This window comes from Streptomyces sp. NPDC048417, assembly GCF_040651615.1.
Lineage (GTDB): Bacteria > Actinomycetota > Actinomycetes > Streptomycetales > Streptomycetaceae > Streptomyces.
The window spans coordinates 1-113,998 of record NZ_JBEZKI010000003.1; the positions used below are offsets into that span (position 1 = coordinate 1).

General features: G+C 70.8%; 98 protein-coding genes and 7 pseudogenes (1 of these 105 cut by a window edge). 51 read left to right on the top strand and 54 right to left on the bottom strand.

Annotated elements, in window-relative coordinates; all coding sequences use genetic code 11:
* Positions 1-98: 98 nt before the first annotated feature.
* The gene (locus AB0D59_RS04950; RefSeq protein ID WP_362560892.1) at positions 99-338 is read left to right on the top strand and encodes a hypothetical protein; all 240 of its coding nucleotides are present in this window, start codon (positions 99-101) and stop codon (positions 336-338) included.
* A 460-nt stretch (positions 339-798) separates the two neighbouring features.
* On the opposite strand, the gene AB0D59_RS04955 is transcribed toward AB0D59_RS04950, so the two are convergent.
* The 4 genes and pseudogenes from AB0D59_RS04955 to AB0D59_RS04970 all read right to left on the bottom strand — a co-directional run bounded on the left by AB0D59_RS04955 (position 799) and on the right by AB0D59_RS04970 (position 3,725).
* The gene (locus AB0D59_RS04955; protein WP_362560894.1) at positions 799-1,890 is read right to left on the bottom strand and encodes a tyrosine-type recombinase/integrase; all 1,092 of its coding nucleotides are present in this window, start codon (positions 1,888-1,890) and stop codon (positions 799-801) included.
* Positions 1,890-2,099 carry an excisionase family DNA-binding protein gene (locus tag AB0D59_RS04960; protein ID WP_362560897.1) on the bottom strand — a complete coding sequence of 70 codons (210 nt, stop codon included), beginning with the start codon at positions 2,097-2,099 and terminating at the stop codon, positions 1,890-1,892. The genes AB0D59_RS04955 and AB0D59_RS04960 overlap by 1 nt, the downstream gene beginning before the upstream one ends.
* A 2-nt stretch (positions 2,100-2,101) precedes the next feature.
* Positions 2,102-3,495, bottom strand: a pseudogene (gene repSA, locus AB0D59_RS04965) (replication initiator protein RepSA).
* Positions 3,496-3,521: 26 nt separating this feature from the next.
* The gene (locus AB0D59_RS04970; RefSeq protein ID WP_362560898.1) at positions 3,522-3,725 is read right to left on the bottom strand and encodes a hypothetical protein; all 204 of its coding nucleotides are present in this window, start codon (positions 3,723-3,725) and stop codon (positions 3,522-3,524) included.
* 251 nt (positions 3,726-3,976) lie between these two features.
* On the opposite strand from AB0D59_RS04970, the gene AB0D59_RS04975 reads away from it, so the two are divergent.
* On the top strand, positions 3,977-4,378 hold the full coding sequence (locus AB0D59_RS04975; RefSeq protein WP_362560899.1) for a hypothetical protein: 402 nt from the start codon (positions 3,977-3,979) through the stop codon (positions 4,376-4,378).
* A gap of 425 nt (positions 4,379-4,803) precedes the next feature.
* Complete coding sequence (lepB, locus tag AB0D59_RS04980; RefSeq protein WP_362560901.1) at positions 4,804-5,514, top strand: signal peptidase I; 711 nt, start codon at positions 4,804-4,806, stop codon at positions 5,512-5,514.
* A 955-nt stretch (positions 5,515-6,469) separates the two neighbouring features.
* Here the strand turns inward: lepB and AB0D59_RS04985 are convergent.
* Entirely contained in the window at positions 6,470-6,808 is a 339-nt protein-coding gene (locus AB0D59_RS04985) for a hypothetical protein (RefSeq protein ID WP_362560904.1), read from the bottom strand.
* A 325-nt stretch (positions 6,809-7,133) separates the two neighbouring features.
* On the opposite strand from AB0D59_RS04985, the gene AB0D59_RS04990 reads away from it, so the two are divergent.
* Positions 7,134-7,700: a Uma2 family endonuclease gene (locus tag AB0D59_RS04990; RefSeq protein ID WP_362560907.1), complete on the top strand. Its 567-nt coding sequence runs from the start codon at positions 7,134-7,136 to the stop codon at positions 7,698-7,700.
* 336 nt (positions 7,701-8,036) lie between these two features.
* On the opposite strand, the gene AB0D59_RS04995 is transcribed toward AB0D59_RS04990, so the two are convergent.
* Both AB0D59_RS04995 and AB0D59_RS05000 read right to left on the bottom strand, forming a co-directional pair.
* Entirely contained in the window at positions 8,037-8,804 is a 768-nt protein-coding gene (locus AB0D59_RS04995) for a class I SAM-dependent methyltransferase (protein WP_362560910.1), read from the bottom strand.
* Positions 8,805-8,890: 86 nt separating this feature from the next.
* Positions 8,891-9,180, bottom strand: a pseudogene (locus tag AB0D59_RS05000) (tyrosine-type recombinase/integrase); the annotation flags it as partial.
* Between the two features lie 81 nt (positions 9,181-9,261).
* Between AB0D59_RS05000 and AB0D59_RS05005 the strand changes: the two are divergent.
* Complete coding sequence (locus AB0D59_RS05005; RefSeq protein WP_362560913.1) at positions 9,262-9,513, top strand: hypothetical protein; 252 nt, start codon at positions 9,262-9,264, stop codon at positions 9,511-9,513.
* Positions 9,514-9,882: 369 nt separating this feature from the next.
* Entirely contained in the window at positions 9,883-10,098 is a 216-nt protein-coding gene (locus AB0D59_RS05010) for a hypothetical protein (protein ID WP_362560915.1), read from the top strand.
* 635 nt (positions 10,099-10,733) lie between these two features.
* On the opposite strand, the gene AB0D59_RS05015 is transcribed toward AB0D59_RS05010, so the two are convergent.
* Together AB0D59_RS05015 and AB0D59_RS05020 are read right to left on the bottom strand one after the other, a co-directional pair.
* On the bottom strand, positions 10,734-11,576 hold the full coding sequence (locus AB0D59_RS05015; RefSeq protein ID WP_362560917.1) for an IS5 family transposase: 843 nt from the start codon (positions 11,574-11,576) through the stop codon (positions 10,734-10,736).
* Between the two features lie 289 nt (positions 11,577-11,865).
* Complete coding sequence (locus AB0D59_RS05020) at positions 11,866-12,726, bottom strand: enoyl-CoA hydratase/isomerase family protein (protein WP_362560920.1); 861 nt, start codon at positions 12,724-12,726, stop codon at positions 11,866-11,868.
* A gap of 155 nt (positions 12,727-12,881) precedes the next feature.
* Here AB0D59_RS05020 and AB0D59_RS05025 point away from each other — a divergent pair, with 155 nt between their 5' ends.
* The 3 genes from AB0D59_RS05025 (at position 12,882) to AB0D59_RS05035 (ending at position 16,149) form a co-directional block, all read left to right on the top strand.
* Entirely contained in the window at positions 12,882-13,499 is a 618-nt protein-coding gene (locus AB0D59_RS05025) for a TetR/AcrR family transcriptional regulator (protein WP_362560922.1), read from the top strand.
* A 520-nt stretch (positions 13,500-14,019) separates the two neighbouring features.
* A complete protein-coding gene (locus tag AB0D59_RS05030; protein WP_362560925.1) occupies positions 14,020-14,349 on the top strand; it encodes a hypothetical protein in 330 nt (109 codons plus the stop codon).
* 723 nt (positions 14,350-15,072) lie between these two features.
* Positions 15,073-16,149 carry a pentapeptide repeat-containing protein gene (locus AB0D59_RS05035; protein WP_362560928.1) on the top strand — a complete coding sequence of 359 codons (1,077 nt, stop codon included), beginning with the start codon at positions 15,073-15,075 and terminating at the stop codon, positions 16,147-16,149.
* An 87-nt stretch (positions 16,150-16,236) separates the two neighbouring features.
* Here AB0D59_RS05035 and AB0D59_RS05040 read toward each other — a convergent pair whose 3' ends face one another.
* The 4 genes and pseudogenes from AB0D59_RS05040 to AB0D59_RS05055 form a co-directional block, all read right to left on the bottom strand.
* Positions 16,237-17,175: a hypothetical protein gene (locus tag AB0D59_RS05040; RefSeq protein WP_362560929.1), complete on the bottom strand. Its 939-nt coding sequence runs from the start codon at positions 17,173-17,175 to the stop codon at positions 16,237-16,239.
* Between the two features lie 368 nt (positions 17,176-17,543).
* Positions 17,544-17,710: pseudogene (locus tag AB0D59_RS05045) on the bottom strand (transposase); the annotation flags it as partial.
* Positions 17,710-17,868 (bottom strand): annotated as a pseudogene (locus tag AB0D59_RS05050) (transposase); the annotation flags it as partial. The pseudogenes AB0D59_RS05045 and AB0D59_RS05050, both read right to left, overlap by 1 nt.
* 59 nt (positions 17,869-17,927) lie before the next feature.
* A pseudogene (locus tag AB0D59_RS05055) lies at positions 17,928-18,170 on the bottom strand (aldo/keto reductase); the annotation flags it as partial.
* Positions 18,171-18,451: 281 nt separating this feature from the next.
* Here AB0D59_RS05055 and AB0D59_RS05060 point away from each other — a divergent pair.
* From AB0D59_RS05060 to AB0D59_RS05080, 5 genes are all read left to right on the top strand, one after another.
* Positions 18,452-18,955 (top strand): hypothetical protein, encoded by a 504-nt coding sequence (locus tag AB0D59_RS05060; protein ID WP_362560932.1) that lies wholly within the window; start codon positions 18,452-18,454, stop codon positions 18,953-18,955.
* Between the two features lie 34 nt (positions 18,956-18,989).
* Positions 18,990-21,170 (top strand): trypsin-like serine protease, encoded by a 2,181-nt coding sequence (locus tag AB0D59_RS05065; protein WP_362560934.1) that lies wholly within the window; start codon positions 18,990-18,992, stop codon positions 21,168-21,170.
* A 63-nt stretch (positions 21,171-21,233) separates the two neighbouring features.
* Positions 21,234-21,962, top strand: coding sequence for a DUF6193 family natural product biosynthesis protein (locus AB0D59_RS05070; protein WP_362560937.1), 729 nt, complete (start codon positions 21,234-21,236; stop codon positions 21,960-21,962).
* Positions 21,963-22,083: 121 nt separating this feature from the next.
* Positions 22,084-26,133, top strand: coding sequence for a polymorphic toxin-type HINT domain-containing protein (locus tag AB0D59_RS05075; RefSeq protein WP_362560938.1), 4,050 nt, complete (start codon positions 22,084-22,086; stop codon positions 26,131-26,133).
* A gap of 222 nt (positions 26,134-26,355) precedes the next feature.
* Complete coding sequence (locus tag AB0D59_RS05080; RefSeq protein WP_362560940.1) at positions 26,356-26,799, top strand: GtrA family protein; 444 nt, start codon at positions 26,356-26,358, stop codon at positions 26,797-26,799.
* 141 nt (positions 26,800-26,940) lie between these two features.
* Here the strand turns inward: AB0D59_RS05080 and AB0D59_RS05085 are convergent, their stop codons facing one another.
* From AB0D59_RS05085 to AB0D59_RS05105, 5 genes are all read right to left on the bottom strand, one after another.
* On the bottom strand, positions 26,941-27,639 hold the full coding sequence (locus AB0D59_RS05085) for a sigma-70 family RNA polymerase sigma factor (protein ID WP_362560942.1): 699 nt from the start codon (positions 27,637-27,639) through the stop codon (positions 26,941-26,943).
* Positions 27,640-27,789: 150 nt separating this feature from the next.
* Positions 27,790-28,851 (bottom strand): DMT family transporter, encoded by a 1,062-nt coding sequence (locus AB0D59_RS05090; protein ID WP_362560945.1) that lies wholly within the window; start codon positions 28,849-28,851, stop codon positions 27,790-27,792.
* Positions 28,852-28,938: 87 nt separating this feature from the next.
* On the bottom strand, positions 28,939-29,094 hold the full coding sequence (locus AB0D59_RS05095) for a hypothetical protein (RefSeq protein ID WP_362560948.1): 156 nt from the start codon (positions 29,092-29,094) through the stop codon (positions 28,939-28,941).
* A gap of 36 nt (positions 29,095-29,130) precedes the next feature.
* Positions 29,131-30,852 carry an MFS transporter gene (locus AB0D59_RS05100; RefSeq protein ID WP_362560949.1) on the bottom strand — a complete coding sequence of 574 codons (1,722 nt, stop codon included), beginning with the start codon at positions 30,850-30,852 and terminating at the stop codon, positions 29,131-29,133.
* Positions 30,853-30,896: 44 nt separating this feature from the next.
* A complete protein-coding gene (locus tag AB0D59_RS05105; RefSeq protein WP_362560951.1) occupies positions 30,897-31,343 on the bottom strand; it encodes a MarR family transcriptional regulator in 447 nt (148 codons plus the stop codon).
* Between the two features lie 159 nt (positions 31,344-31,502).
* Here AB0D59_RS05105 and AB0D59_RS05110 point away from each other — a divergent pair, with 159 nt between their 5' ends.
* Complete coding sequence (locus AB0D59_RS05110) at positions 31,503-31,967, top strand: hypothetical protein (RefSeq protein WP_362560953.1); 465 nt, start codon at positions 31,503-31,505, stop codon at positions 31,965-31,967.
* Between the two features lie 52 nt (positions 31,968-32,019).
* Here the strand turns inward: AB0D59_RS05110 and AB0D59_RS05115 are convergent, their stop codons facing one another.
* Positions 32,020-33,261, bottom strand: coding sequence for a SpoIIE family protein phosphatase (locus tag AB0D59_RS05115; protein WP_362560956.1), 1,242 nt, complete (start codon positions 33,259-33,261; stop codon positions 32,020-32,022).
* A gap of 38 nt (positions 33,262-33,299) precedes the next feature.
* Entirely contained in the window at positions 33,300-33,680 is a 381-nt protein-coding gene (locus tag AB0D59_RS05120; RefSeq protein ID WP_362560958.1) for a hypothetical protein, read from the bottom strand.
* A gap of 105 nt (positions 33,681-33,785) precedes the next feature.
* On the opposite strand from AB0D59_RS05120, the gene AB0D59_RS05125 reads away from it, so the two are divergent.
* Positions 33,786-36,443, top strand: a complete 2,658-nt coding sequence (locus AB0D59_RS05125; protein WP_362560961.1) for a glycosyl hydrolase — start codon at positions 33,786-33,788, stop codon at positions 36,441-36,443.
* An 81-nt stretch (positions 36,444-36,524) separates the two neighbouring features.
* Here the strand turns inward: AB0D59_RS05125 and AB0D59_RS05130 are convergent, their stop codons facing one another.
* From AB0D59_RS05130 to AB0D59_RS05155, 6 genes are all read right to left on the bottom strand, one after another.
* Positions 36,525-37,082 (bottom strand): hypothetical protein, encoded by a 558-nt coding sequence (locus tag AB0D59_RS05130; protein ID WP_362560962.1) that lies wholly within the window; start codon positions 37,080-37,082, stop codon positions 36,525-36,527.
* 173 nt (positions 37,083-37,255) lie between these two features.
* Positions 37,256-38,023 (bottom strand): ABC transporter ATP-binding protein, encoded by a 768-nt coding sequence (locus AB0D59_RS05135; protein ID WP_362560965.1) that lies wholly within the window; start codon positions 38,021-38,023, stop codon positions 37,256-37,258.
* 3 nt (positions 38,024-38,026) lie between these two features.
* Positions 38,027-39,634 (bottom strand): benzoylformate decarboxylase, encoded by a 1,608-nt coding sequence (gene mdlC / locus AB0D59_RS05140; protein ID WP_362560967.1) that lies wholly within the window; start codon positions 39,632-39,634, stop codon positions 38,027-38,029.
* Positions 39,631-40,530 (bottom strand): ABC transporter permease subunit, encoded by a 900-nt coding sequence (locus AB0D59_RS05145; protein WP_362560969.1) that lies wholly within the window; start codon positions 40,528-40,530, stop codon positions 39,631-39,633. Before AB0D59_RS05145 ends, mdlC begins: the two co-directional genes overlap by 4 nt.
* Positions 40,527-41,327: an ABC transporter permease gene (locus tag AB0D59_RS05150; protein ID WP_362560970.1), complete on the bottom strand. Its 801-nt coding sequence runs from the start codon at positions 41,325-41,327 to the stop codon at positions 40,527-40,529. Before AB0D59_RS05150 ends, AB0D59_RS05145 begins: the two co-directional genes overlap by 4 nt.
* The gene (locus tag AB0D59_RS05155) at positions 41,324-42,301 is read right to left on the bottom strand and encodes an ABC transporter substrate-binding protein (RefSeq protein ID WP_362560972.1); all 978 of its coding nucleotides are present in this window, start codon (positions 42,299-42,301) and stop codon (positions 41,324-41,326) included. Before AB0D59_RS05155 ends, AB0D59_RS05150 begins: the two co-directional genes overlap by 4 nt.
* A gap of 440 nt (positions 42,302-42,741) precedes the next feature.
* On the opposite strand from AB0D59_RS05155, the gene AB0D59_RS05160 reads away from it, so the two are divergent.
* Positions 42,742-43,320, top strand: a complete 579-nt coding sequence (locus tag AB0D59_RS05160) for a fasciclin domain-containing protein (RefSeq protein ID WP_362560973.1) — start codon at positions 42,742-42,744, stop codon at positions 43,318-43,320.
* 159 nt (positions 43,321-43,479) lie between these two features.
* On the opposite strand, the gene AB0D59_RS05165 is transcribed toward AB0D59_RS05160, so the two are convergent.
* Positions 43,480-44,076, bottom strand: coding sequence for a TetR/AcrR family transcriptional regulator (locus AB0D59_RS05165; RefSeq protein ID WP_362560976.1), 597 nt, complete (start codon positions 44,074-44,076; stop codon positions 43,480-43,482).
* A gap of 223 nt (positions 44,077-44,299) precedes the next feature.
* Here AB0D59_RS05165 and AB0D59_RS05170 point away from each other — a divergent pair, with 223 nt between their 5' ends.
* The 14 genes and pseudogenes from AB0D59_RS05170 to AB0D59_RS05235 all read left to right on the top strand — a co-directional run bounded on the left by AB0D59_RS05170 (position 44,300) and on the right by AB0D59_RS05235 (position 60,329).
* Positions 44,300-44,932 (top strand): ATP-binding protein, encoded by a 633-nt coding sequence (locus tag AB0D59_RS05170; protein ID WP_362560978.1) that lies wholly within the window; start codon positions 44,300-44,302, stop codon positions 44,930-44,932.
* A 309-nt stretch (positions 44,933-45,241) separates the two neighbouring features.
* Complete coding sequence (locus tag AB0D59_RS05175; protein ID WP_362560980.1) at positions 45,242-46,267, top strand: LacI family DNA-binding transcriptional regulator; 1,026 nt, start codon at positions 45,242-45,244, stop codon at positions 46,265-46,267.
* 243 nt (positions 46,268-46,510) lie between these two features.
* Positions 46,511-47,755 carry an extracellular solute-binding protein gene (locus tag AB0D59_RS05180; protein WP_362560982.1) on the top strand — a complete coding sequence of 415 codons (1,245 nt, stop codon included), beginning with the start codon at positions 46,511-46,513 and terminating at the stop codon, positions 47,753-47,755.
* A gap of 157 nt (positions 47,756-47,912) precedes the next feature.
* A complete protein-coding gene (locus tag AB0D59_RS05185) occupies positions 47,913-48,881 on the top strand; it encodes a sugar ABC transporter permease (RefSeq protein ID WP_362560985.1) in 969 nt (322 codons plus the stop codon).
* Between the two features lie 133 nt (positions 48,882-49,014).
* Complete coding sequence (locus AB0D59_RS05190; RefSeq protein WP_362561690.1) at positions 49,015-49,785, top strand: carbohydrate ABC transporter permease; 771 nt, start codon at positions 49,015-49,017, stop codon at positions 49,783-49,785.
* A gap of 94 nt (positions 49,786-49,879) precedes the next feature.
* Complete coding sequence (locus tag AB0D59_RS05195) at positions 49,880-51,943, top strand: TIM-barrel domain-containing protein (protein WP_362560988.1); 2,064 nt, start codon at positions 49,880-49,882, stop codon at positions 51,941-51,943.
* Positions 51,944-52,032: 89 nt separating this feature from the next.
* Complete coding sequence (locus AB0D59_RS05200; RefSeq protein ID WP_362560991.1) at positions 52,033-53,883, top strand: beta-xylosidase; 1,851 nt, start codon at positions 52,033-52,035, stop codon at positions 53,881-53,883.
* A gap of 370 nt (positions 53,884-54,253) precedes the next feature.
* Positions 54,254-55,366: a zinc-dependent alcohol dehydrogenase family protein gene (locus AB0D59_RS05205; protein WP_362560993.1), complete on the top strand. Its 1,113-nt coding sequence runs from the start codon at positions 54,254-54,256 to the stop codon at positions 55,364-55,366.
* Positions 55,367-55,525: 159 nt separating this feature from the next.
* Positions 55,526-55,774, top strand: a complete 249-nt coding sequence (locus tag AB0D59_RS05210) for a hypothetical protein (protein WP_362560996.1) — start codon at positions 55,526-55,528, stop codon at positions 55,772-55,774.
* An 11-nt stretch (positions 55,775-55,785) separates the two neighbouring features.
* Positions 55,786-56,976, top strand: coding sequence for an SPFH domain-containing protein (locus AB0D59_RS05215; RefSeq protein ID WP_362560998.1), 1,191 nt, complete (start codon positions 55,786-55,788; stop codon positions 56,974-56,976).
* 411 nt (positions 56,977-57,387) lie between these two features.
* Positions 57,388-58,323, top strand: coding sequence for a slipin family protein (locus AB0D59_RS05220; RefSeq protein WP_362561000.1), 936 nt, complete (start codon positions 57,388-57,390; stop codon positions 58,321-58,323).
* A 118-nt stretch (positions 58,324-58,441) separates the two neighbouring features.
* Positions 58,442-58,721 (top strand): annotated as a pseudogene (locus tag AB0D59_RS05225) (helix-turn-helix domain-containing protein); the annotation flags it as partial.
* Positions 58,718-59,224, top strand: coding sequence for a glutathione peroxidase (locus AB0D59_RS05230; RefSeq protein ID WP_351737389.1), 507 nt, complete (start codon positions 58,718-58,720; stop codon positions 59,222-59,224). The pseudogene AB0D59_RS05225 and the gene AB0D59_RS05230, both read left to right, overlap by 4 nt.
* Positions 59,225-59,354: 130 nt before the next feature.
* Positions 59,355-60,329 carry a MerR family transcriptional regulator gene (locus AB0D59_RS05235; protein ID WP_362561003.1) on the top strand — a complete coding sequence of 325 codons (975 nt, stop codon included), beginning with the start codon at positions 59,355-59,357 and terminating at the stop codon, positions 60,327-60,329.
* Between the two features lie 154 nt (positions 60,330-60,483).
* Here AB0D59_RS05235 and AB0D59_RS05240 read toward each other — a convergent pair whose 3' ends face one another.
* From AB0D59_RS05240 to AB0D59_RS05250, 3 genes are all read right to left on the bottom strand, one after another.
* The gene (locus AB0D59_RS05240; protein WP_351737387.1) at positions 60,484-60,675 is read right to left on the bottom strand and encodes a DUF397 domain-containing protein; all 192 of its coding nucleotides are present in this window, start codon (positions 60,673-60,675) and stop codon (positions 60,484-60,486) included.
* Positions 60,676-60,954: 279 nt separating this feature from the next.
* The gene (locus AB0D59_RS05245) at positions 60,955-61,812 is read right to left on the bottom strand and encodes a helix-turn-helix transcriptional regulator (protein WP_362561005.1); all 858 of its coding nucleotides are present in this window, start codon (positions 61,810-61,812) and stop codon (positions 60,955-60,957) included.
* Between the two features lie 309 nt (positions 61,813-62,121).
* Positions 62,122-62,889, bottom strand: a complete 768-nt coding sequence (locus AB0D59_RS05250) for a GPP34 family phosphoprotein (RefSeq protein WP_362561006.1) — start codon at positions 62,887-62,889, stop codon at positions 62,122-62,124.
* A 144-nt stretch (positions 62,890-63,033) separates the two neighbouring features.
* Between AB0D59_RS05250 and AB0D59_RS05255 the strand changes: the two genes are divergently transcribed.
* Both AB0D59_RS05255 and AB0D59_RS05260 read left to right on the top strand, forming a co-directional pair.
* Complete coding sequence (locus AB0D59_RS05255; protein WP_362561008.1) at positions 63,034-65,988, top strand: serine hydrolase; 2,955 nt, start codon at positions 63,034-63,036, stop codon at positions 65,986-65,988.
* A 197-nt stretch (positions 65,989-66,185) separates the two neighbouring features.
* Complete coding sequence (locus AB0D59_RS05260) at positions 66,186-68,114, top strand: MFS transporter (RefSeq protein WP_362561011.1); 1,929 nt, start codon at positions 66,186-66,188, stop codon at positions 68,112-68,114.
* Between the two features lie 71 nt (positions 68,115-68,185).
* Here AB0D59_RS05260 and AB0D59_RS05265 read toward each other — a convergent pair whose 3' ends face one another.
* Entirely contained in the window at positions 68,186-69,046 is an 861-nt protein-coding gene (locus tag AB0D59_RS05265) for a hypothetical protein (protein WP_362561013.1), read from the bottom strand.
* Positions 69,047-69,126: 80 nt separating this feature from the next.
* Between AB0D59_RS05265 and AB0D59_RS05270 the strand changes: the two genes are divergently transcribed.
* Together AB0D59_RS05270 and AB0D59_RS05275 are read left to right on the top strand one after the other, a co-directional pair.
* A complete protein-coding gene (locus AB0D59_RS05270) occupies positions 69,127-69,915 on the top strand; it encodes an SDR family oxidoreductase (RefSeq protein ID WP_362561014.1) in 789 nt (262 codons plus the stop codon).
* A 228-nt stretch (positions 69,916-70,143) separates the two neighbouring features.
* A complete protein-coding gene (locus tag AB0D59_RS05275) occupies positions 70,144-71,718 on the top strand; it encodes a sodium:solute symporter family protein (protein ID WP_362561016.1) in 1,575 nt (524 codons plus the stop codon).
* A 112-nt stretch (positions 71,719-71,830) separates the two neighbouring features.
* Here the strand turns inward: AB0D59_RS05275 and AB0D59_RS05280 are convergent, their stop codons facing one another.
* The 4 genes from AB0D59_RS05280 to AB0D59_RS05295 all read right to left on the bottom strand — a co-directional run bounded on the left by AB0D59_RS05280 (position 71,831) and on the right by AB0D59_RS05295 (position 74,770).
* Positions 71,831-72,949, bottom strand: a complete 1,119-nt coding sequence (locus AB0D59_RS05280; RefSeq protein WP_362561017.1) for an ADP-ribosylglycohydrolase family protein — start codon at positions 72,947-72,949, stop codon at positions 71,831-71,833.
* Between the two features lie 148 nt (positions 72,950-73,097).
* Positions 73,098-73,304, bottom strand: coding sequence for a hypothetical protein (locus AB0D59_RS05285; protein ID WP_362561020.1), 207 nt, complete (start codon positions 73,302-73,304; stop codon positions 73,098-73,100).
* A complete protein-coding gene (locus tag AB0D59_RS05290) occupies positions 73,301-74,104 on the bottom strand; it encodes a helix-turn-helix domain-containing protein (protein ID WP_362561023.1) in 804 nt (267 codons plus the stop codon). Before AB0D59_RS05290 ends, AB0D59_RS05285 begins: the two co-directional genes overlap by 4 nt.
* A 225-nt stretch (positions 74,105-74,329) precedes the next feature.
* Entirely contained in the window at positions 74,330-74,770 is a 441-nt protein-coding gene (locus AB0D59_RS05295; protein WP_362561026.1) for an ATP-binding protein, read from the bottom strand.
* A gap of 113 nt (positions 74,771-74,883) precedes the next feature.
* On the opposite strand from AB0D59_RS05295, the gene AB0D59_RS05300 reads away from it, so the two are divergent.
* Together AB0D59_RS05300 and AB0D59_RS05305 are read left to right on the top strand one after the other, a co-directional pair.
* Positions 74,884-75,696, top strand: a complete 813-nt coding sequence (locus AB0D59_RS05300) for a helix-turn-helix transcriptional regulator (protein WP_362561027.1) — start codon at positions 74,884-74,886, stop codon at positions 75,694-75,696.
* On the top strand, positions 75,693-75,881 hold the full coding sequence (locus AB0D59_RS05305; RefSeq protein ID WP_362561030.1) for a DUF397 domain-containing protein: 189 nt from the start codon (positions 75,693-75,695) through the stop codon (positions 75,879-75,881). Before AB0D59_RS05300 ends, AB0D59_RS05305 begins: the two co-directional genes overlap by 4 nt.
* Here AB0D59_RS05305 and AB0D59_RS05310 read toward each other — a convergent pair.
* The gene (locus AB0D59_RS05310; protein ID WP_362561032.1) at positions 75,846-78,380 is read right to left on the bottom strand and encodes a tetratricopeptide repeat protein; all 2,535 of its coding nucleotides are present in this window, start codon (positions 78,378-78,380) and stop codon (positions 75,846-75,848) included. The two genes, AB0D59_RS05305 and AB0D59_RS05310, sit on opposite strands and share 36 nt — an antisense overlap.
* An 89-nt stretch (positions 78,381-78,469) precedes the next feature.
* Between AB0D59_RS05310 and AB0D59_RS05315 the strand changes: the two genes are divergently transcribed.
* Positions 78,470-78,970, top strand: coding sequence for a DUF2165 domain-containing protein (locus tag AB0D59_RS05315; RefSeq protein ID WP_362561034.1), 501 nt, complete (start codon positions 78,470-78,472; stop codon positions 78,968-78,970).
* Here AB0D59_RS05315 and AB0D59_RS05320 read toward each other — a convergent pair.
* The 3 genes from AB0D59_RS05320 to AB0D59_RS05330 form a co-directional block, all read right to left on the bottom strand.
* Positions 78,963-79,532, bottom strand: a complete 570-nt coding sequence (locus AB0D59_RS05320) for a hypothetical protein (protein ID WP_362561037.1) — start codon at positions 79,530-79,532, stop codon at positions 78,963-78,965. The two genes, AB0D59_RS05315 and AB0D59_RS05320, sit on opposite strands and share 8 nt — an antisense overlap.
* Positions 79,533-79,678: 146 nt before the next feature.
* Positions 79,679-82,291 (bottom strand): bifunctional FO biosynthesis protein CofGH, encoded by a 2,613-nt coding sequence (locus AB0D59_RS05325; protein ID WP_362561038.1) that lies wholly within the window; start codon positions 82,289-82,291, stop codon positions 79,679-79,681.
* 264 nt (positions 82,292-82,555) lie between these two features.
* Positions 82,556-83,401, bottom strand: coding sequence for an LLM class F420-dependent oxidoreductase (locus tag AB0D59_RS05330; RefSeq protein WP_362561040.1), 846 nt, complete (start codon positions 83,399-83,401; stop codon positions 82,556-82,558).
* Positions 83,402-83,555: 154 nt separating this feature from the next.
* Between AB0D59_RS05330 and AB0D59_RS05335 the strand changes: the two genes are divergently transcribed.
* Positions 83,556-85,076 (top strand): CehA/McbA family metallohydrolase, encoded by a 1,521-nt coding sequence (locus tag AB0D59_RS05335; protein WP_362561043.1) that lies wholly within the window; start codon positions 83,556-83,558, stop codon positions 85,074-85,076.
* A gap of 527 nt (positions 85,077-85,603) precedes the next feature.
* Positions 85,604-86,554, top strand: a complete 951-nt coding sequence (locus AB0D59_RS05340; protein ID WP_362561045.1) for an oxidoreductase — start codon at positions 85,604-85,606, stop codon at positions 86,552-86,554.
* Positions 86,555-86,583: 29 nt separating this feature from the next.
* Here AB0D59_RS05340 and AB0D59_RS05345 read toward each other — a convergent pair.
* A pseudogene (locus tag AB0D59_RS05345) lies at positions 86,584-87,094 on the bottom strand (endonuclease/exonuclease/phosphatase family protein).
* Between the two features lie 89 nt (positions 87,095-87,183).
* On the opposite strand from AB0D59_RS05345, the gene AB0D59_RS05350 reads away from it, so the two are divergent.
* On the top strand, positions 87,184-87,570 hold the full coding sequence (locus tag AB0D59_RS05350) for a nitroreductase/quinone reductase family protein (RefSeq protein WP_362561048.1): 387 nt from the start codon (positions 87,184-87,186) through the stop codon (positions 87,568-87,570).
* 3 nt (positions 87,571-87,573) lie between these two features.
* On the opposite strand, the gene AB0D59_RS05355 is transcribed toward AB0D59_RS05350, so the two are convergent.
* The 7 genes from AB0D59_RS05355 to AB0D59_RS05385 form a co-directional block, all read right to left on the bottom strand.
* Positions 87,574-88,128 carry a DUF3455 domain-containing protein gene (locus AB0D59_RS05355; protein ID WP_362561050.1) on the bottom strand — a complete coding sequence of 185 codons (555 nt, stop codon included), beginning with the start codon at positions 88,126-88,128 and terminating at the stop codon, positions 87,574-87,576.
* Positions 88,129-88,485: 357 nt separating this feature from the next.
* Complete coding sequence (locus tag AB0D59_RS05360) at positions 88,486-89,412, bottom strand: NAD(P)H-binding protein (protein WP_362561052.1); 927 nt, start codon at positions 89,410-89,412, stop codon at positions 88,486-88,488.
* Positions 89,413-89,531: 119 nt separating this feature from the next.
* On the bottom strand, positions 89,532-91,010 hold the full coding sequence (locus AB0D59_RS05365) for an aldehyde dehydrogenase family protein (protein WP_362561055.1): 1,479 nt from the start codon (positions 91,008-91,010) through the stop codon (positions 89,532-89,534).
* Positions 91,007-92,728, bottom strand: a complete 1,722-nt coding sequence (locus tag AB0D59_RS05370; RefSeq protein ID WP_362561058.1) for a D-aminoacylase — start codon at positions 92,726-92,728, stop codon at positions 91,007-91,009. The genes AB0D59_RS05365 and AB0D59_RS05370 overlap by 4 nt, the downstream gene beginning before the upstream one ends.
* A gap of 96 nt (positions 92,729-92,824) precedes the next feature.
* Positions 92,825-93,943, bottom strand: a complete 1,119-nt coding sequence (locus tag AB0D59_RS05375) for an LLM class flavin-dependent oxidoreductase (RefSeq protein WP_362561061.1) — start codon at positions 93,941-93,943, stop codon at positions 92,825-92,827.
* 98 nt (positions 93,944-94,041) lie between these two features.
* The gene (locus AB0D59_RS05380; protein ID WP_362561064.1) at positions 94,042-94,812 is read right to left on the bottom strand and encodes an SDR family oxidoreductase; all 771 of its coding nucleotides are present in this window, start codon (positions 94,810-94,812) and stop codon (positions 94,042-94,044) included.
* Positions 94,813-94,824: 12 nt separating this feature from the next.
* Positions 94,825-95,730 (bottom strand): LLM class F420-dependent oxidoreductase, encoded by a 906-nt coding sequence (locus AB0D59_RS05385; RefSeq protein ID WP_362561692.1) that lies wholly within the window; start codon positions 95,728-95,730, stop codon positions 94,825-94,827.
* A gap of 342 nt (positions 95,731-96,072) precedes the next feature.
* On the opposite strand from AB0D59_RS05385, the gene AB0D59_RS05390 reads away from it, so the two are divergent.
* Positions 96,073-96,951: a hypothetical protein gene (locus AB0D59_RS05390; protein WP_362561066.1), complete on the top strand. Its 879-nt coding sequence runs from the start codon at positions 96,073-96,075 to the stop codon at positions 96,949-96,951.
* Between the two features lie 51 nt (positions 96,952-97,002).
* Here the strand turns inward: AB0D59_RS05390 and AB0D59_RS05395 are convergent, their stop codons facing one another.
* Positions 97,003-98,247, bottom strand: a complete 1,245-nt coding sequence (locus AB0D59_RS05395) for an amidohydrolase family protein (RefSeq protein ID WP_362561069.1) — start codon at positions 98,245-98,247, stop codon at positions 97,003-97,005.
* Positions 98,248-98,545: 298 nt separating this feature from the next.
* Between AB0D59_RS05395 and AB0D59_RS05400 the strand changes: the two genes are divergently transcribed.
* The 4 genes from AB0D59_RS05400 (at position 98,546) to AB0D59_RS05415 (ending at position 103,429) form a co-directional block, all read left to right on the top strand.
* On the top strand, positions 98,546-101,494 hold the full coding sequence (locus tag AB0D59_RS05400; RefSeq protein WP_362561071.1) for a BTAD domain-containing putative transcriptional regulator: 2,949 nt from the start codon (positions 98,546-98,548) through the stop codon (positions 101,492-101,494).
* A 217-nt stretch (positions 101,495-101,711) separates the two neighbouring features.
* Positions 101,712-101,930, top strand: coding sequence for a hypothetical protein (locus AB0D59_RS05405; RefSeq protein WP_362561074.1), 219 nt, complete (start codon positions 101,712-101,714; stop codon positions 101,928-101,930).
* 221 nt (positions 101,931-102,151) lie between these two features.
* Positions 102,152-102,319, top strand: a complete 168-nt coding sequence (locus AB0D59_RS05410; RefSeq protein ID WP_362561076.1) for a hypothetical protein — start codon at positions 102,152-102,154, stop codon at positions 102,317-102,319.
* Between the two features lie 183 nt (positions 102,320-102,502).
* A complete protein-coding gene (locus AB0D59_RS05415) occupies positions 102,503-103,429 on the top strand; it encodes a hypothetical protein (RefSeq protein ID WP_362561079.1) in 927 nt (308 codons plus the stop codon).
* A 177-nt stretch (positions 103,430-103,606) separates the two neighbouring features.
* Here the strand turns inward: AB0D59_RS05415 and AB0D59_RS05420 are convergent, their stop codons facing one another.
* Positions 103,607-105,172 (bottom strand): FadD3 family acyl-CoA ligase, encoded by a 1,566-nt coding sequence (locus AB0D59_RS05420; protein WP_362561695.1) that lies wholly within the window; start codon positions 105,170-105,172, stop codon positions 103,607-103,609.
* A 120-nt stretch (positions 105,173-105,292) separates the two neighbouring features.
* Here AB0D59_RS05420 and AB0D59_RS05425 point away from each other — a divergent pair, with 120 nt between their 5' ends.
* The 3 genes from AB0D59_RS05425 to AB0D59_RS05435 are packed head-to-tail and all read left to right on the top strand — an operon-like array spanning position 105,293 to position 107,632.
* Complete coding sequence (locus tag AB0D59_RS05425; RefSeq protein WP_362561081.1) at positions 105,293-106,447, top strand: lipid-transfer protein; 1,155 nt, start codon at positions 105,293-105,295, stop codon at positions 106,445-106,447.
* A gap of 1 nt (position 106,448) precedes the next feature.
* Positions 106,449-106,862, top strand: a complete 414-nt coding sequence (locus AB0D59_RS05430) for an OB-fold domain-containing protein (protein ID WP_362561084.1) — start codon at positions 106,449-106,451, stop codon at positions 106,860-106,862.
* Positions 106,859-107,632 carry an enoyl-CoA hydratase/isomerase family protein gene (locus AB0D59_RS05435; RefSeq protein ID WP_362561087.1) on the top strand — a complete coding sequence of 258 codons (774 nt, stop codon included), beginning with the start codon at positions 106,859-106,861 and terminating at the stop codon, positions 107,630-107,632. Before AB0D59_RS05430 ends, AB0D59_RS05435 begins: the two co-directional genes overlap by 4 nt.
* 391 nt (positions 107,633-108,023) lie before the next feature.
* Here AB0D59_RS05435 and AB0D59_RS05440 read toward each other — a convergent pair whose 3' ends face one another.
* The gene (locus AB0D59_RS05440; protein WP_362561089.1) at positions 108,024-110,366 is read right to left on the bottom strand and encodes a serine/threonine-protein kinase; all 2,343 of its coding nucleotides are present in this window, start codon (positions 110,364-110,366) and stop codon (positions 108,024-108,026) included.
* Positions 110,367-110,565: 199 nt separating this feature from the next.
* Entirely contained in the window at positions 110,566-111,288 is a 723-nt protein-coding gene (locus AB0D59_RS05445; protein WP_362561092.1) for a VOC family protein, read from the bottom strand.
* A 156-nt stretch (positions 111,289-111,444) separates the two neighbouring features.
* Between AB0D59_RS05445 and AB0D59_RS05450 the strand changes: the two genes are divergently transcribed.
* Complete coding sequence (locus tag AB0D59_RS05450; RefSeq protein ID WP_362561093.1) at positions 111,445-112,092, top strand: TetR family transcriptional regulator; 648 nt, start codon at positions 111,445-111,447, stop codon at positions 112,090-112,092.
* Between the two features lie 75 nt (positions 112,093-112,167).
* Here the strand turns inward: AB0D59_RS05450 and AB0D59_RS05455 are convergent, their stop codons facing one another.
* Positions 112,168-112,620 (bottom strand): Lrp/AsnC family transcriptional regulator, encoded by a 453-nt coding sequence (locus AB0D59_RS05455; protein WP_362561095.1) that lies wholly within the window; start codon positions 112,618-112,620, stop codon positions 112,168-112,170.
* A gap of 83 nt (positions 112,621-112,703) precedes the next feature.
* Between AB0D59_RS05455 and AB0D59_RS05460 the strand changes: the two genes are divergently transcribed.
* Positions 112,704-113,312 carry a LysE family translocator gene (locus AB0D59_RS05460; protein WP_362561098.1) on the top strand — a complete coding sequence of 203 codons (609 nt, stop codon included), beginning with the start codon at positions 112,704-112,706 and terminating at the stop codon, positions 113,310-113,312.
* On the opposite strand, the gene AB0D59_RS05465 is transcribed toward AB0D59_RS05460, so the two are convergent.
* Both AB0D59_RS05465 and AB0D59_RS05470 read right to left on the bottom strand, forming a co-directional pair.
* The gene (locus AB0D59_RS05465; protein WP_362561101.1) at positions 113,307-113,801 is read right to left on the bottom strand and encodes a nitroreductase family deazaflavin-dependent oxidoreductase; all 495 of its coding nucleotides are present in this window, start codon (positions 113,799-113,801) and stop codon (positions 113,307-113,309) included. The two genes, AB0D59_RS05460 and AB0D59_RS05465, sit on opposite strands and share 6 nt — an antisense overlap.
* A protein-coding gene (locus AB0D59_RS05470; protein ID WP_362561104.1) for an acyl-CoA dehydrogenase family protein crosses the window boundary here: on the bottom strand, positions 113,798-113,998 show its final stretch. The gene runs 984 nt beyond the window's last position; 201 of the gene's 1,185 nt are visible here — the last part of the coding sequence; its start codon lies off the right edge, out of view; it ends in the stop codon at positions 113,798-113,800. The genes AB0D59_RS05465 and AB0D59_RS05470 overlap by 4 nt, the downstream gene beginning before the upstream one ends.

Here is a 113,998-nt window from a genome sequence, read left to right on the forward strand (position 1 = left end):
AGGCCCCAAGAATGAACGACTCCGTCAAGTACCGCACCCGGCCACGATACGGCGCTCACCCCACCCACAGGGCTTGACGATCAATAGGAGCATCAGCCATGTGCGAACTGGCGGGGTCCGAAGGCGCGTACGACACGGCCATCACACTCGGCGAGGAAGCCCTGGCCGTCCACCGCCAGACCGGCCATCGCCTCGGTGAAGCCCGCACCCTCGTGGCCCTCGGCCGCGCCCTCCACAAGACTAAGGACGCTGCCGCCGGACCTGCGAGGCACCAGGCGTTGGCCGTCTTCTCGGACGTCGGCGTGCCGGTGCAGGAGTACGGGGATCTCGACTGGTGACCCTTGCATGGCATGCCCGGAATCCTTCATGAAGATGCGGCTCTTCTGCGGGGAAGGCTGAGCCGGAAGAACGTCGGCCGGGGCCGAAGGCGGGGCCGCCAACACATGGCCCCGCACTTCGCGCGCAGCGGCGCAAGCAGCCGATTCGCCAGCAGACACATGCCTCCGCGGAACGGATTCAGCACACATAAGGCTGGGAATCCCGTGAACACGCGAGAACTACGGAGGGGTGTTTTCCCAGGCCAAGACCCCCCGCAGTCGACGTTTTCGCAGGTCACAGTCCTACCCGAAGAAAACTCCTAAAGCGGGTGTCGCAGGTTCGAATCCTGCCGGGGGCACACGACTAAGGGCCAGTTCAGAGGCATGATCCCCTCGAACTGGCCCTTTGCCGTGATCACGGCCGTGCCACACACGTGCCAGAAATGCCACCACGATGCCACGTCCCCACGCTCCTTGCGGATCACGAGCCGAGCCGATCGGCGATCTCGCGGTCACGGCCGTTGACCATGTGCTGATAGATCAGCGCCGCGCGGGGCGTGCTGTGCCCCATCCTGGTCATCAGCTCCCGCAGGCTCGCGCCGGACGCGGCGAGGGTGTTCCCCGTGTGCCGAAGATCGTGGAAGTGGGCATCCACCGTGACCCCGGCGTCCTTCCTGGCCTTGGTCCAGTCGTCGCGGAAGTTGCCGCGCCGCAGCCGACCGCCCTGGGGCCCGAGGAAGACATGCCCGTCACGACCACGCCCCGCGTAGGCGTCCAGGTGCCGCTTCACGTCCGGCAGGAGTTCGGTCGGGAAGGCCACCGGCCGGACCCCGGCATCGGACTTCGGCACCTTGTCGAAAAGAGCTCCCGTCTGCATTTCCGCCTGTGAGCGCCGGACCATGAGGGTCGCATTGTCCGTGTCGACGTCACGCCGGCGGAGCGATGCCTCCTCCCCGAACCGCAGGCCCGTGAAAGCCGCCAGGAGGACGAGCAGCCGGTAGCGCGGGGCGATCGCGTCGGCCAGGGCGAAGACTTCGGCCACCGTGAGGACGGGCCGCTCTGGCACGTCGTAGCGGTCGGCGCCCTTGATGCGGCACGGGTTGCGCCGGATCAGCTCATCATCAACGGCTGTGTTCAGGATCGCCCGCAGGATCTGATGCGCCTTCACCACCGTCGGCTCACCGGTCCGCGTCAGGCACTCCGTGCGCCAGGCCCGGACACGCGCCGTCGTGATCCAGGACAAGGGCCGCTCACCGAAGGTGGGCAGCAGGTGAAGCCTGATCACCGACTCGAGACGCTCGCACGAACGCGCCGCCAGCTTGCGGTCTTTGAGCCACGCCGTGGCGTACTCGCCGAAGTGGGCTTTGCCCGCGTCTGGGTCGTGCCACTGACCACGGGTGATTTCCGCTTCGATGTGGGTCAGCGCGATCTCAGCGTCGGTCTTGGTCGCGTACGTCTCTTCGGCACCCCGGAGCTGACCGGTGTTCGGGTTGGGGTAACGGGCCTGTCGGCGGCGGGACTTGACCTGTCGGACCGAGCCTAAGCGGCGACGCTTGCCCTGGTTGTTCGCCATCAGGCAACCCTCCTGAGCACGCCACGCTGAACGGTCACCGGCTGCACGGTGTGCTCAGCGACGTAGGCGGACAGCGCACTCTCGGGGATGCGGACGTGCCGCCCTACCTTGACGAAGGCGATACGGCGTTCCTCGATCAGGCGCCGAGGGAAGCGGACTCCCGTCCCGAGCACCTCGGCGACCTGATTCACGGTCAGGAGTCGGTCCATGGTCACGACTCCCCCTCGGTCTCAAGATCGGGCATATCGGCGAGCGCTTCGCGTGCGGTCTCTCGGTTCAGGCGGATCTCCTTGGCGATCGTTGCGGCCAGCCGGGACTCTCCCGGCGTGTGGCCTTGTCCGGCGTAGGTCCAGTGGGCGAGCACGAGAGTGGAGCCCTCCGAGTCGTCGAGGTCTTCGGGCAGGCCCCGTTCGCGGCGTTCCTGGCGTGCGCGGTAGTCGGCGCGGACCTGGCGGCGCTCGCTGAGGGTGGTGGAGTAGGCCCGCGACTTGGTCATGAAGTGCCCTCGGAAGCCGAGCATGTGAGCCCAGTCCCGCAGCTTGCGGTCCGGGTAGAGCGCGTGCAGGTCGAGGCAGGCTTCGATCAGTCGGCGAGGGTGGTCCGGGACGTCGAGCAGGGCGAGGGCTTCCTTGTTGCCGATCCGACGGTCAACGGTCTCGGTGGCTTCGGCCGCCTTGGGCGCGTACTTGGCGACGTAGGAGGCGACCGCCTGATCGGTCAGGTCAACCCCTTCCAGGCCGGCGATGTCCTGTACGTCGACCTGGGAGCCCCACCGCAGCACACGGGCCGGAACGTCCCCGGAGGCCGGGACCGGCACGGAGACACGTCCGGCAGCGGCGCGGATCGCGTCGTCCAGGAGAGCGACCGTGGCCCACGCCGGCGGAGGGGTGTCGGGCCCGTCGGGACCGTCCAGGCGCACCACCGCGTGGAAGTGCACGGCGCCCCGCTTCTGGAACTCTGCGACCTTGCCGAAGGAGACCCGCTCACCTCCTTCATGGCCGACTGGGTCAGGCCCGCACGGGCGGCGACCTCCCGGCGCAGGTAGATCGTGAACCGGCGCCACAGGTCGCCCGCGTGGTTGTTCCACAGCACCGCGCCCGCGTAGTCGTACCGCGCGGGGTCCAGGGACGTCCCCAGGGCGGGATTGTCCTTCGCGTAGGAGCTCCCGCAGCGGCACCGGCCGGACGCCGGGCGGTTGTGGACCGGCCCGAACGACGGAGCGGTGAGCGTGGCGAAGACACCGGGGTGCCGGCGGATCTCGCCAGGGATGCCCATCCGTGAGTAACCCGTGATCCCGGCCCGGATCAGGTGGTACACGTCCCCGGCGTACGTCCACGCGCAGGAAGGGCAGCGGGAGGCCCGCCGGTTGCCGCACGCAACCCGGAGCACGCCGCCCGGCTCGGAATCGGTCCGGTACGAGTAGAGGACGTCACCGCTCGCGCGGTCGCGGGTGACGGTCTGGCCCTGGAGCCGGATCGGGTGGGAGCAGCCGCCCGTACGGCGGACCTGCTCCTGCCAGTGGGCGAAGCCGGGCGAGTTCGCCACCCGCAGCAGGTCGGCCAGGGTCGAAGGCTCGGTGCCCAGAGAGGCCGCAGCACCGGCCACGGCCTCGGGGGCGACGGGGAACACCGTCACGCGGCGACCCCCAGCCGGACCAGGGAGACGACCGGGGCGGGCTGCGTCGAAGCGCCGAAGTGGCGAATTTTCGGGCAGAACACGTCAGCGTCGTGGGCCAGCACGCGCAGCCCGTCGACCGTGACGCGGGTCCAGGCCGGGGCGTTCGCACCGCAGCCGGGGCAGGCAGCCGACCGGGCTGGGACGTCGAGGAGGTCCAAGACCGGGGGGGAAGACGCTCATGCCGCCACCGCCAGCGGAGCCGAGGACGCGGCGACCAGCTCGGTCAGACGGGCGATCTGCGCGGCGTGCCGCCCCTTGGGCTTTGGCCCCTCTGCGCCTTCGGCGCCGGGGCCAAGCCTTGGGCCGCAGCGAGTGCGGGCCCGAGTCGAGAACGGTAAACACGCTGATGGGCCGGTTGGCTCCCGCGAATCGCTTGCGGTTCCTCCCGGACCTGCGGTGATACTCGGTCATGAGCAGAATCGCCGAAGTCGTCGTGTTGGCCAGTAGTGCAGAAGAGATCATGGAACCGCTGACCCGGCGAGACCCCAACCGTAAGTGGTCTGGACAATTCGCTGCTGCCGGGCATGGCTGGGTCGCCGAGTTCGTGCGACGGAGTAGCTGGGTCGGACTGCTGGAAGACCTGGAGTCGCAGCCGTGGCCCTCCCCGCACTCCGTACAGGTACTGATCCACGACGAGGAAGACGACTGCTTCGGCTTGTGGATGATGCACGACGGCCGACTGGTGGAAGTGCCGCTGCCGCGCACCAGTCGCTACTTCTGGCGAAACCACTACACGGGCGAAGTTGATGCAGACTGCCCCGGAATTCTCATGCGCACGGACAAGTCCGAGGGCTCGCCCGAAGGGGACTGAGTGCCGGCCGTCGAACTGTCCTGTCCAAGCAGGCCGCCCCGGGCTGCGGTACAGCAGTGAAGTACAGCAACCTCCGCACCCACGACCGACCGCCACCAGACCCAAGCACTCGACTGGCGTGCCTGACAGACCTCAGCGACCGCCCCACCCATGGTTCGCATCGAGGGGGCCCGAGCCGGTGTAGTTGCCAAAGCCCTCCCGGCCAAAGTCGCTCCGTCGACCGCGTAGCCTGCTGAGAGGCCCCGGATGGCGCGGCGGACGGGTTGGGGCGTGGAGGGTCATACCCAGCCCCGAGCCAGGCTGAGAGCTCCGGCATTCGGGAACTCCCGCTCGTTGTGACTGTGGTGGGCCCGGTGCTGTGCGCACAAGGGACCACTACGGACGCGGTGCGCCCGGAGCAGGGCGCAGGGGTGGGAGGCGTGGTTATGGAAGATCTTGTCGCTGGCGAACGGTCGAGATCCGGGGACGATCATGCCGACGACGAAGTGGCGGTCGAAGGCCGGCGGAAAGTGCGCTCCTTCTGGAAGGAGCTGCCGATCCTCCTCGGCATCGCGTTGGTGCTCGCGCTGGTCATCAAGACGTTCTTCGTGCAGGCATTCTCGATCCCGTCCGACTCGATGCAGAACACGCTACAGACGGGCGACCGCGTGCTGGTCGACAAGCTGACGCCGTGGTTCGGATCCAAGCCACAGCGCGGAGAGGTCGTCGTCTTCCACGACCCGGGAGGCTGGCTCCCTGGGAAGGCCGAGGAGCCGAACGCGGTGCAGAAGGTTCTCAGCTTCGTCGGCCTGATGCCGTCGGCGGACGAGAAGGATCTGATCAAGCGGGTTGTCGCGGTTGGCGGCGACACCGTGGAATGTTCGGGGAGTGGTCCTGTGAAGGTCAACGGGAAGGCGGTGGACGAACCGTTCATCTATCCCGGTAACACCCCCTGCGGCGACAATCCATTCGGGCCGATCAAGGTGCCGAAGGGGAAGCTCTGGGTCATGGGTGACCACCGCCAGGACTCTCAAGACTCCCGGTACCACCAGGACCTGCCCGGCGGTGGCACCATCGACGAGGATCAAGTCATCGGCCGGGCCTTCGTCATCGCATGGCCAGTCAGCCGGTGGGCGTCGCTGCCGGCATCGCGGTAGCAAGCATCGACCGTTCGCAGCGAGGGGGCCTCGGGGCGTGCCACTTCCGTGCCAGAACGGACGGGTACTCAAGGGGAATCGAGGTTCGCCAGGGTGCGTATCGCCCCGAGGCTGCCCAAGGCAGGACTTCCCAGGTCACGCCTGTGATCCCCCAACCTCGCTCCTAAAGCGGGTGTCGCAGGTTCGAAGCCTGCCGGGGGGCACCAGGCAAAACGGCCTGGACCGATCATGGTCCGGGCCGTTTTGACGGCACCATTTGACGGCAGTCGCCTCTACCTCGCCCAGTGCGGGCCCCTTCCCCCAACGGTGCTGGTGCACAACCAGCCGCCGAGGGAGCGAGCCGAAGCCCCTGGTTTCCATCGTCGGCGTGTTCTCTCTCAGCGGCCACTTCAATGCCCCGTACGCGGCACAGCCAGCGCGCCAGAGCGAACAGCGACGCGCCAGCGATGCCGCAGAGCTCCCACACCTGGGTCAAGAGTGCAGCGAGTCCATCGTCGCCGATGATGAAGATGGCCTGGCTTCCGACCGCCGTGGCAATGAACCGCGTTGGTTCGCGACGGCACGCGGAGGAGCCAGTCCACGGGCCGCCAGAAAGGGCGGGCATTGTCACGTGCTCTCAAGCGGATTGCAGCGAAGAGGAAGCCAACGGCGAGCGCCCGTTGCTGACCGGGCTCTAGCCCCGCGTTCATCTCGGGGTCGCCGGGCCAGCACAGCCGCCCACTCATCATGGAGGCCCGCCCAGAGCCCGCTAGCCTGAACGCAAAGGTCGTTGCCCGGGTGGCGAATCGAGTAGGTCTCCTGCTCCCTACGGTCGCCTCAAGTTCACGCTCGTCCGCACTTTCGTCGCGGCTGTCCAAAACCAACGAGTCGATCCATTGGGTAGCGCATTCCGTGAGCCGCTCGTAGTTGCCGCGATGATCGGCACAGCTGATCAGGTAGTGGTCGGGTGACAGCGCTACGAGCAGCGCGCGATATTGGGCGTTGAGGCGCCCAGGGGCGCAAACGTCGGGCCCCTTTCCGATTCAGGCCAGACCGAACTTCTCGGCGTGCGCCTGCCGCGCAGGACCCGCAGGTCTCGTAGGCCGGAGAGCACGGCCCTAGTCATGGCGGGCGGGCCGCAGACGTACACGTAGCGTTCGGTGATGTCGGGGACCAGCCGGTGCCGGTTGCCCGGGCCGAACGGCGCAGTGCCGCCCTGGCCGGTTCCGCCGGTGAGCAGGTGCAGCCGTCCGCCCCGTAGCGCGACCAGGTGGCGCACCTCGTTCAGTTGCACGGCGTCGGCGCCGCTGCCCACCCGGCACAGCACGACGACTCGCCGGGCGCCTCCTCCAGCATGGCCCGCACGGGCGTGATCCCCACACTCCCGGCGATCAGCAGGGTGCCGGTCCGGGTCCGGAGCAGCGAGGTGAACGCCCTGTACGGTCCCTCGACGAAGGGGCTGCTACCGACCGGGACGTTCCGCAGGCCGGCGCCGGTTCCTTCACTTGTCGTGGGCTCGCCGGTCGGATGCCGGCCGACGGGGAGGGGACGTGAGCGAGATCAGCATGCCGGACGGATGGCGGACAGTACGCTGAGTCCAGCGGGATCGGGCCCGCAGCACAGTGTCCGGGAGGTGCTTCATGACGGCCGAGATGGTGGCCCCGGCGTGGATGCATGAGCAGATCACGGCGGAGGAGTACGAGTCCTGGTCCGAGGAACAGTGCGCCGGCATCGAGATCGTGGACGGGATGGTCGTCGTGAGGCCGAGCGCGTCCAAGCGGCACAACCGGCTGGCCCGGATTCTGGCGAACGCCCTGGATGCCGCCGCGGGCCCGGAGTGGAACGCCGACACGGACTTCGACGTCAGGCTTCAGGACGTCCCGCTCACCAATCGCCGCCCGGACGTCGTCGTGTACCGCGCAGACACGATCGACATCACCCCGACCCGCCCTGAGCACGTGCTGCTGGTCGCGGAGGTGGTGTCGCCAGGCTCGGAGACCACCGACCGGATCGTGAAGGTCGACCAGTACGCCAAAGCAGGCATCGGCTTCTACTGGCGGATCGAGCAAGCCGCGACAGGCGTTCCTCTCGTGTACACCTACGTTCTCGACCCCGCGACGAAGACCTACCGGGAGGGAGACGTGTTCACCGGCGTCCTCAAGGTAGCGGCCCCCTTCCCGGTAGAGATCGACCTCGGCCAGCTCTGACCACGCCCTGCTCAGCAGTCGGCAGCGCGTGAGCGATGCGTGAGCGGACGGCCCGATACAGGGCGGCAGAGCCGGATCAAGTGGCTCGCCGTACGCTTCTGACCAGGGGAAACAGCACCGCGCGGTAGCGCCAGGCAGCCCCGGCAAGGATTCGATCCCACTCCTGAAGCGGGTGTCGCAGGTTCGAATCCTGCCGGGGGCACCAGGCAAAAGGCCCCGGACCGATCACGGGCCGGGGCCTTTGACATCTACTTCTGACATCAACGGGGGCGGTCACTGGCCTTCGGACCGCCTTCTTGCCGGTGCGGCAGGCGGTCCGAAGGGCGATGGGACCACCTACTTGGCTGCGCGCGCCACGAGCAGCGGCTGGAAGAACCCTGTCTCGTGCGGCATCCGCCACTCGGGGTCCACAAACCCGGCATCGGTCACGAGGCCGGTCAGCCGGTCCCGGCCGAGCGCCCAGTAGGCGGTCCGACGGACCTTGACGCGCCATTCTCCTCTGGTCGGCAGCAGTTGGAAGTGCTCCACGTCGTAGTGCTCGCCGTCCTCGTGCCAGTGCCAGAGCTGGAAGGTGACGGTCCGTTCTCCTCCGTCAGCGGGCTGGTGGACCTGTGGAGGCGCCGAAGCGGGTCGGCTGCGCAGCAGGTCATCGTAGGAGCGCGTGCTGAGCAGCAGCAGTCCGGCAGGACCCAGCACGCGGCGCATATCCGCCAGGGCGGCGTGGACGTCCTGCTCCGTCAGCAGATGGGGCAGGGCGTTGTCGGCGCAGACGACGGCGTCGAACCGGCCGTCGGAAAACGGCAGGCGTCGCATGTCGGCGGCGGCCGTGCGCAGGGGCACATTGCGGTGAGCGGCTTCCCGGGCGGCGCGGGCGACGGCGCGAACGCTGAGGTCCGTGCCCGTTACGCGATGCCCGCGCAGCGCGAGACCGATGGCCTGCGTGCCGATGCCACAGGAGCAGTCGAGCACTGACGCGTTGTCCTGGCCTATCAGGCCGTCCAGGGCGTCTCCCTGCCGGCGGATGCCTGCGTCCCAGTCTGCATAGATCAGGTGGTAGTCGTCGGCCAGGTCGTCATAGAAATGTGCCACCGAGGTCTCGGACATGGACCGAGGCTACTGTGCGTGAGGCCCAGCGCAAGGGCCCCGTACCGATCACCGTCCGGGGCCCTGGACGCGGCTAACGCCGGTGGTCAATGACGACCGGGGCGCCTCCTGAGCAGGCGGTCCATGTGGCTCATGGCTTCGCGCTGGGTGTCCTGGACGACGTGCGTGTATACGTCCATGGTGATGCTGATCCGGGAGTGGCCGAGGATCTCCATCACGACGATGGGCGCGACTCCGGCCGCCGTGAGGAGGGTTGCGGTGCCCCGCCGAGCATCGTGCAGCCCGATGACTCGGAGCCGGCGGACTCAGCGACGCGGGTGAAGGATCGATAGAGGTTGCGCGGCTCGACGGGGTGGCCGGTGCGAGTGGCGAAAACGCAGTCGGAGTGGTGCCACTTCAGTTGATGCTTGAGGGTCCGGCGTCTCTCTTGGGCTGGACCTCAGGCATGCTCATCTGCATGAGTGCCTACAGCAGCGACCAGGGCTTGAACGTCAGCGACGCCACCGGGACCGGCGTCGAGGTGGACGTGGCAACCAACCTGCTGAACGGCACCGTCCGGCTGTCAGTGCTCTGGACCGATGAGATCTACCTACGTCCGGATGACGCTGAACATGTGGCCCATGCCTTGCTACGAGCTGCCGATCACGGCCGTCGCATCGCCCAGCAACGAAGCTCAGGACCGGACAGCAGTACCGCTGCCAGCCAGTGAGTTACAACTTTCTCTACTGGTTCAAGCCCCGGCTGCGCTCCGCTCCGCAGGGCGGGTAGGGCCGTGGCCATGGGGTGATCACCGCAGAGCGGCAGCCGGTCACAGCAGTGCCTCCGGCGGGGGCGCTCGGACTCCGAGATGGCCGGGGGACCGTACGCGAGTGCCGGCCGTAAGTGGCGTGCGCGGGGTGCTCCCATCCCGTCCGCCGTCGACCCAGGCAGAGCCGAGCAGACGCGGCCCCTGGCGTCCAGGTCGTTCGTACAGCGGCGCGCTCCACCTGGACGCCATGAACCACGCCCGCTCCGTCGTCAGTTCGATCACTGTCCTGAGTGTTCGCCATCACCAGCGCACAGAACCGGGGGAATCATCATGATCGAGCTTGGCATTCTGTTTGGTCTCATGGTGGCGGCAGTGCTGGCCTTGATCTTTGTACTCCTGCGACGAGGAAGCGGCAGCACGGAGAACGTTGACGGACTCCTCATCGAGCAAGCACGGCGGGGACAGGCGCACAACGACCGAGTGACCTACAGCGCGGGCGCAGTAGACCGCACCTTGCCAACCGGGCGCGACGACTATCGCCCCTAGGCGCGGACACCGCAGTACAGCCCGAGGTACAGCAACCATGGCGACCGCAGGTGACCACCCCGAGCCGTTACCGTCCCCTTGACCAGGCCGGGAGACCTCAGCGACCGTCCCGCCCGTAGTTCGCATCGAGGAGTCGTGGCGCGGTCCGCGGGCCGTGCCACACCCGTGCCAGAACGGACGGGGACTCACGGTGACTCGCGGTACACCGGGGCCAGTTGCCCTGGATGTTGACCAAGCCAGGGGACCCGCAGGTCACGCCCGTGATCGCCCAACCTCGCTCCTGAAGCGGGTGTCGCAGGTTCGAATCCTGCCAGGGGCACAGAGAGAAGGGCGCCTACGGATGACCGTAGGTGCCCTTTTGCGTCCAGGTCTGCCGACCGGCTCACCCGGTGGACACGACACGGGCGCCAGGGGCCTGGCGGATGTCGACCCGGGTCTGACTGCCTCGTCAACGCCGTGGAGGTACCTGCGCCCCTCGCCCCGACCCTGGCCTCCAGGCCGCGAAGGCTGCTTCCGCCAAGGCGTCCCAGTGTCACGACGACACCCTGCTGCCGATCGACCAGATCGCCGCGGACCGCAACGGGTCCCCCGAACAGAGGCTCCCGTCGTTAGAGGTGGCGCGGAAAGGGGTGCGGTCACGGTCGGCGGTTCGGGCGTTCGTCCCAGCGGCGAGTCATCCATGCTCGCCGGATCAGGCTGTGCACGGTGATGATCGTGTCGGTGAGGTCGAAGAATGCGTTGACGACGGGGGCGCGCCGCTCGTAGCAGCGGGCGAGCCGGTGGAAGGCGTTCTGCCATGCATGGGTGCGTTCGACGTGCCAGCGCTGACTGGCCTGGATGGGCGCCTTCTCGCCTTTGTGCGCGATGTGGCCGTGCAGGCCGCGTTCGTCGAGCATCGTGCGGGTCTTGTTCGAGTCGTAGCCCGCGTCCAGGTGGACGGTGACCTCGTCGGGCAACGGACCCAGGTCGTCCAGGCGGTCCAGGGTCGGGGCGAGCAGTGGGGAGTCATGGCAGTTGGCGCCGGCCAGAACACGACCCAGTGGAATGCCGTATCCGTCCGTCATGCCCGAGCGTTTCAGGCCCTGTTTGCCGCGGTCGACCGGGGAACGCCCGGCCACCTCACCGCCTCCTGGAGCTTTGGTGATGGAGCCGTCTACGGCGATCTGGTCGAGGACGAGACCGACGATCCGGTCGTAGGCGTCGAGCGCGATCTGCTTGAGTCTGGCGAAGACGCCCAGTCGTATCCATTCGTCGCGGCGGCTGCGGATCGTGGTGGCGGAGCACGTTGTGTCGGCGATCGCCTCGTAAGAACAGCCGAAGCGCAGCAGTTGGAGCATCTCGTCGAAGATGATCCGGTCGCTGATGCGTCGGCGGTGGCAGCCAAGTGGATGGTCCGGGTGGTATTCCGGCCGCTCGGGCAGCAGGACCGCGAATTGGTCCCAGAGCGGCTCGGTCAGCCATGATGGAAGCGCAGGCACAGGACTCCTCGGTGATCACAGAGCGTCAGCAACTCCATGATCAACGGGACCTGTGCCCACTCGGCTACCTACCTCCCCAACCGCGCCTAGCCGCGCGGCCGAACAGCGTTGTCAAGCTTACGGCTACTTGCTCCATCCACTCCCCTGCCCGCCGTTTCCGGCGCTTCAGCCGGTCGTGTTCCCGACAAGCCCCGCGAACCACGACCTGACCACTCGACAACGAGCGTGCCGGCAATGGCTGAGGAACTCCCACGAAGCCTCTGCGCACGGATGGCGAGAGCTTGGGCACTCAGATGCTGTTGGCGATGCGCTCGTGGTCCCGTTCGCCCTCGCGGGTCTGGATACCAGCCGCGAGCAGCTTGTGGGCGAGCTCGGTGACCTCATCGCCGAACGCCGCAAACAGGCCCTCGTTCTCAACGGCATACGCCGCGTGAGGAATGGGCTGCGCGACCGCGTCGACCGCAGCCTTGGTGACGGAGAGCACCTCCGGCCGCAGGCCGGCGATCCGTCGGGCAAGAGTGTCGACGAAGGAATCGAGTTCTGCGGCGGGCAGCGCACGGTTGATCAGACCGTACCGTTCCGCGAGCTCCGCGCCCACGAGTTCGGCGCCGAGGATGAGCTCCAGCGCGCGGGCCCTGCCCGCCAGGCGCGTCATGTTCACCGTGCCGCCGCCCCCTGGGAGGATCCCCATCAAAGACTCCGGCTGCCCCTGCCCCGACTTGCCGATCGCCGCGAATCGCATGTCCAGGTACATGAAGAACTCGTTGCCCGCGCCGCGCGCGAAGCCCGCCAGCTTGCCGATGGTGACCTGCGGCAGCGAGCGGACCTCCTCGCTCATCGCCTGGAGGATGTTCAGGCCCTCGGGGATGGCCGAGTCCGGTGCGGCCGCGATCGCAGCGCGAGTGGCTGCAGGCAGCGCGTCAGGGTCGGTGAGGTAGGCCATGTCACCGTGCGCAACGAAGAACTCCGGGTCAGCACTCTCGAAGACAATGACGCGGACGTCGGCGTCGTCGCGCACACGCGCGACGAATGCCCGGAGTGACGGCAGGAGGACCGCGTCCATCAGATTGAGCGGCGGGTGATCGATTGTCACCGTCGCGACCCCGTCCGAGACGTCGATCGTCAGGGCGGGAAGGTCTTCGTAGCTCATGAGGTGGCTCCATTTCGCGGTAAGGGGACGGCCCGTGAACGGGCCGCTTGCTGGGGCCGGCGTCGCGAATCTCAGCATCGCGACTGACACCGAGTGTCAGGTTAGAAACCTGTACCCGAAGAAGCAAACGAGTGTGTCGGAGTACACTCGTCCCCATGAGCGAAGCGCGAGTCGGTACCCGTGAGATCAGCCGCCACGCGGTGCGAGCAGAGCTGGCCCGCGTCGCGTTCAACCGGTTCTGCCTCACCGGCTTCAACCAGGTCACCTTCGCCGACCTCTCCGAAGCCGCCGGGGTGTCGCGGAGCACCTTCCTGCGCTACTTCGGCACCAAGGAAGACGTGGTCCTGTTCGTCTTCGACCCTGTCGGTGACGTCATCGCCGACGCCCTCGATGCCGGCCGGGCCAACCAGGACGACTGGGAGAGGCTGCGCAACGCCCTGGAGTCAGCCGTGACGTTCCTCGTGCGCGACGTCCAGGAACTCGTGACGATCCTCGGCCTCATCGATGAGACCCCAGCCCTTTGCGCACGGCTCCGGGAGAAGCAGGCCGAATGGCGACCAGGGATCGTTGCCCGACTCCAGGAGACAGCTTCCTCGGCCGACGGGCCAGCGGTTATCGCCAACGTTCGCGTTGCGGCGGCGCTCGAATGCTTGTGGATCGTCCTCGGACAGTGGAGTGCGAGCGGCGGCCAAGAAGACCTCGGCACACTGCTGGACGGTGCGTTCGCCGCCTTCTCGATCCCGGCATGCCGGCAGTCGGACGCTCCGTTGTAAAGGGCCGAGACGGCGGCTTCCTCGGAGGTGCCGAAGCGGCCGAAAGGAGTGGTCGATCCGGCGGCGGTGATCGCGTCGGCGGAGTCCAGTCCCGGCCGCGAGTGCAGGAGTGGGGTGTCGATCCGGCCGAAGCGGACGGTGTCCACGCGCAGCCGTGCGGGGCCGCCGAGGCCCCCACAGCGCCTATCTGCGCGACCTCTTACTGAAGCCATTGGGCCGTTCGAAGGAGTCGAGGCAGCGAGAGACAGCCAAGAGTGTCACGGACCGTCAGCTGCTTTTCCCCGCTCTCAGCGTGATTCCAAGCTAGGACAGGGCCGGCGCCCAGGCCCCTCCCTCGTATCGATGGCCCATACAAGGGAGAGTTATGGATATATCTGCATTTAGTAATGTGAATCGTGTCCTTGGTCTGGTGTCGCCGTGGAGGGCCACAGTGTGGGGCCTCGGCACCGAGCCGGGAATTACGGATTGCATGCCCGGCCCCAACCAGGGTCGGTATGCACGAACGTGAGGTGACAGATTCATGTCTGTTTCTCGTACGACGGTCCGCCTGATCGCCACCTGTGTGGCTTCGGGCGCACTCGTCGGCGCGGCCGCCATGCCGGCCCTGGCCGCCGGAGCCGGCCACGACCGCGACAACGGGAGGGGTTACTCGCACAGTCACAGGAGCGACCACGACCACGACGGCCACTTCGGCGACCATGACCGGGGCCGGGGCCGAGGCTGGGACCGCGACCGCGACCGGGGTTGGGACCGGGGCCGCGACCGCGACCGCGACCGGGACCGGGGCGTGCACCACGGCTGGTACAGCGACCGGCACCGGGATCAGGACCGCTACCTCGGCCACCGCTAGCCCGCTTTGGAGGCTGTGCTGTGACGCGGAGATACACGCCCTCTGTCACCCGTCGTCATAGCCGGCACGTCCGCTGCACCCAGCCGGAAGGCCGAAGACCGGTCCTTGCGGCCATCGGCCCTCCGGCCACATGTCGCACCCTGCGGTCGTTGCCCAGATACCGCACCACCCACGTCCAGTAGCGGCCGGCCTTCCAGGGAAGCAGCGCGACGAAATCGCCGTCAGTGACCGATCCGTGGAGGGCTACGGATCAGAAGGCTTCTGGCATCCACGGCTGACATCAACGAGGCCGGACGGCGGCAACCACCAGCGCTCCCGCACGACCGTCGGACCAGCCGCCGACGACCCCAGGAGTGGGCGTGGATCGAACCCCTAAAGCACCCCTAAAGCCCCCTAAAGCGGGTGTCGCAGGTTCGAATCCTGCCGGGGCACCAGGCGAAAGGCCCCGGACCGATCATGGTCCGGGGCCTTTTGACGGCCAGGGTCAGACGGCAGTCACCTCGGCGCACGCCATGCCCGACGTCAGCACGGACTCATGGCGGTGAGGCCGTCACTCCATTGAGCCCGCTCACCGGGCGGCATCATCGCGTACGAGCGGCGTCCAGCCGGTGCCGTGACCACATAGCTTCGCCGGGTTCGGCCTTGCTCTAGGATCCGATGGCTATGGGGGGATCTGTTCATCGCCGCTGGCGTGTAACTCGCGCGGTCGCCATAGCGTCGGTCGTGGCGGCCGCACTGGCCGTGCTGTTCGTCGTGCTCCTGGTCCTTCCAGGCATGGTGGTGGACCACGACGTCGCCGGCGCCCACCTCGCCGCCGCGGACCGGATGAACGCAGTGAACAACGTGCGTACCACGCTCCTGCAGGCGATCGGTGGCGCAGTCGTCCTGTTCGGTGCCTACGCCACCTGGCGGCAGTTGCGTGTCAGCCAGGACGCGCTGAACGCCACTCGGGAGGGCCAGGTCACCGATCGCTTCAGCCGGGCCGTGGAACAGCTCGGCAGCGACAAGCTGGACGTGCGGATTGGCGGCCTCTACGCACTGGGGCGGATCGCGGACCATTCCGCCCGTGACCACGAGGCGGTCATCTCGATCATGGCGGCGTACCTTCGGACGCACCTGCCGTGGCCGGCGCAGGAGCCGGGAGCTCCGGCGGCGGACGTGTCGATCAACTCAGTGCGCCCGCTGGAGACCCGTGCCGCCGATGCTCAGGTGGCGCTCACCTGCCTGGGAGTGCTTGGCCAGGAACGCAGCCCGGGGTGGGTCAACGTCAGCTTCACCGACCTTCGTCGAGCCGACTGCGACGGGCTGTGGCTGAACGGCGTCAACCTCGACGCCACGTGCTTGGAAGCGGCGAGCGTGTATCAGGTCAACCTGAGCGGGGCGTCACTGATCGAGGCCAACCTGCGGCATGCCGAACTCGGGACGTCGATACTCCATCAGGTCCGGTGTCTCGATGCCGATCTGCGCGGCGCGCGCCTGGTCAAGGCCGACCTGCGGGAGGCGGACTTCTCCGGTGCGGACCTCAGGGAGGCGAACCTGCGCAAGGCTCGGGCCCATGGGGCGGTGTTCGTCCGTGGGGATCTGCGATTGGCCGATCTGCGGGGCTGCGACCTCGGCGGCGCCGACCTGCGGCACGCGAGACTCGAAGGCGCACTGGCGAGCGACCTGACCATCTGGCCGAACGGCTTCGACATCGACGCGGCTGGCCTCGTCATCACCGAGGATCCAGGCGCCGAACCCGACGTTCTGCTGCCGGCTGCCGCGATCACGAGGCCAGTCCCGCCCCTGATGTCGGCCTGATGCTTGGTTCGCCTTCATCGCATGGGATTGATCAGGCCGCCGAGTCGGCGGTGCGTCCGCCCCAGCGGATGCGCAAGCGCCCGCCGTCTACGATCCGCCGTCGAAGAAGCCGGACTTCAGGTCCCCGATGGTGGCGTCGAGTGGATGCCCACTGACAATGAACGGTCCGCTCCAGGGCGCGCTGAGTGCGAAGAGCAACGCCAGGCTCAGTCCGACCACGCTCGCAACACCTACGATCAGCAGTGACGTTCGCAGGCTGCTGCGGAAGACCAGCGCGCCGGAGTTCACGATCAAGGCCAGTCCACTGACCACAAGCGTGACGACGTAGAGCGCGGGAACGTCGCGCGAGGCGGCCGCAACGCGGGCGCGACGACTACTGGTGACGCCGTCCAGGGAAACCACCAGCTCCGTGCCTGTCGTGGTTCCCACCTCGGGCCGGGCCGCCTCGGTGCGCACACTCCGCTCCAGCCGTGCGATCGCGCGAGCGGTGGCCGGGTCGTCACCGGACGCCGCTGCTGTACCCGCCCACTCCCTGGCACGCGTGGTCTGCAAGTAGTCCAGCAGTGCCGCATGGATCGGCTCCGACGGGACTTGGGGACTTGTCGCCGCCCATGCAAGGCGGGAGGCCGCGGCTGCCTCGTCGCTCACCAACCCCTCGGCTGCGCGTAGGTAGCCGGCCTCGCTGGCCAGTGAGAGTGCCGCGAAGATCGCGAAGGCAGCGCCGAGTGTCGGCATCAGGGGCGTGGCGATCTGCGGCACCCGATCCCGTTCCTCGACCGGCACGAGCATCCGGACGCCGACCCGCGCGACGGCCGCGACCAGTAAGGCAAGCAAGAGCCCGCCCACAACCAGCACCACCGCCGGCAGCGAGGTCAACCAGTTCACCACATCACCTACACCGCGTCCCGCGAGCGCCCCACGGCGGCGGTACAACGGCCCCGCGACCTGGAGCTCCTCGTCGATCACTTTTAATGAACGCTCCATGATCACAGGCCGAAGACCTGTGACGCTCGCGACGCCCGGCACGGCATCTCCTTTCGTTGGCCAAACAGCCGAATACGGCCCGGTACGAGGCTGTACTGACAATGGCCGTCGCGCCCGTCTCGCTTTCCCTCTCATTCAGCCTCGTTCAACGCCGTTCAGCCGAGACCGGAAGCCGAGCCCAGTCCGGTGGCGCGCCACCCATGAACGCAGGTGAACGCCCCCGTACACACACCCACGCCCAACCAACACAGTTGGAAAGCGTGCGTCGGCTCACTCATGGCCGGCCGACTCGGTGTGGGCGCGTTGTCAGAGGCTGGTGGCATCGTGCCCGCATGGACGTGATCTTTGATCTTCCCGAACCGGAGACACCAGAAGAAGCCGGTTTCTGACTCGATCAGGTGGAGGCGGGCCTTGGCCAGCAGGTCGAGTCCCATGTAGCGGCGGGCCTCGGTCCACTCGTCGTTCTGCTCGGCAGGACCGCGCCGACGAGCCGGATCACGGCGGTGCGGTCGGGGAAGATGCCGACCACGTCGGTGCGGCGGCGGATCTCCTTGTTCAGCCGCTCCTGCGGTTCGGAGCGGGAACGTCCCGCCAGGCAATGCCTTTGGGCAGCACGTAGACGATCCCGGCCGGCGCGACCCGATCCGGCACGCGAAGCCGGCCGGGGTGCCGATTCCTGTGCTTTGGCTGTGGCGGAATTAGCGGAGCTGTGTATTCCCCCAGAGCCTCAGAAACAGATCATCAGGCACCTGGCAGACTCTGCCTACGAGGATCGCCCACCGCCATTCGAAGACCCGGATATCGAGCGCCGACAGTTTGTCGTGGTTCGGCCAGGCGGTGGCGCCGTCGACGCCCATGTTACGGCCGTTGACCCACTCGTACACATTCGCCGTGCCGAAGAAATTCAGGCCAGCGTCCAGCGCCGCGTCCATGACGGCGTGACTGTCGGTTTCGTCCGCCTGCGGTCCAAAGTCCCTGGTCCCGAGGACCAGCCTGGCGGCCCCGAGCCCCGTGCGTCCGAGCTGCGCGTACTCCATCCACCCCGGCCAACGCCCTCGCGTCCGCTCGGAGGCGAGGGCCCCACTCGCCCACTCGCCCACTCGCCCACTCGACAAATATCCCATGCATCCATCCAGTGGTCATCTGACCACATACTTGGATACTGCACCCTCACCTGCGTAACAAGCGAAACAGCCGTCAGCAATCGCATTGACGGTTGACTAATTTATGGTTACCTTTTGGCTGGTCGTTGGTGATCCAGTTTTCACGGGGGGAGCGGCTTTCGGCATGAAATTGCCGCGCCCGAAAGGAGGGTGCGGTGTTTTTCCGTGCTCGAAATCTGCTTTTTGCAGGGCTGGCCGTATTGCTGGGAGCGGCGATAGCCGTTCCCATCGCCGTCGCCGATGATTCCTCGGCCTCGGCGGCGGACACTCCGCCCGTCGCGGTGGAGCAGTTCTCCTATCCCGGCGCGGCGGGCATTCTCACGTCGGAGGGCATCGAGCTGAAAAAGGGTGACGGGCACATCCTGCTCGCCACCTGCGACGGCTCCGCCGACCAGATCCGGGTCTACACCGTGGCGGACAGCACCGTGGGCCGCAAGGGCGACTACTGCTTCAAGGCCACGGCCACGTCCGGCTATCTCACGCTCTCGCTGCCCCGCGTCTTCGCCCTGGAGACCGGTGACCACCCGATCAGCGCCGACCTCACCGCGAACGGCGCCACGACCACCGTCGATGTCGCCGAGGGCGGCTTCGAGAGCGTCGGCGAGGGCACCTCGGGCGGCGCCCGTTCCGTGCTCGTCGAGATCCGTGTCACAGGCTGACCCGGCCGTGCCCAGCGTCAAGGAATCGAGAAACGTGACCTTCCTGCGTTCTTCCGCGGGCGCGGCCCTGGTGGCGGCCGTCGCCACCGCCGGCGCCCTGTTCGCCGTCCCGGCCCATGCCGTCGCGGGCGACATCGTGTCGGCCGGCTCCTACGCCTTCACCGCCAAGGTGTCCCTCGGCTCCGACGACACGGCCCGCGCGTGCAGCGGCGCCCTCGTCGCCTCGGACTGGATCCTCACCTCGGCGAGCTGCTTCGCCACCGACCCCGAGGTGCCGACCGTCGCCGCGGGCAAACCCGTCCTGGCGGCCACCGCCACCGTCGCGGGCAGGACCAGCACCGTGGTGCAGCTGGTTCCGAAGTCCGGCCGCGACCTGGTGCTGGCCCGCCTCGCGCGGCCCGCCGCCGGCGTGACCCCGGTGACCGTCGCGTCCACCGCGCCCGCCGCGGGGGACCAGCTGCGCGCGGTCGGCTACGGCCGTACCGCCACCGAGTGGGTGCCGGACAGCCCGCACACCACCACCTTCAGCGTGGACGCCGTAGGCACCGACGACCTCGATGTCACCGGCGTGGACGGCGCGCTGTGCCAGGGCGACACCGGCGGCCCCCTGCTGCGCGAGACCAGCGGCACCGTCCAGCTGGTCGGCGTCGGCAGCCGGTCCTGGCAGGGCGGCTGCATGGGCGAGACGGAGACCCGCACAGGCGCCGTCGCCGCCCGCGCCGACGACCTGTCCTCCTGGGTGACCGCCACCACCGGCCCGGCGCCCGTCACCGACTTCGACTGCGACGGCGTCGAGGACGTCGCGATCTCCGACCCCGAGGCCACCGTGGGCGGCAACGCCAAGGCGGGCCTGGTCCGGATCGTCTACGGCGGCGGCAAGGGCACCGCCGAGATCAGCCAGGCCCTCGACTGGGTCAACGGCAGCGCGGAGGCCGGCGACGGGTTCGGCCAGGCCATCGACACGGTCGACTACGACGGGGACGGCTGCACCGACCTGGTCGTCGGCACCCCGGCCGAGGACCTCGGCACCGCCACCGACGCCGGCATGGCCGACATCCTGTACGGCGCGACCGGCGGCCTGGGCACCGGCACCGTCAGGGACACCAACCTCCAGCAGGGCTCGGGCACCGGCTCACTGGCCGCCTCCAGCTACGAGGCGGGCGACCAGCTGGGCGCCTCGCTCGCGGCCGGAGTCACCAACGCCGGCGAGCCGTTCGTGGTGATCGGCAGCCCCGGCGAGGACCTGGACACCTCCGCCGACGCCGGCGAGGCCTTCTACGTCCACGGCAGCGCCAACGTCTCCATCCACCAGGACAGCCTCGACGTCCCCGGTTCCATAGAGCCGAACGACGGGTTCGGCGGCGCCGTCGCGGCCGACTCCGACCACATCGTCATCAGCGCCCCTGGCGAGACCATCGGCACCGCCGGCACCGGCGCCGGCAACCTCGCCGTCTTCGACCCGAACGCGCTGAACGCCGAGAGCCGCCCGACCCCGCTGTTCGGCCTCGACCAGGACCTGGACACGGTGAGCGGGGGCGCGGAGGCCGGTGACGAGTTCGGCCGCTCGGTGGCGCTCGTGCCCTACCGCCCGTCCGGGGCCGCCACGGCCGACGAGTCGATCCTCGCGGTCGGTTCGCCGGGCGAGGGCCTGACCATCGACTCCGTCGCCAAGGCCGAGGTGGGCAACGTCCTGACCTTCGAGGTCACCTCGACCGGCACCTACACCCAGCTCAACTCGTACCAGTCGGGCACCGACAGCGACGACGTGTCCGGCACCTCCGAGGTCGGGGACCACTTCGGCCAGACCCTGAGCGCGGTGAACACCGCGCCCCGCGCGGTGAGCACCACCGACACCCTCAAACTGGCCGTCGGTATCCCGGACGAGGTCATCGGCACCACGGCGGGCGCGGGCGCGTTCAGCACCTTCTCGCTGCTGGGCTCGCCCGGGGCCAACGACCACTGGACCGAGATCGGCGACGGCGACGGCATCCCCGGCACCGCGGCCGCGGGCCAGCACCTGGGCAGCAGCATCCACTACACCGGTACGAAGCTGTACGCCGGTCTGCCCTACGGTCCGTCGGTCTACGGCACTCTGTACGCCCTGCCGCTGTCCAACGTGACGGCCGGCGGCCCGGTCGCCGCGGTCACGACGTACCAGCCGGGCGCGGGCGGTCTGCCGGCGGCGGATGTCAGTTTCGGTTACGCGGCACGGTAGGAGTGAACCGGCCGTACCGCCGATCAAGCGGTACGGCCGGTTCGGTGATGCCACAATGTCCGGGTGAATTCTGAATTCTATGCGGACGTGATCGAGGCCGGCGGTCTGGCCGCCGCGCTGGAGCAATCGGCAGCCGGTCTCGGTATCCCTCTCATTCTTGTTGCCGGCCGAAAGGAAATAGCGGATTCGGTCGGTATCGCCACTACAGCCGCCGGGCGGCTTCCGCTGCTGGTGTTCCCGCGCACCGACGCCCGTGGTTTCCGGCTCGTCGGCCGGTCCAGGGAGGTCGACATCCTCACCGGGGAGGCACGGGATCTCGCAGACGTCGTCGAGGCGGGTGCGGCCTGGGCGGCGGGCACCGCGGTGCCGGAGATGCGCGACGGCCTGCCCTTCCTCCAGTTCGACGCCCTCGCCGAGGCCCACGAGCGCGGACCCGAGGCGGCGGTCGCGGCGCAGTGGGGCCGGCTGAAGGAGAAGGCGGCCGGCACCGCTTCCTTCCCCGAGTTCGGACGGCTGGTGGAGGCGGCGTACGCGGAACCACGGCTGCGGCAGCTCTTCCCGTTCACCAGCCACTGGACGGTCGCCTTCAGCTCCTGCACCGCCCGCCCTTACCACGACGAGATCGCGATCGCCCCGCAGTACGGCGGCGGCCCGTACCTCGTCCTTCGGCATCCGAACACCGGAATGCTCGGCGAGGCCGCCACCGTGGAAGAGGCGGTGGCGCTCGCCCTGGCGCACCTTCCGGAATCCGCCGGTCCGGCTGTGGCGGGATTCACCGGCAGGGCTGTCTGAATTCTTCACAACCGTTTTCCACGCCCAACTGGTTATGCTCTTACCTGGCAATATCCAGTGTTCGAAAAATGGGAATAGCGGTCCTGTACGACCGCTTTCCCGGGGGTGGAAGAAGGTATTTGTGAGAGGAAGACAATACGGGCGTCCCGGAATACGCAGGGGCGCCCTCAGACGCACGGCGGGATCCCTGGCCCTGGCCGTGCTGGCCGGACTCCTCGGCGCGTACCCGGCGGCCGCCGACGACACGGTGGACGACACCGTCGTACCGATATCCCGCGGCTTCCGTCAGCAGGCGGTGGACCTCTGGGTGTCCGGCGGCACCGAGGTGCGGTCGGCCGCCGAGACCGCGCTGGTCGGCAGCGCTGACGACATCGCCGCCTTCCTCACGACCTATGGGGACCAGGAGCTCCAGGACTACCGGGTCGAGGCCGCCCAACTGGCCGCCATGGGCGGGGAGAACACCCTCGAAGCCGTTCGCACCGCGCTGACCGGCAGCGAGGCCGACCTCGCCCTGTTCATGAAGTCGGGCTGGGAGGAGCCCCTGGAGCAGGACCAGCGGGTCCTGGTCGCCCGGGCGATCGACGCGGGCGGCCCCGAGGTGCAGGAGCGCGGCCGCACAGCGCTCGCCGGCACCGCCGAGGACATCCAGACCTTCCTGGACACGGGGCTGACGGAGGCTCAGGAACAGGACGACCGGGTTCTGCTGGCCCAGATCATCGCCGCCGGCGGCACCAATGTGCGGGCCGCCGGGCGGCTCGCGCTGAGCGGCACCATCGACGACGTACGGGAGTTCCTGGACGTCGGGCAGTTCACCGCCCGCAACCGCGACGAGGAGTACGCGAGCATCGCGGAGCTCGCGGACCAGGCGGAGCGGGCGGGCAAGCTCGCCGCGACGGAGACCGCGAAGGCCGAGGACGCTTCCAAGGAGGCCGTCGAGGCCGCCGCGCAGGCGAAGAAGGCCGCGCAGGAGGCGGCCGCGGAGGCCGAGGCCACGCAGGACGACACCGAAAACGCGGCCCGTGCCGCGAACCGGGCGGCGAGCGCCGCGTCCGGCGCGGCGAAGGCCGCGCAGCGGGCCATCTCCGCGGCCAACTCCGCCGAGCAGTCCGCGCGGACGGCGGCGGCGGCCGCGGCCCAGGCGGCGGCAGCCGCGGTCGGCGCCGCCAACGCGGCCGCCGACGCACGCAACGCGGCGGCCGCCGCCTCGACGGACGCCGCCAACGCGGACGCCGCCAGGAAGGCCGCGACCAAGGCCAGTGACGCGGCCAAGGGCGCGGACAGGGCGGCGGACGCCGCCGACCAGGCCGTGACGGCCGCCAACGCCGCCGGTGACGCCGCCTTGTCCGCCGCGAGCGCGGGCAACAACGCCGCCGCGGCGGCCGACGCCGCGGTGGCGGCCGGCCAGTACGCCGGTGCGGGTAGTGCCGCCGCGGCGAACGCCCGAGCCGCCGCCGCCTCGGCACACCGGCAGGCCGCCGAGGCCAACCGGGCCGCGGGCCAAGCCGAGTCGCTCGCCCGCAAGGCGGCCACGGCGGCCGGCGCCGCCCGGGACGCGGCGCGGTCGGCCGCCGAGCACGCCAGGAACGCGGCGAAGGCCGCACAGGAGGCCGCCGACAGCGCGATCGACGCGTCCACCGCGGCCGCCAAGTCCACCGCCCACGCCAACGCGGCCACCGAGGCGGCGAAGGTCGCCACCGAGGCCGCCGCACAGGCCCAGACCGTCTACACGCTGGCCCGCGAGGTCGAGGCGGAGGAGTTGCTCGGCCGGACCAACGCCGGCATCGAGAACGCCCGCGACCTCAAGGCGCAGGAGACGGCGGAGCAGGAACAGCGCGACCAGGAAGCCGCCGACCTCGCCGAACAGCAGGCCACCGCCGAGGAGTTGGAGCAGCAGGCCCAGGCCGGCACCGACGACGAGGAGATCGCGAAGCAGGGCCGGCGGCTCGCCCTGCTCGACATGAAGAACGGCGAGCCCTGGCTGCGCGAGGCCGCCCAGGAGGCGCTGGGCAGCGACACCGCCGGAGTCGTCGCGTACGTCCGCACCGGCCGGGCCGAGGCCCAGGCGCAGGACGACCGCAGCGAGGTGGAGCGCCTCGCCGAGGAGAGCTCCGTCAGGGAGGTCCGCGACGCGGCGGAGACAGCGCTCGACGGTGACGCGGCCACGATCAGCGCGTTCCTGAAGTCGGGCCAGTACGAGGCCGGCCGGGAGGCGTTCCGGGTGGCGATCGCCCAAGCGGCCGCCACCGGAGGTCCCAACGTCCAGGACAAGGCGCGGGCCGCTCTGAGCACCGGCACCATCGACGCCTACCGCACCTTCCTCACCACGACCCTGGCCGAGGCCCAGGTCCAGGACGACCGGGTGACCGCCGCGCAGCTCGTCGACAGCGGCGACCCGGAGGTGCAGTCCGCCGCGCGGATCGCCCTGGAGGGCCCCTCCGACCTGCTGCACCGGTTCGTGGAGTCCGGGCAGTACACCGCCCAGCGCAAGGACTACCTGTCGCTCACCCACCAGCTGCAGGTCCAGCAGCTCGTCGCCGAGGCCTCCCAGGTGGCCGCGAAGGCGCAGTACGACGCCGCCACCGCCCAGGCCACCGCGGCAACGGCCCGCAAGGCGTCGGACGAGGCGACGTACTGGGCGGCGCAGGCGAAGGCGTCCTCCGACAAGGCGGCCGACTACTCCACCCAGGCCGACCAGTACGCCAAGGACGCCGAGGCCTCCGCGGCCGAGGCGGCGGAGTCGGCGAAGACGGCACGTGCCGCGGCGAACAGGGCGGACACGGCGGCGCAGAACGCCGCCAGGTCCGCCAGTGACGCGACCGTGTCCGCGGAACTCGCCCAGACCTCCGCCGGGTCGGCGTGGGCCTCGGCCTCCCAGGCCCAGACCTCGGCGGAGCGGGCCGGCAAGAGCGCCGCCGAGGCGGCGACCGCCGCGACCGAGGCGTTCGTGGCCACCGTCCAGAAGTACCGTGAGGAGGAGGAGACCCGCCGCCGTGCGGCCGTCGCCGCGAAGGAGGCCCAGGAGAAGGACGGCGTCACGGCCGCCGAGCTCTACCGGTGCGGAATCCTCGGCTGCGAGGCGATCGACAACCCCGGCCGATGGTGCCAGCACCACGAGGCCTACTGCGACGTGCTCTCCCGGGGGCCCGCCTTCGAGGCGAGCATGAAGCAGCTCAACGACATCATCAACGCCATCACCGGTCTCACCCAGCTGGAGAACTGCGCCCAGAAGGGCGATCTCGACGCCTGCTGGGAACTGGGCCGCGACATGGCGATGAACTCGAAGTTCCGCATGCTGAGCGCCGCCTACCGGACGCTGCGGGTCCTGCAGCGCGGCTGCACCCAGTGCTTCCTGCCCGGCACCCGCGTCCTGATGCCGGACGGCAGCACCCAGCCGATCGAGAAGGTCCAGGCCGGCGACCTGGTGAGGGCAACCGACCCGGAGACCGGCGAGACCGCGGCCCGACGGGTCACCCAGCAGATCGTCACCGAGTACGACGACAAGTACCTCGCGGCCCTCACCATCCGGGGCCCGACCGGCGACGTCGGCGACCTCTCGGCCACCTCCGAGCACCCCTTCTGGAGCACCAACCTCCACTCCTGGGTGCCGGCGCAGGACCTGCGCCCCGGCGACAGCCTGCGCACGGACGGCGGCGAGACCGCCACGGTGCTCGCCAACCGCGCCTACACCCGTACGACCGTCACGTACAGCCTCACCGTCGCGGGGCTGCACTCCTTCTACGTCCTCGCCGGACAGACCCCGGTACTGGTCCACAACTCCGAGTGCAAGGTCCTGGTGCTCGGCGTGAACGAGCACGTCGGGGACGAGACCACACGCCTCAACGGGTACAACTTCATGGACGAGAAGTACAAGGAAGTGCAGGCCACCCTGCCCGGCGGCATCCCGTACACCAGGTGGATGTCCGAGGTCGAGGGCGTGATGCGGGAGAACGGCAAGATCGCCGTGACCCTGAAGGGCTTCGACCCGCCCACCGGCACCTACCAGCAGAAGTTCGACCAGGCCGTGTTGAACGGACAGGGCGACAACTGGAAGTCCACCGAATGGGAGATGGCCCAGATCGCGAAGTACACCAAACGAGGCGTTCTGGACTGGGACAATGTGACGTTCTATGACGACCTGGGCAAAGAGGTGAAGATCGACCCGCCCAAGTAAGCATGTCAGGGCAGCGCCCCCGCCAGGGGTGCTGCCCTCACCCACCAAGCGCGGCAGCCGACGCGACGACGAACACCGACACGCAGGACAGTCGCAAGCCGGCACAGGCCGGGCCGGCTGTCCGGGCCTCAGGTGCATGCGGGTGTCTGTCACCGCCCGAACGGTCGAACAACCCCTCGAAGGGGTCCCCCAGGTCCTCGTGCCCCGGCTCATGATGGACAGGTGCGACGCCTCAGCGCAGGGCACAGCGCCTCCGACCGGCCCGGCCGCGCCACCCTGAGCAGGCAGGTCGGCTGGTTCGCCGTGATCGGTGTCGCCTCCACCGCGGGTCAGGCCCTGCTGTACTGGGTGCTGCGGCACTGGTCGCCTCCGCTCCTGGCCAACCTGGCCTCCCTCGGCGTCGTCACCGTCCTCAACACCGAGGCGAACCGGCGGCTGACCTTCCGCGGCTCTCCGGTCCGTGCCGTCCAGGCGCACTGCGCGGCAGGCGTCCTGTTCGTCCTGGCGTACCTGGTCACGTCCGGAGCAGTCCTGCTCTTGCGCCACTACCGGCCCACTGCCTCACCCGCAGACGAGTCCCTGGTACTGGTACCGAGCTTCGCCCTGGTGACGGTGGCGCGCTTCACCCTGCTGCGTCTGGTCGTCTTCGGAGGCCACCGCCGCTGAGTCGACCGAACGCGTGAATCGGGCGAAGTCGTTCTCCGTGCCCTTCCGCGTCAGTTCCGCCGCGTCGGATGAGAGTCCTCGGCTCGTGTTCCCCGGAGCGGCGTACAGGCATCGGACTCGGGGGGCGGCCCCCACCGGTGTTCAGGCGGCCCGGCCGTGCCGGCGCGTGGTGTGCTTCTGAACGAGTCCGTGCTCGCCTGCGTAGTCCTGGAGCAGTTGCCGCAGGTGGTGCCGGGCCCGGTGGACGCGGGAACCGACGGTGTTCTTGGGCACGCCCGTGAAGTCGGCGGTCTCCTGGTAGGTGAAGCCCTCGACGTCACAGAGGTAGATGGTCACCCGTTGATCGGTGGGAAGGGCGCGTAGGGCCGCCCGGACGTGTGGGTCGCCCAGGCGGTCCAGCACCTCGGTCTCGGCCGAGCGCAGTCCCCGCGGCATGTGGGACTCGGCGTGGGCCTGCTGCCAGTCCTCGATCTCGTCGACGCGGCTGCGGGCCGGCTCGGACCGTGCCTTGCGTTTGTTGTTGAGGAAGGTGTTGACCAGGATGCGGTCGAGCCAGGCTCTGAGGTTGGTGCCCTGCTGGAACTGGTCGAAGTGCGCGTACGCCTTGGCGTAGGTCTCCTGCACCAGGTCTTCGGCGTCGTCCGGATTGCGGGTCAAGCGCAACGCGGCCAAGTACATGCGATGGCGGAATTCCAGGGCACATTCGAAGCCGGCCAGGCGTTCGGCGTCGGACAGCTGGTCTTCGTCGGTGCGCTGTTCTCGGTGCCGGCCGGTGCCACCGGCTACCGTCGGCCTCCCGCTCGGAGCGCTGACAAGGGGACCGGTGATGGATGTGGGCATCGATGGTTTCCTCCTTCGACTCACTGCAAGTGCGTTGCGGTTGCGCGGGGTGCGGGTTGCTGACCAACCGGTCCGCGCATGACACGCGCTCGGCCGGCCCGACCGAGCATCGGTTGCCGCACTGAGCGGGGGGAGCAGGGGCGCCCTCATTCACCCAGGTGGCGTGATCGGACTTCGCTCGCGGACCGAGGACGCGGGCGAGGACACGACGGTGGTGACCGTGCCCATGTCGCCGAGCGCATGACGGCCGTCGCGGGCATGATGGCCGTCGCGGGCATGAGCCGCCGCATGGTCCGGGGCGCTCGTCGTCGCGGCCTCGTGGTCCGTCGGCGTGGCCGTGTTCGACGTGCGGGCCGGCTCGCCGGACAGGGCGTGGTCACGGGACAGCCGGGTCACGCCCGCCGCCGCGAGTGCGAGGCAGGGGAGTTGGAGGGTCAGCCACCAGCCGCCGCGCAGGGTTTCGCCGTAGAGGGTGATGCCCAGAGTGAGGCTGACGAGGGCGTCTGAGAGGGTCAGTGCCGGTTGTGAGGCGATCAGCGGTCCGGACTGCAGGGCGTTCTCCAACAGGAACAACGAGCACACGCCCGTCGCGGCGAAGGCGTAGGTCTGCCAGGAGGTGAAGAAGGCGGCGACACCCTCACGGCTGAGGGTGTCGGTGGAGGACTTCATCAACGCGGCGGTCAGGGCGTAGCCGATGCCGGCGGCCAGACCCGTGCAGGCGGCACGGCTCGGGCCCACACGGCGCCTGACTGCGAGGGCGCACAGCACCGCCATGGCGCCCAGGCAACAGGTCATCACCGCTGTCCACCGCGAGGCGGGGGCTTGGAGGGTGCCTCCTTCGGGTGCGGCCGCGAACAGCCCCAGACAGAGACTGACGACGATCGTGCCGACAGAGAGCCAGGTCGCCCGGGGCATCGGGTGACGGAAGGCGATACCTGCGACGAGCAGGGTGAACGGCAACTCCAGCAGGAAGACCGGCTGTACGACGGCCAGGGGGCCGGTGGCCAGTGCGGCGCCCTGAAAGAGCGCCGCGAGGATGACGCCTCCGATGCCGAGCAGCCAGACGGGCGTACGGAGCAGGTCCCACATCAGGCCGATCCGGAACCTGTCGGACTGCGGGACGATCAGGGCGGCCCGACGCTGCATCACGTTTCCCAGAGCGTTGCTCGCGGCCGCGAGGACGGCGCAGACCAGTGACACGGCGATCAGCACGACAACCTCCTCTCGGCGGACGGCGGACGGCGGACGGCGGACGCGAAACGCCCGAGGGCGTACCGCGGTTACGCGGTACGCCCTGTCTCAGCTCTGCGGCGGGCCGAACCGATACTGGCCACCCTTCTTCTCGAAGACGTGGGGACGCGGCGACCTGTCCCATGCGCCGATCAAGTCGGCGTCGAGGGCGGTGATCAGCGCCAAGGTCTCCAGCGGGTACGCGACCGCGTTCGTCGCACTCACTTCGTCTCCTTCCGGCCGACGCCGTGCCCGTCTTCGTTACGCGCTCTTGGTACGCAGTTCCTCCAGTGCCGCTGCCGTCAACCGGTGTGGTGTCCGACCGGGTTCGACCAGGACGACGGTGCAGTCCGCGGCGTGGGTCAGTGCGGCGGTGAAGCTGCCGTCGGTGAACTGCGCCACCGGTCCGCGCGGGGATCGGCCGATCGCGATCGTGTGTGCTTCGACGTCGGCGGCGTGCTGGGCGAGGACCCTGCCGGCTGTGGCGTGGTCACCGATGGCGGTGAGTACCTGTCCGGTGGCGGTGATGTCGTGTGCGGCGAGGTGGTTGAGGTACCCGAGGACCGCGGCGCGTGCCTGGTCGGCGTCCTCGGTGTCGATGGCTTGTTCCTCGATCACGGCGGTCTCACGGACGTGGACGACCTCCAGCGCGCTGCCCGTGTCGCGGGCGATGGCGGCGGCCTCGTCGACGATCAGGGCGGCGTCCTCGGTCGCGCCGACCGCCACGATGACCGGCCGGTACCCGGGCTCCGGGGTCGCCCCGACGCGCTCGAGGGTCGGGCGCACCGTCTCACCGTGGGCCTCCTTCTTCTCCGCAGCGCTGACCAGCTTGTGGCCCGAGGCGAGGACGAAGACCGCGAGGATGAAGGTGGCGCCGCCGAGGTAGAACGGGACGCTGAGGTCGGTGGCGTCGGCGAGCTTGCCGGCGACGAACGGGGCCAGGCCGCCTCCGATGAACCGGACGAAGCCGTAGGACGAGGAGGCGACCGATCGCTCGACCGGGGAGACGAGCATGACGGCCTGGGTGGTGAGGGTGTTGTTGATGCCGATGAACGCGCCGCTGACGATGACCGCGACGATCACGGTGACGGGGTTGTCGACGCCGGCGGCGATGACCGCCATGACGACAGCGAGCCCGATCAGGTTGCAGTAGAGCACCGGGGCAGTGCCGAATCGTGCCTGCAGGCGGGGCGCGAAGTACACGCTGAAGGCGGCGACCAGCAGACCCCAGCCGGTGAAGACCAGGCCGAGTTGCTCGGCGCCGAGTTCCATGGGGTACGGCGCGTAGCCGAGCATGGTGAAGAATCCCCAGTTGTACAGCAGCGCCATGATGCCCATGGTGAGCAGGCCGCGGTGCCGCAACGCCTTGAGCGGGGCGGCCAGCGATTGCCGCTGTGCGGGCTTGGGCAGTGCGGGGACGAACGCGATCGTGGCGATCAGGGAGACGGCCATGAGCCCGGCGACGCCGTAGAACGGCCCGCGCCAGCTGATGGTGCCCAGTTCACCGCCGAGCAGCGGACCCACCGCGATGCCGAGACCGAGTGCCGCTTCGTACAGGATGATCGCTCCGCCGAAGCCGCCGCTGGCCGAGGCGACGATGACCGCCAGGCTGGTGGCGATGAACAGGGCGTTGCCCACGCCCCAGCCGGCGCGGAAGCCGACGATGCCGCCTATCGAGCCGGAGGCGCCGGCGAGCGCGGAGAACGCGACGATCAGCACCAGGCCTATGACCAGCGTGCGCTTGGCGCCGATCCGGCTGGAGACCCACCCCACCACGAGCATCGCGACGGCGGTCACGACCAGGTAGCTGGTGAACAGCAGCGACACCTGACTCGGTGTGGCATGCAGGTTCTTCGCGAGGGAGGGCAGGATCGGGTCGACCAGGCCGATGCCCATGAACGAGATGACACAGGCGAACGCCACGGCCCAAACAGCACGTGGCTGCTTGAACAGACTCGCCGTTGTCCCATGCGTTGCGCTCATTGCCTATTTTCTCCTGGAAGGTTGTCCCTCATCGATGCCGGCGGTCACTTGGACGCCTCGGCCTGGATCAGTCGGGCGAGTGCGGGGAGGGCGATGACCACCGCGGACCGCTCCTGCGGATCAAGCCGGTCCATCAGCTCGCGCAGAGCCTCCGCCCGTTCGGCACGCCGCTCTCTGACCACGTCGGCTCCGGCGTCGGTCGCTTCGACCAGCACGCCTCGCCGGTCGTCGGTGCTCGCGATGCGGCGTACCAGCCCGTCGCGTTCCATACGCGTGACCAGCTGTGTCATTCCGGGCTGGGAGACGCCCTCGGCGCGTGCCAGCTCGGTGAGCCGCTGGGGCCCCTCGCGACCGAGGCGGCCCAACACGGACGAGGCCGCCGAGCTCAGCCCTCCGGCTGTGCTGACCTGACGCACGTACCGCACCAACTGCTCAAGGGCGACGACGAGCTCTTCACCGGAGCCGCTGGACTCCATAACCCCGTTATGCATAACTGCATTATGAAATTGACGTGAGCCGATCGTCAACGTGACCTGGATCTCAGCCCGGACGGTTCGGCGTCCTCCGCAACCACGCCTCGGCCCGCACCGCACCAAAAGCCGGTCTCGCTACTTTCTGTATCCAGAAGTTACTCTGTGTATACTTTTTTCATGGCCGCCCCCAGTGCCGTCCGCCGCCTCCTGCTCGCCACCGGCTTTCTGGTGCTTGTACAGGCGGGGATCGGCCTGGTCATCAACCTCTACGGCCTCTATCCGGCGCACCATCGGGGCTCTCGGGCGGAGGCCCATCGCATCAGGGCCTACGAGAGCTTCACCTGGGCGGTCGGGCACGGCACCCTCGCCCTCGCCGTGCACACCGCGCTCGGCCTCACGCTCGTCCTGCTGTCGATCGTCGCGGCAGCGCGCGCCGTACTGCTCCGTCAGCGCGCGGTCGCGTTCTGGACCGTGCTCGGGACGCTCCTCGTCATCGGTGCGGCGGTATTCGGTGGGAGCTTTCTCGCCAACGGCAAGATCCTCAACTCACTGCTGATGGCCCTGTTCGCGCTCAGCGCCGAGGTGTGCTTCCACGTCGCCATCGATCTTCTGCCTTCCGGACGGCACCCCGCCTTGGTGTGAGGGGTCGCGCGCCTGAAGTCCTGGCGGGGATGTCCTCAGCACGGGGAATCCGTCAGAGTCGCACGACGACCAGGGCGATGTCGTCGGGGGCTCCGCCGGACAGGCCGAGGCGAGCCAGCAGCGCATCGGCCACGGCCTCCGGGGCGAGGGTGGCGCAGCGAACGAGGTTGTCGGTGAGGCGTTTCAGGCCCGCGTCGATGTCCTCGCCGCGGCGTTCAATCAGTCCGTCGGTGTACAGCACGAGGGTGTCGCCGGGGGTGTAGGACAAGTCCGCCTGGGGGCGGGGAACGGGCTGGAGGCGGGCACCCAGGGGCGGATCGGTGGCCTGGTCCAGCAGTTCGCAGGCCCCGCCCGGGCGCACCAGGATCGCCGGGGGATGACCTGCGTTGCTGTAGGTGATCAGGCGGCTGCGGGGATCCACCACCGCCTTGATCACGGTCGTGTTCAGCGCGCCCTCGACCGACCGGGCGTACAGCCCCAGCGCCTCCACCACCAGGGCCGGCCGCTCCAGCGCCCGGGTGGCGGCGCTCAGTGCGCTGCGCAGCATGCCCATGACGGCTGCGGCCTCCAGGCCGTGCCCGACGACGTCACCGACCGCCACCGCGAAGCGACTGTCGGGAAGGTCGACCACGTCGTACCAGTCGCCACAGACGTTCAGCGATCCCGTCGCGGGCAGATAGCGCACCGCGATGTCCTTGTGGTGGGCCAGGTCAGGCGATTGGAGCATCGCCTCCTGGAGGGTGACGGCCACCTGACGCTCGCGGTCGTGGGACTGGCGCAGCTCCTCGTTGAGGCGCTGCAGCTCGCGGGCGCGCGCGTACAGCTCGGCCACCAGCGCCTCCCGCTCGGTCAGCTGCTCCGCCGGCGGCCGCTTCCCGGCGGCGCGGGCCTTGATGAACGCGGTCACGTCCTCCACCCGGTGAATGATCCACTCCACCGTGCCGTCCGGAGCAAGGATCGGTGTGTTGATCGGCGACCACCACCGCTCCTCGAACGCCTCTGGTCGCCCCCCGGCAGGGATGTCGTACTTCTGCAGGGCCATCGTGTCCGGCCTCCGCGAGACCAGGACCCGGTGCAGGGAAGCCTTCAGGTTGCGGACCCCGTCGGCCTCGGGATCGTTCGGATTGTCCGGGAAGGCGTCGAAGATGTGCCGCCCGAGCAGGTCCTCCCTGGTGCGGCCGGTCGCCTCCAGATAGGCCCGGTTGACCTCGACGATCACCAGGTCCGGGCCCAGCACCAGATACGGACTCGGCGTGGCCGCGAACAGCGCCGCGTAATCCATCCCCGCCATCACCCTCCGCCTTTACGACCTGCCCATCCTCCCCTCTCACGCTACGGCTCGACCCAGCCGGATGCCTGCGCGTCGAGGACGGCAACCGCGCCTACGGTCTTTTGCCACAGCAGATGCGGAGCCCGGTTCCCGCGCACCGGGCGGCGCCGGGCGGCGGAGGTCGGACGGCGGACGGCGAGCGGCGAGCAGCGGAGGTCGAGCGGCGAACGGCGAACGGCGAACGGCGAGCAGCGAGCGGCGAGCGGCGAGCGGCGAGCGGCGGACAGGAACGGTGTCACGGCCGCGCGAGCCGCGGGAACGGTTCCGGGCATCGAACGCTCCGTCTCCCCGGTCCGGTCCCGGCCCGAACGGCGTCGATCGCGCGCGGTCGTCGCGATCAACGCGATCGTCGCGATGGCTGCGTTCGACCACCCCCACTGCATGAAGTGTCAGGTTCTGGTCAAAGGCTGTTCAAGTGCCGGACGCCTTCTGCCGCTCGTGGTCGGGTCCCTGCGACGGCTGTATCCGTGCCCGTTCAGGAGGACCTGGTGTCAGCACCGACCCGTAAGAGACGATGGTTCACGATCTGCGCCATCACCGCATCCGCCGCACTCGTCGCGATACCCGCAGGCGCCGCGCCCGGCCCGGCCGGCACCCCCTTCGGGGTCCGCACACTCGCCCGACTCTCCGCCGAGCGCACCCAGTCGGTGGGGGGCATCACCCCCAAGGCGAAGGCCGAGGAAGACGGCGGCGGTGACGACGACGGCAACGAGGCCGACGAGATAGCCGAGGGCGCGGACCAGTACGCCGAGGCCCGCACCTCACCCGGCATCGTCGCACCGGGGGCCTACGGCGCCGCCTGGAACAGCCTGACCAACCTGCCGGACACCGGCGGCGGTTGGCGGAACATCACCGACCTGCCGTACAACTCGGACGACCCGCGCTACCGCGACTACGACTCCAACTCCAGCGGCGGCTCGGGCAACGTCACCGGCCGGATGGCCGCGATGGCCGCCGACGACGACGGGTACGTGTACGCGGGCAGCGCGGGCGGCGGTGTGTGGCGCTCCCGTACCGGGGGCGGGCACTGGCGGCCCATCAGCGACGGTCTGCCCTCGCAGTCCACCGGCGCCCTCGCGCTCGACGGGGCCGGGCGGCTGTGGCTGGGCACCGGTGAGGCGACGACCAACGCGGACGCGTACCTCGGCAGCGGCGTCTACGTCCTGTCCGACCCGCACCGCGGCACGTTCTCCTCCCGCAGCCGGGTCGGCGGCGACGAGCTGGAGTCCACCACCATCCACGAGCTGCGCTTCGGCGGCGGCAAGGTGTGGGCGGCGACCAGCGAAGGTGTGTGGAGCCACTCCACGAAGACGCTGAAGGGCGCCTGGAAGCTGGAGTTCGCGCCCAACCCCGACTACCTGCCGGGCGGTTCGCTCGCGAGCGACCCCTCGGCCGCGTACAAGAACATCGCCAACGACATCGCGATCGACCCGAAGGACCCCGCCAAGGTGGTCCTCGCGGTCGGCTGGCGCAGCGGTGACGACTACAACGGCTTCTACGCCAAGGACTCCAGCGGCACCTGGACCCGGATCACCGGCGGACTGGGCGACCTGCCGGCCGACGCGGACGACGTCGGCAACGTCACCTTCGCCCGCTCCGCCGACGGCTCGCGCTACTACGCCATCGACCAGTCCCCGGAGCAGCTGAACACCAACCCGGACAGCGGCCTGGAGGGCATCTACGTCTCCAAGTCCGGCTCCCCCACCGGCCCCTGGACGAAGATCGCCGACTACCAGGGTCTGGCCGCGGACGGTTCGGCGCTGACCTCCAGCGGCTACATGCCGGGCGTCCAGGCCTGGTACAACCAGTTCCTGACCGTCGACCCGGCGAACGCGGAGCACGTCTACGCCGGGCTCGAGGAGGTCTACGAGACCAAGGACGGCGGCAGCAGCTGGTCCACCGTCGGCCCGTACTGGAACTTCGGCTTCCGCTGCTGGAGCATCGACCCCGCCAAGCAGACGGGCGACTGCAGCCAGACCACCCACTCCGACCAGCACGGCGTCGCCGTCGGCAGCTACCACGGCAAGAGCTTCGTCTACGTCGGCAACGACGGCGGCGTCTACAAGCGCCCGCTCGACGGCGCCCAGGACTCCTCCGGACACGCCACCGACTGGACCTCGCTCAACGACGGCACCATCGACACCCTCCAGTACTACTCGGTGGGCATCGGCAAAGACCTGACCTACGGCGGCGTCTCCGTCACCGGCGGCCTGCAGGACAACGGCCAGTCCCTCCTGCGCGGCAACGACACCGTGATGGGCTCCAACTTCGGCGGCGACGGCGGCGACACGCTCACCGACCCGGCCAACGGCTGCAACATGGCCGAGGAGTACGTCTACCTCGCCATCCAGGTGACCCAGAACTGTGCGGTCAACGACGGCAGTTGGGTCACCGACCCGAGCAAGGTCACGTCGTACAACGTCGCGCCCGCCGACAACGCCACCGGCGAGGCCCGCTTCATCGCCCCGATCACGGCCGACGCGAAGAACAGCTCGACGTGGATCGCGGGCGGCCGCCATGTGTGGGTGCAGACCCATGGCTACGCCATCCGCAGCGGTTCGGAGTGGAACAGCGTGTACGACCTCGGTGAAGGCCGCACCGCGACCGCCGTCGCGGCCTCCGGTGGCAAGGTCTACGCGGCCTGGTGCGGTCCCTGCAACAACCAGGGCTTCGCCCGCGGCATCTCGGTGGGCAATGCGGACGGCACCGGCTGGCACGACATCGCCCTGCCGGTGGACGGTACGGTGCCCAACCGCTACCTCAGCGGGTTCGCGATCGACCCGAAGAACGCCGACCACGTCTACCTCACGGTCAACGGCTTCTCCCGGCAGTGGACCGAGGGCCCGGGCGCCGGTGTCGGCCATGTCTTCGAGTCCAAGGACGGCGGCACCACCTGGAAGGACATCTCGAAGAACCTTCCCGACGTGCCCGCCGACTCCGCGGTCGTCACGCCGAACGGCGGCCTCGCCGTCGCCACCGACCTCGGCGTCGTCTACCGCGCGCCGGGCCGCACGACGTGGCAGCGCGTCGGCCACCTCCCGGCCGTCGCCGTGCTCCAGCTGAAGCTGAGCCCGGACGGCAGCACGCTGTACGCGGCCACCCACGGCCGCGGCATCTACACGATCAAGGTGCGTGACTGCGGCTGACGCAGCCCCGCGGCCGACCGCGACGTGGAGGGGCGATCCCGGGTTCCGGGGTCGCCCCTCCCGCTCGTTCGGCTCTCCCGGTCACCTCCCCGCGGGATACGGGACCACGCTCACGTGCAGCGTGAAGGCGACGCGCGCCGCACCCGCCACGTCCGGCGCCTTCGCGAGCGCGGTGACCTCGGCCGCACCGGCCCGGGTCCCCGCGCACCGCAGCGAGGCGCGGGCCGTGCCCTCCGGGTCCACCCGCCATCCGGACGCCAGGACGAAAACCGGCGCGGAACTCCGCACGGCCGTCCACCGCTTGTCGTCCGTTCGAGGGCGCAGGACGAGCGACACCACGGTCCCGGGCCGCACGCACAGCCGCCGTTCGACCGCGTCACCGGGACTGACGGTGACTTCCGCGTGCCCAGCGGCACAGCTCTGCGCCGAAGCGGAGGGCGCGGTGGCCGACACCGACGGGCTGCCCCCGGTCGGGCCGGCAGACGGCCCTGCGGACGTGGGCGTGGGCGTGCCGGCCGACGGCCCCGCCGAGTTGCCGCCCTGCGACGCCCCGCCCGCCGGTCCGCCGCCCTGCGACGCCCCGCACCCCGCCAGGACGACCACCACGGCGACCGTCCAGCCCACGGCCCACCACCGCATCCCAGCACCTCCCGATCCGCGCGTACGACCCCCAGCATGCCCCGCCGCACGTGGTGTTCGTCCTCGTCGTCCGTTCGCGGCCGCGGAATCAGGACGACCGGCCACGACGGGACGGCAAACGGCAAACGACAGACGACAGACGACAGACGACAGACGGTGCAGCACGGGCCTGCTCATTCCGGACCTCGCGGCGGAGTGTTTCGCACCGCCCGTCCCACCTCCGTGCGCAGCGCCACGAAACCGGGAGAGCTGCGCGTGGTGATCTGGTCCCGCTCGCCCGGCAGGACGACCGGCAGGTCCCGGACGACACGGGAACCGGGGCCGGGCGAGAGGACGACGACGCGGTCGCCCACGTACACGCTCTCGTCGATGTCGTGGGTGACGAACACGATGGTCGTGTCGTCCGCGCGATGGACCTCCAGCAGCAGGTCCTCCAGATCCTCGCGGGTGCCCGCGTCCAGTGAGCCGAACGGCTCGTCCATGAGCAGCAGCGAGGGCCGGCAGACGAGGGCGCGGGCGATGGCGACGCGCTGCTGCATACCGCCGGACAGCTCCCGGGGATGGCGCCGGGCGGCCCCGTGCAGCCCGACCCGTTCGAGGATCGTCTCCGCCTCGGCTCGGCGGGCGGCACGGGTCAGGCCCTGGCGGCGCAGCGGCAGGGCCACGTTGTCGCGGACGGTGAGCCAGGGCAGCAGCGAGCGGCCGTACTCCTGGAAGACCACCGCGAGCCGCTCCGGCACACCGGTCACCGGTTCCCCGTCGACCGTGACCGTGCCCTCCTGCGGGGGCAGCAGCCCGGCGACCGTGCGCAGCAGCGTGGACTTGCCGCAGCCGGAGGGCCCGACCACGCTGAGGAGCTGTCCGTCGGGCACGGCCAGGCTGATGCCGTCCAGGACGTGCTGGTCGCCGAAGTGCCGGCTGACGGAGTCGAGGCGCAGCATCCCTCACCCGGCCCAGGGCTCGTACAGGGTGCCCGCGCTGCCGGTCACCGCGACGTGCAGCAGGAACGGGCCGGCGTCGTCGCCCCGGTCCAGGGCGTGGTCCAGGGCGGCCGGCAGTTCCTCGGGGTGCTCGACGCGGGCCGCCGGGCAGCCGAAGGACTCCGCGAGTGCCGCGAAGTCGATGCCCGTGATGTCCGTGCCGGGGACGGGGGCGATGCCGATCCGGCGGCCCAGCGCGCGGACGGCCGCGTAACCGCCGTTGTCCAGAAGGACGTAGGTGACCGGTGCCGCGTGGCGGGCCGCGGTCCACAGGGCCTGCACCGAGTACAGCGCCGAGCCGTCCCCGACCACGCACACCACCCGGCGCCGGTCGGCGAGCGCCCGGCCCACCGCGAGGGGCAGGCCCCAGCCGAGCGCCCCGCTGCCCGTGGTGAGGAAGCCGCCGCTCTGTTCGACAGGCACGCGCGCGTGGAGCGCGTCACGGTGGCTCGGCGCCTCCTCGACGAGGACCCGGTCGCGCGGCAGCCGGGCGCGCAGCAGATCGAAGAACAGCTCCGGGGTGACGCGCCCCTCGGTGCGGGCCGGAGCGGGTGCCGGCCGGGGCGGCGGCGGGGCGCGGTCGGGTTCCTTGAGCAGTCCGGTGAGCCGTTCCAGGGCGGGCCGCAGGGTGGTGACGACGCTGGTGCCGGTGGGCAGCCAGGCGGCCTGGGCGGGGTCGCAGTCCAGGTGGAACAGCTCGGTACCGGGCGCGAGCGGCGGGCCGCCGTCCGCCACGTGATAGGTGAACACCGGTGCGCCCAGGGCGACCACCACGTCGTACGGTGCGAGACGCGCGGACAGTTGGCGGGCGACCGGTGGCAGGAAGCCCTGGAACAGCGGATGCGACTCCGGGAAGCCGGAGCGGCCGGAGAGCGGGCTGATCCACACCCCGGCCCGGATCCGTTCCGCCAGCGCCCGTACCTGTTCCAGCGCGTCCTCGTCGTCCACGCCGGGGCCCACCACGAGCGCCGGGCGCGCGCAGGCCTCCAGCCGGGCGGCGAGCGCGTCGAGGGCGGCCGGTGCGGCCGTGAACCCCGAGTGGACCGTGCGGGGTGTGACGGGCTCGGCGGGCCGGTCCCAGTCGTCCTCGGGCACGGACACGAACACCGGGCCACGCGGCGGCGTCATCGCGACCCGGTACGCCTCGGCGAGCACGGCCGGCACGTCCTCGGCCCGCTCCGGCTGGCGCGCGGACTTCACGTACGGGCGCGGGAACAGGGCCGGTTCGTCGGCGCCGAGGAACGGCCGCAGCTGGATCAGCGAGCGCGCCTGCTGACCCGCCACGATCACCAGCGGCACCCGGTCGCGGAAGGCGTTGAAGACGGCGCCGAGCGAGTGCCCCACCCCGCCGGCCGAGTGCAGGCTGACGAACGCGGGCCGCCGGGTGCCGAGCGCGTACCCGGCCGCCATGCCGACGGCGACGGACTCCTGCAGACCCAGCACATACGTGAAGTCGTCCGGCCAGTCGCGGAACATCCGCAGTTCCGTGGAGCCCGGATTACCGAAGACCGTGGTCATGCCGGTGTCGCGCAGGAATCGTACGACCGCCTCGCGCACCGTGGGCGTGGTCATGCTGTCCTCCTTGCGGACGCGGACGAAACCGGGCCGACCAGCCGTTTCTCGACTGCCAGCAGTCCGGTGTTGAGGAGATACCCGAGTGCACCGAGCAGCAGCAGCGCCGACCACACCGTGAGCAGGTCGGAGCGTGTCTGGGCGTCGGTGAGCGTGAATCCGATGCCGTCGGCACTGCCCGGCAGCAGCTCCGAGAACACCATCAGGATCAGGCACAGCGACAGGCTGAGCCGGAGCCCCGCGAAGATCCGGGGCAGCGCCGAGGGCAGGATCAGGAACCACAGCCGCTCGGGTGCCGTCAGCCGCAGCACGGCCGCCATCTCGAGCCGCAGCGGATCGGTGGCACGGGCACCCTCGGCCGAGTTGACCAGCACCGGCCATACGGCGCTGAACACGATCGACGCCACCTGCATGGGCGTACCGACGTCGAAGACGACGACGAACACCGGCACCAGCGCGGGCGGCGGCACGGCCCGCGCGAACTGGAGCACCGGGTTGCACAGCGCGTACGCCCGGCGCGAGCGGCCCACCGCGAGCCCCAGTGCGATCCCGGCGACGGCGGCGATCGCGAACCCGGCAGCCATCCGGCCCAGGCTCGGCAGGATGGTGCCGACGGCGTCCGAGGTGAGGAACAGATGGCCGGCCGGGCCCGAGAACCACAGGTCGCGGGCGTGCCGGACGATCCGCAGCGGCGGCGGGAAGTACACGCTGTGCTGGGCACGGGCGGCCGGCTCCCAGCAGAGGACGGCACCGAGGAACACCGACCAGCGCAGCAGGAAGGGCACGGCGGTGGTGCGGGGCGGGCCGGGTACGGATCCAGGCCGTTCGCTGCCCTGCGTCTGCCTCTGCGTCTGCCTCTGCGTCTGCTTCTGCTTCTGCTTCTGCGTCTGCGTCATGGGTGGTTCCTCTGCGACTTCGCTGCCTCCGGGCGGGGTTCCTGCGCCCAGGCGAACAACCGCCGCTCGGCGCCGACCAGTACGCCGTTGACCACCAGCCCGAGGCCGCCCGCCCACACCACCCCGGCCAGCACGTCCCGGGTGCCGTCCGTCTCGTTCTGGGCCTGGGCGATGAAGATGCCGAGGCCCTGGCCGAAGCCGGAGAGGATCTCCGTCGCGACGGCGAGGATCAGGGCGACCGCGGCCGAGATCCGCACCCCGGCGGCGATGAACGGGGCGGTGGCCGGCAGCTCGACCCGCAGCAGCACCGCGAGCCGGCCGAACCCGAAGGCGCGCAGGGTGTCCCTGGCCAGCGGGTCGGTCTCGCCGAGTCCGTAGACAGTGTTGAACAGCACCGGCCACAGCGAGGCGTACGCGATCAGCGTCACCTCCGTCTGCGTGCCCGACCCGAGCAGCAGTGACACCAGCGGGATCAGCGCGACGGACGGCAGGGGCCGCAGGAACTCGATCACGGCGCGTGCGGCGGCCTCCACCACCGGCACCGCACCCAGCAGCAGTCCCAGCGGCACGGCGAGAGCGCAGGCGATCCCGAGGCCGAGCGCCCACGCCCGCAGGGTCACCCCGATCCCGTCGAGAAAGGCCGGGTCGCCGGCCAGCCTCCCGGCGCGGGCGAGGACTTCGGACGCGGGCGGCAGATAGCTGCGCCGGACGATCCCGGCCCGGGACACCGCCTCACAGATCCCGAAGGCCGCCGCCGCGCCGAGCAGGCCCAGCAGCAGCTCCTGACGCCGGGTCATTTCACCAGCAGGGGTGCCGGGTCGACGTCCTTCGTCAGCAGTCCCTGGGTGCGCATGAGCCGGATGAGCCGGCGCAGGGCGGCCGGATCGGCGGTCGTCGGATAGACCGGCAGGTGGATCGACTTGGCCTGGTCCGCGGTCACCTTGGCGTACTTGGGCAGTTCGGTGCGCACCGCCGCCGGATCCTCGGCGGCCAGCTTGGACGCCGCCTCGACGGCACGCCGGAAGCCCGCCGCCGCCTTCGGGTTCTTCTTCACGAAGGCGGCGGTGGTGACGTACCCGCTGGCGGGCAGGCCCCTCGCCGGTCCCGAACCGCCGTCGAGCAGCACCCGCGCGCCCAGCTCGCCCTGGATGGCCGTGTCGAAGGGCTCGACCGCGTGTGCGGCGTCCACCTGGCCCCGCTGCAGGGCAGGCCCCATCTGCGGGAACAGGATCTGCCGGTAGACGGGTCGGCCGGCGTGCCGGGCGTCGAGGATCGCGTTCAGGGTCAGGGACTGGACGTTGTTCAGGACGGCGACGGCGACCTTCTTGCCCGCGAGGTCCGCGGGCGACTTCAGGGCGGAGTCCTTGGGCACGAGGACATCCATCATGTGCGGGCCGATCCGTACGCCCTCGGCGAGAATGCGCAGGTCCAGGGTGCCCTTCTCGTACGCCTGGAAGTAGGTGACGTAGTTCGCGCTCGCGATGACGTCCACCTGGCCCTTGAGCAGCGCGGGCAGCGCCTGGATGCTCTGCTGCACGGGCTGGATGCGCACGTCCAGGCCCTCCTTGGCGAACAGACCGCGGTCCCGGGCCAGATAGAGGGCGGCGGAGTCGGTGAGCGGCAGTGCCGCCACGGTCAGCTGCTGCCGGCCGTCGTCGGAGTGCGGTGTGCCGCCGCTGTCACAGCCGACCAGGATGAGCGCCGCGGCGGCGGCGAGGGCGGCGAGGCGTTTGGTTCCCGTGGTTCCCGAACGTGATCGACGTAAAGGCATGTCGGCATGACTACCCCAATTTGTCATGATCGCTACAGCCCCGGAGCGGGTTTCGGGGTCTTTGCAGAAAGTACGCACCGAGCGCCGGGGAGCCGCCCGCGCCGGGCGGGGAAGTACGACGGGGGCGCCTGCCCGGCGGAGTCCTCGGCCTCACGGCCGACCAGCTCTGACGCGCTCGGGAAGGGGACGGGCCACGGCCGCCGTCCGGCCGCCGTCCGCCCGAGGCCGGCGGGCAGGGCCCGTTCGCCGACTCGACGGTGTACGCGCGGGGCAGCCCGTTCCGAGATGCGCTCACTCGGACCCGCTGGATACGCTCGCTGAGTGATCAGGTGACATCGGCCCAGGGCCGGGCGCGCGGCCGCGCCCCCCGTCCACCGGATACGACGGCTTCCGCAGTCAGACCTCTGCAGTGTTCACGCCTCCATGGGAGGAAGGTTGCGATGAGGTTCACCCGCATGCGTACGGCAAAGGCCACCGCGGCAGCTCTGGTCGCCATCCCGCTCGCGCTGGGAGGTCTGGCGTCGCAGAGCCACGCGCAGGACGCCTCTCCCAGTCCGTCGGGGACGTTCGGTCCCGGCTGTTCGGCGCTCGCCCAGAAGGCCGACACGGTCAAGGACAAGGTCGTAGAGGCCGCGGCCGCATATCCGCAGCTCAGTCATCTGGTCTCGGCCGCGGTCAGGGCAAGGCTGAGCGGCGCTCTCGACGGGAAACCCGACGTCACCATCTTCGCTCCCAACGACCAGGCCTTCCAACAGGCGTCCGCGGCGCAGCTCGCCTCGCTGCTCGGCAATCAGGGGGAGCTGAAGAAGGTGCTGACGTACCACGTCGTGGACCAGCAGATCACCCCGGACCAACTCTCCAAGGGCTCCTTCACGACGGTGGAAGGCGGCAAACTGACCACGTCGGGCTCGGGCACCGACTTCAAGGTCAACGGCAAGGCGAACATCGTCTGCGGCAACATCAAGGCCGCGAACGCCACCATCTACGTCATCGACACGGTCCTCCAGCCCCCGTCCTGACGCACGGCTCCCGTTCCCGGCGCCCATCGGCGGCGAACCGCCGCCGATGGGCGCCGGGGCGACCCGCGTGGCCCCGGGAACGGGAGTTCCCTCGCGCAGGTTCCGGCCCGTGGCCGTGTCTTCTGGTACCGGCGGCCGTACCTGTCGGCGGGGCATCCACTAGGTGGTTTGCCAGCCGGGTTCGAGACGGTCGAGGAGGACGCGGAAGGCTGCTTCGGCTCGGTCCCAGTCGCCGTCGGCCAGGGGGGCGACGTTCAGCCCGAAAACCGCGTCCACCAGGAGCGTCGCCTCGGTGCGGGCTCGCTCCTCGGCCAGGCCCAGGTCACCCAGCACGGACATGAGCAGACGCGTCCATCCGGTGATCACGTCGTGCATGAGCGGCCCGTACCGGTCCGGGTGGAGCAGGCTGGCGACCATCACCTCGAGGGAGAGCGGAAGCAAGGCACGCCGGTCGGGGGTGCTGAACAGCCGCCACAATTGCTCCATGAAGCGACGGAGTCCCGCCGGGTCTTCGGGGCGGCCGAGGGTGTCGAGCAGTTCGGGGGCGCGCAGGAGCGGCCGGTTCTCGTCCAGTGCGAGCGCGTCGGCGATCAGACGTTCCTTGGTACCGAAGTAGTACAGGAGCATGCGGTCGCTGGTGCCCAGAGCCTGGGCCATCGGCCGCAGCGACAGGTCGGCCAGGCCATGGCGGATCACGTACTGACGGACCTGGTCCAGCAGCTCGTGTCGCTTGGCCGGGTCGGGCGGGCGCGGCATGGAATCTCCCACTGCGGTCGCACGGTGGCACAGGAGACCAGACCCCTATGTCCGATTACTTATCTTTTCCTACCTTATTTACCGTAGCACCCATTACGTGTATCGTAGGCGTAGTAAGTGCTACATGAATGCTGAGCCCGAGGCGTGCTGCCGGCCCCGTTCCGCCTGGGCCCGCGGCCCGGGCGCCGCATGGCCGCCGGTGGTTCAGAAAGGAATGATTCCCATGGCCTCGCCAGTCATAGGTCTCGCCGAGGCTCCTCGCAGGGACCGTTTTGCCTGGCTGCTCCGTCGTCGGGACGGGCAGTGGGCAGGGGACAACGCCGCAGACCACGCCGCAGACCACGCCGAGAATCGGAGGCCGTCCCCGGATGCTGCCCCGTCGTGGCTCGCCCGGCAGTGGGCTCTGTGGTCGCGCCCCCTGGAACCCCTGCGACCGCTTGACGCGCCCCGTGCCCGCGCCACCGACTGGGAGGCCTCCTGGCCCCTGAAGCGGGAACCGACCTCGGTCCGCCAGGCCCGGCGACTTGTCACTGCGCAACTGGCCGAATGGGAGCTCACGGAGATGGCCGACACCGCCGAGCTCCTGGTCAGCGAACTGGTCACCAACGCCCTGCGCCACACGCGTGGCGCACTGCGGCTCAATCTGCTGGTGCGTGAGGGCCGCCTGCGCTGCGAGGTCGAGGACACCGCCTCGGCCTCTCCTGTGCGCCGCGTCGTCGACACCGACGCGGAAGACGGACGCGGCATGGAACTGCTCGACCTGCTCGCCGAAGTCTGGGGCGGCACCCGCACGGCCACCGGCAAGACGGTGTGGTTCGAACTGCCGACGGAGATTCCTCCGTCCACGCAGGCGTGATCCGGCCATGCAGTGAACACCTTTTCCGACGGCAACGGGGGGCGGTCGCCGGCGACGGGGACGCCTCCTGAGCGTCGCGGCTGCTTCCGCACCCGGTCGCGGCGTCTGCCGTCCGGCGCTCGGACCGGTATCCGGCCCCTCCTCTCCTCATCTGGCAAGCCCTGGCTCCTCCTTGATGTCTCCTGCTCGCCAAAGGTGCTGCAGAACCCTTGACGTTGGCGATACCGCGGGCTTGTAATCGCCATCGAACCGGTTCGCGAACCGGTTCGACCAGGTACCGCAGGCCCCTGTCGGTCTGAGAGGTGAGCAGTGAACATCGGCGAAATCGCCAAACGAGCCGGGGTGTCACGCAGCACGGTGTCGTACGTGCTGAGCGGCAAGCGCCCGGTGTCGGAAGAGGTCAGGGCCCGGGTCGAGCGGGTCATCAAGGAGTCGGGATACCGGCCGAGTGCCACCGCACGCGCGCTGGCTCAAGGCTCCACACGAGCCTTCGGTCTGGTGATCCCTCCGATGGGAGGCCATCTCAGCATCGACCAGTTGCACTTCGTCGGCTCCGTCGCCGAGGCCGCGGCCGATCACGACTACGACGTCCTGCTGTCACCCAGTGGTCGCGAGGAGGCTTTCGACCGCATGCTCGGCGAGCGCCGAGTGGACGGCGTGATCGTGATGGAGACCGTGCTGCACGATGCCCGGGTGGTGCGGCTGCTGGAGCAGTCGATGCCGTGCGTCACCATCGGTCGTACCGGCAGCGACGCGGAACACGGGTGGGTGGATCTGGACTACGCCGGGCTGGTGACCACGGCCGTGGAGCGGCTGGCGGAGCTCGGGCATCGCAGGATCGCCCTGGTGAACCGCCCGCAGGCGCTCCTGGACCGTGAGTACGGTCCTGCCTACCGCGCGCTGGACGCCTTCGAGAAGACCGTGGTCGAGCTCGGGCTGCAGGGACGGGCGGTGTGCTGTGAGGACGAGCAGTCCGCCGGACTGGAGTGCGCGCGGGCACTGCTGGAAGAAGATCCCGCTCTCACCGCCTTGGTGACGATCAACGAACGATCGCTGGCGGGCGTCCTGCGGGGCCTTCGGCAGGCCGGTCTGCGCCTGCCCGATGACTTCTCGCTGGTGGCCGTCACCTCTCAGGACAACGCGTGCGGTCTCAGTCCTCAGGTCACCGCCGCCGACGTTCCCACCGCCGAGATGGGGCGCCGGGCCGTCGAGGCGCTGCACAGGGCGGTGACCGGACCGGCCACCTCTTTCGATCACGTGCTGCTCCGGCCCGACCTGGTCGAACGCGACACCCTGGGGCCCGCGCCCGACCCCGGCAGCGTGCACCCGCGCTGAAGCCCCGGGTCCCGAGGCCGAGCCGCCGAGCCTCGGGACACACCCTCACACCCCGCGCTCACACCCCGCGCGCCGACACCGGCATCGGGTCCCGCCTGTCCCGGCCCCGTCCACGGCCGGCGCTCCCCCAGCCGGTCACACCCCGCCGCCACAGTGCGGTCCCTCGTCCGTCCTGCCTGCCCTGCGTCGGCCGGGCACACCACCCCCGCACCGTCCGCGCATCCCTTCATTCCTGGAGCCGCCATGCCTACCACCCCTGCCAGATCCCGCCGTCCCCGCTCGTTCGTCCCCCTGACGGCGCTGCTCGCCGCCACTGGTCTCGTCCTGACCGCCTGCGGTGGAAGCTCGTCGTCCGACTCCGCGGAGGGCAGGACGATCACCCTGACCGAGATGGACTACTACAACACGGAGCCACTGCACAGCGCCCTGCCCGAGCAGCTCAAGCAGTGCGGCGACAAGGCCGGCGTCACCGTCAAGCGGCAGGTGGTGCCGGAACTGCGGACCAAGCTCATGCAGTTGGCCGGCAGCCGGGCGATACCGGATCTGGTCCTGCTCGACAATCCCGACCTGCAGCAGCTCGCCGCCACCGGGGCCCTGGCCGACCTCGGTGCGGCCGGTCTGAGCACGGACGGGCTCTACCCGAACATCGTCGCCGCGGGTCAGTACCAGGGGAAGCTGTACGGGGTGGCGCCCGGTGTGAACCAGCTGGCGCTGTACTACAACACGGCGATGTTCAAGAAGGCGGGCCTCGAACCGCCCCGCACCTGGGACGAGTTGCGTACGGCGGCCAAGAAGCTCACCGACGGCGAGAAGGTGCGCGGGATCGGTTTCGCGGTGCCGGCCACGGAAGAGGGCAGTTTCCAGTTCGAGTCCTTCTTCTTCAGCTCGGGTGCCTCGCTGAAGAAGCTCGACTCGCCGCAGGCCGTGGCGGCGCTGCAGCTGCTCAAGGACCTGGTCGCCTCCGGTGCGGCGCCCAAGGACGTGCTCAGCTGGACGCAGGCGAACGTCGAGGAGCAGTTCGCCAACGGCTCGCTGGCCATGATGGTCAACGGCCCTTGGCAGCTGCCCCAGTTGCAGAAGGCGGGGATGAAGGACTTCGGCATCGCGCCGGTTCCCGCCCCGGCCGGCGGCACGTCCTCGAGTGCCCTGGGCGGCGAGGTGTGGGCGGCCGGCAACAACGGCGACAAGGCCCGCAAGGCGGCCGAGGTCATCAAGTGCATGGTGTCGAAGGACAACAGCCTGGCCTGGGCGAAACTCACCAACTACGTGCCGTCCGACGAGTCGGCGGCGGCCGAACTGGCCGCCTCGGTACCGGAGATGAAGACATTCGTGAAGACCATCGGCACGGCCAGGGGCCGGACGGCGGAACTCGGAGCGGACTACCCGAAGTACTCGCAGGCCCTGTGGACGGCGGTGCAGTCGGCGCTGTCGGGCGGCAAGTCGCCGGCGGCGGCCCTGGCCGAGGCGCAGCGCGAGGCGACGCGATGAGGACCGCGGCAGAGCCCGGACACCGGCCCGGGGCAGAGGCAGAGCCCCGACACCGGCCAGGGGCAGAGGCAGAGCCCCGACACCGGCCAGGGGCAGAGGCAGAGCCCGGATACCGGCCAGGGGCAGAGGCCTGGCCCGGGGCCGGGAGGAGGTAGCGGTGGCGCTGGCAGTCTCCAAGGACGCCCCCGCCGTGTCCGGCGGCGGGCCGTCGCCGCGGCCGTCCGGGCCTGCCGCCTGGTCGGCGCGCAGCCGGCGGCTGGGCCTGGGATTCGTGGTGCCGGTCGTCGTGTTCGTCGCGGTGTTCTACCTGTATCCGCTGGGCCGTAACGTCGTGCTGTCGTTCCAGGACTACGGCATCAAGTCCCTCTACAGCGGCGAGGCCCCCTTCAACGGCTTCGACAACTACACGAAGCTGCTGAGCGATCCGGTCTTCCACCAGGCCGCGGTCAACACGCTGGTGTTCGTCGCGGGTTCGCTCTTCTTCCAGTTCACCATCGGTCTGGGGCTCGCGGAGTTCTTCCACCGTGCCTTTCCGCTGAGCCAGTTGCTGCGAGCGCTGCTGCTGATCCCGTGGCTGCTGCCGCTGGTGGTCTCCGGCACACTGTTCCGCTGGATGCTCGACACCAGCAACGGTGTCGTCAACCAGATCCTGCTCAACCTGCACCTCGTGCAGCATCCGGTGCCGTGGCTCAACGACCCCGGCACCGCGATGGTCGCCGTGCTGATCTGCAACGTCTGGATCGGCGTGCCGTTCAACATGGTCATCCTCTACGGCGGTCTGCGGGCCGTTCCGGCGCAGCTGTACGAGGCGGCCGCCCTGGACGGTGCCGGACGGCGCCAGCAGTTCCGCCACATCACGCTGCCCCAGCTCAGGCCGGTGATCGGCGTCGTGCTGACACTCGGTCTGATCTACACGCTCAAGGTCTTCGACGTGATCTGGGTGATGACCAAGGGCGGACCGGCCAACGCCACCCACACCGTCACCACCTACGCCTACCAGCTGTCCTTCGGCGGCCTTGCGGAATTCGGGCTCGGCGCGGCGGCGGGAAACCTGCTCATCGTGGTGGCCGCCGTCTTCGCACTGTTCTATCTGCGCTCGCTACGTGCCGAAGCGGAGAACCACTGACATGACTGTCCACACCCCCCTCCGGGCCGGTGCGGCCCGCGCCCACAGCGCACGCCGTCCGCGCCGCGCGCCCCGGCGCCGGTCCCTGCCGTCCTGGATCAGGACCACGGCCGGTGTCGCCATCGTCGCGGTCATGCTGTTTCCGCTCTACTGGATGGTGAACGCCTCCTTCCAGACCAATGAGCAGCTGGCCCGGCGCTCCCCGCACTGGCTGCCCTGGGGCGGCACCCTCAGCGGCTACCGGGACGCGCTGTCCCAGCAGGGCGGCCACCTGCTGGCGTCCTTGGTCGTCGCGGCCGGTGCCACCCTCCTGACCCTGGCCGTCGCCGCCCCGGCCGCCTACGCCCTGGCGCTGCTGCGCACCGCGGGCGGGCGAACGCTGCTGAGCGTGCTGCTCGTGGTCCAGCTCGTGCCGGGCATCGTGATGGCCAACGCCCTGTACCGGATCTTCGCCTCGGCGGGAATCCTCGACTCGGCGCCGGCGCTGATCCTCGCGGACGCCACCCTCGCCGTACCGTTCGCCGTGCTGATTCTGCGGGCCTTCATGGCGGGCATTCCCCGTTCCCTGCTGGAAGCGGCATCGCTGGACGGCGCGGGCACCGTACGCGCCTTCTGCCGGATCGTGCTGCCCATGTCCCGCAACGCGCTGATCACGTCCGGGCTGTTCGCGTTCCTCTTCGCCTGGGGCGACTTCCTGTTCGCCACCACGCTCAACCTCAACTCCACCACCTGGAAGCCCATCACGGTGGGCCTCTACGACTACATCGGCGCCGGCACCAACACCACCAGCTGGAACTCGGTGATGGCCACGGCCGTCATCTCCTCCCTGCCCGCCGCCCTGCTGCTGGTCATCGCCCAGCGGCATGTGGCGGCCGGTCTCACCGGCGGCGCGGTCAAGGACTGACCGCGCCGCCCGGTGGATGCCACGCGACACCGCCGACTTCCGCTACGCGGCACCGCCGTCCTCCGGTCCACCTCGCTCTGTCGAAAGGAGCAGTGTGTCCCTGCCCGACACCACCACACCGCCCGTCCCGCCGGCCCCCCAGGCAAACGACCACCACATCCCCGCGTCCGCCCCCGATGCCACGGTCTGCCGGCTCGAGTTCGGCGACGCCGAGCACGTCGTCCGGGTGGAGCCGTGGGGCCCCGACAGCGTCCGGGTACGGGCGGCCCGGCACCGGATCCGCGACGACCTGCCCGGAGCCCTGGGCGCTTCGCCCGATGCCGCCGACGCGCGGGTGCACACGGACACGTCCGGCACCAGGATCCTCACCGTCGGACGCCTGCGGGTGGAGCTGTCGCCGCAGGGGCGGCTGCGTTTCGTGCGCACCGATGACGGGGCGGAGCTGCTGCGCGAGGACGTGGGGCATTTCGCGTGGCCCGGCCCGCGCCAGTTCACCCCGGCCGGTGACCACGGCCACCGGATCGACCAGCGGTTCGCCTCCTACGACGGGGAGCGCTTCTTCGGGCTGGGCCAGCACTCGCACGGGCGCCTCGACCACAAGCACATGGTGATCGATCTCGTGCAGCGCAACGGAGAGGTCACCATCCCCTTCACCCTCTCCTCCCGCGGCTACGGCCTGCTGTGGAACCAGCCGGCCGTCGGGCGGGTGGAACTGGCCGCCAACCAGACGCGCTGGGTCGCCGACGCCGCCGAACAGATCGACTACTGGATCACCACCCACCCCACACCGGCCGGCATCATGCGCCACTACGCCGATGCCACCGGGCATGCTCCGGTGCTGCCGGAATGGGCCCTCGGCCTGTGGCAGTCCCGGCTGCGCTACCGCACCCAGGACGAGCTGCTGGAGGTGGCCCGCGCGTACCGGCGGCGGGGCCTGCCGTTGTCGGTCATCGCCGTCGACTACTTCCACTGGCCGCACCTGGGCGACTGGCGCTTCGACGAGGCCGACTGGCCCGACCCGGCCGGCATGGTGGCCGAGCTCGAGAGCATGGGAGTACGGCCGCTCCTGTCGGTCTGGCCGTCCGTCAGCGTCCTGAGCGAGAACTACGCCCGCATGCGCGACGAGCGGCTGCTGGTCGGCACCGAGCAGGGCCAGCCGTTCCAGCACGTCTTCCCCGACGGCCAGTTCGCCGGCGAGCCCCTGCCGGTGGCCTTCTACGACCCGACCGACGAACGGGCCCGCGACTTCGTGTGGAGCCGCGTCAAGCGCAACTACTTCGACCTCGGCTTCCGGCTGTGGTGGCTCGACGCATGCGAACCGGAGATGTTCCCCGAGCAGTTCGGCAACCTGCGCTACGCGGCGGGCCCCGGCCGCGCGGTGGCCAACCTCTACCCGCGCGAACACGTCCGGGGCTTCTACGAGCACACGCGCGCCGCGGGTGAAGAGGTCCCGGTGAGTCTGGTGCGTTCCGCCTGGGCCGGCAGCCAGGCCTACGGGGCCGCCCTGTGGTCGGGCGACATCCCGGCCACGTTCGGGGCCCTGGCCTCGCAGATACGTGCCGGGCTGAGCGCCGGGCTGAGCGGCATCCCGTGGTGGACCACCGACATCGGCGGATTCCACGGCGGCGACCCGGACGACCCCGCCTACCGTGAACTGGTCGTCCGCTGGTTCCAGTTCGCCGTCTTCTGCCCGCTGCTGCGCATGCACGGCCACCGCGAGCCGCGCGACAGCTTCGCCGCCGGTCACAGCGGCGGCCCCAACGAACTGTGGTCGTACGGCGAGGAGGCCTACGAGATCCTCACCGGTCAGCTCCGGCTGCGCCAGGAACTGCGTCCCTACCTGCACCAGCAGATGGTCGCGGCCGGCGCCAGCGGCGCCCCTGTCATCCGCCCCCTGTTCTTCGACTTCCCCGACGACCCCACCGCCTGGACGGTCGAGGACCAGTTCCTGTGCGGCCCCGACCTGATCGTCGCCCCCGTCACCCGGCTCGGCGAGCGCCACCGCCAGGTCTACCTGCCCGCGGGCGCGGACTGGATCGACACGGCCGGCCACCACCGCCACCCGGGCGGCCGGACGGTCCGCGCCGACGCACCGCTCGACCGCATCCCGGTCTTCGTCCGCGACGGCTCCCCGATCGCCGCCGCGTTCGCCCACTGAAGCAGGCCGCCGCTCAGGCGGCCGTCCCCTGGAGCCGCCCCAGCCCGCCGGGCTGCGGTCAAAGAAAGGGACACTCCATGTCACACCCCATGTCACACCCCCTGCATTCGCCACCGACCAGACCGCACCTGACCGGACCGCACCCGGCGGGACCGCACCCGGCCGACGGCACCGGCGCCCGCCGCCACGGCAGACTCGCCGCGCTGGTCGCCTCGCTCGCCCTGCTCGTCACCGGCGGCCAACTGGCCGCGACCGCACCGGCGCACGCCGACGGCCAAGCCGTCACCGTCGACCTGGGCACCACCCAGGGCGCGGCCACCGGTGTCGGCAGCGGCTTTCTGTACGGGCTGAACGAGGACGGGAGCGGCCCCGACGACAGCCTGCTGGCCCCGCTCGCCCCACGCTCGGCGCGTGGTGGCGGGGCCCGTCTCGACGGCGGCGGCTGGGTCGGCGACGACTACCGCCCCGGCAGCGGCTACACCCGCCGCCTCAACTCCGCGCTCGCCCAGGCCCGCAGGCTCACCACACCGCCCTACGCCGTCACCTACGACCTGCTCGTCAGTGACATCTGGGGGGCCGACTCCACCCAGCCCGCCGCCACCGTCTATCCCTGCACCGGCGGCGACTGCGGCAACTGGGGGACGTTCCTGCGCCGCCTGGCCGCCGACGTCGCCGCCTCCGGGGTCAAGGTCCGCTACGACATCTGGAACGAGCCCGCCGGCGCGTTCTTCCCACCCGGCTTCAACACCACGCAGTACTACCAGATGTGGGACACCGCGGTACGCGAACTGCGAGCCGCCGCCCCGCAGGCGGTGATCGTGGGCCCCTCCCTGTGGGACTTCAGCCCGGGCAACGTCTCCCCCTTCCTCGACCACACCAAAGCCGCCGGTACGGTTCCCGACGTCGTCAACTGGCACTTCAGCGGCACGCCCGTCTCCGACGCCCAGACCATGCGCTCCCTGCTCGACTCCAAGGGACTGGGCGGACTGCCGCTGTCGATGAACGAATACCTCCACGGCGACGAGCAGCACGCCGGCTATCAGGCCTGGTACCTGGCCCAGTTGGCGAACTCCGGCATCGATTCCGCCTCCCACGCCATCTGGGACGACTGCTGTGCGGCAGGGACTCTCGACGGCGTCCTGGTCCGCAGCAACGGCGTGCTGCGGCCGACCGGCCAGTGGTGGGTCTACAAGGGCTACGCCGACATGACCGGCTCACGGGCACAGGTCAGCACGCAGGGCACGCTCGCCGCCCTCGCCACCGTCGATCCGGTGCGCAAGAGGGCCTCGGTGCTGGCCGCGGCAACCTCCGGCGTCCCCTCGGCGGACCTCACCATCAACGGCCTGACCAGCCCGGCACTGTCCGGCGGCAACGGCGTCACCGTCACCGTCCAGCGCGTTCCCGACCAGGCACCCCTGGAGCAGCCCGTCACCGTCAGCAGCCAGACCGTTCCGGCCGGCACCGGCAGCGTGCACCTGTCGCTCGCCGGAGCGGCCGCCCAGGACGCCTTCCTCGTCACCGTCGTCCCCGCCGGCCAGGGCAGCACGACCGTCGACGCCGCCGTGACGGGCAGCGGACCGGACTACTTCCAGTACGGAACGAACTGGGGACAGACCAACGGCGTGGGCGACATGTACGACGCCACCGCCAACTGGAGTTATGTTCCCGGCTCGACGGCGCTGCTGCACTTCACGGGTCGGCAGGTGACCCTGCGGGCCGTCCGCGACACCGACCAGGGGCGCATGTACGTCAGCGTCGACGGCTCGGTCCCCGTGACGGTGGACGACTACGCGTCCGCGCGCGCGGCTTCCTCGAGCGTGTGGACCAGTCCGCAGCTGCCGGCCGGACCCCACACCGTCGTGGTCACCGTCGCACCCGACATCAACCCCGCCAGCGGCGGCCACAACATCGCCCTGGACAGCGCTGTGATCCAGAAGTGACCGGACCGCCGGTCCCGCGGCCCGGCGCGGGACCGGCGGCCGCGCCGCTACCGCCGGGCCCGTGACGGTGGTCGCAGGTCGAATCCTGGCGGGGGCACCAGGCCGAAGGCCTCGGACCGGTCTGGTCCGGGGCCCCGGGTGGAGCCGTCGGAGGCTGGATTGCAGGGCCTGTCCATGGCGCTTAGCGTGATCTCGGGTGCGGTGCGCACGGCGGACTGCGCAGGGCACGGGTCCGGGGTCCGGTAAAGGCCCAGGCGACCCGACGCCGATGACACTCCGCGCACGGTCGCCGGCGAGGGTGTCGGCAGCAGCGTTGTTCCCGTCCGGAACGCCCGCCGAGTTCGCCGGGCGCCGAGAGACGAGGTCACTCATGGCACGATCCATGTGCGCGCTCGTAGCGGGAACGGTCGGCGAGCCGGCCGATGTCCTGCGGCTGGAATCCCGGCCTGTTCCCACGCCGGGGAGCGGTCAGGCGCTGATCCGCGTGAGGGCGACTCCGATTCACGCCAGTGATCTGCATGTGCTGCGTGGCCGCTACGGCTTCTCCCCCGGGTTTCCCACTGTCGGCGGGCACATGGAATGCGTGGGCCGTATCGAGGCCCTGGGCCCGGACACCGAGGGACTGGAGATCGGCGAGCGCGTGGTGGCCGTGGCGATCCCGGCCGTACCCGGGCCGCCGGTGGCCGGTACCTGGCAGGAATACCTTGTCGCCGATGCCCACAGGCTCCTGCCGGTCCCCGACCGGCTGAGCGACTCCAGCACCTGCCAACTCGCCGTCAACCCGTTGACCGCGCTGCTCCTGGTGACGCGCGAACTCGACGTACAGCCGGGTGAATGGTTGCTGCAGACGGCCGCGGGCTCCACCGTCGGCCGGCTCGTCATTCAGCTGGCCGGGCATCTGGGGATGCGCACGATCAATGTCGTACGGCGGCGCGCCGCCGTCGAGGAGATCAAGGCGCTCGGCGGTGACGAGGTGGTCTGCACCGAGGACGAGGACCTGTTGCGGCGTGTGGCCGAGATCGCCGGACCGGCCGGCGTGCGCAAGGCCGCCGACTGTGTCGCGGGCGACGTGGGTGCCCAGGTGTCCCAGGCCCTGGCTCCGGGAGGAGAGGTCGTGGTCTACGGCGCGCTCTCCACCCACCGGCAGACCGACCCGGCAGCGCTGACCATCCCGTTGCAGGCCCGCTCGGTCATCTACGAGACCAAGACAGTCCGTGGCTTCTGGCTCAACCGCTGGTTCGGCACCGCTGCACCCGCGGATGCGCTGCGCGCGCTGTCCGAGGTGCGCGACCTCGTCGCCGACGGCGTGCTGAGCATCCCCCAGGGCCGGCCTTTCCCGCTCGACCGTTTCACCGAAGCCATCGCGTTCGCCGAAGCACCCGCGCACGGCGCCAAACCGCTCTTCGTCTTCGAGGACGGCCAGGACGACCAGGACGGCAGGGACGGCCAGGACACGGCCGGCCAGGACGAGGCCGACGGGTAGCCGCGGCCCCGCCGACCCCGGCCGACGCCGGCCGCGCGGTCTCGGTGGGCCGGGGCGTGGGCGTTCCTGTGGGGAGGCCGAAGTTACCTGGCCGTTGGGTCCCGGGCCGAGTGGGTCTATCGTCGGATTCATGGGCCAGGACGAGGAAGGCGGCCGGTGATGCCGCAGGACGATGCCGTGATCGGCTGCATGGGGCAGGTACTCATCGGAACCCGTGGTTCCGCCGGCCCCGGCGAGGTCCTGGTACGGGTCCGAGGCGGCTCCGAGACCTTCCTCGCCTGGTCGGAGGATCCCCTGCCGGTGGGCGCCACGGTGCTCGTGATCGAATCACGTGGATGCCGCGAGGTCTGCGTCATCGAGTGGGTGGATCCATTGGACGCGCTCGGCGACATAGCCGAGGCCGGCTGAGGAGTACAAGCATGTTCGGATACCGCGTCCCCGCTCCCGACGAGGCGATGTTGATCTCGGGGGGCAGGCGGGGACTGGGGGGCGCGCCGTTCCGAGTGGTGACGGGGCACGGCAAGTTCGTGCTGCCGGTCTTCCGGAAGGTCCGGTTCCTCACCCTGTCCATGTGTGAGTCCGAGGTCACCGAGACCTGCGTGACCAGACAGGGCATCGCGTTGCACGTCCGCGCGGTCATCGCCTTCAAGGTCGGCAACGACCAGGAGAGCATCATCAACGCGGGCCAGCGTTTTCTCTCCGACCAGGAGCAGATGTCGGTGCTCACCGGCCGGATCTTCGCCGGGCACCTGCGGGCCATCATCGGCTCGATGACCGTCGAGGAGATCGTCACCGAGCGGCAGAAGCTCGCCGCGGAGGTCCTGGACACCTCCAAGACCGAGATGGCGAAGATCGGCCTGATCGTCGACTCGCTGCAGATCCAGTCGATCGACGACGGCGACGTCGGCTACATCGACGCCATGTCGGCCCCGCACAAGGCGGCCATCCAGCGGCAGGCGCAGATCGCCCAGGCGCAGGCCACCCAGGCCTCGGTCGAGGCGGAGCAGGTGGCGGCCCGCAACCAGGCCGAGTACGCCCGGCAGACCGCGATCGTCAAGGCCGAGTACTCGGCCGAGGTGGACCGCGCCCAGGCGCAGGCCGCGCAGGCCGGACCGCTGGCGCAGGCACACGCCCAGCAGGAGGTGCTCGCCGCCCAGACGGAGCTGGCCCAGCGCCAGGCCAAGCTGCGCCAGCAGCAGCTGGTGTCCGAGGTCGTGAGGCCCGCCGAGGCCGAGGCCGAGCGGGTCAGGATCCTCGCGGCCGCCGAGGCGCAGCGGATGAAGATCCAGGCGGAGGCCGCGGCGTCGTACGACCGCGTGGCGCTCGACCGGATGCTGATCGACCAGCTCCCGCAGATCGTCAAGGAGGCGGCCGGCGGTCTCGCCGGTGCCAACGTGAACGTCCTCAACGGCGCGGACGGCCTCGGCGAGATCGCCGCCGGCCTGGTCTCCCAGGGCCTGACGATCCTCGACTCGGTCCGGCAGAACCTGAGCGGACAGGAGTCCGACGGCCACCGCCCCGAGAAGAGCGAGGCCAACGGCAGCAGCCTGCTCCAGCTGCCTTCCAGCAAGGCGAGGAAGTCGGACGACGGTCCGGTGGACGTCGACTAGTACGCCCCGGAAAGGACGCGAGCGGTTCACGCAGGGCAGGCGCCCGGCCGGGGTTTCCCGGCCGGGCGTTCTTGCGTGGGCCGCCGTTGGGTTCGGCGGCGCGCGAGCCGTCGTCGCCGACGCGGTCCTACCGGCCCGGGGCAGCCGGTAGCGGTCCGGGGTGCGGCCGGCCCCATGCAGGGCCGAGAACCCCTTGGAGCACGAGTGTTACGTTCGGCTGGGGGGATCCCGGGTTCCGGCAGGACGGGTACCCGTACCGCGCGGCGGACATCGTGCCGAGGTGACCGCGGATCCCGCTCGTTTTCTTTACGCACTCCTGACGCCGGCCCCCGCATCCCGTGGGGTCCCGCCGGTGTCCTCATCCTTGCCGGATCGTTGTCCGGATCTCGTCTGAGAATGGAGTGAGTGCCGATGGACGGCGCCGTCGTAGGGGTCGTACTGGTCCTCGTTTTGGTCCTGCTCGTGCTGCGCAGCGGGATGCGGGTGGTCAACCAGGTCGAGCGCGGGATCGTGTTCCGGTGGGGCAAGGCGCTGCCGACCTACCGGCACCCGGGGATCACCTTCCTCATCCCCTTCGCCGACCGGATGCGCAAGGTGAACGTGCAGGTGGTCACCATGCCGGTGCCCACGCAGGAGGGCATCACCAAGGACAACGTGTCCGTGAAGGTCGACGCCGTCGTCTACTTCCGGGTCACCGACCCGATCCGCGCCGCCATCGAGGTGCAGGACTACGTCTTCGCCGTCGGGCAGGTCGCCCAGTCGTCGCTGCGGTCCATCATCGGCAAGAGCGATCTCGACGACCTGCTCACCGACCGGGAGCGGCTGCACGAGGGGCTCGCCCTGATGATCGACAGCCCGGCCGCGGAGTGGGGCATCCACATCGACCGCGTCGAGATCAAGGACGTACAGCTGCCGGAGTCGCTGAAGCGGTCCATGTCCCGGCAGGCGGAGGCGGAACGGGAGCGGCGGGCCCGCGTCATCACCGCGGACGGTGAGTTCCAGGCCGCCCAGCAGCTCGCCAACGCCTCCCGGATCATGTCCGACTCGCCCGAGGCGATGCAGCTGCGGCTGCTGCAGACCGTCGTCGAGGTGGCCGCCGAGAAGAACTCCACCCTGGTGATGCCCTTCCCGGTCGAGCTGCTGCGCTACTTCGAGCGCGCCACCAAGCGGCTCGACCAGGAGGTGGAGAAGAACGAGCGGGAACTGGAGGCGCCGGAGGGGCAGGCCGCGCTGAAGGCCGGGATCGAGCAGATCGCCGCCGTCGCGGACAGGTTCGGCCCGGCGGCGGAGGTCACCGCCCCGCGGGAACCGTCGCCGGAACCTTCCGCTCCTGCCGACCGGCCGTAGCCAGCGTCAGCGTCACGGCGAGCGACGCGAGCGCCATCAGCGTCATCGCACTGGCGGGCGAGGTGAGTGAGGCCACCGAGCCCGCCCGTGCCGTGCTGATGCTGCTGCACGCCCCACCGCGCAGACCGTCCCGGCCGCCCTCTCGGCGCTGCTGGGCGGCGGGCGCGCCGGCGTGCTGGTGCTGCTGGACGCCCCGCTGAGCACGACCCACCTGACGGCGGTGACCGGGCAGGGGCTGGGTTCGGTCGGGCGGCATCTGAGGGTGCTGCTGGACGCCGGGCTGGTGGAGCGGCGGCGGGCCGGGCGGTCGGTGCTGTACTCGCGGACGGCGGCGGGAGACGTGCTGGTGGAGGCCGGGACCCGGTCGTCCACTTGGCGGAGTTAGCATCCGCTCATGACGACTACCGAGAACAACGGGTCCGTGCTCGACATCGAGATCGGTGCTCTCCAGGGCGGTTCCGCCGACCTGCCGGGCTACACCGGCCAGGCCGTGCTCATCGTGAACGTGGCCTCCAAGTGCGGTCTGACCCCGCAGTACGGCGGCCTGGAGCGGCTCCAGGAGCGGTACGCGGCGCAGGGCTTCACCGTGCTCGGGGTGCCCTGCAACCAGTTCATGGGGCAGGAGCCCGGCAGCGCCGAGGAGATCGCCGAGTTCTGCTCGGCGACGTACGGCGTGACCTTCCCGCTGACCGAGAAGGTCGAGGTCAACGGGGATGACCGGCACCCGCTCTACCAGCGGCTGGTGGACTTCGCCGACGGCGAGGGGCACACCGGTGACATCCGCTGGAACTTCGAGAAGTTCCTGATCGGCCGGGACGGCCAGGTCGTCGCCCGGTTCGCGCCGCAGACCGAGCCGGAGTCGGCGGAGGTCGTGGCCGCGGTGGAGAAGGCCATCGGCTGACGCCCCGAGCCTCACGACGGCGGTCACGGGAGACGGTGTCCCGTGACCGCCGTCGGCGTTCCGTGCCCGCCGCTTGACCTTGCCCCTGGGGCAGGGGCGAGCGTCGGTCGCGCCGGGCCACGGGTGCCCGGTGACGGAGGATGTGGGCGTGGAGGACGAGGAACTGCTCACGATCGGCGCGTTCGCGGCGCGGTCCCGGCTCTCGGCGAAGGCGCTGCGCCTGTACGACCGGCTGGGGCTGCTGACCCCGGCGCACGTCGACGGGACGACCGGCTACCGGTACTACCGGGCCGGGCAGGCGGAGCGCGCCCGGCTGGTGGCGCTGCTCCGGCAGCTGGACATGCCCCTGGCGCGGATCGCCGAGGTGATCGAGGCGGCGGACGGCGGCGCGACCGACGGCGACACGGCGGACTGCGACACGGCGGACGGCGGTACGCCCACCGGTGGCTCGGCCGCCGGCAGCGCGGCCGCCGGGCTGCTGACCGCCTACTGGGCGGATGTCGAGCGGCGGATCGCCGGGCAGCGGACCCTTGTCGCCTATCTCCGTGGACGGCTGTCCGGGAGGAGTTCGGAGATGTACGAGACGTTCGCGGTGGAGACGGTGGAGGTGCCCGCGCAGGTGGTGATCACCGAGACGCGGCACACCTTGGCAAACGAGCTGCCCGCCTGGATCCCCGCCGCGCTGGGCCGTCTGGAGGCGGCGGCCCGCGAGTGCGGGGGCGTGGCCGGGGCGCCGTTCGTCGTGTACTACGCGGAGGTGTCCATGGAGAGCGACGGGCCGGCCGAGGCCTGTGTCCCGGTGGCGGACGAGGCGGCGGCCCGGGCCTGGGCGGAGCGGCACGGGCGGCCCCGGGAGACGAAGGTGCGCGTCGAGCCGGCGCGCACGCTGGCGTACACGCGGATCAGCAAGGCGCAGGTGGCGCATCCGCAGATCGTGGCGGCCTTCGAGGCGGTGGAGCGGTGGGTGGCCCGGCAGGGCGGCCCGGGCGGCGCCCAGGAGGGCGCTCTGGAGTACGACGGCCCGTGCCGGGAGGTCTACTTCGCGGACTGGGACGCGGCGGGCCCTGAGGACCCGGTCTGCGATGTGGCCTTCCCCGTCCGGTAGGGGACGCGGGGCCCCGGTCCGATGACCGGTCGGACGGGCACAAGCCGAGCCCCCTCGGCAAGGACGGCGAGCTAGTCGAGAGGGCTCTTGAGGTGACGCTTGTGCAGTTGTGGTTGTGCGTGTCGGGAGCGTGGCCGATGGGTCAGCGAAGCCCCTACGCCTTGACCGAAGCCACGAACGCGTTCCACGCGCCGGTCGGGAACGCGAGGACCGGGCCCTCCTCGACCTTGGAGTCGCGTACGGCGAGTCCAGCGGTCGTCGGCGACTTGACCTCGACGCACGCCCCGTTCCCTGCGGAATAGGAGGACTTCGTCCACGTCTCCGTGGTGCCCTGAAGCAGTGCCATGTCCACTCCTGTAGCGAGTTGCTGTGGTGCTTGATGTAGTGCGATTCACGCCAACCTTCTGATCCGGTTGGCGTGATCGACGCTACTAGCCAACTCCTCCGCCTGGAGCACTCGTTCACTCGACCGGATGGCATATTCCAGGAGAGACTTCCGCTGGAGCGGGGCGCCGGTGTACGATCCGGCGCTCACCGTCCGAAAAGGCCGCTGAACGCTCCGCGAACGCCCCCCGGAGGCCCCCCGGAGGCCCCCCGGAGGCCCCCTGGAAGCATCCGGGAGGGCTCAGCGCGCGTACTCCTTGGCCGCGTCGGCGATGAACTGCCGTGACTGCTCGACGTTCAGCGACTGGGCCCTCAGGTGCTCGTACATCACGGCGTACTTCTGCACGTCGTGGGCCTTCTCCAGGTACAGGTCGCTGGTCACGCCCTCCAGGTAGACGACGCTGGAGTCGGCCGCGTCGGCGAACTCCAGGATCGCGTACTGGCCGTTGAGGCCGGGATGCGCGCCCACCTCGAAGGGCAGCACCTGGACGGTGATGTGCGGCTGCTGGGACATCTCGATCAGGTACTCCAGCTGCTCGCGCATCACGAGCCTGTTGCCGACGAGCCGGCGCAGCGCGGCCTCGTCGAGCACCACCCAGAGCCGAAGGGGGTTGTGTTCGGCGCTGATACGTTCCTGTCGCCGCATCCGCACCTGGACCCGCTTCTCGATGTCGGCGGCGGAGGTCTCCGGCAACGCGCCCTGCACCAGCGCCTCGGCGTATGCCCGGGTCTGCAACAGCCCGGTGACCAGCTGGGGTTCGTACACCCTCAGCGACTCGGCGTCGGTCTCCAGGCCGATGTACACGCTGTACGGGATGTCCCCGAACGCATGCCACCATCCTTGCTGCCGCGAATCCCTGGCCATCTCCATCAGGGAGTCGACGACCCGCTGGTCCTCGACCTCGTAGACCCCGCACAGGTCGCGGACATCGCGCTGGCTGATGCTCCGGCGCCCGTTCTCCAGCCGGCTGATCTTCGACTGGGAGACGAGCAACCGCTCCGCCACCTCCTCCGCCGTCATGCCCTTGAGCTCGCGGAGCCTGCGCAGCTCCTGGCCCAGCCGGCGTCGCCTGACGGTGGGATTGACATTGGACGCCACGGGACGTGCACCTCCGGCTGCCTGCCTGTAACTACCACTTTGCGTATCTGCTGTTGAGCAGACTGCCACCAAGGTGGTTCCTACCGCTGGGAAACTCTGGATATGCGGCGCGTACGCGTCAGTTCGGGCACGTTCCGGATTCTCCGGGCGGCGCCGGACGAGGACGGTGGGACGGGAGATACCGAACGGGGCGGCGGGGCGCGTACTGCGTGCGCCTCACCGCCCCGCTCGGACCAGCGGCTCCCGAACCGGGTCTCAGGGGTGCTGTGTCGCCGGCTGGTGCCGGCTGTCGTGCCGTGGAACTGCGGCTCAGTGCACCACGGCTCGTGCCATCGCGCCCGCGCCTCGGCGCGGCTGCATCGGAACACCGCGGGCGGGTTCCGGCGCACCGGGCCTGGCGGCTGGTGCGGTCTGGCGCCCGGCCGGGGCGGCCGGGTTGCGGCGTGGCTGGGCGCCCGCGCCGTTCTGCACGTCCATGACGGCGTGGGCCACGAGCCCGCCCATCGGGTCGTGCCGGATCAAGTCCCGCAGCCGGGAACGCGAGGAGCGTCCCTCGTTCCCCGGATACAGGTGCTTGCCGAGTCCGACCGCGTGGGCCAGGGCGGCGAGCGCCGCGGTCCGCGGGTCCGGTGGTACGCCGGTACGGATCGCCGAATCCAGCCGGGCACGGATGTCCCGGCAGATCTCGTTGTCCGTCGCCTGGTACCGGGTCGTCGGCAACACCCCGCACATCTGGCCCGCCACGGCATGCACCATGCCGCACCGCTCCAGATGCGAGAGGTACGTCTGGCGAAGTCCCAGACGTGGCCCGCCGATCCAGTTCACAGCCCGCACGGGAGCGCCACGCCTTCGCAGCAACTCCAACGCGCAGTCCAAAGTCGGATCTCCAGTCGGCCGTGGCTGCACCACGGCGATACGATCCCCGTCTGGGGCTATCCGTCCGGCCAGCGCCAGCTCCACTAGCTGTGCTCCGGCCAGACCGAGGTCGAGCGACTGCGGCTGTGCAGTGGTACCCGTGGTCGGGTCCAATGCCAGCAGCAGAAGCTCCTCCGGAAGTGTTCTGCGGCTCCTGCCCATCCATGCCTCCCCGCGTGGATGAATGACAGGGTGACCCCTCTCACATTGGTCTGTCGAGGGTGCGTGACCGGTTTGTAAGGGAACCGGAAGGTATGTCGTTCTCGTCTACCGCAGGGGCTAAGCCCGCACACAGGACACTGGTACATGGTTCGGACAGCGCACGGCAACGTGCGAAGCGTGGAGGAGGCATCGGTGGCGGGCGAGTCCCCCGACAGGTCGAAGCAGCGCGAGTCGTCGGCAGAACCGACGTCGGGGAGTGCGGGAACGGTTCCCGAACCACGCGACCCGCGACTGGCGGTGGCCGCCGAGGACGAGAGGGAGACCGCCGGCGGCGTGGACACCGCGACCCGGATCTTCTCGGTACGGGACGCGAAGCCGGCCGGCGACGACGACACGAAGCTCCGCGAGGCGGTGGCGGCGTGGGTCCGCACGGGTCCGCCGGCGGAGGCGGCCGAGGAATCCGGCACCGACGCGGAGGAGCACGGCGCCCCGGAGGAGCCTGAGCGGCCCGAGGCGGCCACGGAGGGCACCGAGGCGGCCGAGGAGCCCCAGGAGGCCCCCGAGTCACCGAAGAACGCCGACAGGGCCGATACGACGCCTGAGGCAACGACCGAGGCGGACCCGGAGAACGAGGCAGCACCCGAGGCCACCACTGCGCCAACCACCGCCGGCAGGAACGCCCCACCCGAGGACGCCCCGAAGCCCGCGCCCGAACCCGAAGACACCACACCGGAGAACACCGCGAAGGCTGCCGCCGAGGACGCCGAGCCCGAGAACGCCCCGAAGACCGACGCCGAACCCGAAGACGCCACACCGGAGAACACCGCGAAGGCTGCCGCCGCACCCGAGGACGCCACACCGGAGAACGCCCCGAAGGCCGACTCCGCACCGGAGGCGACCGCCGCGCCCGAGGACGCCGAGCCGGAGGACAAGCCGGTGGCCGACGCCGAGTCCGAGGACAAGCCGAAGGCCGACGCCGAACCGGAAGACTCCGCACCGGAAGACTCCGCACCGGAGAACGCACCGAAGGCGACCGCCGGGACCGAGGACGCCGAGCCCGAGAACGCCCCGCAGGCCGCGGCCGAACCCGAAGACGCCACACCGGAGGACAAGCCGAAGGCCGACGCCGCACCCAAGGTCGCCGCGCCGGAGGACAAGCCCGAGGCGACCGCCGCATCCAAGGTCGCCGCGCCCGAAGACGAGCCGCAGACCGACGCCGAACCCGAAGACGCCGAACCCGAAGACGCCGGGCCCGAAGACGCCGAACCCGAAGACGCGCCCAAGGCGACCGCCGAACTCGCGGCCGCCGACGGCGATGGCGCCCCGCAGGGGCCACCCGCAGTCGACGACGAGAGCCGCACGGGTGGTGCGGGTGGGGACACCAAGACCGCAACCAGCGACGGACCCGCGCCCGCCGACGGCGAGGACGGCACCGGCGAAGCCGAGGCAAAGGCCGAAGCCAAGGCCGAAGCCGAAGCCAAGGCCGCGGTCGATCAGCCCACCACCATGCTCAAGGCCCCCCGCCCCCCGCAGGTCGACCAGCCCACCACCACCCTCAAGCTGGGCTCCAAGCCCAAGCCCCAGCCCAAGACCCAGCCCAAGACCCAGCCCAAGACCCCTGAGTCCGACCCCGAGCGCACCAGCAGATTCGTCGCCCTCAAGTCGGACCTCACGCCGGACGCGAAGCCAGGCACGAAGCCCGAAGACAAGCCGGACACCAAGCCCGGCACCAAGCCCGGCACCGCCTCCACCACCCGTACCACCGCCATCCCCCAGGTCGGCCCCGAGCGCACCACCCAGCTGCCGCTCCCGCCGAAGCCCCCGCTGGACCTGCTCGCCGAGCTGACCAACACGCCTCCGCCGCCGGAGACCACGGTCAGGACCTTCGTCCGGCGGGTCAAGATCTGGACACCCCTGGCGATAGTCCTCCTGATCATCTTTGCGGTCGTACAGACTTTCCGTCCGCTCCCGCAGCCCACCCTCGACCTCACCGCGAAGGACAGCTACACCTTCGACGGCAGCAAGGCCGACATCCCCTGGCCGGCCGACGGCCAGGGAGCCCTCGACGTCCAGGGCATCGGCTCGTTCGGTTCCTCCGGCGACCAGAAGCCCGTGCCGATCGCGAGCGTCGCCAAGGTGATGACCGCGTACATCATCCTGCGCGACCACCCCCTGAAGAGCGGCGCCGCCGGCCCCAAGATCAAGATCGACCAGACCGCCGAGGACCAGTCGAACGCCGGCCAGGAGTCCACCGTCGACGTGACGGCGGGCGACTCGCTCACCCAGCGCGAGGCCCTGGAGGGCATCCTCATCGCCTCCGCCAACAACGTGGCCCGGCTGCTGGCCCGTTGGGACGCCGGTTCCGAGAAGGCGTTCGTGGCGAAGATGAACGCCACCGCGAAGAAGCTCGGCATGACGAACACGACGTACACCGACCCCTCCGGCCTCACCGACTCCACCGTCTCCACGGCCGTGGACCAGGTGAAGCTGGCGAAGGCGGCCATGTCGAGCGAGCCCTCGTTCCGCGAGGTCGCCGCGATGATGTCGTACGACGACTACAAGGGTGTCAACCACGGCAACTGGAACCAGCTGGTCGGCCACAACGACGTCGTCGGCATCAAGACCGGCACCACCACCTCCGCCCTCGGCAACCTGGTCTTCGCCGCGAAGAAGGACGTGAACGGGGAGACCCGCACGATCATCGGCGCGGTGCTCCGGCAGCCGGCCAGCGCCGCCTCGGACAACAGCATCCTCACCGCGGCCCTCAACGGCGGCGACAAGCTGATCCGGGCCGCCCAGGGCGCGCTGAAGGCGGCCACGATCTACAAGAAGGGTGCTGTCGTCGGGTACGTCGACGACGGCCTCGGCGGCCGTACCCCGGTCGTGGCGACCGAGGACGTCACCGCGGTCGGCTGGTCGGGCCTGACGGTGAAGCTGACCTTCCAGGCCGACGACGTGCCGCACACCGCGAAGGCCGGCACCAAGGTCGGCGCCCTCACCGTGGGTGACGGCTCCGGCTCCGCGGTCCAGGTTCCGGTCGCCCTGCAGAAGGATCTGGCCGAGCCCGGCTTCACGAACAAGCTGACCCGTCTCGGCTGACACAAGACACGCATTCCGCCCCCGCACCCCGCCGATGGCGGCCCACCCCAGGGTCCCGCGGCGGGGTGCGTGCTAGCGTCACGAATCGGGGCAGGTCGTCGGCCGCCGGGACACGGCCGCGAACTGGACGAGAAGCGGCCGGTAACACCGTGGAACGCGGCCGAGAACAGAAGACGGGACACGGGGAGTGCCTTCAGGTGGCCACAGCGGAGCCGACACGCGCCGACGACGCCGATCCGGGCTCGGTATCCGGCCCGCGAATAGCCCTGCCCGAGACCGGTCCGCGCGGCGCGCACGGCACTCGGACCATGCAGAGCACGCAAAGCGCACAAAGCGCACAAAGCAAGACGAGCACGCAGAGCAAGGCGAGCACGCAGCGTAACGGCAGGCTCCGTCACCTTCTCGACCTGGACGAACCCCTGCGCGAGTGGCCGTCGCGCCACCCGGTGCTGGCGGTCACCGCCCTCGCCGGCGTCCTGCACATCATCTGGCTGTTCACGTTCGCGAACAGCGGAGGCGACCTCGCGGCGCAGGACGCCTGGGCCGAGTTCGTCGGCCGGCACCCGGACTCCGCGTACAACCTCGCCTGGTACGGCGGCATGCACCCGGTGTCGTACAGCGTGGTCTCGCCGTACCTGATGTCACTGCTCGGCGTCCGTACGACGATGATGATCGCCGGCACGATCTCGGCCGGACTGCTGACCCTGCTCCTCATCCGCAGCCGCGTGGTGAAGAACCCCCTGTGGGCCTCGCTCGCCGGAGTGTTCGCGCTGATCTGCAACGCGCTGTCCGGGCGCGTCACCTTCGGGCTCGGCACGCTGTTCGCGCTGGCCTCGGTGGGAGCGGTGTTCTGCTGGCCGTACCGCTGGCGCCACAAACGGTGGGCGAAGGCGCTGGTCGCGGCCCCGCTGGCGGCCCTGGCCACCATGTCGTCGCCGGTCGCCGGGCTCTTCGTCGGCCTGGTCGCGGTCGCGCTGTTCCTGCAGAAGCGGCGCCCCGGCGCCTGGGCGCTCGGTCTGGCACCCGCGGTCGTGGTCGCCGTCTCCGCCTGGCTGTTCCCGTTCTCCGGCACCCAGCCGATGGGCATCGGCTCGGTGATCATGCCCCTGCTGTACGGCCTGCTCTGCCTCTTCCTCGTGCCCAAGAAGTGGAAGACGGTCCGGCTGACGGCGGCCGTGTACAGCCTCGGGGTCGTGCTGGTGTGGCTGGTCAGCTCGCAGATCGGCTCGAACATCTCGCGGCTGCCGATGCTGTTCGCGGGCGCGACACTGATCGCGGCCCTGCCGTACACCGTGCCGCGCTCCCGCAAGTACTACGTCACCGTCCTCGCCTTCCTCGGCTTCGTCGGCTGGATCGGCTTCAAGGCGGTCGACGACATCATCCACACGACCCCGGCCGCGTCCTGGGCCCGCGAACTCGCCCCGCTCGTCCACCAGCTCCAGCAGGTCGGCGCCGAGAAGGGCCGCGTCGAGGTGGTCCCGGCGCGCTCGCACCGGGAGGCGTCCGCGCTCGCGCCGTACGTCAACCTGGCCCGCGGCTGGAACCGCCAGGCCGACATGGAGCGCAACCCGCTCTTCTACGACGACACCCTCAACTCCGCGAACTACCACGAGTGGCTGCAGCGCTGGGCCGTGCACTTCGTGGTGCTGCCGAAGGACGAGCCCGACGGCGACGGCGGCGAACGCGAGCGGGCCCTGGTCCAGCGCGGGATGCCGTACCTGAAGCAGGTGTGGGGCGACGCCAACTGGCAGCTGTTCCGGGTGACCGACCCGGTGCCGCTCGCCGAGCCGAACGCGGTGGTGGACAGCGCCGAGCAGGGCGAGCTGACCATCGAGGTGCGCAGTGCCGGGCGGATCCTGATCCGGATCCCGTACTCGCCGTGGCTGAGCATCGTGGACGCGGACGGCAAGAGCCTGAAGCCGCCGCAGGAGACCCAGGCCTCCAAGCACCGGGCCGAGGGCACGCCGAAGAAGTACGTCAACGTCAACGGCTGCCTGATGGAGACGCCGGAGGACGCGAAGGGCGACCAGTGGACGATGCTGCTCGCGCCGAAGGCGGGGACCTACCGGCTGGCGGCGCCGTACCAGCTGCCGCGGGGCACGCCGTGTCCCGACGAGTTGAAGTGACCCTCCGCTGACGCGGGCGCCGCTGGGGGCCGCCGCCCCAGACCCCCGCTTCGGCCTGAACGGCCTCGTCCTCAGTCGCCGGACGGGCTGGGTGTTCTGAGCTCCGCCACATACCGGTCCGTGCCCGGCACCGTCGGTACGAACGGTGCCACCAACTCCACCCTGCCCAGTCCGGACCCGGCGACGTCCTCGTCCAGGCCGGTGAAGCGGGCGTCCCAGCACTGCCTCGGGTCCGTCTCCAGGAACCACAGCAGCGTCAGCCGGGTGTCGACGCCCTCCACCTGCTTCACATAGGTCATCCGGTCGCCGGGCAGGGGCGTCGGGCGGAACACCGTGACCATCGCCGTCGGTGAACCGGCGAGCCGCTTCGGCAGGTGCCGGCCGCGCAGCCACTCCAGCAGTTCCGTCCGCTGCTCGGGCGACTCGCTGTCGATGACCTCCACCACCAGTCCGGCGTACGGGTGGTCGAGGGCGTGGAAGTCGCGGGGGCCGGCCGCCCCGTCCCGGTACACCGTCGCCTCGTGGTCCTGGAACGCGGTGAAGACGTGGGTGCGGTCCTGGTACACCCGGGCGTCCCGGTTCAGCCGCCTGTTGATGCCGACCGTCCACTTCATGTGGTCGGCGTAGCGGCCGTCGGTGATCCAGTAGACGGAGAGGTAGCAGCCGGTGGTGACGGGCTGGGCGATCGCCGACTTCTCGGGGTGGCGCAGGAGTTGCAGATCGCGGGTGGCCACCCAGCGGCGGCCCGCGTACATCCAGGGCATGGCCATGGCGCCGGCGTAGTAATGGTCGTCCTCGTACCAGCGGTTGTACGCGTACTCGTGCCCGGGGTGCGGCTCGACCATGGTGATGAGGGCGTGGCCGGGGCGGACGCCGTAGGGGCCGACCGCGGCCAGCTCGGCGTACACATCGCTACGCGTGTCCTCGCTCATGCGCCTTCCCTTCCTTCCGCCTGCACTCGCCCATACTCTGACGCTCCGTCAGATAAAGCGCCAGTGCCGGGAGGTCATCGATGTCACTGCTCATGGGCAAGACGGTCGTCGTCTCGGGGGTCGGCGCCGGGCTCGGGCACCAGGTCGCGGCGGCCGTCGTACGGGACGGCGGGAACGCCGTGCTCGGTGCGCGGACCGAGGCGAACCTCGCCAAGAGCGCGGCCGGGATCGATCCGGAGGGCGGCCGGACCGCGTACCGCCCCACCGACATCACCGACGAGGGCCAGTGCGAGGCGCTGGCGGCGCTGGCGCGGGAGCGCTTCGGGGGCGTCGACGCGGTGGTGCACGTGGCCGCCTGGGACTCCTACTTCGGCGGGGTCGAGGACGCGGACTTCGCGACCTGGGCCTCGGTGGTCGACGTGAACCTGCTGGGGACGCTGCGGATGACCCGGGCGTGCCTGCCGGCGCTGAAGGAGGCGGGCGGCGGCTCGGTGGTCTTCGTCGGCACCCAGTCGGCGGTCGCAGCGCCCTCGCAGGTGAAGCAGGCCGCGTACGCGGCCTCGAAGGGGGCGCTGACCAGCGCGATGTACTCGCTGGCGCGGGAGCTGGGGCCGTACCGGATCCGGGTCAACACGGTGCTGCCGGGCTGGATGTGGGGGCCGCCGGTGCAGGCGTACGTCCAGTTCACGGCGCACACGGAGGGGGTGCCGGAGGACGAGGTGCTGGGGCGGCTGACGGGGCGGATGGCGCTGCCGGAGCTGGCGACGGACGGGGACGTGGCGGACGCGGCCGTGTTCCTGGCGTCGGACCGGGCGCGGGCCATCACGGGACAGTCTCTGCTGGTCAACGCGGGGGAGCTGATGCGCTGAGGCACTGGTTCCGGCCATCGAAAACACGCCGTGGCGTTCATACACGTGAATCAAGGTCAGCACGACGAACGATTTTACTGTCCCTTGACCCTACGCCCGCTTGTCGTGCCCGCGCAACCGAACCCACGATGAGCGGGCACTTCGCGGCCTTCCCCGTCCCCACTCCGCTTATGCGAAGTGCCAACCAGCTGAGCGGAGTTCACAAGGCGGACCCTGGAAGGGGGGCACATGAACGGGCTCGACTGGGCCGTGCTCATCGGCTACTTCGGCGTGATGGTCGCGATCGGCGTCTGGTCGCACAAGCGCGTGGACAACGTCAGCGACTTCTTCACGGCCGGCGGAAAGATGCCCTGGTGGCTCTCCGGCATCTCGCACCACATGTCGGGCTACAGCGCGGTGATGTTCACCGGGTACGCGGGCATCGCCTACACCTACGGCGTGACGTCGTTCGTCACCTGGTCCTTCCCGATCGCGCTGGGCATCGCGATCGGCTCGAAACTCTTCGCACCGCGTATCAACCGCCTGCGTTCCCGACTCCATGTGGCGTCCCCCCTCGAATACCTGAAGAACCGCTACAACCTGTCCACGCAGCAGGCGCTGGCCTGGTCCGGCATGCTGCTGAAGATCGTGGACGTGGCCGCCAAGTGGGCCGCGATCGCCACCCTGCTGTCGGTGTTCACGGGTGTCTCCCTCAACCAGGGCATCCTCATCACCGGCGCGATCACCGCGGTCTACTGCACGATCGGTGGCCTGTGGGCGGACGCGCTGACCGAACTGGGCCAGTTCATCATCCAGTTGCTGGCCGGCGTCTCGATGTTCGTCGCCGTCGTCCTGAAGCTGAACGACAAGGGCATCGGCTTCTTCGACGCCTTCGACCAGCCGGCCCTGCACGGCCACGGCAAGCCGCTGGTCGGCCCCTACGGCACGGTCTTCCTGCTGGCCTTCCTCTTCATCAAGCTCTTCGAGTACAACGGCGGCATGCTCAACCAGGCCCAGCGCTACATGGCGACGGCCGGACCGAAGGAGGCCGAGCGCAGTGCCCGCCTCTCCGCGGCCCTGTGGCTGATCTGGCCGGTGGTCCTGTTCTTCCCCATGTGGATGTCGCCGCTCCTGGTCCACGCCCAGAAGCCGGACGGCTCCGACTCCTACGGCCTGATGACCGAACAGCTCCTCCCCCACGGTCTGCTGGGCCTGGTCGTCGTCGGCTTCTTCTCCCACACGATGGCGATGTGCTCCTCCGACGCCAACGCGATCGCGGCCGTCTTCACCCGTGACGTGGCGCCGGTGCTGTCGTCGCGGGCACGGTCCTGGAGCGAGCGCTCCGGGCTGATCGCGGCCCGGGTGACGACGGTGGTCTTCCTCGGCCTGTCCATGGCGGTGGCCACCCAGGTCAACTCGCCCACGTTCAAGGACATCATCACCGTGGTCATCAAGTGGGTGGCCGGTCTGATGGGCCCGATCGCGATCCCGATGATGCTGGGCCTGCTCCGCCCGTTCCGCCGCTCCGGCCCGACGGCCGCGCTCACCAGCTGGGCGGCCGGCCTGCTGGCCTTCTGGCTGGTCAACTACCCGATCAACTGGAACGTCGACGGCGGCGTACCGCTCCAGTACCAGGTGTCGGTCCCGCTGGCCGTCTCCCTGGTCCTCTACATCCTCATCGGCTACCTGAAGCCGGAGGACACCCCGGAGCGTCTCGCGATCATCGAGACCGTGAACACGGACGGGGACAGCGCGGCGGCGACGGCCCCGGTACCGGCCCAGGCCCAGGCTCCGGCGGGCGGCGGGGAGGTACTGCGGGACTGACCGGCGGTCGCCGGCCCGGCCCGCGGTCCCCGGGCCGACCGGCTCGGGCGCCTCGGGCCGACCGGCTCGGGCGCCTCGGGCCGACCGGCTCGGGCGCCCCGGGCCGACCGGCTCAGGCGCCTCGCGGGTAGCGGGACAGCCAGCCGGGGGACGCGCCCGCCGGCCCGTGCAGGGCCGGGCCCTGGGTCATCTCCATCGCGAAGTCGTCGGCCAGCTCCAGGATCGTAGGACGGCCCTCCAGTTCGGCCACCCAGGCCGGCGGGAGGGCCGTCTCGCCGTGCAGGGCGCCGAGCAGGCCGCCGGTGAGGGCGCCGGCGACGGCGGAGGGTCCGGCCTGGTTGACGGCGAGGCACAGCCCGTGCCGCACGTCCTCGCCGACCAGGGCGCAGTAGACGGCGGCGGCGAGCATCCCGTCGGCGGCCCCGTCCCCGGTCAGCTCCTCCACGCGGGCCGGGGAGGGCATCCCCTGCCGTACGGCGCCGAGCGCGTGCTGCAACGCGTCCGAGACGGGCTGGTGCCCCGGCCGGGCGGCGAGCAGGGCGAGGGCCCGCTGGACCGACCCGTCCAGCGACTCCCCGCGGGCCAGCGCGTGCACGATCACGGCGTAGGCACCGGCCGACAGACAGGCGGTCGGATGCCCGTGGGTCTGCGCCGCGCACTCCACGGCCAGCTGGATGACGAGCTGCGGCTCCCAGCCGACGAGCAGCCCGAACGGCGCGGACCGGGCGACGGCCTCCGGCCCCATGTCATCGGGGTTCTTCGGCGACTCCAGGGTCCCCATGTTCTCGTCCCCGAGTCCGATGAGCAGCGCGCGCGTCGGATCTCTCCTGGCGTACAGCCACTCCTCCCGAGCCAGCCACCCGTCCTCCTTCCGCCGCTCGTCGGGCCCCCAGTCCCGCTGGGTGGCCGCCCATCGCAGATAGGCGCGATGCAGGTCGGTGGGCGGATGCCAGGCGCCGGTGTCCCGTCTCACCTGGGCTCTTATCAACCCGTCCACGGTGAACAGGGTCAGCTGGGTGTGATGCGTCACGGTCCCGCGCCGCCCGTACCCGTACCCGAGATCGACCAGCCCCTCCGGCCCGTAGGCCGCCCGGATCTCCTCCAGCGTCATCCCGTCGACGGGCCCGCCGAGCGCGTCCCCGACGGCGCTACCGAGGAGGGATCCCCGCACCCGGCTCCGGAAGTCCTGCTGCTCGGCACGACCCCAGACGGCACCCGACGTCCCACTCACCACCATGACCTCCTCACGGGCACCGTCCGTACATACGAGCGCACAGCACTGTAATCGACCGGGAACGACCCGTTCAGGGGGCAGTTAGGTATGCGAAGTGTGGGTTGTGTGGTCCCTAGTGGGCAGCTTTCGGCCAGGTAAGGGGTGGTCAGGCACGGAGGAAGGGGGCAGCCGTACCGGTTCCCGCCTCCACCTCGGCCGCCTCCAGCACGGCCCGGATCTCCGCGATGGCCGCCGTCGGGTCCTGCTCCCCCGCGTCCACGACGCGCTCCAGTTCACGCAGGCGGGCGGCGCGCTCCGGGTGCCGTTCGATCGCCACGAAGACGGCCCAGGAGGCCACGACATCCCTGCTCAAGCAGCTCTCTCGGACCGTGCCCGGCAGTCGCGGCAGCGGCCGGGACGAGCCGACCGGAACGCCCGCTCGCAGCCCTCGCACGTCTGGAGCGGATCCGGGCGGGCCGGCGCGGCCGTGTCCCGCGGGGCCGGAGCCGGGAGGTGGGGCGGCAACTGGCTGGCGAGGCGGTGGGCCAGGAAGGCCGCCGGGTGCTTGATCGGGTCCTGAGGCAGGTCGGTCGTGAGGGCGCGTACGACGGCGGTGGGCGGCACGCCACGCTCCAGCCACGCGGAGAGGGCCGGTGCCAGGCGATGTACCTCCCGCTCGCTGAGGAGCAGGCGGGAGTCGTACGCGCGGAGCCCGGCGAGCAGGTCGGGGGCCTTGCGCGGGGCCAGAGGCGCCTTCGGCGGGGCAGGAGTCCTCGGCCGGGCACGGGGCTCAGGGGCCCTGGCGGCTTCGACCACCGCACGACGCGGCCTGTTGTACGCGAACGTCCGGGTCACCACCTGGCCCGACGGAAGACGTTCCTTGGTGCGCAGATGGAACCCGTACCGCTCCAGCTCGCGCAGGGCCGAGGCGATCCTGATCTCCCCCTCGGGCAACTGCTCGGCGAGCGCCTTGATGCCGACCGGGGAGCCCTCGGGCAGCGACTGGATGTAGCTCCCGATGCCCTTCGCCGTGGAGGACAACTCCGGGTGCTGGAGCAGTTCGTTGCTGATCACGGTGAAGTTGCCGTCAAGGCGTTCCTTCACATGGGTGACACCGGAGTGGGAACGCCGGGTCTTCGCGGGCGCGGGCGCGCTAGGCTGCTGGGCAGTCATGGGGAAGCCTTCTCTTCCTTGATGATCAGGCCCTCGCAGTGGGATGGCAGTCCCCGCGAGGGCCGAAGTATGTCTGGACTTGTCGCCGCAGACGCTGCCGCACAACTGCCCCTCCACGCCAGCTGAGTTCGGCATATTCACTCCGGCGGGTGATCGACGGGGACGGTAGGGGCGGGTTGGGTTCTTTCCCCGGTTCTTTGGTCTTTGGCGTCGGGAAACGCCGGGTCATGGGTCCTCGCGATCCGGTGCCCCCAGCTCCGCCCAGACGACCTTGCACCCGGCCGGTGCCTCGGCCGTGCCCCAACGGTCGGCATACGCCCCCACGATCAACAGGCCTCGCCCCGACTCCACGTCGGCGGCCACCGGGTCGTGGGCGTACGGGACGCGGTCGCCCCGGGCGTCGGTCACCTCGATACGGAGTGTGCGGTCGGGGCCCAGCCGTAGCCCCAGCCGGAAGTCCCGTCCCGCGACGCGTCCGTGCAGCACGGCGTTGGACGCCAGCTCGGCCACGACGTGCACGGCCGCCTCGTACGCCAACCCCCAGTCGTCCAGTTGGCGTTCCGTGAGCAGCCGGGCGAGGCGGGCACCCCTTCGTGTCGCGGACAGCTGGACCGTGAAGTGGCGCGTGGGGGTTGTCACTTCTCGTGGGAGGGATTTCTGGTTCATGTCACCCAGCGTGGTCGCGGCTCTCTACTCTGAACAGCGACACACCGGGCACAGAGAGTGACTGTCCGGGTGTCGGTCGGTGCCGTACGGGTCGTACGTCGGAGGGAACGGGTATGGAGGACGAGGAGGCCGAGGCCGTACTCAGGGCGGTCGGGCGGCAGATCAAGGTGTGGCGGGAGGCCGCCGGGATGCGGCAGGCCGAACTCGGCACCGCCATCGGGTACAGCGAGGAGATGGTGTCGGCCGTGGAGCGCGGGCGACGGATCCCCAAGCCGGACTTCCTGGACAAGACCGATGACGCGGTCGGGGCAGGCGGGAAGGTCTCGTCCATGAAGGAGGACGTGGAACGGGCCCGGTACCCGAAGAAGGTCCGGGATCTGGCGAAGCTGGAGGGCGAAGCCGTGGAACTCGGGGCCTACGCCAACCACAACATGCACGGTCTGCTCCAGACACCCGAGTACGCACGGGCGTTGTTCGCCATGCGGCGGCCCGCGTACCCCGAGGACGAGATCGAACGCCAGGTTTCCGCGCGTATGGCACGACAGAGCGTCTTCGAGCGGGTGCCCCTGCCGGAACTCACCTTCGTCCTGGAAGAGGTGACTCTCCGGCGCCCCATCGGAGGCAGAATGGTGCTGCGGAGCCAGCTCGAACACCTCTTGGTAATCGGCACGTTGAGGCACGTCGCGATCCAGGTGATGCCCACGGATCGTGAGGACCACGCGGGAATGGGCGGCTCGCTCCAGCTGGTGAAGCTCCGAGACGGCAAGACCCTGGGGCACTCGGAGGCCCAGCTGCACAGCCGCATGATCAGTGATCCCCGGGAAGTACAGATCCTGGAAATGCGCTATGGAATGATCCGGGCGCAGGCTCTCACGCCCCGGGAGTCGCTGGCCTTCATCGACAAAGTGCTGGGAGAACAAGCATGACCCCCAACGCGCTGAACTGGTTCAAGAGCAGCTACAGCAGCAACGACGGCCCAGAGTGCGTCGAGATCGCGATAGCCCCCGCCGAACCCACCGTCCACGTCCGCGACTCCAAGGACAAGGACGGCGGACGGCTCGCGTTCGGGGACGCCTCATGGGTCGAGTTCGTGGCGTTCGCCAGGCGGTGAACCAAGGAGTTCGGTCAGGCGCTCGGCGATGTCGGCCCGTTCGGCAGCCGGGAGTTCCGGGTGGGTGGTGTCCAGCCCGTCCCGAAGCCGTGCGAGGCGGTCCCACGACTCGTCGTTGACCAGTTGCTGTACGTGGACGCCCAGGGCCACGTGGCGTGCCTGCCAGTGGTCGGGGTCGAGTGCCCGCATCCGCTCGGCGTCGGCCGAGGCTCTTTCAAGGGAACCGAGCACGAGGTACGTTCCGGCCCGCTGCCAGAGCGCCCAGTAGTACCGCGGGTTGAGCTCAAGCGCGCGGTCCAGGTCCGCAAGTGCCCGATCCGGTTGGCCCACCGTCCTGCGGCAGGCTCCGCGGCTCGCATACGCCGAGGCGTACTCGTCGTCCAGGACGAGGGCATGGTCGTAGTCCGCCAGAGCGGCTTCGTGGCGACCGGCATGGACCATCGCGTCGCCTCGCTCGCACAGCACCCACGGCAGGTCGGGTTCCAGGGCGGCGGCGCGGTCCAGGTCGGCCAGGCGCCGCTCGTGATCGCCGCGGGCTCGCCATACCCGCGCTCTGCGTACCAGGGCCCACACGAACTGCGGATCCAGATCCAGCGCCCGGTCCAGATCGCTCATGGCTGCATCGAAGTCCCCGGACATGCGACGGTAGTCACCGCGCATGGCGAGGGCTCTGGCGGTGTCCGGGGCCAGCCGGACGACCCGGTCCATGTCGGTCACGGCTCCGGCGTAGTCACGCCGGTTGGCACGGGTGGCGGCCCGGCCCTCGTACGCCGTCGCCGACGCCGGATCGAGTTCGACGGCGTGATCGAACTGGTTCAGCGCCGCGGCGAACTCCCCCGCCTTGCCCAGCACGACTCCCCGCACCCGGTACGCCTCGGCTCGCCCGCGCGCGTCGAGGCTCCCCTTCGCCAGCAGCACCCCCAGCGCTTCGAGGACCCCGCCCTGGTCGAGCGCGGCGAGCAGGTCGCTCCCCAGGGCACCGGGCTTCCGCGCCTCCGTGTCCTCGCCCGCCTGTACCAGGGTCTGTGCCCATCGGCGCGCCACCGCCTCGCCCTCGAAGCAGGCATCCACGAGATCCCGTGACACCGCGGGCAGCGGGAACGGGGGTCCCGCGCACAGCAGGTGATACGACTCGGCGAGGCGGAGCTCCCGCCATCGTTCGTCCGACCACCACTCGTCCGGGTCCCGGTCCCTCTCGGCCTCCGCACGCCAGTTGCCGAACGCCTCGGCGAGGCGGGTGTGGCTCTCCCGCCACCAGCGCGGAGAACGCAGACGCTGCACGCGGAGCATCGGGGCTCGTACGACGTCGTGGTACTGCACGCGTTCCACGCGCTCGCTCACGAACGGCATAGCCATCAACCAGGCGAACAGCGACCGGGCGTCGTCCTCGGGACAGTCCACGGCCGTCCGGAACACGTCCTCGTCCAGCTGCCGGGGCAGCGCGCCCGCCAGCGCGGCGGCTCTCCGTACGGGGTCCCGCTCCCATTTCAGGAACCGGTCGACCGCCGTGGCGCTCGGATCCCCCACGTCCCCGGGGCCGACGGGCCCGGACTCGGCCAGCGTGGAGACGAGTACCGGTAGCCCGCCCGTCAGCCGCAGCACCTCGGCGACCACCGGTTCGTCCCGCACCCCCTTGTCCGCGAGCAGGCCCCGTGCCTCCGCGTCCGTGAACGGGCCGAGCGGCATGTCGGTCATGAAGTCGGCGAAGCCGCCCCAGCGGGCGGTGTCGAAGGGGTGCTGGCCGGAGGTGACCACGACGACGTCGGCGGGAAGGGCGCCGTACCGGTCGGTGGTCATCACCTCGTGCAGCCAGCGGTCCAGGAACGGTCCGGTGCGTTCGTAGGTGTCCAGGAGGAGGACGATCCAGGGTGCGGTCTCGGCCACTGCGGCCAGCTCGGCCAGCAGCACCGGAGTCAGGATCCGCTCGGGGGACAGCACCAGTTGCACGTCCTCCTGGCTGCGGAAACGGGCCCGGAGCCGGTCGGCGCCCTGAGCGAGCCGGTCCGCGTCCAGGGCGGCGGCGAAGGCGCCGGCCACCGGGACCATCCCCAGGCCCACCAGCCCGGCGCGCGCCATCGCGAGGCTGCCCGCCGACGGCCCGTCCGGCTCGGCCGGATCGCCCATCACCAGAGCGGCCTCCGCCTCGTGCCGCCGCTCCCGGTGTGCGGCCAGCAGCCGCTCCAGTTCCTTGAACCGCCGCCCCTGGCGCGCGAATTGACGGGCCATCGCCGCCATCGCCTCGGGTACGCCGGCCGCATCCTCGTCGACGTACGCGGTCAGCGCCCCGGCCTCCCGGGCGATCTGCTCCAACTCCCGTACGAGAAAGGACTTCCCGACTCCCGCGTCGCCGTGCACATGGAAGAGGAAACGGTGCCGCTCGTCCTCGGCCGGCAGGGCGAGGTTGCGCCGGAACGCGGCCCGCTCGTCGACCCGCCCGACGAATCCGGCTCTCCGGCGCCGCCCGATCAGCTCCTGCATCGACGGCCGTGTCGACCCCATCCGCACCACCCCCGCAGCCGGCCCACACCGAGTCTGGCAGAAGCCCCGATGGAAGGGTGTGAATCGGTGAGGTGGGGAAGGACGGTGACATGTCCACCTCCCACGCGCCTCGTGCGCTCTCGCTCGCCGCTGCCCTTCTCACCGGCACCGTCGCTCTCTACGTCGCCCTCGTCGCCCTGGGGAACATCACCGACTTCGGCACCAACCAGGCGTTCGTCCAGCATGTGCTGGCCATGGACACGACGTTCAAGGACGACGACCTGATGTGGCGGGCCATCACCAACAGAGGGCTGCAGAACACCGCTTACGTCGCCATCATCGTGTGGGAGACCGTCGCCGCGCTCGTGCTCGTCGCCGGGACCGCGCTGTGGTTCCGGCGCGACAACGGCCGTGCGCGGCGCCTGTCCACCTACGGTCTGCTGATGCTCGTGCTGCTCTTCGGCGCCGGGTTCATCGCCATCGGCGGGGAGTGGTTCTCCATGTGGCAGTCCAAGACCTGGAACGGGCTGGACGCGGCGACCCGGGTGCTGGTCCTCACCGGGATCGCGCTCGTCGTCGTACAGCTGCCGGAGCGGTCGCCGGCTACTTGATCACCGTCACCTTGGTGTTCGGTTCCGTGCCGAACGTCCACAGGGCCGCGCCGTCCGCCTTGTGCATGCGGATGCCACTGGTCTGCTTGCCGGCGGCGGGTGGCGGGGAGGAGCCGTCGACCGCGTTGGAGAAGGCGATCGACAGCCCCGACTTCGCGGCGAAGTAGAGGACGTGCTCGATCTGGACGCCGTCCGACCCGGTCGTGGCGGACAGGGTCTTGGAGATCGTGTACGTGCCGGGGTCGGGGCTCACCGTCCCCGGCCACACCGTGAACGTGCGGGTCGCCTTGTCGCTCGCGTCGACCGTCCACACCCGCTTGTCGCCGAGCGAGTAGACGACACGGCGGCCCGTGCCGGAGGCGGCCGGCACGGCGGGGGGCTTCGTGGGCTTCGGGGACGCGGAGGGGTGGGCGCCCGCCGACGCGCTCGCCGACGGGCGGACCGCCGCGGCCGTGGGGTGCGGCCCCTTGTCGGCCTGTAGGGCGAGGAAGACGACGGCTACCGTCGCCCCGGTCGTCAGACCGGTGACCCAGACCCAGGAGGGCAGCAGTCGGGCAGCCACGGGTACGCATCTCCTCCGTTATGAGGGCCCCCTACGTATTCGCACAGGGGTCGGATCATCGTACTGTGCGCTGCCCGCCCGCTCGGTCCGCTCCCAGCCCGCTCCCGGTCCGCTCCCGGTCCGCTCGCGGTCCGCTCCCAGCCCGCTCAGTCCAGCACCGGCAGCAGCTCCGGCAGGTGGCCGTCGGACGCCTCCGCGGCCCGCCGGCGCTCCTCGGACACCTCGCCGTACACCGTCGTACGGGGCTTCGCGGGACGGCCCGCCGCCTCGGCCACGGCGATCAGGTCCCGTACCGACTTGTACGAGCCGTACGACGAGCCCGCCATCCGCGAGATCGTCTCCTCCATCAGCGTGCCACCCAGGTCGTTCGCACCCGAGCGGAGCATCTCCGCCGCCCCCTCCGAGCCCAGTTTCACCCAGCTTGTCTGGATGTTCGGGATGTGGGGGTGGAGGAGGAGCCGGGCCATCGCCGTCACCGCCCGGTTGTCGCGCATGGTCGGGCCGGGGCGGGAGATGCCCGCCAGGTAGACGGGGGCGTTGGTGTGGATGAAGGGCAGGGTCACGAACTCGGTGAAGCCGCCGGTCCGCTGCTGGATGCGGGCCAGGGTGCGCAGGTGGCCCAGCCAGTGGCGGGGCTGGTCGACATGGCCGTACATCATCGTGGAGGAGGAGCGGATGCCCACCTCGTGGGCGGTCGTGACGACCTCGATCCAGGTGGCGGTGGGCAGCTTGCCCTTGGTCAGGACCCAGCGGACCTCGTCGTCCAGGATCTCCGCCGCCGTCCCCGGGATGGTGTCCAGGCCCGCCTCCTTCGCCGCGGTCAGCCACTCCCGGATCGACATGCCGGTGCGCGTCGCGCCGTTCACGACCTCCATCGGCGAGAAGGCGTGCACATGCATGCCGGGGACCCGCTCCTTCACCGCCTTCGCGATGTCGAAGTACGCCGTGCCGGGCAGGTCGGGGTGGATGCCGCCCTGCATGCAGACCTCGACCGCGCCGACGTCCCACGCCTGCTGGGCCCGGTCGGCGACCTGGTCCAGGGAGAGGGTGTACGCGTCGGCGTCCGTGCGGCGCTGGGCGAAGGCGCAGAACCGGCAGCCGGTGTAGCAGACGTTGGTGAAGTTGATGTTGCGGGTGACGATGTAGGTGACGTCGTCGCCGACCGCCGCCCTGCGGACGTCGTCGGCGATCCTGGTCAGCGCGTCCAGCGCCGGGCCGTCCGCGTGGAACAGCGCGAGGGCCTCGGCGTCGGTCAGCTTCGTGGGGTCGTCGGCCGCGGTCGCCAGGGCCTGGCGGACGTCCGTGTCGATGCGCTCGGGTGCCATGCCGGGGGCGGCCGCCTCGCGCAGGGCGCCCCAGTCGCCGTACACCTCGTCGAAGTCGTCGCGGCGGTCGCCGGTACGGCCCTCGGTGTCGATGGTGGTGTGCAGGTCGGTGCGGCCGGTGGCGACGAAGACCTCCTCGGGCTCCTGCCAGGGGTGTCCCTCGACGACCGCGTCCGCCCGCGCCAGCCCCGTCTCCGGGTCCGCCAGCGCGGCCACATGCGGGCGCAGCCGCGGGTCCAGCCAGGGCTCGCCGCGGCGGACGAACTCCGGGTACACGCAGAGACGTTCCCGCAGCTCGAAACCGGCGGCCCGGGACCGCTCGGTGAGCTCCTCGATCTGCGGCCAGGGGCGTTCGGGGTTGACGTGGTCGATGGTGAGCGGGGAGACCCCGCCCCAGTCGTCGACACCGGCCGCGATCAGGCGTTCGTACTCGCTGTCGACTAGGTTCGGCGGCGCCTGGATGTTGCCGGCCGGGCCCATGACGAGACGGGCCACCGCGACCGCCGCGACCAGTTCGTCCAGCTCGGCGTCCGGCATGCCGCGCATCGCCGTGTCCGGCTTGGCGCGGAAGTTCTGGATGATCAGTTCCTGGACGCCGTGGTACGAGCGGGCGACGCGGCGCAGCGCGAAGAGGGACTCGGCCCGCTCCTCGTACGTCTCGCCGATGCCGATCAGGATGCCCGAGGTGAACGGGACCGAGGAGCGGCCCGCGTCCTCCAGGACCCGCAGCCGGACGGCGGGTTCCTTGTCGGGGGAACCGTGGTGCGGGCCGCCGGGCTCGGACCACAGCCGGGTGGCCGTCGTCTCCAGCATCATGCCCATGCTCGGCGCGACCGGCTTCAGCCGCTGGAAGTCGGTCCAGGACAGTACGCCCGGGTTGAGGTGGGGCAGCAGGCCGGTCTCCTCCAGGATGCGGATGGAGATGGCCCGGACGTAGGCGATCGTGTCGTCGTAACCGTGCGCGTCGAGCCACTCGCGCGCCTGAGGCCAGCGGTCCTCCGGCTTGTCGCCGAGGGTGATCAGGGCTTCCTTGCAGCCGAGGGCCGCGCCCTTGCGGGCCACGTCGAGGACCTCGTCCGGGGACATGAACATGCCATGCCCGGCCCGGCGGAGCTTGCCGGGGACGGTGACGAAGGTGCAGTAGTGGCACTTGTCGCGGCACAGGCGGGTGAGGGGGATGAAGACGCTCTTCGAGTACGTGATGACACCCGGGCGCCCCGCCTGTTCCAGACCGGCGTCGCGCACCCGGGCGGCGGACGCGGCGAGGTCGTCGAGTGCCTCGCCGCGCGCCTGGAGCAGAACGGCGGCCTCGGAGACGTCGAGGGCGACGCCGTCCCGGGCGCGTTTGAGGGCGCGACGCATGGAGTTCTCGGTGGGGCCGGTACCGCCGGGGCGGTCGGTGGGGCCGGTTCCGGGAGTCGCGGAAGTCGTCATTCTTTGAGCATACGGAGGGCTCCGCCGGTTCAGCCGGGACGGGGGTTCCGGAGCTGGGCTGCGGTGCACGGCCGGGTGCGGGCGCATCGTGGCTGGTCGCGCCCAGGCGGCGGCAGCCGCGCATCGATACAGCCCCGCGCCCCTGAAGGGGCGCTCGCTGCGGCGCCCCCTGCTTTCAGGGGCGCGGGGAACTGCGCGGACAACCCCCACCCAGCCGCAGCCGTCCACCGCCCCCAGCCCGGCAGACGAGTCCGCACAACCCGCTCACAGGTACTCCGCGTAAGCGTCCAGCACCCCCAGCACCTCCACCTCCCCCGCCGGCGGCAGCTGGAGCACGACCTCCTCGATTCCCAACTCGGCATAGTGCGCCAGCTTCCCCGGCGCCGGCAGCACCGCGTACGGCACCACCTGGAGCGCGGCCGCATCCCGCCCCGCGTCGGCCCACACGCCCCGCAGGACCGGCATCGACTCCGACAGCCCGCGTCCCCCGATCGGCATCCACCCGTCGGCATACTCCGCGATGTGCGCGAACAGCTTCGGCCCCGCCGCCCCGCCGATCAGCGTGCGGGGACCGGCGACCGGCCCGCGCGGCTTCTGGACGGGCTTGGGGTAGGCGGACGACGCCCGTACGCTCCCGAACTCTCCTTCGTAGGCGGTCGGTTCGTCCGCCCACAGCGCCCGCATCAATGCCATCCGGTCCCGGGACAGTTCCCTCCGCGTCCGCCAGGCCACACGGTGATCCGCGGCCTCCTCGACGTTCCAGCCGAAGCCGACGCCGAGCGTGAAGCGGCCGCCGGAGAGGTGGTCGAGGGTGGCGATCTGCTTGGCGAGGTCGATCGGGTCGTGCTGGGTGACCAGGGTGATGCCGGTGCCGAGGCCGAGGCGTTCGGTGACGGCGGCGGCCTGGCCGAGGGCGACGAAGGGGTCGAGAGTACGGCCGTACTCGCGGGGCAGGTCGCCGCCGGCCGGGTACGGAGTGGTCCGCTCGACCGGGATGTGCGTGTGCTCGGGCAGGTACAGCCCGGCGAAACCGCGGGCCTCCAGCTCACGGGCGAGCCGGACGGGGGTGATGGTCTCGTCGGTGAGGAAGATCGTGACGGCTATACGCATGGGCCATCTGTACCGGCGGTGGCGCGATATGTCCATACCGACTGGTCGGCATCACCCGCCCCCTCTTTCACAGGGCTATGCACATGACATACGGATGCCTGTGGATTCCCTGTCCTTCCATGGGAGTTCACGTCGGGAGAGGAGAGTCACCGGCATGTGTGAGGACACGCACGGCATCGGCAGACGCGCCCTGTTCGTGACGGGCGCGGCGGCAGCCCTTACGTTGGGAAGCGTGAGCTTCGCAGCGGCGGACGGTCAGGGCCAGGGGACTCCGGGGACTCAGGAGACGAAGACGGTACGCGGCACGCTGCCGCCCGGCTGCCCTGACTTCGTGTACGTACCGGTCGAGGTCCCCGCCGGCGTCCGGGAGATCAAGGTCTCCTACACCTACGACCGGCCGAGCGTCCCGGTCGGCACCACGGGCAACGCGCTCGACATCGGCATCTTCGACCAGCACGGCACCGAGCTGGGCGGCAAGGGCTTCCGGGGCTGGTCGGGCGGCGCGCGCACGGAGTTCTTCGTCCGCGCCGACGACGCGACCCCCGGCTACATCCCCGGCCCGGTCCACGCCGGTACCTGGCACATCGCCCTCGGCCCCTACACGGTGGCACCGCAGGGCCTGACGTACGAGCTGACGATCACGCTCACCTACGGCGAACCCGGCACCCCCGTCCGCCCGGTGTACCCGCCCTCCCGCGCCAAGGGCCGCGGCCGGGACTGGTACCGCGGCGACTGCCACCTCCACTCCTGGTACTCCGACGGCCGCCGCACCCCGGCCGAGATCGCGGCCCTCGCCCGCGCCGCCGGCCTGGACTTCATCAACTCCTCGGACCACAACACGCACTCCTCGCACACGCACTGGGCGGACCAGGCCGGCGACGACCTGCTGATCATGCTCGGCGAGGAGATCACCACCCGCAACGGCCATGTGGTCGCCCTCGGCACCGACCCGGGCACCTTCGTCGACTGGCGCTACCGGGCTCGCGACAACCGCTTCGGCCGCTTCGCCCACCAGATCCACAAGGCCGGCGGACTGGTCGTACCGGCGCATCCGCACGCCACGTGCGTGGGCTGTGCCTGGAAGTTCGGTTTCGGGGAGGCGGACGCGGTCGAGGTGTGGAACGGGCCGTACACCCCCGACGACGAGGTGGCCCTGTCCGCCTGGGACGCCACGCTGGTCGCCTCCGTGCGCGACAACCGGGAGTGGCTGCCGGGGATGGGCAACAGCGACGCGCACCGGGACCCGGACGCCGTCGGCATGCCCCAGACCGTCGTCCTCGCCGACGACCTCACCCGCGAGGCCATCCAGGCGGGCCTGCGCGCGGGCCGCTCGTACATCGCCGAGTCGAAGAACGTGACGCTGAACTTCACGGCGACGGGCGGGCGCGGCGAGCGGGCCGGCATCGGCGAGCGCCTCGCCGTCGCCTCCGACACCCCGGTGACCGTCCGCCTGGAGGCCTCCGGCGTGCCGCGCTGCACGGTCCGCTTCGTCACCGACGAGGGCGTCCTGCTGACCAGCGACCCGCTCCCGGTGGCCGGCTCGGGCGTGGTCGAGTGGCAGACGACCCCGCAGTACGCGGCGTATGTGCGGGCGGAGTTGCGCCACGAGACGGCGGCGGGCCCGGTACCCGGCGCCCTGGCGGCACTGACGAACCCGATCTTCCTGGGGCGGTGAGGAAGCCCGCCGACTGTCGATCAGGCCCGGGCCGCACACACGTCAGCGCGGGTTCAGCGCATGGCGGGCGGCGGGCGGCGTCGATGACGTTGTGGGCGTCGGAGCCGTAGACGGCGGACTCGCGAAGGGTCTTCCACGTCCGCCGGATTACGCGGGCCCGGTGACGTCCCCGCCGACAGCCCCACCTGATCAGCGGCTGAGCCCTGGCGTGACCTTCTGCCGGTGGGGGCCTCGTGGGTGACGCGCAGTCGAAGGCCGAGTCGTACGCGGCGATCCGCCGAGACCGCCGGATGGGCACGTCGTTGCGGGCCCTGGACGGCAAGTGGCCCGAGCCGCGGAAGAAGCAGCCGCACGAGGCCTGGGTTTCCCCCCTGCCCGACGTCCTCTCTCTCCAAGCCCAACGGCCGTGTACCCAAGGTTAGTTCCCGATAGAAGTGTGACGTTCCGCCCCGCCATTTGGCCTGTCGCGGCAGGCCGCGACCGGCCCATACTCCAGGACCTGACGAACCGACAGGCGAAGGAGCACGGTGAGTGCAGCAGCGGGAGCAGCAGGGACCTGGATGCTCGGGGATCTGGAGGTCAACCGCATCGGCTACGGCGCGATGCGGCTGACGGGCAACGGGATGATGGGGAACTCCGACGGCGCGCCGATCGACCGCGATGTCGCCGTCGGCCTGCTGCACAGCGCGTTCGAGCAGGGGGTCAACCACGTCGACACGGCGGCCTTCTACTTCTCGCCGCTGCGGTCCGCCAACGAGCTCGTCAACCGCGCCCTCTCGTCCTGGCGCGGCGACGTGGTCGTGGTGACCAAAGTGGGCCCGGCGCGCGATCCCTCCGGGGAGTGGCTCTACCGGGCCCGCCCCGACCAGCTGCGCGGCCAGGTCGAGGAGAACCTGCGCCAGCTCGGCCGGGACCACCTGGACGTGGTGAACCTGCGCGTCGACGGCCCCCGCACGGCCTCGGTCGCCGAGCACTTCGGCGCCCTCGCCGAGCTGCGCGAGGCCGGTCTGATCCGGCACCTCGGGCTCTCCGGTGTCCTGCCCAAGCACGTGGTCGAGGCCCGGACGATCGCGCCCGTGGTGTGCGTGCAGAACTCCTACGGCCTGGACTGGCGCCGCGCCGACGAGAGCGGGCTGGTGGACCTGTGCGGGGAGCAGGGCATCGCATTCGTCCCGTTCTTCGCGGTCTCCGGCCTGCGGCGCGAGGCAGCCGCGGACCAGGAGCGCGACGCACGCGTCCACTCCGTCGCCCGCGCCCATGACGCCACGCCGGCCCAGGTACGGCTCGCATGGACCCTCCACCGCGGACCACACGTGCTGGCCATTCCCGGCACCACGAACCCGGCACACCTCGCGGAGAACATCGCCGCCGGCACCCTGCGACTGACCGAGGGAGAGCTGGCCGTCCTCGACAGGCAGGGCGAGGGCACCGCCCTGGCCCCTGCCGGCGATACTCGCTCGCATTCCCCGCTGCGTTGAACCCCGGACGCGCTGCGCGCTGCCTGAAGTCAAACGCCGGACAGTGAGCCCGCACGGCCGCCGTCCGCCAGATCCGCGACGACCGCCGCGTGGTCCGACGGCCACACCCCGTCGACCGGACCGTCCCCGGCCCGCCGTACGGCCAGTACCGTGCCGATGCCGCCGGGGCCGGCCGGGGCGCCGACGTGGATGTAGTCGACGCGGACGCTGGGGCCGAGGCCCGGGGGGACTCTGTGGCGCCGGCAGTCGCAGCACCTCGCTGTCGGCCACCGGCCACCGGCTCAGCACCGCGTTGCCGATCTCGGTGCCCGGCTCCCCGACCCGCCGCTGCCAGCGCTCGGAGGCCGGGAAGGCGGCCCAGGCCCAGTGCAGGCCGAGTTCACCGGCGAGCCATCCGGCGAGGTTCTCGCCGTCGGCCGCCCACACCTCCTGCAGGCCGACCACGTCCGGCCGCAGCTCGCGCAGCACGGCGAGGATCGCCTTCTGCCGTTCGGCCCAGGGCCAGAAGCGCCACCACAGATTCCAGGTCACGATCCGCACGGGGGCACCGTCTCTCGTCCAGAAGGCGTGAGAGACATTGAAGACGACCGTCGGTACCGAAGGACAGCAGAACAGGAGACCGTGGAACCATGTCGGATCGCAGATTCCGGATCACCACCGCGTTCCAGCGGAACGTCGCCAACCCGCTGACCCGCCTCATGCCCTTCCAGACGCTGCTGGAGACCACCGGACGGGTCTCCGGGCAGCCTCGGCGGACGCCGCTGGGCGGGAAGCGGGTCGGGGACGGCTTCTGGCTGGTGTCGGAGTTCGGGACGAAGTCCCAGTACGTGCGGAACATCCAGGCCGATCCGCGGGTGCGGGTGCGGATCGGTGGGCGGTGGCACCACGGCACCGCCCACCTGCTGCCCGATGACGACCCGGTCGCCCGCCTGCGCACCCTGCCCAAGGGCAACAGCGCTGCCGTGAAGATGCTGGGGACTCAGTTGCTGACGATCCGGGTCGACCTCACCGACTGAGGGTCACTCGGCGGCCTTGTAGAACGCGTACGTCGCGGAGTACGGCACCGAGACCTGGTCGGTGCCGGTGCAGGCGGCGGCCGGGGCGACGCCGCCCTCCGTGTTCAGGCGCTGGACGTAGGTGACGCCCTCGAACGTCCCGGCGCCGCGGGTGGCCGTGGCCTTCAGGAGCAGCTCGGGGATGGTGCCCTCCTTGGGGGAGGTGACGAGCGCCGAGGCGTTGACCGCGCTGCCGTCGACCGTGGAGACCCAGACCGGGCCACGGGAGTGCAGGGCGACCGGGCGGTGGGCGCGGTCCCTCTTGTCGGAGAGGGTGGCGGCGGGCTCCAGGAGCTTCCAGGCGCCGTCGGTGCAGGTGTAGGTCTGTACGCCGTGCGCGGAGTAGACGCCGGTCAGCTTGTTGCCGTCGGGCACCGCCAGCGCGGCGGGGGCGTGCACCGCCGGGAGGGCGGCGGGCTTCGCGGACGCGGCCTGGACGACCGTCGTGCCGAGCAGGGTGGCGGCGGCCGCGGCGGCGACGGCCGTGGTGGTCAGGGCGATTCTCTTGGCGTGCTTCATGGAGTGGTCTCCAGGGATTTCGTGCGTGTCAGAGGAAGGGAGCGGCCGGACATCGACGAACCGGAAACCGGCCGTCCCCCTTGTCATGTTCGAACCCTACGGATCCGCCACCGCTTCCGGAGCCGATTGCCCCATCCCTGCCCGCGCGGGACGCCTCCCGGACCCCAAAGGGCAAGCGAACAGCCCTCGTTGACACCTCATGCCCGACGACGCCGGGGCCCGGCCGCGCACCGTGCCCGGGGCAACAGCGCGGCCGTGCGGCTGCTCGGGACGAACCTGCTGACGGTGCGGGTGGATCTGGACGGCTGAGCGACGCGGGGGCGGGCCGCCGGGCCCGCTCTGCTGCCGTCCCGGCGGCTACCCCTGCCCTGCCTCCGGTCCCGGCGTGGCTTCGAGCAGGCTGTCGAAGCCCGACGGCGGGCGGCCCAGGAGTTCCGTGACGTCGCCGGTCGCCCGGTCGTAGCGGTTCTCCCCGTGCAGCCGGGCCATCGTGGCGATGTGGTCGAAGAGATGCGGGGTCAGGCCCAGCGGCTTGAGGTCGTGCTCGATCCACTCGTCGTACGGCACGTCGACGTACGTCACGGTGCGGCCCAGCAAGGCGGAGAACTCGGCGGCGATCGCGGCCATGTCCCGGGAGGCGGCGCCGGTCAGTTCGTAGACCCGGCCGACCGGTGGTGACGGGTCGAGCAGCAACCGGGCGACCACCGCGGCCACGTCGCGGGCGGCCACCGGCGAGGTGCGTGCGGTGCCGAAGGGGAGGCGGATGGTGCCGTCACGCCGGATGGAGGCCACGGCGAGCATGCCGAAGAGCGGGTTCTCCATGAACACCGTCGGCCGGACGTGGACGACCGGCAGCCCGGACCAGTTGAGGACGTGTTCGCAGAGCCAGTGCAGCCGCTGCTGGTGCGACTCCGCGCTGCTGGTGAGGCTCATCTGGGAGACGGTCATCTGTGACATGTGCACCAGCAGTTCGAGGTGCCCGCCCGCAAGGGCCGCCGCCGCCACGGTCGCCGTGGCCTCCAGGTAGTCGGGCGACGGGCTCATCCCGAAGTAGGCCCTGCGGCACCCCTCCAGGGCCGCCACCACGTCCGCCCCACGCGTGAGGTCACCGACCACCACCTCGACGCCGTCGACGGCCCGCAGCGCGGTGGCACGGTCGTCGTCGTGGTGGACGAGGGCCCGGACCGGCACCCCGTGTCGGCGCAGCTGCGTGAGGACCCTCCCGCCCACTCCCCCGACGCCACCGGCGGCACCGGTGACCAGGATCGGATCAGTACTCGGCAAGACGTCCTCCCGCAGTCGGCAACCCGCCCCGCCTTTCTACGGCACGCCGACCGCCTCCCGGCACACCCCGCCGCGCGGACCACACGGCAGGAGTAGCGGCCGTCGCCGACGCGGTCCCCTCACCCCGGCCAGACGATCGCCTGCACCTCGCTGTAGGCGTGCAGGGCGTACGAGCCGACGTCCCGGCCCACCCCGCTCTTCTTGAAGCCGCCGAAGGGGGCCTCCATGTTCCGCCCGACGGTGTTGATCCCGACGCCCCCCGCCCGAAGCCGCCGTGCCACCCGGAAGGCGCGGGCCACGTCTCCCGACCAGACGTAGTCGATGAGGCCGTAGTCGGAGTCGTTGGCGAGGGCGATGCCCTCCTCCTCCTCGTCGAAGGGGATGACGGAGACGACCGGGCCGAAGATCTCCTCGCGGGCGGCGCGCATGTCGTTACGGCAGTCGGCGAGTACCGCGGGCCCGAGATAGAACCCCCGTTCCAGGGGCGGTCGTTCGCCGCCCGTCACCACCGTCGCGCCCTCCTTCCCAGCGAGTTCGACGTACGACTCCACCCGCGCCCGGTGTTCGGCCGTGATCAGCGGTCCGACCACCGTGTCCGGTTCCGCCGGGTCGCCCACCTTCAACCTGCTCGCGTAGGCGGCGAGTTGCTCCACGAGCCGGTCGTACAACGGTCGCTGCACCAGTACCCGCGTGGGCGCCGTGCAGATCTGCCCGCTGTAGAAGGAGAAGGTGGTGCCGATGCCCGCCACCGCCGAGCCGACGTCCGCGTCCGCGAAGACGACCGCCGCGCCCTTCCCGCCCAGCTCCATCAGCTGCCGTTTCATGTCCCGCCCGCACACCTCGGCGATGCGCTGCCCGACGGCCGTGGACCCGGTGAAGCTCACCATGTCGACGTCGGGCGAGGCCACGGCGGTCTCGCCGACGCCGGTCGACCGTCCGGAGACGACGTTCACCACGCCGGGCGGGGCGCCCGCCGCCTCCAGTGCCTCCGCCATGCGGTAGACGGAGAGCGGGTCCTGCGGGGCCGGTTTCACCACCACCGTGTTGCCCATGGCCAGCGCCGGTGCGACCTTGCCCGCCGGATTCGCCCAGGGGTTGTTGTACGACGTGATGCAGCTGACCACGCCCACCGGCTGGCGCACGGCCAGCGCGCCCATCACCCCGGCCCTTCCCATCGGCCCGGCCTCGTTGATCTGCGGCGGGATCGCCCACTCGGCGGGTTCGACGGTGGCGTAGCGGCGGAACCGGGCCGCGGCCACCCCCACCTGCATCGCCCGGGCGGTCCCGGTGGTCGCGCCGGTCTCCGCCCGGGCCAGGTCGGCGTACTCCTTCAGCCGGCCCCGGATGATGTCGGCGGCCCGGCCGAGCATCGCCGCCCGCTCCGCCGCCGGCGTCCGCGACCAGCCGTCGAAGGCCTCCCGGGCGGCCGCGCAGGCGGCCAGGACCTGCGCCTCGGAGGCCTCGGGGGCCCAGCCGACGGTCCCTTCGGTCGCCGGGTCGACGACGGCGTAGTGCCCGCCGTCGGGGTCCACCCAGCGCCCCCCGACGAACAGCCGCTGCCCGACGAACAGCCGTTGCCCGTCAGCCGTGTCACTCACCGGGTGCTCACCGTCCTGGTGTCCCGCCCGGAGCGCAGCACCGTCCCGGGTACGGCACCGCTGACGACGTCGTCGCGGATGGCCTCGACCCCGTTCACCCAGACCGCCCGCACCCCGATCGCCTTCGCGTCCAGGCGGGGGCTGTCTCCCGGCAGGTCGTGCACCAGGGTGGCCTGGCCGGCGGCGATCCGTTCCGGGTCGAAGAGCACGAGGTCCGCATGCCAGCCCTCCGCGATCCGGCCCCGCTCCCGGAGCCCGAAGAGCCGGGCGGGATCGTCGGTCAGCATCTTCACCGCCTGTTCCAGGCCGAGCAGCTTCCGGCCGCGCAGACAGTCGCCGAGGAACCGGGTCGTGTACGGCGCCCCGCACATCCGGTCCAGATGCGCTCCCGCGTCGGACCCGCCCAGCAGCACGTCCTCGTGCTGCCAGGTCTCGGCGCGCAGGGCCCAGGAGGCGGGGTCGTTGTCGGTGGGCATGGGCCACAGGACCGTACGGAGTCCGTCGGCCGCGCAGATCTCGACCAGGCAGTGGAAGGGGTCCTGTCCGCGCTCCGCCGCGATGTCCTTGACCACCCGGCCCGACAGCCCGGCGTTGGCCTCGCTGTAGGTGTCGCCGATGACGTACCGGCCGAAGTTCGCCAGCCGCCGGAAGACGCCCGCCTCCTTGGAGTTGGCGCGCCGCAGCATCTCGGTCCGCACCTCGGCGTCCCGCAACCTCTCGATCCGCTCCGGTACCGGCAGCCCGAGGATCGGGCCCCAGCCGGGGATCAGGTTCAGCGCGCAGAAGGTGCCCAGGGACATGTTCATCGGCGTGAGGATCGGCATGGTCAGCGCCACGACCCGGCCGCCCGCCTTCCGGGCCCGCTCGCTCGCCTGGAGCTGGCGGGGCACCCGCTCCGGCACGGCCGCGTCCACGGTGAGCACGTTCCAGTTCAGGGGCCGCCCGGCCACCGCGCTCATCTCGGCGAACAACTCGATCTCGGCGTCGCTGAACTGGTCGAGGCAGCCGGCGACGATCGCCTCGATCTGCGTGCCCTCGTGCTCCCCGACGGCCCGCGAGAGGGCCAGCAGTTCCGCCGGGCGGGCGTGCCGGGAGGCGACCGGCTGTCCGTCCCCGTCCGAGTGCGTGCTGGACTGGGTGGTGGAGAAACCCCAGGCGCCCGCGTCCATGGCCTCGTGCAACAGCCGTACGATCTCGGCGAGTTGCTCCTCGCTGGGCTGTCCGCCGACCGCGTCCGGCCCCATCACGTACCGGCGCAGGGCACAGTGCCCGACCATGAACCCGGCGTTGACGGCGATCCGCCCCTCCAGCGCGTCCAGATACTCCCCGAAGCCACGCCAGCTCCAGGGCGCCCCCTCCTCCAGCGCGACCAGCGACATCCCCTCGACCTTGGACATCATGCGGCGCGTGTAGTCGGCGTCCCCCGGCTTCAGCGGCGCGAGGGTGAACCCGCAGTTCCCGGCGGCGACCGTCGTCACCCCGTGGTTGAGAGAGGGGGTCGCGTACGGGTCCCAGAAGAGCTGGGCGTCGTAGTGGGTGTGGGGGTCGACGAACCCGGGGGCGAGGACGAGCCCGGTGGCGTCCTCGGACGTCCTGGACTCCTCGGTGACGGTACCGATGACGGCGATCCGGCCGTCGCGTATGCCGACGTCGGCGGTGAAGGCGGGTGCACCCGTCCCGTCGACGACGGTCGCGCCCTTGATGAGGTGATCAAGCATGGGGGCTCCCTTTGAAACTGCGGGGCGTTGTCCTACCTGAAGGGGCGCGGGGAACTGCGCGACCAGCCCCCACGCACCCGCAGCCGCCGTACGACCTCAGGCAGCCTCGCGGAACCGCGAAGTCCGGTGAACGGGATCCGTGTCGATCTTCGGAATCACGTGCTCCCCGATCAGCCGGATCGTCTGCAGCGTCTCCTCCTTCGGCACCCCCACCGGCAGCCCGAAGCTCAACTGGTCCGCCCCGGCCTGCTCCCACCGCTTGCACTGCCGCAGCACCTCGTCCGGGTCTCCGCAGATCAGCAGCTCCTCCTCGACGAGCAGCTCCACGAACTCCGGCGTGTACTCCGGCAGCGTCTCCGGCCACACCGGGAAGCCCTCGGGCCGCGGGAACGTGTCGTGGTACCGGAACACCAGCGAGGGGAGGTAGTGCAGGCCGCCGGACGCCGCGATCCGGATCGCCTCGTCGTGGGTCGGCGCGCAGATCGCCGTCGTCGTCACCATCACGTTGTCGTTGACGAAGTCGCCCACCGGCTCCGCGTTCACGATCGCCGTCTTGTACTGCTCGAGCACCCACTCCATGTCGGAGACCTTCTGGATGCTGAAGCCGAGCACGCCCAGCCCCTTCTTCGCCGCCATGGCGTACGACGGCGGTGACCCGGCCGCGTACCACATCGCCGGGTGGGACTTGCCGTACGGCTTCGGCAGCACCTTGCGCGGCGGCAGCTGCCAGTGCTTGCCCTGGAAGCCGGTGTACTCGTCCTGGAGCCACATCTTGGGGAACTCGGCGATGGTCTCCTCCCAGATCTCCTTGGTGTAGTTCATGTCGGTGATGCCCGGCAGGAACCCGAGGATCTCGTGGGAGCCGGCGCCGCGTCCGCTGCCGAACTCGAAGCGGTTGCCGGTGAGGTGGTCGAGCATGGCGACCTTCTCGGCGACCTTCACCGGGTGGTTGACCTGGGCGAGGGGGTTGAAGATGCCCGAGCCGAGGTGGATGCGCTCGGTCGCGTGCGCGAGGTAGCCGAGGAAGACGTCGTTCGCCGACAGGTGCGAGTACTCGTCCAGGAAGTGGTGCTCGGAGGCCCAGGCGTACTTGAAGCCGGACTTGTCCGCCTCGATGACGTACTCGGTCTCCTCCATCAGTGCCTTGTGCTCGGCCAGCGGGTCGGTCTCGGCGCGCTTGCCCACGTATCCCTGTACAAAGAGCCCGAATTCCAAGGCGGTTCACCGTCCCATATTGCCTGACGCTCCGTCAGATACTGTTCGTTGGCCGACTGTCGCACCGGCCGCTGCCACCGTCAATAGCTGATGGACCGTCAGATTACCGAGACCCCGGCCAGCCAGCCCCCGTCGATCACGAACGGCTGCCCGGTGATGTACGACGAGTCGTCCGAGGTCAGGAACAGCGCCAGCCTGGCCACCTCCTCCGCCCGCCCGATCCGGCCCAGCGGCACCAGCTTGCGGTACAGCTCGTCCAGGGCCCGGCTCATCTCCTCCGGGTCGGCGGTGGGGTCGAGCCGCGCCGGGTTGGACATCGCGGTGTCGATGGCGCCCGGGCAGATCGCGTTGACGCGTATCCGCCGGCCGGCCAGCTCCAGCGAGGCGACCCGGGTGAGCCCGAGCACCGCGTGCTTGGTCGCGGCGTAGGTGCCGACGGCCGCCATGCCGGTGAGCGCGGTGTAGGACGCGGTGTTGACGATGGTCCCGCCGTCGGCCAGCTCCGGTGCCACCGTCTTCATGCCCAGGAAGCAACCGACCTGGTTGACCTGCACGACCTGCATGAACTCGTCGAGGGGGGTGTCCACGAGCGCGTTGAACCGCAGGATGCCCGCGTTGTTCACCAGCCCGTCGAGCCGGCCGTACGCCTGCTTCGTGGCGGCGACGGCGGCCTGCCACTCCTCCTCCACGCCCACGTCCAGGTGGACGTAGCGTGCCCCGATCTCCTTGGCGAGCGCCTCGCCCAGGTCGTCCAGCACATCCGCCACGACCACGCTCGCGCCCTCCTCGACGAAGAGCCGCGCCTCCTGCTCGCCCTGTCCGCGCGCCGCCCCGGTGACGATGACGACCCGCCCGTCCAGCTTGCCCATGCCACCCGCTCCTCAGCTCAGCCGGGGCGCGACGTCCGCCCCGAACACGCCTATCTGGTCGATGAGTTCGGCCCGGCTCCGGCTGCGGAACCGCACCTGGATCTGGTGCACGCCCATCGCGCCGTAGGCCCGCAGCGACTCGGCGAGGGCCTCCGGGGTGCCGCTGAGGGTGCGGCGGCCCACCTCCCAGTCCGGTGTGCCGACGTACAACGGTTCGGTGATCGCGCCGACCAGCAGCGGCTCCGTCACCCCGGCCTCCTCGCGCAGCCGCCGCAGCCGGGCGATCTGCGCCGGGAGCCGGTCCCTCGGGTCACCCTGCGGCAGCCAGCCGTCGCCCTTGAGCGCGGCCCGTCGTACGGCGGCCGGTGACGAGCCGCCGACCCACACCGGCACCCGTCGCTGCGCGGGCCGGGGCCGCTGCCCCAGCCCCTCGAAGTCGTAGAACTTCCCGTGGTGGGACGGGAACTCATCCGGCCCGAGCGCCTGCCGCAGCGCGTCGATCGCCTCGTCGAGCACCGCGCCCCGCTGCCCGAAGTCCACCCCCAGGACCTCGAACTCCTCCCGCACATGCCCCGCCCCGACCCCGAGGATCAGCCGGCCGCCGGAGAGGTGGTCGAGGGTCGCGTACTGCTTGGCGGACAGGAGGGGATGCCGGAGTCCCACGACGGCGACATGGCTGAGCAGGCGTACCCGCTCGGTCACGGCAGCCAGGTGGGCCAGGGTGGCGACCGGGTCGTACCAGACCGTGCTCATGGCGGCGGCGAGGCGGTGCGGGATCGCCACGTGGTCGCAGACGGCGAGGTAGGCGAAGCCGGCGTGCTCGGCGGCGCGGGCGATCGCCAGCAGGTCCGCCGGACCGGCGGCGGCCTCCCAGGGCTCCGCGTAGATGGTGGACTGGGACTGGACGGGGAGTTGCATCCCGTACGCCGGGCGCCCGTCCGGCAGGGCTTGGATGGACACACGTCCTCCTGGACCTGATGGACCGAATCTGATGCCGAATCTGATGGCGAATCTGATGCCGAATCTGATGGACCGTCACATCAGAGCTGTCGGAGACATCGTCTTGCCTGACGCTCCGTCAGACAAGAGGCGGGGACGATGATCGTCCGGTGAAGGATGTCCACCTCTCTGACCGATTGACCCGGGGCCGTCGTGGTCATGTCCCGGACCTGTCACCGGGTGAGGGCGGCCCGGCCGGGGCTCGTACTGGCTGGCGACGACTCGGGGGGTCCGGGTCGCACCGGACACGGGGAGACCGACATGATCCGCAACCGCATCGCCGCGCTGGCCGCCACCGCCGTCGCCGCGTCCCTGCTGCTGACCGCCTGCAACGCCACCGACGAGGCCGCCTCGGCGGCCAAGGACGGGGTCGGCACCGCACTGCAGAGCCTGCACTTCAACAGCGGCACCGCGAAGCAGAACCACGCACCCGCCAACACCGGCGACTGGGCCACCGGCGCCGGCAAGCCGGCGGCGACCCCGGCCGCCAAGAAGTGGGTGCAGTTGAGCGCGTCCCGGGCGGGCGACCTGAACCCGGTCGTCGTCAACGGCGCGGGCTTCACCCTCTACCGCTTCGACAAGGACACCGCGAACCCGTCCAAGTCCAACTGCAACGACGCCTGCGCGACCACCTGGCCGCCCGTCGTCGTCGCCCCGGGCGGCAAGATCTTCGTCGACGGGGTGGACAAGTCCGACGTCGGCGTGGTCAAGCGGGCCGACGGCAACCTCCAGGTGACCGTCGGCGGCTGGCCGGTCTACCGCTTCAGCAAGGACCTCAAGCCCGGCGACACCAACGGGCAGGGCGTGGGCGGCACCTGGTTCGGCGTGACGCCGGACGGGCAGAAGGCCGGGGTCCAGGAGCAGGGCGGCACCGGCGGCACCGGGACCGGTACGGCCGCCTCGACCAGCGTCGTCCTCTCCGACGAGACCAACTTCGGCGACCCCTCCGAGGGCCTGGCCGGCTCCGGCTGCCAGAACGTCGCCCGTGACGACTCCGCCTCCTCCCTCCGGGCCTCCGGCAGCCTGAAGATCTGGTCGGAGAAGAACTGCAAGGGCGAGTCCAAGGTGGTCCAGGGCGACATCGCCGACCTGGCGTCGATCGGGTTCGACAACAAGATCTCGTCGGTGTTCCTCGGCTGACGCCGGGCGGCCCCGGGCCGGTGCACCGTGGGCGGGGCGGCCGGACGATCCTCACCGGGTCGCGGCCTGCCCCGCCCACAGCCCGTCGGCCGTCAGCCCCAGCAGTTCGATCGCGTTCCCCCGCACGATCCTCTCCACCACGTCCGGGGCGAGGTGACCCATCTGGGCCTCGCCGACCTCGCGTGACTTCGGCCAGGTGGAGTCGGAGTGCGGGTAGTCGGTCTCGTAGAGGACGTTGCCGACGCCGATGGCGTCCAGGTTCCGCAGGCCGAAGGCGTCGTCGAAGAAGCAGCCGTAGACGTGCTCGGCGAAGAGTTCGGAGGGCGGGCGGGTGACCTTGTCGGCGACGCCGCCCCAGGCGCGGTTCTCCTCCCACACGACGTCGGCGCGCTCCAGGATGTAGGGGATCCAGCCGATCTGGCCCTCCGCGTACATCACCTTCAGGTCCGGGAAGCGCTCGAACTTGCCGCTCATCAGCCAGTCGACCATCGAGAAGCAGCAGTTGGCGAAGGTGATCGTGGAGCCGACGGCCGGCGGGGCGTCGGCGGAGGTGGAGGGCATCCGGCTGCTGGAGCCGATGTGCATGGCGACGACCGTGCCGGTCTCGTCGCAGGCGGCGAGGAAGGGGTCCCAGTCGTCGGTGTGGACGGAGGGCAGCCCGAGGTGCGGGGGGATCTCGGAGAAGGCGACGGCGCGGACACCCCGGGCCGCGTTCCGGCGGACCTCGGCGGCGGCCAGTCCGGCGTCCCACAGCGGGATGAGGGCGAGGGGTATCTGACGCCCCTGGGCCAGCGGTCCGCACCACTCCTCCACCATCCAGTCGTTGTAGGCCTGGACGCAGAGCAGGGCCAGCTCGCGGTCCTTGGCCTCGGTGAAGGTCTGCCCGCAGAAGCGCGGGAAGGTCGGGAAGCAGAGCGCGGACTGGACGTGGTTGACGTCCATGTCGGCGAGCCGCTGCGGGACGTCGTACGACCCGGCCCGCATCTGCTCGTAGGTGATCACTTCGAGCTTGATCTCGTCCCGGGAGTAGCCGACGGCGGTGTCGAGGCGGGTGAGGGGGCGGTGCAGGTCCTCGTAGATCCACCAGTCGCCGATGGGGCCGTCCTCACCCGGCCTGCCCATGACGGGCTTGAACCGGCCGCCGAGAAAGCTCATTTCCTTCAGCGGGGCCCGGACTATGCGCGGCCCGGTGTCCAGGTACTTCTTCGGGAGGCGGGACTGCCAGACGTCCGGCGGCTCCACGGTGTGGTCGTCGACGGAGATGATCAGCGGAAAGGTGCCATTTGGGGTGTCCATGGCGCTCACGGTAGCGCCGATCTGACGAACCGTCAGCTACGCGGAAGACGGCTCGTCAGGCGATACGGCGATGGCGGCCCACTTCCCCGGCGGGATTCACCGACTCCGGTGCGGAGGACGTCGATCTGCCCGCGGAATCGTTCCGCCAGACGTCCGCCCTGCTGGCGGGGGTCGCGGCCGTGTGAAGACTGTGTGGACCACCGTGTGTCGCCCTGTGATCGGTGTCTCCCCCGACTGACGCGGCCCGCCCGGACAAGGCAGACTGACGGGGTGAAGCGGGATGTCTAGGGGGACGGGCATGGACGGTGGACCACGGGTACCGGAGCAGCGGCGCGCCCCCTCCTCGACGGAGGCGGCGGCGTTGCGCTTCAGTGTGCTCGGTCCGGTGCGCGCCTGGCGTGCCGAGGAACCCCTCAACACCGGCTCCCCGCAGCAACGCGCCCTGCTCGCCGCCCTGTTGCTGCGCGAGGGCCGGACGGCGACCGCGGCCGAGCTGATCGACGCCCTGTGGGGTCCCGAGCCGCCGTCGCAGGCACTGGCGGCGGTGCGCACGTACGCGTCCCGGCTACGCAAGGTCCTGGACCCGGGGGTCCTGGTCAGCGAGTCCGGCGGGTACGCGATGCGCGGACTCGGCGAGGGCGCCCTGGACCTGGCGGTCGCCCAGGACCTGGCGGCGGAGGCGGAGAAGGCGAAGAGCGCCGGGGACCTGCACCAGGCACGGGAGGTGCTCGGGCGGGCGCTCGGCCAGTGGGACGGCGAGCCGCTGGCCGGAGTGCCGGGGCCGTACGCGGAGACTCAGCGGGTCCGCCTGGAGGAACTGCGACTGCAACTCCTCGAAACCCGGCTAGACATGGACCTGGAACAGGGCTGCCACGCGGAGGCGGTCTCCGAGTTGACGGCCCTCACCGCGGCCCATCCCCTCCGCGAGCGCTTCCGCGAACTCCTCATGCTCGCCCTGTACCGCAGCGGCCGGCAGGCGGAGGCCCTCGCGGTGTACGCGGACACCCGCCGTCTGCTGGCAGAGGAGCTGGGCGTCGACCCGCGCCCCGGCCTGCGCGAACTCCAGCAGCGCATCCTCCAGGCCGACCCGGCCCTCGCGGAGCCCTCGACCCCGGCGGCGGAACCCAGCGCCGTCCAGGTCCGCCCCGCCCAACTCCCCGCCACCGTGCCCGACTTCACCGGACGCACCGCCTTCGTCACGGAGCTGAGCGAGGTGCTGGCGTCGGCCGAGGGCCGGGTGATGGCCGTATCGGCGCTGGCGGGCATCGGGGGCGTCGGCAAGACGACCCTCGCCGTGCACGTCGCCCACCAGGCCCGGTCCGCCTTCCCGGACGGCCAGCTCTACGTCGACCTGCAGGGGGCCGGCCCCCGCGCCGCGGAGCCGGAGACGGTACTGGGTTCCTTCCTGCGCGCCCTGGGCACCCCGGACTCCGCCATCCCCGACTCCCTGGAGGAGCGTTCGGCGCTGTACCGCTCGGTCCTGGACGGCCGCCGTGTCCTCGTCCTCCTCGACAACGCGAAGGACGCGGCCCAGGTACGCCCCCTGCTTCCCGGCATGGAAGGCTGCGCGGCCCTGGTCACCGCCCGGGTACGGATGGTGGACCTGGCCGGGGCGCACCTGGTGGACCTGGACGTGATGTCCCCCGACGAGGCGCTGCAGCTCTTCACGAAGATCGTCGGTGCGGAGCGGGTCGCCGCCGAGCGCGAGGCGGCCCTCGACGTGGTGGCGGCCTGCGGTTTCCTCCCCCTCGCCATCCGCATCGCCGCGTCCCGCCTCGCGGCCCGCCGCACCTGGACGGTCTCCGTCCTCGCGGCGAAGCTCGCCGACGAACGCCGCCGCCTCGACGAACTCCAGGCCGGCGACCTGGCGGTGAAGGCGACCTTCGAACTCGGCTACGGCCAGCTGGAACCGGCGCAGGCCCGCGCGTTCCGCCTGCTGGGCCTGGCGGACGGCCCGGACATGTCGCTGGCGGCCGCGGCAGCCGTCCTGAACCTCCCGCAGGACAAGGCCGAGGATCTCCTCGAGACCCTCGTCGACACGTCCCTCCTCGAGTCGGCGGCCCCCGGCCGCTACCGCTTCCACGACCTTGTACGGCTCTACGCGCGTGCGTGCGCGGAACGCGACGAACATCCCCCCAGCGAACGCGAGGCGGCCATGTCCCGCCTGCTGGACTTCTACCTTGCGACGGCGGCGGGGGTGTACGCGATCGAGCGGCCGGGGGACCGGCTGGTGAACCATCTGGAGCCGACCACTTACCCCGGCCTCGTCTTCACGTCGCCACGCGCGGCCCAGGACTGGCTCTACAACGAGGCCAACTGCGTCATGGCGTGCGTCCGGCAGTCCGCCGTCTCCCAGGGACTGCGCCGAGCCGTCGACCTCCTCTGGGCCGCCAAGGACCTCGCCGAGTCGGGGGCCAACGCCCGTGAGTACGAGGTCGCCGCGACGACCGTACGGGACGCGGCACACGCCGCGGGCGACACCCGCGTCGAAGGACGCGCCCGTACCACTCTGACCAACGTGCATCTGGTCGCGGGTCGCTTCGACGACGCCGACGCCGAGGCGCGCCTCGCCATGAAGCTGGCCGACGACGCCCACGACCCGCTGCCCAACTGCTGGGCCCCCAACGACCGCGGCATCATCGCCATCTACCAGAACCGGCACGCCGACGGCGAGACCTACCTGCAGCAGGCCATCGACAACTTCCGGGCCGACGGCAACCACGTCGGCGAGGCGAGCGCCCTGTGCAACCTCTCCCGGATCCGGCTCGCCATGGGACGGACCGCGAGCGCGATCGAACTCGCCCAGCAGGGCATCGACATCTACGACCGTATGGGCCTGACCCTGCGGCTCGCCAACGGCCGGTACGCGCTGGGCATCGCGCTCACCCAGGCCGGGCGCCTGGCGGAGGCACTCGACCAGCTCACCGACTCGCTGGCTCTGTTCCACGACAACCGACAGCCCCTGTGGGAAGGCGTCACGCACTTCCGCATCGCCGAAGTGCACCTCGCGGCGGACCGCTTCGCCCTCTCGGCACAGCACGCGGAGCAGGCGATCGCACTGCGCGGCATCGGCGGCGAGTGGCGTCGCGGGACGGTGCTCACGGTCCTCGGCAAGGCGCTGGCCAGGCTCGGTCAGCCCGACCGCGCGAACGCCTGCTGGCGCGAGGCCCTCTCCATCTACGAACAGCTGGGCTCAGCCGAGGCGACCGGGGTACGCGCCCTGCTGGCCCCGGCCTCGGCCGCTTAGGCCCTGCTCCGCTAGGGGCGGCCGGCACCGTTCATCGTTCGTTTATCGCGGGTCGGCACTCTTACATCCATCGATCCGTCGCGTCGGGGGGCAGGCGGATCGCGGAGGGGCCACACCGTTTAGGGTGAACGGCCCACACGCCCGTCCGACGGCCCCCGGGGGAGTCGTCGGACGGGCTACTTCCAGCTTTCAGCACGACTTGCCGGAGTTGATGATCATGCCGCAGGACGAGAAGACCACCGACGTAATCAAGCCGCTCGACAACCACGCCTCCATCATCGAGGAAGACCTCCTCGACGCCTCGAAGGCGGCCGCAACGGTGACCGTGCAGCCGTCCGAGGACGACGAGAAGATCACCACCCTGGACAACCACGCGTCGAGCGAGCCGGCCACGGCCGTCCTTCTGGACAACCACGCCTCCGGCGAATCTGCCTGACCCCACCCGACGGGGGATCGGCCGCGACGAGCGGCCAGCACGGGGGATCGCGGGGGACATATCGGCCGCGGCGGCACCGAGGGGGAAGCCGCCGCGGCCAACGCGTGTTCAAGGAGAGGTTTAGGTCAATGCGTGGCGTGAACCGTTCGAACCGATCGAACAGGCCGCGCCCTGAACTAACGTCACCTGTGTTCGGATCTCCCCTCCCTACAGGAGTCGAAGTGACCCGTACCAAGAAGATCGTCGCCACCGTCGCCCTCGTGCTCGGCGCAACCGCCGCCGCTGCGAGCCCGGCGCTGGCCGAGAACCACGCCACTGTCACCCCCGCTGAGAACCACGCCACGATCGTCACCCCCGCCGAGAACCACGCCACCGCCGTCTCGGTGTAAGGCCATAGGGGAACGACGCACTCATCGTCTGACGGGGCCGGTTCCTCAACGGCCCCGTCACCCGGCACCTTGTGTATGCCCGCGCGGGCCGGGCGGTCCCTCGATCTGCGTCATGGCCCCGGTCGGTCGCCGGGTTGTCCACAGGTTCGCGGGACGGGTCGACGTCTCTGGGACGCTGGGCCCGTGGAACGCGAGGAACTGGGGCCGCTCGTCGAAGGCGGCGTGCTGCTCACCTCGCGCGCGCTGGCGGCCGGTTGGCCGCGTCGGTCCCTCTTCCGACGGCTCGAGGCGGAGGGATGGAGCCGCGTCCGGGCCGGGGCCTGGGCCGAACCGGGGGCTCTGGTCGATCAGTTCGTGCGGCTGAGGGCGACCCAGCTCGTCAGCCCGCAGCTCGTCGTCAGCCATCGCTCGGCAGCCTGCCTCTGGCGGATCGAGACGCTCGACTCGGGCTCCCGGACATCCCTGGACTTCACCGACCCGGACCTCGCATTCCGGCAGAGCGTCCCCCACGTACGAGTACATCGCACCCCGCTCACCGAGGCCGAGGTCGTCGAGCGGTCGGGGCTGCGGGTCACCGATGTGCCGCGTACGCTCGCCGACCTCCTCCGCGCCGGCCCCAGGGACAACGCCGTCGTCGCCGTCGAATCCGCGCTCGGCTACCGCCGGGTCGGCGCGGAACGCCGGGCTCCGCTCACCGCTCCGGCCGCCGTCTCCATCGCCCTCGAGGCCCCGCTCCGTGGGGCGGCACGCGCCCGGACCTGGCTGAACCTCGTCGACCGCGGCTCCGGCTCCCCCGCCGAGACGGTCGCCCGCCTGCACATGCACGACGCCGGCCTCCGCCCCGAGACGCAGGCAGAGGTGCAGCCCCGTGGCGGCTCCCGCCGTTACCTCGACTTCCTGTTCCGGGCCGAGGGACTGGCCGTGGAGATCGAGGGTTACGCCTACCACGGCACACGAGAGGCCCACCGCCGGGACGTCTCCCGCTTCAACCAGATCCTCCAGTGCCCCGAAGTCCGACGCCTGCTCCGCTTCACAGCAGAGGACGTCTTCCACCGCCCGACTTGGATGATCACCGAAATCCGCACAACCCTGACCACCCTCACCCGGTAGTCGCAAACCCGTAAGCCAGCGATTGGGGGATCTGTGCCATGGCCGGGTTCCAGCTGCCCACGTTTTCCTGGGCCACGCATCGCGCCGCCGGCACAGATCCTCCCAACAGATCCTGCTATTGGGGGAGGGCAGCCCGCAATCCGACGCCGCCCGCACCCGCACCCGCACCCGCCCTGTCTAGGCCCGCAACTCCCCCTTCACCACCTTCCCGCTCGCGTTCCGCGGCAGCTCCGCCACGAACTCCACCACCCGCGGCACCTTGTAGTTCGCCATCTCGCGGCGGGCCCAGGCGATCAGGTCGTCCCCGGTCAGCACCGAGCCCCGGCGGCGCACCACGAACGCCCGGCCGACCTCGCCCAGCCGCCCGTCCGGTACGCCGATCACCGCCACGTCCGCCACATCCGGGTGCAGGCCCAGCAGTTGCTCTATCTCCGCCGGGTAGGCGTTGAAGCCGCCGACGATGAACATGTCCTTCAGGCGGTCGGTGATGCGGAGGTTGCCGGCCGCGTCCAGGACGCCGACGTCGCCCGTGCGCAGCCAGCCGTCCGCCGTCAGGGTCTCGGCGGTCGCGGTCGCGTCCTCGTAGTAGCCGCGCATGACGTTGAAGCCGCGGACCAGTACCTCGCCCGGTTCGCCCGGCGCCGCGTCCACCCGTACCTCCGTGCCGGGGATCGCCCGCCCCGACGTCGAGGCGATCACCGAAGGGGGGTCCCCGCGGCGGCACATCGTCACGATGCCGCTCGCCTCCGAGAGGCCGTACGCCGTCAGCACCGTCTCGACGCCCAGTTCGCCGCGCAGGCGCTCGACGAGGAGCAGGGGTACGACCGCCGCTCCCGTCACCACCAGCCGCAGCGCCGAGAGGTCATGGGTGTCGCGCGCCGGGTGGTCGAGGAGCGACTGGTGGAGGGTCGGGGGACCGGGCAGTACCGAGACCCGTTCCGCCGCGACGTTCGCCAGCACCGTCTCCACGTCGAACACCGGCTGCGGGATCATCGTCGCGCCCCGCATCAGGCAGGCGATCACCCCGGCCTTGTAGCCGAACGTGTGGAAGAAGGGGTTCACGATCAGGTAGCGGTCGTCCGTGCGCAGGCCCGCCAGGTCGGCCCACACCTCGTAGGCCCGCAGGGTCTGCGCGTGCGTGATCACCGCGCCCTTGGGGCGGCCCGTCGTACCGGAGGTGAAGACGATGTCGGAGAGCGAGTCGCCGGTCAGCCCGGCCGCGCGGGCGGCGACTTCACCGGCCGCCACGCCCTCCCCGGCCGCCAGGAAGTCCTTCCAGGTGCGGAAGTCCACCGGCGCGTCCTCCGACAGCACCACCACGTCCCGCAGCAGCGACAGCCCCGGCAGCGGGCCCGGGGAGTCCCCCTCCGCGGCCGCCCGCCTGAGCGAGGCCACGTACGACGTGCCCAGGAACGTCCCCGTCACGAACAGCAGGCGCGCCCCGCTCCGCCGCAGCACGTCCGCCGCCTCCGCGCCCTTGAAGCGGGTGTTCAGCGGGACCAGCACCCCGCCCGCCGAGACCGCGCCCAGCGCCGCGACGATCCAGTCCAGGGAGTTGGGCGCCCAGAGGGCCACCCGGTCACCCACCTCGACGCCGGCGGCCATACAGGCGGCCGCCGCCCGTTCCACCCGGGCGCCCAGCTCGGCGTAGGTGATGCGGGTACGGCCGTCCACCACCGCCTCGGTGTCCGGGTACCGCCGGGCCGCCGACCGCACCAGCCCCGGCACGGTCCCCCACTCCATGTCACCGCGCACAACGGCCTCCCCAGGCGAGAGCACAGAACGCATAGCTGACGGTACGTCAGATTAGCTGTAGCCTGACGGACTGTCAGCAGCCCTTCAGCAGCTCGCGGAGGTGTGCACATGGCCGGGATCCGGGACGCCACCGCCATCGTCGGGATCGGACAGACCCCCTTCGCCAAGCGGCTCGACGAGGACGAGCGGACCCTCGCCTGCCGTGCCGTCCTCGCCGCCCTCGACGACGCCGGGATCGCCCCCGCCGAGGTCGACGCCCTCGCCTCCTTCACCATGGAGGAGACCGACGAGGTGGAGCTGGCCAAGGCGGTCGGCTTCGGGGACCTGACCTTCTTCAGCAAGGTCGGCTACGGGGGCGGCGGCTCCTGCGCCACCGTCGCCCACCTCGCCACGGCGATCGCCTCCGGGCAGGCCACGGTCGGGGTCGCCTGGCGGTCACGGAAGCGGGGCAGCGGCCCCCGCCCCTGGACCAACACCACCGTCCAGCTCCCCACCCCCGCCCAGTGGACCCGGCCCTTCGGCCTGCTCCGGCCCGCCGACGAGATAGCCATGCTCACCCGCCGCTACATGCACGAGTACGGCGCCACCCGCGACCACCTCTTCAACGTCGCCCTCGCCTGCCGCAACCGCGCCAACCAGAACCCCGCCGCCGTCATGTACGACCGCCCCCTGACCCGCGAGATGTACATGACCTCCCGGTGGATCAGCGAGCCTCTCTGCCTCTTCGACAACTGTCTGGAGACGGACGGTGCGTTGGCGTGCGTGGTGGTCAGCAGGGAGCGCGCCCGCGACTGCGCCCGGAAACCCGTCTACGTCCACTCCGCCGCCCAGGGCCTCCCCGCCCAGCACCACGGCATGGTCAACTACTGGAACGACGACCCGCTCACCGGGCCGGCCTGGACCGCCGCCCGGCACCTGTGGAAGCACGCCGACTTCACCCCCGAGGACGTCGACGTGGCCCAGATCTACGACGCCTTCAGCGCGCTGATCCCACTCTCCCTGGAGGGATACGGCTTCTGCGGCAGAGGGGAAGGCGGGGCCTTCACCGAGCAGGGGGCGCTGGAGATCGGCGGGCGGCTGCCCGTCAACACCGGGGGCGGCGGGCTAAGCGAGGCCTACGTGCACGGGTTCAACCTCATCACCGAGGGCGTCAAGCAGCTGCGCGGCACGAGTACCGCCCAGGTCCCCGGCGCCGCCACCTGCCTGGTCACCGCGGGCGAGGGTGTGCCGACGTCCGCCCTCCTCCTCACCAACCGGAGCTGAGATGCTGCGACCGGCCATCGACACCGACGGCGCACCCTTCTGGGAGTACGCGGCACTCGGCGAACTCCGCGTCCAGGCCTGCGTCGACTGCCACGAGCCCCGCTTCCCGCCTCGCCCTTGCTGCCCGCACTGCCAGTCCTTCGCGAGCGAGTGGCGGCCGACGAGCGGCCGGGGGCGGATCTGGTCGTACGTCGTCCCGCACCCGCCGCTGCTCCCCGAGTACGCGGCCCAGGCGCCGTACAACGTCGTGGTCGTGGAGCTGGCGGACATGCCGCGCATACGCCTGGTGGGGAACCTGGTCAGCGCGGCCGGGGCACCGCTCGACTCCCTCTCCCCCGACCGGATCCGGATCGGCGCCCGGGTGCAGGCGGTGTTCGCGGACGGCCTTCCGCAGTGGGTCCTGGAGCGGCCGTGAGCCTGCGCCTGGACACGGACAAGGACACCGGCGTCGCCGTCCTCACCCTCGACCGCCCTGCGAAGCTCAACGCCATCGACCTCGCGACCGCCGCCGAACTCTCCGCCACCTGGCGGGCGTTGCGCTTCGACGACGCCGTACGGGCCGTCGTCCTCACCGGCACCGGCGGGCGCGCCTTCAGCACCGGTCTTGACCGGGACGCCGTCGTGCCGCAGCCGTCCTCGCCGTACAGCCAGGACGATCCGCTGATCGCGATCGGCCCCAAGACGAACGACCTGTGGAAGCCGGTGATCGCCGCCGTGGCCGGGATGGCCTGCGGAGGTGCCTTCTACCTCCTCGGCGAGGCGGACTTCGTCATCGCCGACGAGACCGCCGCCTTCTTCGACCCGCACACCTCCTACGGCATGGTCAGCGCGTACGAGTCCGTGCTGATGGCACAGCGGATGCCGTACGGGGAGGTGGCCCGGCTGGTGCTGATGGGCAACGCCGAGCGCATCTCGGCCCGGCGGGCGTACGAGGTGGGGCTGGTGTCCGAAGTGACCGAACCGGGGCAGGCGTTGGCGGCGGCCGTGCGGTGCGCGACCGTGATCGCCGGGTATCCGGCCGAGGGCGTGCAGGGGAGCGTGCGGGCGCTGTGGGCGGCGAAGGAGGCGGCGCGGGAGCGGGGGTACGGGCAGGCGCCGTACCTGATCGCGCTCGGGAACCTGCCGGACGACCGGCAGGCCGAGCTGTTCGCGAACCGGTCCCGGACCACGCCCCGTATCCGCTGAGTCACCGCGTGGCGGCGGTGGGCCGTCGGGCGTAGCGTTCGCTGTGGGAGCCGACTCCCACCCCGAGCGACGGCCGCCGTGCAGAGCCCTTCCGTGCGGCCGACCGGTACGACGGCCGTCCCGGGCAGGACGTGAGCGCGCCAGAGGGTGCGACGCTGTGCCGCCGGGTGCCGCCGGGCCAGCGCGGGTGCGTCGTGGCTGGTCGCGCAGTTCCCCGCGCCGCTGACGGGGCGCTGCTCCAGCTCCCCTTCTTTATAGGGGCGCGGAGAACAGCGCGAACGCCTCCCCACCACGTTCTTTTAACGCCCCCACGTTTTCAGGGGCGCGGAGAACAGCGCGAACGGCCCCCACGGCGCCGCAGTGGCCCTGCGAACCGCGCCCCCCACGGCGCTCACGCGGTCCGTGCCGTACCGGTGCCTTTCTCGGCGTCCAAGGCATACACGCACCGGTCCTTGCTGCACGCGTACACCACCCCGTCCCGCACCACCGGCGACCCGGTGATCTCCCCACCCGTCGCCAGCTTCCACCGCAGCCGGCCGTCGTCGGCCTTCAGGGTGTAGAGGAGATGGTCGTTGGAGCCGAAGTGGATCCGGCCCTCCGCCACCACCGGCGCCCCCACCACGTCGCCGCCCGCCTGGAAACGCCACTTGGGCGTCCCGGTGACCGCGTCCAGGGTGTACAGCCCCTTGCCGCTGCCGACGTGCACGTGCCCGGCGGCCACCAGTACCGGCTCGATCGACGCGCGGGCCTCCGTCGCGATGCGCCAGCGGTCGCGGCCGTCGGCGGCGTCGAGGGCGTACACGGTGCCGAGGTAGTCCGCGAGGTAGATGCCGCCGCCGGTGACCGCGGGGCCGGGTACGAAGGCCGGCGGGGAGAGGAAGACGGCCGGCGCCTCGAAGTGCCAGCGGACGCGCCCCGTCGCCGTGTCGAGGGCGATGACGCGGGTGCCCGCCGAGGCGTACACGAAGCCGTCGGGGGCGTGGGCGAGGCGGACCGGGACGCCGCCGCAGGAGGCCGCGTCGCCGATGGGGTAGGACCAGCGCTCCTCGCCGGTCCGGGCGTCCAGCGCGCGCAGCCGGGCGTCCTGCCAGACGAAGACCGTGCCCTCGTGCAGGGAGGGCCCGGACTCGGGGGCCTCGAAGTCGGTCTGGGCGCCGGACAGCTCCCAGAGTTTCTGCCCGTTGGAGGCCTCCCAGGCCTGGACGCCGCCGCCCCGGGTGCCGGTGACGAGGGTGCCGCGGTCGGCCTTGAGGGCGTACACCCAGGCGTCGGTGGACAGCCGCCACAGGTCGCCGCCCTCGCGGGCCTCCAGGGCGAACAGGGTCGGTCCGTCGGAGGCGTGGATACGGCCGTCCGCCACCGCCATGGACCAGGCGACGTCACGGGTCTTGAAGCGGCGCCGGCCGGTGGCGACGTCGAGGGCGTGCACCTCGAAGGAGGTGACGTAGACGAGGTCGCCGTCGACGGCCGGGGTGCCCCAGACGTCGTTGGACATCCGGAACCGCCAGGGCCGCCAGCCGGACGCCGTCTCCGGGGGCTGGACGGGCACGGGCGGTACGGCGGGGTCGGCGCCGTTGACGCCGGGGCGCGGCCGGGACCAGCTGGCCACCAGGCCGGCCTCGGGCGGGGGCGCCTGGACGGCGGCGGCGCGGGCGTCGGCGACCCGCGGGCCGGGGCCGATCGGCACCTGGGCACCGGCCAGCCGGACCGGGCCGGCGTCGGGGCCGGGGGCGCCGACCGGGACCGGGACCACGGGGTCGTAGGAGGGCGGCGGGGGGACCGCGAGCCGGCCGCCGCTGCGGGCGCCGGACGGGTTGGCGGAGGGCTTCACGGCCGGGCGGCCGCCGCGCCGGGACTCGATCAGCGCGACCGCCTTCTCGGGCAGCCACGCGGACGCCGTGCCGCTGTCGTCGGAGCCGGAGCCGAAGAGATGGGGGGCCAGCTGGGCCTGGAGGTCGGCCGGGTTGGGGCGGCCGACGGCCTCCATCTGCATACAGGACTCGATGAGGGGGCGGAGTTCCTCCGGGAGTCCTTCGAGGTCCGGGCCCTCGCGCAGCAGCATGAAGACGGTCTCGACCGGGTTGGCGCCGTGGAAGGGCGGGTGGCCGGTGGCGGCGAAGACGAGCATGGAGCCGAGGGAGAAGACGTCGCTGGCGCCGGTGACGCTGCGGGAGTCCTTGGCCTGCTCGGGGGACATGTAGGCGGGGGTGCCGACGGCGACGTTCGTCATCGTCAAACGGGTGTTCGAGACGCCGGACGCGATGCCGAAGTCGATGACCCGGGGGCCGTCCTCCACGACCAGGACGTTCGACGGTTTCAGGTCCCGGTGCACGAGCCCGGCGCCGTGGATGGACTGGAGCGCCTCCGCGACGCCCGCCGCGAGCCAGCGGACCGCCTGGGCCGGGAGCGGCCCGCAGTCGTTCACTATCTCTTCGAGGGAGGGCGCGGGAACGTACGCGGTCGCCAGCCACGGCACCGCCGCGCGCGGGTCGGCGTCGACCACGGCCGCCGTGTAGAAGCCGGAGACCGCGCGGGCCGCCTCCACCTCGCGGGTGAAGCGGACCCGGAACAGCTGGTCCTCTGCGAGTTCGGTCCGGACCGTCTTGATCGCCACGCGCCGGCCGGACGCCGAGCGCGCGAGATAGACCAGCCCCATGCCGCCGGCCCCCAGCCGTCCCAGCACCTCGAACGGCCCGATCCGCCGCGGATCGTGCTGCGTCAGCTGATCCACCACTTGCCTGCCACCTCCCCGTACGGGCCCCGTCCACCCACATATGTACGCGACCCCGTGCAGCGTCTCACCACCGCACCGCCATGGCGGCACGCACCCCGATTCTTCCTGGCCCGGGCACAGGTTGCGAACCCGGCGACGAATCGGGGTGTCACATGACAAAGTGAGACATTTATCCACCGAGACCCGTCAGTTTCCGGCCTCAGCGTTGCAGCAGCGCGAAGGACGCCCCCTGATTGTCGGTCACGACGGCCACTTTTCCGTACGACGTCTCGAAGGGCGGCGCCTGGACCCGGCCGCCCAGCTGCCGCACGGCCTCGACCGCGGCCCCCACATCCCCGGTGCGGAAGTGGACCACGAACTGCGGCGGCATCCCCGCGTAGAAGACGTCGGAGAGGGGGGCGCGGCCGAAGTCCGGGTCGGCGTCGGCGCCGAACAGGGCGTCGGCGAAGAGGTGGCCGTAGAAGATGTTGGCCGCGTCCGTGTCGCTGGTGTAGAGCTGCGCCCAGGCGAAGGTGCCGGGGGCGTGCCGGACGCCGAAACCGGGGTGACCCGCGGCCTGCCAGAGGCCGAAGACGGCACCCTGGGGGTCGGCGACCAGGGCGGCGATGCCGAGGTCACGGACGGGGACCGGGTCGTTCACGATCTGGCCGCCGGCGGCCAGGATCCGCCGGGCGAGGTTCCGGGCGTCCGGGGTCGCGAAGTACACCGTCCAGACGGTGGGCATCCGGCCGTCCCGCTTCCGCGCCAGCCTGGCGACGGCCGCGCCGTCCAGCCGGGCCCACACCGCTCCCGGCCCGGCGTCCTCGAAGGTCCATCCGAAGAGCCCGCCGTAGAACCGCTTGCCCGCCTCGACGTCGGGAAGCTGCACGTCCACCCAGCACGGAACGCCCTCTGTGTATGCGGATGCCCTGTTTTCGGCCATGTCGTCAAAGTAACCGCCCGGCTCGCACCCCGCAGACCAGCCGCACCACCTGGGGTGGCACCCCCCACGCACCCCTCACCCACCCCCCATACACCCGTGCACCCCATTTGCAGTCGGCCGAATCGCGCTCCGATCACCCCTCGGTAAGCTGACGGCATGACAGGACAAGTGCGTACCGTCGACGGCCGCGTGGCCGGCCGGCGTGGGCAGGCGACCCGGCAGAAGCTGCTCGACTGCCTCAGCGAGATGCTCAGCTCCTCCCCTTACCGGGACGTCAAGGTCATCGATGTCGCCCGGAAGGCGGGTACTTCGCCCGCGACCTTCTACCAGTACTTTCCGGACGTCGAGGGCGCCGTCCTGGAGATCGCCGAGCACATGGCCACCGAGGGCGGCCAGTTGACCGAGCTGCTGGCGGGGCGCTCCTGGGTCGGCAAGGCCGGCTGGGCGACCGCGCAGGAACTCGTGGACGGTTTCCTGGAGTTCTGGCGCAGGAACGACGCGATCCTGCGCGTGGTCGACCTCGGCGCGGCCGAAGGGGACAAACGGTTCTACAAGATCCGTATGAAGATCCTCAACTCGGTGAACAACTCCCTGACCGACTCCATCACGGAGTTGCAGTCCAAGGGCAAGGTCGACAAGGACGTGAACCCGGCGGCCATGGCCGGTTCACTGGTCGCGATGCTCGCGGCGGTCGCCTCGCACCAGAAGGGCTTCCAGTCCTGGGGCGTGAAGCAGGCCGAACTCAAGCCGAACCTCGCGCTGTTGGTGCACCTGGGCGTGACCGGGAAGAAGCCCACGAAGTAACCCGCGCCCTGCGTCCTGTCTGGCAGGCGGCGGTTCACCGGAGGTGGGCCACCGCCTGTTGCGCTACCCGTTCCGTCACGCCGGCAACGGGCGGTCCCGGACCACGTGCTTCATCACCAGGGTCGAGGTGAGGCGCTGCACGCCCGGCAGGGTCGCGAGCCGTTCGTCGTAGAGCCGCTGGAAGGCGGCGAGGTCGGCGGTGGCCACCCGCAGCAGATAGTCGGGCTCGCCGAACAGCCGCTGTGCGTCCAGCACATGGGGGATCTCCGCGATCGCCCGCTCGAAGTCGGCGACCGTGTCCCGGTCCTCCTGCCGCATGGAGACGAAGACCAGCGCCTCGAAGGTCAGCCCCACGGCGGCCGGGTCCACCACCGCCCGGTACCCGCTGATCGCCCCCGCCCGCTCCAGCTCGCGCAGCCGACGGTGGCACGGCGAGACGCTCAGCCGCACCCGCCCGGCCAGCTCGGTCACGGTCAGCCGCCCGTCCTGCTGAAGCTCGGCAAGAATTTTCCGGTCCACGTCGTCCATGGGGAAGATTCTCCCCCGGATCAGCAGGCCGCGAGCAAATTTCGACAACACTTTCGGGCCTTTCACGCTCTCATGTCCCTGCCATGGACACCGGACCCCTGATTTCCTTCCTCGCCGTGGACCTGCTGCTGGTGTGCGTGCCGGGCGCCGACTGGGCGTTCGTGATCGCCGCCGGAGTGCGCGGCCGCTCGGTACCGCGCGCGGTGGCGGCCCTGGTCGCCGGATACGCGCTGCACACGGCGCTCGCGGTCGCGGGGCTCGCGGTGCTGGTGGCGAGTTCGCCCGCGCTGCTCACCGCGCTGACGGTGGCCGGAGCCGCCTATCTGGTGTGGCTGGGGTGGAGCGTACTGCGGCGCCCTGCGGTACCGGTGGAGCAGGAAGAGGCGACGGCCGGGCCGGGCTTCTGGCGGGGTGCGGCGATCAGCGGCCTCAACCCCAAGGGCCTGCTGCTCTACCTCTCCGTGCTCCCCCAGTTCCTGGTGACGCAGGGCGACCACGCCCCCGTGGCCGCCCAGACGGCCGTACTGGGCGGCCTCCACATGGCGGCCTGCGCGGCCGTCTACCTCGCCGTCGGCACCCTGGCCCGCCGCCTGCTGTCGGCGCGCCCGAGGGCGGCCCGGGCGGTCACCCGCACCTCGGGGGCGGCGATGCTGGGCATCGGCGCGCTGCTGCTGGCGCAGCACGCGCTATGACGTTCCAGCAGGCGTTCCGCCCGACGTCCGGCGCATGAGCCGGAAGACCCTGATCTCCCGGTCCACGCGTTCCTGGTAGGTCGCGTACGGCGGCCAGAAGCCCAGCAGCGCCCGCCAGGCCGCCGCCCGCTCCTCGCCCGCCAGCAGCCGGGCGGTGACCGGGATGTCCCGCCCCTTCCAGCTGATCTCGGCATCGGGATGACCGAGGAGGTTGTGGGTCCAGGCAGGGTTGCCGGTCCGCCCGAAGTTGGAGCCGACGAGAAGCCAGCCGTCGCCCTCCGGCATGCACGCCAGCGGCGTGCGGCGGGGCAGTCCGCTGCGCGCCCCGGTGGAGGTGAGGATCACCCCCGGCAGCAGCTGGGCGCTGAGCAGCGTCCTTCCCCGGCTGATCCGGTGCACGGCCCGGTCCAGGACCGGGATCACATGCGGGGCGACCTTCGCGAACCCCCGGGTGGCGGAGACCTTCTGCACCAGCCGTTCCCCGATCACATCGCCACCGCCGTTCCCTCGAACAGCCCGGCCCGGTCGGCCGCGTGCCCGCGCAGCCGGTGCACGGGCCCGAAGAGCAGCTCGTCCCCGGCCGCCCGCTTGAAGGCCAGGTGCGCCTCGTGCTCCCAGGTGAACCCGATCCCGCCGTGCAGCTGGATCCCCTCCGCGGCCGCGGTCCGCAGCGCCTCCAGCGCCTG

What these genes read in the sequence shown, in the direction of transcription:
- AB0D59_RS05420 (WP_362561695.1), bottom strand. Translation starts at nt 105,172, where the DNA reads ATGGAGTGGGGGACCGTGCCGGGGCTGGTGCGGTCGGCGGCCCGGCGG.
- AB0D59_RS05155 (WP_362560972.1), bottom strand. Translation starts at nt 42,301, where the DNA reads ATGCCTTTACGTCGATCACGTTCGGGAACCACGGGAACCAAACGCCTC.
- AB0D59_RS05395 (WP_362561069.1), bottom strand. Translation starts at nt 98,247, where the DNA reads ATGGACACCCCAAATGGCACCTTTCCGCTGATCATCTCCGTCGACGAC.
- AB0D59_RS05300 (WP_362561027.1), top strand. Translation starts at nt 74,884, where the DNA reads ATGGAGGACGAGGAGGCCGAGGCCGTACTCAGGGCGGTCGGGCGGCAG.
- AB0D59_RS05270 (WP_362561014.1), top strand. Translation starts at nt 69,127, where the DNA reads ATGTCACTGCTCATGGGCAAGACGGTCGTCGTCTCGGGGGTCGGCGCC.
- AB0D59_RS04990 (WP_362560907.1), top strand. Translation starts at nt 7,134, where the DNA reads ATGACGGCCGAGATGGTGGCCCCGGCGTGGATGCATGAGCAGATCACG.
- AB0D59_RS05265 (WP_362561013.1), bottom strand. Translation starts at nt 69,046, where the DNA reads ATGAGCGAGGACACGCGTAGCGATGTGTACGCCGAGCTGGCCGCGGTC.
- AB0D59_RS05220 (WP_362561000.1), top strand. Translation starts at nt 57,388, where the DNA reads ATGGACGGCGCCGTCGTAGGGGTCGTACTGGTCCTCGTTTTGGTCCTG.
- AB0D59_RS05135 (WP_362560965.1), bottom strand. Translation starts at nt 38,023, where the DNA reads ATGCTGCGCCTCGACTCCGTCAGCCGGCACTTCGGCGACCAGCACGTC.
- AB0D59_RS05455 (WP_362561095.1), bottom strand. Translation starts at nt 112,620, where the DNA reads ATGGACGACGTGGACCGGAAAATTCTTGCCGAGCTTCAGCAGGACGGG.
- AB0D59_RS05450 (WP_362561093.1), top strand. Translation starts at nt 111,445, where the DNA reads ATGACAGGACAAGTGCGTACCGTCGACGGCCGCGTGGCCGGCCGGCGT.
- mdlC (WP_362560967.1), bottom strand. Translation starts at nt 39,634, where the DNA reads ATGACCACGCCCACGGTGCGCGAGGCGGTCGTACGATTCCTGCGCGAC.
- AB0D59_RS05390 (WP_362561066.1), top strand. Translation starts at nt 96,073, where the DNA reads ATGATCCGCAACCGCATCGCCGCGCTGGCCGCCACCGCCGTCGCCGCG.
- AB0D59_RS05160 (WP_362560973.1), top strand. Translation starts at nt 42,742, where the DNA reads ATGAGGTTCACCCGCATGCGTACGGCAAAGGCCACCGCGGCAGCTCTG.
- AB0D59_RS05085 (WP_362560942.1), bottom strand. Translation starts at nt 27,639, where the DNA reads ATGCCCACATCCATCACCGGTCCCCTTGTCAGCGCTCCGAGCGGGAGG.
- AB0D59_RS05215 (WP_362560998.1), top strand. Translation starts at nt 55,786, where the DNA reads ATGTTCGGATACCGCGTCCCCGCTCCCGACGAGGCGATGTTGATCTCG.
- AB0D59_RS05275 (WP_362561016.1), top strand. Translation starts at nt 70,144, where the DNA reads ATGAACGGGCTCGACTGGGCCGTGCTCATCGGCTACTTCGGCGTGATG.
- AB0D59_RS05385 (WP_362561692.1), bottom strand. Translation starts at nt 95,730, where the DNA reads ATGCAACTCCCCGTCCAGTCCCAGTCCACCATCTACGCGGAGCCCTGG.
- AB0D59_RS05010 (WP_362560915.1), top strand. Translation starts at nt 9,883, where the DNA reads ATGATCGAGCTTGGCATTCTGTTTGGTCTCATGGTGGCGGCAGTGCTG.
- AB0D59_RS05200 (WP_362560991.1), top strand. Translation starts at nt 52,033, where the DNA reads ATGTCACACCCCCTGCATTCGCCACCGACCAGACCGCACCTGACCGGA.
- AB0D59_RS05005 (WP_362560913.1), top strand. Translation starts at nt 9,262, where the DNA reads ATGAGTGCCTACAGCAGCGACCAGGGCTTGAACGTCAGCGACGCCACC.
- AB0D59_RS05405 (WP_362561074.1), top strand. Translation starts at nt 101,712, where the DNA reads ATGCCGCAGGACGAGAAGACCACCGACGTAATCAAGCCGCTCGACAAC.
- AB0D59_RS05330 (WP_362561040.1), bottom strand. Translation starts at nt 83,401, where the DNA reads ATGCGTATAGCCGTCACGATCTTCCTCACCGACGAGACCATCACCCCC.
- AB0D59_RS05165 (WP_362560976.1), bottom strand. Translation starts at nt 44,076, where the DNA reads ATGCCGCGCCCGCCCGACCCGGCCAAGCGACACGAGCTGCTGGACCAG.
- AB0D59_RS04975 (WP_362560899.1), top strand. Translation starts at nt 3,977, where the DNA reads ATGAGCAGAATCGCCGAAGTCGTCGTGTTGGCCAGTAGTGCAGAAGAG.
- AB0D59_RS05230 (WP_351737389.1), top strand. Translation starts at nt 58,718, where the DNA reads ATGACGACTACCGAGAACAACGGGTCCGTGCTCGACATCGAGATCGGT.
- AB0D59_RS05325 (WP_362561038.1), bottom strand. Translation starts at nt 82,291, where the DNA reads ATGACGACTTCCGCGACTCCCGGAACCGGCCCCACCGACCGCCCCGGC.
- AB0D59_RS05380 (WP_362561064.1), bottom strand. Translation starts at nt 94,812, where the DNA reads ATGGGCAAGCTGGACGGGCGGGTCGTCATCGTCACCGGGGCGGCGCGC.
- lepB (WP_362560901.1), top strand. Translation starts at nt 4,804, where the DNA reads ATGGAAGATCTTGTCGCTGGCGAACGGTCGAGATCCGGGGACGATCAT.
- AB0D59_RS04995 (WP_362560910.1), bottom strand. Translation starts at nt 8,804, where the DNA reads ATGTCCGAGACCTCGGTGGCACATTTCTATGACGACCTGGCCGACGAC.
- AB0D59_RS05210 (WP_362560996.1), top strand. Translation starts at nt 55,526, where the DNA reads ATGCCGCAGGACGATGCCGTGATCGGCTGCATGGGGCAGGTACTCATC.
- AB0D59_RS05255 (WP_362561008.1), top strand. Translation starts at nt 63,034, where the DNA reads ATGGTTCGGACAGCGCACGGCAACGTGCGAAGCGTGGAGGAGGCATCG.
- AB0D59_RS04955 (WP_362560894.1), bottom strand. Translation starts at nt 1,890, where the DNA reads ATGGCGAACAACCAGGGCAAGCGTCGCCGCTTAGGCTCGGTCCGACAG.
- AB0D59_RS05305 (WP_362561030.1), top strand. Translation starts at nt 75,693, where the DNA reads ATGACCCCCAACGCGCTGAACTGGTTCAAGAGCAGCTACAGCAGCAAC.
- AB0D59_RS05150 (WP_362560970.1), bottom strand. Translation starts at nt 41,327, where the DNA reads ATGACCCGGCGTCAGGAGCTGCTGCTGGGCCTGCTCGGCGCGGCGGCG.
- AB0D59_RS05120 (WP_362560958.1), bottom strand. Translation starts at nt 33,680, where the DNA reads ATGCAGTGGGGGTGGTCGAACGCAGCCATCGCGACGATCGCGTTGATC.
- AB0D59_RS05130 (WP_362560962.1), bottom strand. Translation starts at nt 37,082, where the DNA reads ATGCGGTGGTGGGCCGTGGGCTGGACGGTCGCCGTGGTGGTCGTCCTG.
- AB0D59_RS05025 (WP_362560922.1), top strand. Translation starts at nt 12,882, where the DNA reads ATGAGCGAAGCGCGAGTCGGTACCCGTGAGATCAGCCGCCACGCGGTG.
- AB0D59_RS05240 (WP_351737387.1), bottom strand. Translation starts at nt 60,675, where the DNA reads ATGGCACTGCTTCAGGGCACCACGGAGACGTGGACGAAGTCCTCCTAT.
- AB0D59_RS05400 (WP_362561071.1), top strand. Translation starts at nt 98,546, where the DNA reads ATGGACGGTGGACCACGGGTACCGGAGCAGCGGCGCGCCCCCTCCTCG.
- AB0D59_RS05445 (WP_362561092.1), bottom strand. Translation starts at nt 111,288, where the DNA reads ATGGCCGAAAACAGGGCATCCGCATACACAGAGGGCGTTCCGTGCTGG.
- AB0D59_RS05295 (WP_362561026.1), bottom strand. Translation starts at nt 74,770, where the DNA reads ATGAACCAGAAATCCCTCCCACGAGAAGTGACAACCCCCACGCGCCAC.
- AB0D59_RS05105 (WP_362560951.1), bottom strand. Translation starts at nt 31,343, where the DNA reads ATGCATAACGGGGTTATGGAGTCCAGCGGCTCCGGTGAAGAGCTCGTC.
- AB0D59_RS05250 (WP_362561006.1), bottom strand. Translation starts at nt 62,889, where the DNA reads ATGGGCAGGAGCCGCAGAACACTTCCGGAGGAGCTTCTGCTGCTGGCA.
- AB0D59_RS05110 (WP_362560953.1), top strand. Translation starts at nt 31,503, where the DNA reads ATGGCCGCCCCCAGTGCCGTCCGCCGCCTCCTGCTCGCCACCGGCTTT.
- AB0D59_RS05335 (WP_362561043.1), top strand. Translation starts at nt 83,556, where the DNA reads ATGTGTGAGGACACGCACGGCATCGGCAGACGCGCCCTGTTCGTGACG.
- AB0D59_RS05315 (WP_362561034.1), top strand. Translation starts at nt 78,470, where the DNA reads ATGTCCACCTCCCACGCGCCTCGTGCGCTCTCGCTCGCCGCTGCCCTT.
- AB0D59_RS05430 (WP_362561084.1), top strand. Translation starts at nt 106,449, where the DNA reads ATGCTGCGACCGGCCATCGACACCGACGGCGCACCCTTCTGGGAGTAC.
- AB0D59_RS05425 (WP_362561081.1), top strand. Translation starts at nt 105,293, where the DNA reads ATGGCCGGGATCCGGGACGCCACCGCCATCGTCGGGATCGGACAGACC.
- AB0D59_RS04960 (WP_362560897.1), bottom strand. Translation starts at nt 2,099, where the DNA reads ATGGACCGACTCCTGACCGTGAATCAGGTCGCCGAGGTGCTCGGGACG.
- AB0D59_RS05020 (WP_362560920.1), bottom strand. Translation starts at nt 12,726, where the DNA reads ATGAGCTACGAAGACCTTCCCGCCCTGACGATCGACGTCTCGGACGGG.
- AB0D59_RS05030 (WP_362560925.1), top strand. Translation starts at nt 14,020, where the DNA reads ATGTCTGTTTCTCGTACGACGGTCCGCCTGATCGCCACCTGTGTGGCT.
- AB0D59_RS05355 (WP_362561050.1), bottom strand. Translation starts at nt 88,128, where the DNA reads ATGAAGCACGCCAAGAGAATCGCCCTGACCACCACGGCCGTCGCCGCC.
- AB0D59_RS05205 (WP_362560993.1), top strand. Translation starts at nt 54,254, where the DNA reads ATGGCACGATCCATGTGCGCGCTCGTAGCGGGAACGGTCGGCGAGCCG.
- AB0D59_RS05310 (WP_362561032.1), bottom strand. Translation starts at nt 78,380, where the DNA reads ATGGGGTCGACACGGCCGTCGATGCAGGAGCTGATCGGGCGGCGCCGG.
- AB0D59_RS05190 (WP_362561690.1), top strand. Translation starts at nt 49,015, where the DNA reads ATGCTGTTTCCGCTCTACTGGATGGTGAACGCCTCCTTCCAGACCAAT.
- AB0D59_RS05180 (WP_362560982.1), top strand. Translation starts at nt 46,511, where the DNA reads ATGCCTACCACCCCTGCCAGATCCCGCCGTCCCCGCTCGTTCGTCCCC.
- AB0D59_RS05100 (WP_362560949.1), bottom strand. Translation starts at nt 30,852, where the DNA reads ATGAGCGCAACGCATGGGACAACGGCGAGTCTGTTCAAGCAGCCACGT.
- AB0D59_RS04950 (WP_362560892.1), top strand. Translation starts at nt 99, where the DNA reads ATGTGCGAACTGGCGGGGTCCGAAGGCGCGTACGACACGGCCATCACA.
- AB0D59_RS05145 (WP_362560969.1), bottom strand. Translation starts at nt 40,530, where the DNA reads ATGACGCAGACGCAGAAGCAGAAGCAGAAGCAGACGCAGAGGCAGACG.
- AB0D59_RS05170 (WP_362560978.1), top strand. Translation starts at nt 44,300, where the DNA reads ATGGCCTCGCCAGTCATAGGTCTCGCCGAGGCTCCTCGCAGGGACCGT.
- AB0D59_RS05460 (WP_362561098.1), top strand. Translation starts at nt 112,704, where the DNA reads ATGGACACCGGACCCCTGATTTCCTTCCTCGCCGTGGACCTGCTGCTG.
- AB0D59_RS05290 (WP_362561023.1), bottom strand. Translation starts at nt 74,104, where the DNA reads ATGACTGCCCAGCAGCCTAGCGCGCCCGCGCCCGCGAAGACCCGGCGT.
- AB0D59_RS05350 (WP_362561048.1), top strand. Translation starts at nt 87,184, where the DNA reads ATGTCGGATCGCAGATTCCGGATCACCACCGCGTTCCAGCGGAACGTC.
- AB0D59_RS05370 (WP_362561058.1), bottom strand. Translation starts at nt 92,728, where the DNA reads ATGCTTGATCACCTCATCAAGGGCGCGACCGTCGTCGACGGGACGGGT.